The following is a 113,460-nucleotide window of genomic DNA, read 5'->3' on the forward strand; positions in this document are numbered from 1 at the left end:
CTCGGCTTCGGCCCGCTGGGGCCGGCGGCATCGCGCCGCAGCGCTTGCGCGCTCTCCGACATGGAGGCGAGGTCAACCACGCTTCTTGCCTCCGAATTCGAGATAGGCCCAGGGCACGATGACGATCACCACCGACAGCAGCATCATGGTCGAGGCGGCGAAGCCCTGGCCGAGATTCTGGGCGAAGAACATGTAGTCGTAGACATATTTCGCAGGCACTTCCGACGCGATCCCCGGACCGCCGCTGGTCTGCGCCACGACCAGGTCGTAGACCTTGACGATGCCGGCGGCGATGATCACCAGCGTGGTGATGAAGACCGGCCGCATCATCGGGATGACGATGAAAAGATAGGTTCTCCAGGTGGGAATGCCGTCCACCCTCGCCGCTTTCCAGATGTCTTCGTCGATACCACGCAGTCCGGCGAGCATCAGGCACATGATCAGCCCCGTGCCCTGCCAAAGCGCCGCGATCGAAATGCCGTAGATGACGATGCTGGAATTGTAGAGCGGGTCGAAGCTGAAGCTGGTCCAGCCGAGGTCGCGCACGACGCGCTGGACGCCGAAATCCGGATTGAGCAGCCATTGCCAGACCAGCCCGGTGACGATGAAGGACAGCGCGAAGGGGTAGAGGAAGATGGTGCGGAACGTGTCCTCGAAGCGGATCTTCTGGTCGAGAAGGGCTGCAAGCAGGAAGCCGATGACCAGCGAGAATACCAGCGAGATCACGCCATAGATCAGAAGGTTCTCGATCGACACCAGCCAGCGCGATGTCGACCACAGCCGGTGATACTGGTCGAGCCCGACGAAATTGAGCCGCGGCAGCAGCTTAGAATTGGTGAAGGAATAGAGCACCGTCCAGGCCGTGCCGCCCACGAACACCACAAGCGCGGTGAGCACCATCGGGATCGACGCGATCTTGGCGTTGAGGTTGCGGAAGAGTTGGGACGGGCGTTCGCTGTTGCTCATCTCGGCCGGCCGGGTGACAGGGCATCTAGCTCCCGACCCCCGATCGGCGGGGGCCGGGAGGCGGCGGGGCGCCGGTTGTCAGTCCGCCGAGGCGATGATGTCGGCGAAACGCTTCTGCGCCTCTTCGAGCGTCATGTCGGGCTTGGCGAAGAACTCGGAAAACAGGTCTTCCTTCTGCTTCTGGGTGTCCTGCGAGAGCAGCTGATCCGTCCACGGCATGACCGCGCCCTTGGCGAGAATGGCAAGACCCTTCTTCATGCAGTCGTTCGCCGTGTTGAGGTCGACGTCGCCCCGCACCGGCAGCGACCCTTTCTTGAGGTTAAAGGCGACCTGGGTCTTCGGATCGAGCAGCGTCTCGGCAAGCACCACCTGCGCCTTGGCCTTGGCCTCGTCCTTGAGCAGCGGGAAATAGAATGCATCGCCGCCGGTGGCGATGACTTCGTTGAGCCCGAGGCCGGGCAGGCAAGTGTAATCCTTGCCGGCGGTCTTGCCGGCGACCTGGAATTCGCCCTGCGCCCAATCGCCCATAATCTGGCCGGCCGCCTTGCCGGTGATGACCATGTTGGTCGCCTGATTCCAGTCCTGCACATTGGTGTTCTTGGCCATCTTGCGGGCATCGTCGGCCGCCTTGAACACCTTGGCGATCTCGGGACCGGCGGCGAATTTGGCGTCCTTGTCCTTGTAGACCTTGAGGAACGTGTCGGTGCCACCGACAGCAGCCATCAGCACATCGAAGGCGCCGGAGGCCTGCCAGGGCTGACCGCCGACGGCAAGCGGGATGATGCCGGCCTTCTCCAGCGCCGGCGCGGCCGCCACGAATTCATTCCAGTCCTTCGGCAACGGCACGCCGGCCTTCTGGAAGGCCTCGTTGGAGAGCCACAGCCATTGCCAGGAATGGATGTTTACCGGCACGCAATAGATCTTCCCGCCAATAGTGCAGGAGTCGAGCAGGCTCTTCGGCCGCACCACCTCCGTCCACTTGTCCTTGGTGGCGATATCGGTGAGGTCGCGCATCAGCCCGGCCTGCACCAGTTCCTCTGCCTGGCGGCCGTGGTTGAACTGGGTGGCGCCCATCGGATCGCCGCCGGTGATGCGGCTGATCATGATCGGCCTCGCCGTGCCGCCGGAGCCTGCGATGGCTCCGTCAACCCAGTGATTGCCCGTCGCGTCGAATGCCTTGGCAAGTTCGGCTACCGCTGCCGCCTCGCCGCCGGAGGTCCACCAATGGGTGACTTCCAGGTCGGTCGCGCCCGCCGGACCGGCGAAGTGGAGCGCGGCCGCCGCGGCAAACGTGGCGGTCAGGAATTTGTATCGCATTTCGGCTTCCTCCCAGAATCTGAAACGTTACAGATTTTCGATACGGCAAATGATCCGGATAGGCAACCCCTCGCCGTGAGCCCCGTTGAGCTTTTTTCGGTACAAGAACCAAAACTCTCTCTCGAAGTACCAGTGTAGGCATCGACATGGCCCATCAACGCTGCAGTCGCTCCGGAATCGATATATCTTTGTGATTCCAGCGACTTTCGATCATCTCCCAATCGGACTTCAAAGGTCGTTCCGTTGCCGGCCAATCACGAAGATTGGCAACCTGTAACGTTTCAGTATATTGAACCAGGTTGCAGCATGAAGGTCGCGCGAATGTCAACACCGCACGATTGCCGGCCGGCGCTGCGGCTGCTATGCGCCTGACGGGCGGGACGAATGGATAGACGGATAACGAAGAAAGACGACGACGCGTCGGGCAAGGAGCGACCGACGTTGAAGACGCTCGCCTTCATGACCGGGCTTGGCGTCACGACCGTCTCGCGCGCCTTGAAGGACGCGCCCGAGATCGGCGCCGAGACCAGGCGCCGCGTCCAGCTCGTCGCCAGGCAGATCGGCTATCGCCCGAACCGCGCCGGCGTGCGCCTGAGGACAGGCAAGACCAACGTCATCTCGTTGGTGCTGAACACCGAGCACGAGCTGATGAGCTTCGTTTCCGACATCATCTACGGCGTAACCGAGGTGATCGCCGACACGCCCTACCATCTGATCGTCACGCCCTATTCGCGCTCGCAGGATCCGCTCGACCCGGTGCGCTATCTGGTCGAGACCGGCTCGGCCGACGGCGTTATCATCTCTCGCACGCAGCCCAACGATCCGCGGGCGCGTTACATGCTGGAGCGCGGCATCCCCTTCGCCACGCATGGCCGCACCGACATGGGCCTGGTGCATCCCTATCACGACTTCGATAATTACGCCTTCGCCGGCGAAGCGGTGCGCTGCCTCGGCGGGAAGGGTCGCACTCGGCTTGCTCTTGTGGCGCCCCCGGTCGGGCTGACCTATTACCGCCACACGGTGAACGGCTTTGCCGATGCGCTGAGCGAAGTGGGCGCCTCGGAGGTGCCGTTCAACACCGTCTCCATCGATCAGTCGATCGAGCAGATCAGGATGCGGACGGCGCAACTGATGCGGCGCAAGGACCGGCCGGACGGCTTCGTCAGCAGCGCCGCAGCCGCCACGCTCGCCGTCGTCGCCGGCATCGAGGACGCCGGCTTGAAACTCGGCCGCGACGTCGACGTGGTGTCGAAACAGTCGTCGGAGCTGCTGCATTTGTTCCGGCGCGAACTGCTTGTCGTCAACGAGAACTTCCGGCTCGCCGGCTCCGAGCTCGCCAAGGCGGTGCTTGGGTGGATCGGAGGCGCAGATCCAGGCTCGCTGCAGTCGCTCAGCACGCCGAGCGAGGTACTGCCGTATCGCGGCTGATCGGCGCGACTTGTGAGGCAGGTCAGGCCGAGTCGAAAATGGTGGCTTCCGGGAACCGGATCGTACCTAAAGTACGTGAGGCCGGAGGCGCAGGAAGCCACCATTTGCGAGCTGGCTTCACCTGGCTCTAGGCGCCGCTGCTGCCCCACGGGCCATGGAAGGCACCCTGCTCGCCGATACGCTCGAAACCATGCGCGCCGAAGAAATCGCGCTGCGCCTGGATGAGGTTCGAGGTGCCCCGTCCTTGGCGATAGCTGTCGAAATAGGCAAGCGCCGAGGACAGCGCCGGCACCGGCGAGCCGGCCTCGGAGGCGCGCGCCACGATGCGCCTCAGCGATGGATGCGCCTCCTTCATCATGGCGATGAAGGCCGGCGCCATCAAAAGGTTGGTGGAAGCGCTGCCAGAGCCGAACGCCTCGGCCATCGTATCCAGCATCTGCGAGCGGATGATGCAGCCGGCGCGCCAGATCTTGGCGATGGTCGGCATCGGCAGGTTCCAGTTGAACTCCTTCGAAGCGCCGCTCATCACCGCGAAGCCCTGCGCGTAAGCCGCGATCTTGCCGGCGAACAGCGCCAGCTCCAGATCCTTGAGCAGCGCGCCCTTGTCTCCGGAGATCCTGTCGACGCCGATATCGCCATAGGCCTTTTCTGCCGCCTGCCGCTCGTCCTTGATCGAGGACAGCACGCGCGCCGCCACCGCCGCCTCGATCGCCGTCGCCGGAATGCCGAGCTGTTGCGCCTCGATTACTGACCATTTGCCGGTGCCCTTCTGCCCGGCACGGTCGAGGATGACATCGACCACCGGCTTACCGGTCTTCGGATCGTCGGCGGCCAGCACCTTGGCTGTGATCTCGATCAGGTAGGAGTTGAGCCGGCCCAGGTTCCATCCCTCGAACACCTTGCCGATCTCCTTGGGTGCCATGCCAAGACCGTCGCGCAATATGCCGTAGATCTCGGCGATCATCTGCATGTCGGCATATTCGATGCCGTTGTGTATGGTCTTGACGAAATGGCCAGCGCCGTCATGACCGAGCCAGGCGGCGCAGGGCTCGTCCTTGAACTTGGCCGAGATCGCCGTCAGCACCTTTTCGACGCGCTTCCAGGACTCTTCGGTGCCGCCGACCATGATCGACGGACCGTGGCGCGCGCCCTCCTCGCCGCCGGACACACCCATGCCGATAAAGGTTAGCCCGGAACCGGACAGCTCCGAGAAACGGCGCATCGTGTCGCGGAAATTGGCGTTGCCGGCGTCGATGACGATGTCGTTGCCGGAGAGCACGCCGCGGAGTGCTGCGATCTGCTCATCGACCGGCTTGCCTGCCAGCACCATGATGATGATCGGCCGAGGCGGGCGGATCGAGGCCGCGAGTTCCTCCAGGCTGTAGCAGGGAACGACCATATCCTTCAGCGAACCGGCGCTCTCGACGAAAGCGTCGGTGCGCGACGGCGTGCGGTTGAAGACGGCGATGCGGTGCCCGTGCTCGGCGATGTTGAGCGCCAGGTTGGAGCCCATCGTACCAAGGCCGATCAGACCGATTTCGGCTTTTTCCATCGTTTCTTCCCTGCGTTCGGATGTTTGTTGTGGCCGCGTTTCGGACGAAGCCCATTTGCTTCCCGAGATGAATGACGGGCCTTGGCGGCGGCGTCAACAGCCTCGCCATATTCCACGTTGACTGGATCTCAATCGGACCGGATCTCGATCGGGGCCTCGATCTTCACCAAATCAAAATCCGAGACGAGAATATCGAGCCTGGCGTTCCAGCGTCCAGGGATCGGGATAATGAGATTGTCCACGCGCCATGTCCCATCGCCCGGCTTGGTTGCCGGGCGCTTGATCGGCTCGATGCCGGACTCCGGCTTCGACAGCACCAGCGTCACCGCCTTGGCGTCAAGCGGTCCGAAATCGCCGGTCATGATCATCATCGAAGCGGCGACCTCGCCGGCATGGCCGGGGGTTATGCTGATATCGGCCATCGCTTTCAGCGTGTGGATGTGGATCGTGACCGGTTGCGCTGCCGCGATCGCCAGCGCGCGCGGCGGCGGCGTGAAACGCCAGCCGGCGGCCACGCCGAAGACGGCAAGCACGATGACCACTTCGATGCGGATGGAGCGCGCCAGCCGCCGTTGCACCTCCGTGTCGCCCGCCTCGGCGGGCGCGGTCAATGTCCAGCGATTGACCGCGGCAAGCGTGAACAGGAAAAGCAGCAGAGCCAGCTTCAGGAGCAGCAGCCGGCCATAGGACGTGTTGATCAGTGCCGCCGGCTCTTGCACCTGGATGATCGCCAGCACGATGCCGCTTGCGGCAAGCAGGACGATGACCGGCAGGATCGCGCGGGAAAAGCGGCGCAGAAAGACTTTTGCTTCCGCAGGCTGCTGCCGAAGCGCCAGGCCGAGCGGCGTCAGCGACCCGGCCCAGAAGGCGATTGCCGTGCCATGCAGGAACACCAGCGGTCGCGTCAGCCATTTCGGCTCGGCAGCGATGGCATGGCCGCTCGCAGCAAGCGCGGCGCCGACGCCGAGCAGTGCAGCACTTGCCGACAGCTTGCGAAGACCCGACGGCCCGGCAAGCGACAGCAGCGCGAGACCAAGCGCGATCAGGCCGATCAGCACCGTCCAGACGAAGCTTGTTTCCAGCGCGGTCTTCCAGACGGCCGGCGCGGCAAACCGGGCGAGCGGCGCGCCAAGGCCATCCAATCCCTGCAGGCCGAGCGACAATGGCGCGCCGGCCAGGCCGAAAAGCAGTGCCGCGGCGACGAAGCGCTGGCCGCGGCGCCGGTCCTCGGCCAGCCACGCCAGCGCAAACGCGCCGCCGACGCCAAGGAAGAGGCCGGCATAGAAGAAGAGCCTGGCCGCCCAGATCGCGGCACGTAGCGTCCAGTCGACGGCTTCGGCCGCCACCGGCGCGGCACTTGGCGCGCCTATCGAAAACAGCGCCGAGCCACCGACCGGATGGCCGTCAACCGACACCACCCGCCAACTCAGCACATGCGTGCCGGATTTGAGTGTTTCGGGATTGTCGATCTCGATGGTCTGATCGTTGAGACGGAAGGATGCGAGTGTAAGCTGCGAACCGTCCGGCCGCACGAGCGTCAGGACCAGCGGCGAGACCGGCTCGCTGAAGGTGAGCGAGAATTTGGCGGGACTCTGCGTCAGCACCACGCCGTCCGCCGGATCGGTCGCGACCAGCGCCGCATGCGCGAAGGCGTGACCGGGCATTGCCAATACCGCGATCGCCACGAGCATTGCCACCAGCCAGGCAAGCGGGCCGGTATGCAAGCGGATCGTCGAGGAAGGCTGTGCTGCGTTCATGCCTTTATAACAGGAAATGTTGGCGCGCCCCGATAGGGCGCGCCAACAGAGTCATTTCTTCGGCAGCAATTTGATGCCGGGCGCCGGAGTTTCCAAGGCGTCCTCAGCCTGCCCGGCCGCGGGGATCTCGATCCAGCGATCGGTGGCGTCGCCGCATTCCTGCACCACCGGGAAATAGAGCATTTGGCCCGCCGGCAGATCGGCTGCCAGCGAGGCGCGGAAAACAAACTCGTCATAGAATTCGTCGGGCAGATTGCCGCCGCTCCAGTCCACTTCCTTCACGCCGGTGGTCAGCGTCTCGCCATAGAGTTGGTAGGATTTCTCGTATTTGCCTTTCTTGGTCTGCAGCGTCCAACCGGGCTTGGGCATCGGCTTCACCGCGATGACACCTTCGGGGATCTGCACGCGCATGGCGGTCGTCGCCTTGCCTTCGCAGCCATGTGGCACACGCAAGATCGCCTTGTAGGTGGAGCCGACGGCCGCTTCCTGCGTCTCGAGCGTGATGTGGGCAAGCGCGGCATTGGTTCCGAGCGCGCAAAACACGCCCGCGGCCAAAAGATACGTCTTCATGGCCAAAGGATACTTCTTCATGGAATGTCCCTCCAATTCGAACTGGCGGCTTACTCGGCGTGATCCATGTCCATATCGCCGCTGCCGGTCTCGCCCATGCCTTCTACGAGGAACTGGACGGCGACGCTGCCGGCCTTCTCGAAGGTCAGCGTCGCGGCGAATTTCTCACCTTGTTTTGGCTGCCGCTTCAGGCCGGTGAACATCAGATGGTAGGCGCCCGGCTTCAGCGCGACCTTGCCGCCGGCCGGGATCTCCAGCCCGCCCTCCACCGGCCGCATAGTCATGACGCCGTCCTTGACGGCCATCTCATGCAGCTCGGCCATGTCGCAGATATCGGAGGTAATCGACAGCAGCCGGTCCGGCGCGCTGCCCTTGTTGGTCACGGTCAAGTAGCCCCCGGCCACCTTGGCGCCGGGCGGCGTCGCCCTCGACCAGGGGTGCCCGATCTCGAGATCGCCGACCTTGAACTCATGCGCGAGGGCGGCGGGAATGCAGGCGAGGAGAAGAAGGATGGTGAGCACCGCAAGGCCGATGCGATGCTGAAGGTGGGACGGCGGCGTTGCGCGAAGAGCGAAGGCTTGCGCATTGGGAAGAAGATTGGACATGGTTGCTCCATGAATAAGGGATCGCGCCGGAATGCGGTCGCGAGCAGTCTGATTGCAAGACGGACAAAAAAGGCGAAAAGCCCCGCGGATCAGACCATCCCCGGTGGCGCGCGCGGATTGACCGGAGAACGGTCGCGGGCGAAATCTTCGTGCCGGAAGGCCGGAGACGGGAAGGCGACGGCCTCGATACCCCGGTTTCCGGGGAGCGTGCTTGATTCCGGCGGCGGCAGATGCGCCGGCGAAACCATGTTGCAGCCGAGCAAGCAGCAGGCCGGCATATGCTGCTGGTGAGGATCGTCGCCGGGGAGCTTTACAGCCCCTTCATGCGTGCAGATGACGTTGCCGAACGCATCGAGCTGAGAAGGCGCCCCGAAGGCGAACGCGCCGAGGGAGGACTGAAGCAACAGGAGCAGCGCCGCGACGAACGCGGCCGGCATGCTCCATCGTCTCAGCCGGATACCCAACGGAAAGCCTCTCCCGGAAAACGCGACGACCGTAACACGGACTACGCGGCCGGAAAATCGGCAAAACCGCGCTGCGGCAACGCGGCGCGATATCCGCATAATGCCCCGGCAATGTGCCGTCAGGCGGGCTGCGCCTGCCGCCCTTCGGGTATGGAGGTCAGCAGTGTCTGGCGCGCCGACTTCAGGTGTTTGCGGCAGGCTGCGTCCACCTTTGCGGGATCGCGCGACTTCAGAGCCGCGATATATGCGAGATGCTCCTGGATCGCGACCTCGTTGCGCTGGCGCTCCTCAGCCTTGTTCCACTGATAATGGTAGTGGAAGATCATCGCGATCACGTCATAGAAGTCGACGATGAAGCGGTTGTGCGAAGCGCGGTGGATGAGCCGATGGAAACGCTCGTCGAGCTCGGAGAATTCGTTGAAGCGCGTGGCGATCTCGCCGGCGAGGTGTCGATGCTCTGCCTCCAGCCGGTCGAGATCGGCCCACACGGCACTGTCCACCGGCAACGCGACGAAGGCCGCCGCCGAGCGCAGCTCGAACATTTCGCGGATCTCGGTCAGCTCCAGCGCGAAGGCGCGGGTGAAGCCTTTCAGCACCCAGTGGCTGTTGCGACGTTTCTCGATCAGCCCGAAACGCGAGAAGCGGATCAGGAATTCGCGCACGCTGGTGGTGCCGACGCCAATCTCGCGCGCCAGCTCCAGCTCGTTGATCTGCATACCGGCTTCGGCGCCTTCGGCGAGCAGCCGGCGCATGAAGGAGCGCTCGATGATCTCGGCCAGCGAATCGGTTTCCTCCTCAGGGAAGAAATCCTCCGGCCGCGGTGCCCGCAGCACCGTCTTTTCGCGCTTGTTCCAAGTGATCAGCCCCGTTTCTTCCATGCGTGAAAGGATGCTGCGCACCGTGGTGCGGCTGACACCGAGCTGCGTGCCCAGCTCAGGCTCCGATGGCAGGCTCTTGGATTCCTCGAGCAGCCTGAGGCAGCGGTTGAAGGCGTCCTTGTAGACATTGTTGCTCTTCGACATGCCCCGTATCCCCAACGCTTGCGGCGGCCCGCCGAAAGCGCGATATGATGAGTGCTCCTAGCGCAACGCCGCAAAAAGCGGAACGCTTTTCGCCGGCTTGGCAAGAGGCAATGGCGCGCCGTTCGTCACGCATTGCCCGTGATGAAAAAACGATTGACGCAAAAATGTTTTTTCACGATAAAAGACATTACCTTTGAATGGGCGCAAGTCAATCCGCCCGCACTCCCAGGAATACCCAGGACAGCCGCTCGTGAACGTTGCAAGCACCATCCTTCTTTCCGCCGCCGACAATGTCGCGGTCGCCAATGGCCGTATCGAGATCGGCACCGCATTGCCGGGCGGCGCCGCCGCGCTGGCAGTGATCGAGCCGGGACACAAGGTGGCGATCAAGCCGATCGCCGCGGGCGAAGCGGTGGTGAAATACGCGCAGGCGATCGGCCGCGCCACTCAGGATATCGCGCCCGGCGAACATGTCCACTCGCACAATCTGGTTTTCGAAGCCGGACGCCTGCCGGTGGTGCCGCCGAGCGATGCCGAGCACGCCAGCGAGGCCGACCGCGCGCGCACCTTCATGGGCTATCGCCGCGCCGACGGGCGCGCCGGCACGCGCAACTTCATCGGCATCATTGCCAGCGTCAATTGTTCGGCCACCGTCTGCCACGCCATTGCCGACGAGGCCAACCGCACGCTCCTGCCGAAATATCCCGGCATCGACGGCTTCGTGCCGATCGTCCACGGCCAAGGCTGCGGCATGAGCGGCACCGGCGACGGCATGATGGTCCTGCACCGCACTTTGGCCGGCTATGCCCGCCATCCGAACTTCGGCGGCGTGATGATGGTGGGGCTCGGCTGCGAGGTCAACCAGCTCACCCTCTATGGCCAGAAGGGCGTCGCGGCGGGAAAGCGCCATTTCAACATCCAGGAGGCCGGCGGCTCGCGCAAATCCGTGGAGAAGGCGATGGGCGTGCTGACCGAAATCGCCGAGGAAGTCGGCCACCTCGAGCGTGAGCCGATTCCGGTCAGTGAACTCGTCGTCGGCTTGCAATGCGGCGGCTCGGACGGCATGTCCGGCATCACCGCCAACCCGGCGTTGGGCGCGGCGGTCGATATCCTGGCCGGCGTCGGCGCCATCGGCATCCTTTCGGAGACGACCGAAATCTACGGCGCCGAGCACCTGCTCGCCTACCGTGCCGCCAGCCCGGAGATCGCGGCCAAGCTCGACAGCTATGTGAAATGGTGGGAGGACCATACCGCCAAGCACGGCGCCTCGATCGACAACAACCCTTCGCCGGGCAACAAGCGCGGCGGCCTGACCACGATCCTCGAGAAATCTCTGGGGGCCGTAGCCAAGGGCGGCCAGACGCCGCTCAACGGCGTCTTCGGCTATGCCGAGAAAGTGTCGGGCAGCGGCCTGGTGTTCATGGATACGCCCGGCTACGACCCTGTCTCGGCCACGGGCCAGGTCGCGGGCGGCGCCAATGTCATCGTCTTTACCACCGGCCGCGGTTCCTGCTTCGGGTGCCGTCCGACGCCGTCGATCAAGGTCGCCACCAATTCGACCATGTATCACCAGATGGAAGAGGACATGGACGTCAATTGCGGCGTCATCGCCTCGGGCGAGAAGACCATCGCCGGCATGGGCCGCGAGATCTTCGAGCTGATCGTCGAGACGGCGTCGGGGCGCAAGACCAAGAGCGAGGCCTTCGGCTACGGCGACAACGAATTCGTGCCTTGGCACCTCGGCGCGACGCTCTGAGCAGTTCCAGGAAAAGTGTGAGCGATTCCTGTCCGGAGATTCCTGTCGGGAATTGCGCCAAAAAAGATAGGACGGCTCGCCGTTAGGTGAAGCGGCGGACCGCTCACCCGCAGGCCGCCGCAGCGGCGGAAGCGCACCGACAGCAAGGCAGCCGGCCTTCACCATCACGCACTTCGCAATGGAATGTATATTCCATATTGACAGCGGCGTGAAATCATCGTTCCATATCAGGAAGGAGGGACGGAAGCGCCAATGTGTTGCCAGGGACGAAGCCGGCGGAGCCGGGCGAAGCTCATCCGGCATCACACAAACGGCACCGGACACCGCTTGCATCGACCACGGCGATGCATTATCAAAAACGGTATCTGTTTTTTATTGATAAAGTTCTGTTTGGGCCACGCCTATCCAGATGGAGCTTCCGCAACCTTCACCAGGCGACTTTAGGGAGGAACCTAATGAAATTCGTGACCAGCCTTCTCACCCGCCGTGCTTTCGTGGCCTTGGCCGCCGCGTCGATGCTTGCCGGCGCGATGCACTCCGCGCCAGCCTCGGCTGCCGACGTGACCATTCCGATCATCGTCAAGGACACCACCTCTTTCTACTGGCAGATCGTTCTGGCCGGCGCCCGCAAGGCCGGCAAGGATCTCGGCATCAAAGTGCCGGAGCTCGGCGCCCAGGCCGAAACCGACGTCAACGGCCAGATTTCGATCCTCGAAAACGCCGTCGCCGGCAACCCGGCGGCCATCGTCATCTCGCCGACCGAGTTCAAGGCGCTCGGCAAGCCGATCGACGAGGCGGCGTCCAAGGTAAAGGTCATCGGCATCGACTCAGGCGCCGACTCCAAGGCCTTCACCTCCTTCCTGACCACCGACAACGTCCAGGGCGGCCGCGTCGCCGCTGACGGCCTCGCCGCTGCCATCGGCGCCGCCAATGGCGGCAAGGTGGAAGGCAAGGTTGCGCTGATCACCGCGCTGCCCGGCGCCGGTTCGCTCGAGCAGCGCAAGCAGGGCTTCATCGAACAGATCAAGGCCAAGTATCCGGGCCTCCAGCTCGTCGCCGACAAATATGCCGACGGCCAGGCCACCACCGGCTTGAACATCGCCACCGACCTGATCACCGCCAATCCGGACCTGAAGGGCATCTTCGCCTCCAACCTGATCATGGCGCAGGGCGTCGGCCAGGCGATCGCCGAGAACAATCTGGGCGGCAAGGTGGCGTTGATCGGCTTCGACAGCGACGAGAAGCTGATCAAGTTCCTGAACGACGGCGTGATCTCCGGTCTCGTGGTCCAGGATCCGTACCGGATGGGCTATGACGGCATAAAGACCGCCCTGGCCGCCTCGAAGGGCGAGAAGGTGGAGGCCAATGTCGACACCGGCGCCAACCTCGTGACCAAGGCGAACATGAAAGATCCGAAGATCGACGCGCTGCTCAACCCGAAGCTCAACTGAGCAGGCCGTCGCCTCAGTCGTTTCCGGGGCCTCGCGCCCCGGAAACTTCCGTCAGGCGATTTGGAATTTCGCCCGCCTGATTTAGCATCCGAGATGCGCGTCCCTGCGTACCCAACGGTTGAGACCAATCTGGGAGGATTGTCATGACGTCGACGGCGCAGGAATTGCATCCGGCCCCTACGCTGGAACCGGGCAGGACGATCCTCGAGCTCAACGGCCTCGAAAAGCGCTATCCCGGCACGCATGCGCTGAAGCCGGTGCACCTTGCCTTCAAGGCGGGCGAGATCCACGCCATCGTCGGCGAGAACGGCGCCGGCAAGTCCACCCTCATCAAGCTTCTGACCGGCGTCATGCCCCGCACCTCGGGCGAGGTCATCTGGGAAGGCAAGCCAGTAGCTCTGGCCACCCCGCATGAGGCGATGGCGCTGGGCATCAACGCCGTCCACCAGGAAGTGGTGCTGTGCCGCCATCTCACCGTCGCCGCCAACATGTTCCTGGGCGAGGAAGAATCCCGCTTCGGCCTCCTGCAGCAGCGCGCCATGGTCAAGGATGCGCAGAAGATCATCGATGGGCTGGGCTTCGACCTGCCGGCGCATGTCATGCTCGGCGATCTCACGATCGGCCAGCAACAGCTGATCGCCGCGGCACGGGCCACCGTACGCGGCACGAAATTCCTGATCTTCGACGAGCCGACCGCCTACCTTACCCGCAAGGAAGCCGACCAGCTCTTCAAGCTGATCCGAAGGCTGAAGGGCGAAGGCGTTACCATCATCTACATCAGCCACCGCATGGAGGAGGTGTTCGAGCTCGCCGACCGCGTTTCCGTACTGCGCGACGGCACCTTGGTCGGCACCCGCGACATCGCCGAAACCGACGAGGCCGAACTGGTGAAGCTGATGATCAACCGCTCGATTGAGCAGATCTATCACAAGGAACATTTCGCCCCCGGCGCCACGATCGTCGAGACGAAGAACCTTTCCGGCAAAGGCTTCGAGAATGTTTCCGTGACCGTCCGGGCCGGCGAGATCGTCGGCCTCTACGGCCTGATCGGCGCCGGCCGCAGCGAGTTCGTCACCACGCTTTATGGCCGCCACCCGAAATCGGGCGGCCAGATCCTGTGGGAGGGCAAGGAGGTCCAGGTCAATTCCGAGCATGACGCGATCAAGCTCGGCATGGCGCTGGCCCCCGAAAGTCGCCGCGATCAAGGCCTCTGTCTTAACCTTTCCGTCGGCATGAACCTCAACCTGCCGATCTACAAGCGCATTTCCAACAACGCCCTGATCTCGGGTGCCAAGGAGAAAGCTGAGGCCGACCGCCAGATCGCCAATCTCAGGATCAAGACGCCGACGCGCAGCGCGCTCGCTTCCAGCCTGTCGGGCGGCAACCAGCAGAAGATCGTCATCGGCAAGTGGCTGGCGCATGGCGCCAAGCTGTTCATCTTCGACGAGCCAACGGTGGGCGTCGATGTCGGCACCAAGGCCGAGATCTACCGCCTGTTCTCGACGCTGCTGTCAAAGGGCGCCGGCATCATCCTGATCTCGTCCTATCTGCCGGAAGTCTACGAGCTTGCCGACACGCTGCATGTGTTCCGGCGCGGCAAGCTGGTCGCCACGCATGGCTTCCGCACGGCGAGCCACGAGGACATTCTGGGACAGGCGCTGGCCGAGAAACAAGAAAAGTCGGGAGGACAGAAATGAGCATCGAGGCGACCCCCGCCGAAAAAACCAAGCGCAATTTCAACGCGCTCTTCGGCCTGACCCTGCTTGGCCTTCTGCTTCTGATGTGGGTCGTGCTGGCCGTCGCCACGCCTTCCTTTGCCACGGCGCTCAACATCACCAATCTTCTGCGCCAGGGCTCGCTGATCGCCATTCTCGCCGTTGGCCAGACCTTCGTCATCATCACCGGCGGCATCGACCTGTCCGTCGGTGCGGTGGTCGGCTTCACCACGGTCATCGTCGCGCTTTTGATCAATGCCGGCTGGCCGATCTGGGCGGCGGTGCTGGCGACCTTGCTGGTGGGCGTCGCCATCGGCCTCTTCCACGGCTTCGGCATCGTCAAGATGGGCTTGCCGCCCTTCATCATCACTTTGGCCACCATGACCTCGCTGCGAGGCATCGGCCTTCTGATGACCAACGGCAACTCGATCTCCATCAACAGCGATCCGTTCCAGGCTTTTTCGCGCGGCTCGCTGTTCGGCATCCCCTATCTGTTCTGGATGGTGGTCCTGGTCGCCATCCCGTCCTACGTATTCCTGCACCACACGCGCTGGGGCCGTTACCTGTTCTCGGTCGGCTCCAATGCCGAGGCCGCGCGCCTATCCGGTGTCAACGTGCCGCGCACCATCTTCATGGCTTATATCCTGTCCGGCCTGCTGGCGGCCTTCGTCGGCGTGTTGCTGGCCTCACGCATCGGCATCGGCAACCCGACGCAGGGAGACACCTATGAGCTTCAGGCCATCGCCTCGTCGGTGATCGGCGGCACCTCGCTGTTCGGCGCCATCGGCTCCGTGCACGGACCGCTGATCGGCTCCTTCATCCTTTCGACGATCAACAACGGCGCCAACCTGCTTAACGTCAACACCTTCTGGCAGCGCGTCATAACCGGAGCACTGATCATCGTCATCGTCTACTTCGACGGCTTGCGCCGCCGGGGCAAATGACTCCTCCCTGAAACCAACACGCCGGCCCGGCCAGACCGAGGCCGACGCTCTTTTCGCTGGATCTGTACAATGAAAGCCGTCGTCTGCCGCTCGCCCGGCGACCTTGTCCTCGAAGACCGTGCCGATCCGGGGGCGCCACCGCGCGGCTGGGCGCGCGTCGCGGTCAGCCATGTCGGCATCTGCGGCACCGACTACCACATCTTCGAAGGCAAGCATCCCTTCCTCGCCTATCCGCGTATCATGGGCCATGAGGTTTCCGGCACCGTCGTCGAGAAAGGCGAAGGTGTCGATCTCGCCGTCGGCGAGGCGGTCATCATCAACCCCTATCTTTCATGCGGCAAGTGTATCGCCTGCCGGAACGGCAAGCCGAATTGCTGCTTGAAGATCGAGGTGCTGGGCGTGCATCGCGACGGCGCCATGTGCGACGAGATCCTCGTGCCGGCGCAGAACCTTTACCCGACGGACGGCCTCTCGCTGGCGGACGCCGCCGCGGTTGAGTTTCTGGCCATCGGCGCGCATGCGGTGCGGCGCTCTCTCGGGCCGCCCGGTGCGCGGACGCTGGTCATCGGCGCCGGGCCGATCGGCCTCGGCACGGCGATCTTCGCGCGCATCGCCGGGCTGGATGTCAGCCTGCTCGACATGAGCGCCGAGCGTCTCGGCTTCGCCGAAAAGGAACTCGGCTTCGCTCCGCTGGACAGCTCGAAGGCAGCGGCTTCCGAACTGGTGCGGCAGGCGACCGGCGGCGAAGGTTTCGACCTCGTGTTCGACGCGACCGGCAACACGCAATCGGTGCAGTCGGCCTTCGCCCATGTCGCGCATGGCGGCACGCTGGTACTGGTCAGCGTCGTCAAGGACGACATCACATTTTCCGACCCCGAATTCCACAAGCGAGAGATGACGCTGATCGGCAGCCGCAATGCGCTGAAGGCCGATTTCGAGCATGTCGCGGCCTCGATCCGCAATGGCGACGTGCCGTTGGACAAGCTCGTCACCCATCGCACCACGCTTGCCGGAACGCCCCGCGACCTTGCCCTATGGGCGCATGAGAAGTCCGGCCTGATCAAGGCCGTCATCGAGGTGGCCTGAGCGTCGTTAGTCGTTCGCCGAGAGCCTGAGCTCCACCCGCTCGGCGGGAAAGCGCGACTCCGCGAACTGGATCGGCTGGCCGTCGAGCGTGACGTTGACAGCGACGGTGACCAGCACGATGGCGCCGGGCTGCAGATCGAGCGCGGCAAGGTCGTCGGCATCGGCATGACGTGCCGACAGCACGGTCGATTGCCTGAGGTAATCGTTGATGCCGAAACGCTTGAGCGAGGCGGTGATCGACCCCGTTTCCGCCATCGCGGCCTCGATGCCGGCGAAGCGCTTGGCGTCGAACCAGGTTGTTGCTCGCGACACCGGATGACCATCGGCCTCGCCACGCGTCTCCAGGCGAATGACGGCAGCGCCCTTGGCGATGCCCAGCGCCTCGGCGATGCGCCGGCTGGCAGGCTCCGTGGATGAAGACAGGAGCGCGATATGCCGCTCGCTCGTCTGCCCCTGCAGACCGGTCGAGAAGCGCGTGCGCGCACCGATCGGATAGTACAGCCGCTTGCGCGACAGGACGAAGGTGCCGCGTCCCTGCTCTGCCTTCAGCACGCCTTCATGCACGAGCGCGGCAATGGCGCTACGCACGGTGTGGCGGTTGACGCCATAACGTTCCGCCAGCACGATTTCGGGCGGCAACGCCGCGTTCTCGGCGAAATCGCCATTGGCGATCGCCTGCAGGATCCGGTCGGCGATCTGCCGCCACAGCGACACGCCGTTCCGCCTTTCGATACTGGCCGTCAGTCCCGTCACCCATCGCCCCCAAGCATTTTCCCGGGTTGTCATCCATCCGTCATGGACTCCCGTTACGAGGTGAGTATAATTTGTATAGTTGTCTATATCAATAGACAAATTTATGAATGCAGGGAGCGATGCCATGCGAGGACAGGAAGCGCGCGAGCAGGCGGGGCGGAAGGCCATGATGGCGACGCTCGCGCATGCCGCGGCCGATGAGATCGCCCGTCTGTGGAATGAGTCGGGCCTGCCTTCCGAGGCGGAGCTTTTGCGTGGCCCGGAGACCGGACTGGTGACGGTGCGCGGGCGGATCGGCGGCGGCGGCGCCCCGTTCAATGTCGGCGAAGCGACGGTCACCCGCGCCACGGTGCGGCTGCCGTCCGGACAAGTCGGCCATTCCTATGCGCTCGGCCGCGACAAGGGCAAGGCCAGGCTTGCGGCGATCGCCGACGCGCTCTGGCAGGATCCGGCACATCGCGCGGCGGTCGAGACGAAGCTGGTCACGCCCCTGCGCGCGGCACTCGATGCGGCGCGCGAGACAAAGCGCGTCGAGACGGCGGCAACGAAAGTGGACTTCTTCACCATGGTACGCGGAGAGGACTGATGAATATCGCCACGCAATCGATCGACGGCGGCTTCACCGAGCCGGTCTTCAACGCCCAGACCGTCTTCCGCGCCATCATGGATGCGATGGCGCGCCCAGGCACCGTTCAGGACCTGCCGCAGTTCGCCCGCCCGCCAGCACCGTTGTTGGCGACGGCAGGTGCGGTGGCGTTGGCGCTCTGCGACAACGACACGCCGGTCTGGCTCGATCATCCGCTGCAGGCGGAGGCTCAGGTCAAGGCCTGGCTCGGCTTTCACACCGGCGCGCCCCTGGCCAACACGCCGGCCGACGCGCATTTCGCCTTCATCGCCAATCCGAAGGAAATGACGGCGCTCGACGGTTTCTCGCAGGGCACGCAGGAATATCCTGACCGTTCGACGACGCTCATCCTGCTCACCGGCGATCTCGGCTCCGGCCCCACCCTGCTGCTCGAAGGCCCCGGCATCGAGAAGACGGCGATGATCGCGCCGACCGGCATGCCCCGCCATTTCGTCGAGCAGCGGAAACAAAACAACCAGCGGTTCCCGCGCGGCGTCGACATCATCCTGGCGGCGCCCGGCAGCCTCGCCTGCCTGCCCCGCACCACCCGCATCAAGTCGATGGAGGCATGACATGTATGTCGCGGTGAAAGGCGGCGAAGCCGCCATTGCCAATGCGCACCGCCTGCTTGCCGATCGCCGACGCGGCGACCGCTCGGTGCCCGCGCTGCGCCTCGACCAGATCGCCGAGCAGCTTGCGCTCGGCGTCGACCGCGTGATGAGCGAAGGCTCGCTCCATGACCGCGAACTGGCGGCACTCGCCGTCGTCCAGGCGCGTGGCGACATGATCGAGGCGATCTTCCTGGTACGCGCCTACCGCACCACGCTGCCGCGCTTCGGCTACACCAATCCGGTCGATACCGGCGCCATGCAGCTCGAGCGGCGCGTGTCGGCCACCTACAAGGACCTGCCGGGCGGCCAAGTGCTTGGCCCGACCTTCGACTATACCCACCGCCTGCTTGATCCCGAGCTCGCCGCCGGTGCCGAGGTCGAAGCGCCCGCGCGGCGTCCGGTCGAGGCCGAAGCCATGCCGCGCGTCTCCGCGATCCTCGCCCATGAAGGCCTGATCGAGGCCGATGGCGACATGCCGTTGGACCATGTACCCGGCGACATCACCCGCGAGCCGCTGCAATTCCCGATGGCGCGCGACATCCGCCTGCAGGCGCTGTCGCGCGGCGACGAAGGGTTCCTGCTGGCGCTCGGCTATTCGACACAGCGCGGCTATGCCCGCAACCACCCCTTTGTCGGCGAGGTCCGTATCGGCGAGGTCGAGCTGGAGCTGGAGGTGCCGGAACTCCCCTTTGCCGTGCCGCTCGGTTCGATCCGCGTCACCGAATGTCAGATGGTCAACCAGTTCAAGGGCTCGGCCAAGGCGCCGCCGCAGTTCACCCGCGGCTACGGCCTGGTCTTCGGCCAGAGCGAGCGCAAGGCGATGGCGATGGCGCTCTGCGACCGGGCGCTGCGCGCCGGCGAGCTTGGCGAGGATGTCGTCGCCGCCGCGCAGGACGAAGAATTCGTCATCTCGCATTCCGACAATGTCCAGGCGACCGGCTTCGTCGAGCATCTGAAACTGCCGCATTATGTCGACTTCCAGGCCGAGCTCGGCCTGGTGCGCCGCATGCGCACTGAATACGAGGCGCGCGAGAACGAGGACAAGGCCGAACAGAAAAGGGAGGCCGCGGAATGAACGCGCAATCGACCGACATCGCAACCTACAACTTCGCCTATCTCGACGAACAGACCAAGCGGATGATCCGCCGCGCCATCCTGAAGGGCATCGCCATTCCCGGCTACCAGGTGCCATTCGCCTCGCGCGAAATGCCGATGCCCTATGGCTGGGGCACGGGCGGCGTCCAGGTCACCGCTTCGATCATCGGCCCCGAAGATGTGCTGAAAGTCATCGACCAGGGCGCGGACGACACGACCAACGCCGTCTCGATCCGCGCTTTCTTCAAGAAAGTCGCCAAGGTCGCTGTCACCACCGAAACGACGAAAGCCACTATCATCCAGACACGCCACCGCATCCCCGAGCAACCGCTGACGGCTGCCCAGGTACTGGTCTTCCAGGTGCCGATTCCCGAGCCGCTGCGCTTCCTCGAGCCGCGTGAGACCGAGACACGCAAGATGCATGCGCTCGAGGAATACGGCCTGATGCATGTGAAGCTCTATGAGGACATCGCCAAGCACGGCCGCATCGCCACCACCTACGCCTATCCGGTCAAGGTCGAGGGCCGTTACGTGATGGACCCCTCGCCGACGCCCAAATTCGACAATCCGAAGATGCATCGTTCGCCGGCTTTGCAATTGTTCGGCGCTGGCCGCGAGAAGCGCATTTACGCGGTGCCACCTTTCACCGACGTCGTCAGTCTGGATTTCGAGGATCATCCGTTCGAGGTGCAGAGCTTCGACCAGCCCTGCGCTCTCTGTGGCGCCGGGAATGTCTATCTCGACGAGGTCATCCTCGACGACCATGGCGGCCACATGTTCGTCTGTTCGGACACCGACCATTGCGAGAAGCGGCGTGCCGACGGCCATCACGGCCATCTCGCCGCCGAAAACCATCTTGCCTCGGACAAGACGGAGCCGGCCGAATGAGCGACGAACCTCTGCTGCGCGTCTCGGCGCTGTCCAAATTTTACGGCTCGCGCGTCGGCTGCGAGAACGTCACTTTCGACCTCTGGCCGGGCGAGGTCCTGGCGGTGGTCGGCGAGTCCGGCTCCGGCAAGACGACGCTGCTCAACTGCCTGTCGACCAGGCCGCTGCCCTCCTCCGGCACGGCCAGCTACCGCATGCGCGACGGCCAGTGGCGCGAGCTTTACCGCATGAGCGAGGCCGAGCGTCGCTTCCTGATGCGCACCGACTGGGGCTTCGTCCACCAGAATCCGGCCGACGGCCTGCGCATGACGGTGTCGGCCGGCGCCAACGTCGGCGAGCGGCTGATGGCGGTGGGCGACCGCCACTACGGCAGGATCCGCGCCACCGCCGTCGACTGGCTGTCTCGCGTGGAGATCGGTGAGGATCGCATCGACGACGAGCCGCGCGCCTTTTCCGGCGGCATGCGCCAGCGCCTGCAGATCGCCCGCAACCTGGTCACCGGACCGCGCCTGGTGTTCATGGACGAGCCGACCGGCGGGCTCGACGTCTCGGTCCAGGCGCGACTGCTCGACTTGTTGCGCGGCCTGGTCACCGATCTCGGGCTGGCCGCGATCGTCGTCACCCACGACCTCGCCGTGGCACGGCTCCTGTCGCAGCGCATTATGGTGATGAAGGACGGCCGCGTCGTCGAAAGCGGCCTCACCGACCGCGTGCTCGACGATCCGCGCGCGCCTTATACCCAGCTTCTCGTGTCTTCGATTTTGCAGGTCTAGCCGCATGGTCCCGAAAAGTGGAAGCCGGTTTTCGGACCAGACCATGCGGCAAAATAAAGGACTCTAACCATGGCCACTCCTCTCGTTGTCTCGGACGTCGCCAAAAGCTTCACCATGCATCTGCGCGACGGCATCACGCTTCCGGTGGTGCAGGGCGTCTCCTTCTCGATCCGCGCCGGCGAATGCGCCGTGCTCGGCGGTCCGTCCGGCGCGGGCAAGAGCTCGATCCTGAAGATGCTCTACGGCAACTATGCCGTCGACGAAGGCCAGATCATCGTCCAGCACGGGAACGGCCTGATCGATCTCGCCAGCGCCAGCCCGCGCACCGTGCTTTCCGTGCGCCGGCAAACGATCGGCTATGTCAGCCAGTTCCTGCGCACCGTGCCGCGCGTCTCGGCGCTCGATGTCGTCGCCGAGCCGCTGGTCGAGCGCGGCGAGGACAGGGAAAGCGCGCGGGCGAAGGCGCGTTCGCTGCTGGCGCGGCTCAACCTTCCCGAAAAGCTGTGGGCCCTGCCGCCGGCGACCTTCTCGGGCGGCGAGCAGCAGCGCGTCAACATTGCGCGCGGTTTCATCACCGAGCATCCGATCCTGCTGCTCGACGAGCCGACCGCTTCGCTTGATGCGAAGAATCGCGATGTCGTGGTCGAACTCATCGGGGCCAAGAAGGCGGCGGGCGTTGCCCTGCTCGGTATCTTCCACGACCTCGACGTGCGCGACGCGGTCGCCGATCGCGTCATCGATGTCACCGCGTTCGCGGCAGCCAAGGCAGCAGCATGATGAAGCTTTCGGAGACGCCGCTGATCCATCCCACGGCGCAGGTCGAGAACTCCACGCTCGGTCGCTGGACCGAGATCGCCGAGCGCAGCCGCGTCGCCGAATGCGAGCTTGGCGACTATTCCTACATGATGCAGGATTGCGCCGTCTGGTGCGCCACCATCGGCAAGTTCTCCAACATCGCTGCGAGCGTGCGCATCAACGCCACCAATCATCCGACATGGCGGCCGACGCTGCATCACTTCACCTACCGCGCGTCGGACTATTGGGACGACGCCGAGCACGAAAGCGCGTTTTTCGCTGAGCGCCGCGCCAGGCGCGTCACCATCGGCCACGACACCTGGCTCGGCCACGGCTCGACCATCCTGCCGGGGGTCACCGTCGGCGACGGCGCGGCGGTCGGCGCCGGCGCGGTCGTGTCGAAGGACGTCGCGCCCTACACCATCGTCGGCGGCGTGCCGGCAAAGCCGATCCGCGAGCGTTTCGACCGCCGCACCGCCGAGCGCTACCAGGCGCTCGCATGGTGGGATTGGGACCACGCCAGGCTGCGCGCCGCGCTCGACGATTTTCGCGAGCTGGAGGCGGAGGCGTTCCTGGAGAAATATGGCGGCTGAAGATCGTGAATGGTGAATGGCAACGAAGCTCTTCTTCTCACCATTCACCATTCACCATTCACCATTCACCATTCACATCCTTGACACATGACTCGGACAGGACGCGATCTCCCCCCAAGGAGATCGCCATGCTCGACACAACCAGACCTTCGCTCGCCGGATTTTTCGAAGGTACCAACCCGATAGCGCCGGTGCACCTCGGCACCCGTTACGACACGGCCGGCAACTTCCTCCTCGAACCGGGCAACACCGTCGTCTGCCATCTGGTCGAAGGCTCGCCTTCGCAAGCAGCAATTGTCGCGGTACGCGAGCGCATGCATGCCATGCCCGATGCCGATCGCCTCGCCTTCACGCCGATCTCCAGCCTGCACATGACGCTGTTCCAGGGCGTCATCGAATACCGGCGCCGCCTTCCCTACTGGCCTTCGGACGTTCCGATCGACACCGGCATCGACGAGATGACCCGCCTCTATTTCGAACGTCTGCAAGGCTTCGAGGGCCACGGCCCGTTCAAGGTCAAGGTCGTCGAAGTCGTGCCGACCGGCCTCACCGTCGCCGGCGTCACCGAGGAAGACAGACAAAACCTGAAGGCCTGGCGCGACGCGCTGTCGGTACCGTTCGGCTACCGCCATCCGGACCACGACTCCTATGTCTTCCATATCACCTTCGCCTACCAGATCCGCCGTCTCGCCGACGAGCGGGCCTCCGCCTGGCAGGACCTGTTCGATGACTGCAAGTCATTCCTCGAGCGCGAAGCTCCGGTGATCGAACTCAGGCCCCCGGCCTTCTGCAGTTTCAAGGACATGAAGAATTTCGAGGAACTGCTGGTGCTTGGCTAAATCTCCAAGCCTGTGACTCGTAACAAAACTGACATCAATCCGACACCCCAGCTTCATCGGCCTGCGCTAGCGAAGGTCAACAGACCTGCAAAACCGCGACGGACTGGAGCTTTGGTATGTCGGCATCATCGGCCACGCTGGAAATCCGCGGCGTAACCCGACGATTTGGCAAGAACACCGCTGTCAGCGATATCAACATCTCGATCCCGCACGGTCAGATGGTCGGCATCATCGGTCGCTCGGGCGCCGGCAAGTCGACGCTTCTACGCATGATCAACCGTCTCATCGATCCCAGCCATGGGTCGATTTTTTTTGACGGCGCCGAGGTCTCAAGCCTGCGGGGTTCGCCGTTGCGCCGCTGGCAGCGCGACTGCGCCATGATCTTCCAGCAGTTCAACCTCGTGCCGCGCCTCGACGTCTTAACCAACGTGCTGCTCGGCCGCCTCAACCATCGCTCCACGGTTTCCAACCTGCTCGGCATGTTCACGCGTACCGAATGCGCCGAGGCGGTGGCCGCGCTGGAGCGCCTCGACATTGCCCGCACCGCGCTGCAGCCGGCCGGCACCTTGTCCGGCGGCCAGCAGCAACGTGTGGCGATCGCCCGCGCCATGATGCAGCAGCCGAAAGTGCTTCTGGCCGACGAGCCGATCGCCTCGCTCGACCCGCTCAACGCCAAGGTGGTGATGGACTCGCTGCGCGACATCAACCTGCGCGAAGGCATCACCGTCGTCACCAATCTCCATACGCTGGACACCGCCCGCGCCTATTGCAGCCGCATCATCGGCATGGCCGCCGGCAAGGTCGTCTTCGACGGCGCCCCTGAAGACCTCGACCGCGACGCCGTGCGCACCGTCTATGGCGCCGATGCCAGCGGCACCGAGATCTCGGAAGCCATCACGTCGACCAGCGTGACCGTCAAGCCGAGGATCACCGCATCCGCCGGACCGCTCGAACCCGCCTTCCCTGGCTACTGAGTTCCGCCCGCTCGGACCCAGGCGGTCCGGGCAGAACGTGGGTTTCGGCAGAGCAACCCGGATCGCCCGCCAGCGTCAAAGGCAAGACTTGAAAATCAGAACGCTGCCGGCGCGCGGCCGGAAAACAGGAGAGAGCAAAATGTTCAGGAAAATGGTTTTTGGGGCGGTTTCGCTGCTCGCCATGGCGGCAAGCGCAGCGCACGCCGCCGATATCAAGGAGTTCCGCGTCGGCATCCTCGGCGGCGAGAACGAGGCCGATCGTCTGCGCAACTACCAGTGCCTCGCCGACCACCTGAAGTCGGAATTCGGCTTCGAGAAGGTGTCGCTGTTCCCGGCCGCCGACTATGACGGCGTCATCCAGGGCTTGCTCGGCGGCACGCTCGACTTCGCCGAGCTCGGCGCGTCCGGCTACGCCAGCGTCTATCTGAAGGACCCGAAGGCGGTCACCCCGATCCTCACCACCAAGCAGACCGACGGCTCGACCGGTTACTACTCGATCGGCCTGGCGCTCAAGACCTCCGGCATCACCGACATCAAGTCGGCCAAGGGCAAGAAGCTCGGCTACGCCGACCCGGACTCGACCTCGGGCTACCTGATCCCGCTGACCCAGATTCCGAAGGACACCGGCGCTTCCAACGAGACTTACTTCGCCTCGACCCAGTTCAACGGCGGCCATGAGAACAACATCCTGGCCGTACGCGACGGCAAGGTCGACGTAGCGGTGGACGATTCCTCCGGCATCGGTGACTTCAAGAACGGCTACACCTCCGGCACCTTCCACAAGGAAGTCGCCAAGGGCGCCGTCGACCCGAACGACTTCGTCGAGGTGTGGCGCTCGGGACTGATCCCGAACGGTCCGCTGGTCGTGCGCACCGCGCTCGGCGACGAAATGACGGCGAAGCTGACCGCCTTCTTCACCGCCCTGCCCACCAAGGACAAGGCTTGCTTCGAAGGCGTCGAAGGCGGCGATTTCACCGGCTATGTCCCGGTCAAGCCTGACTTCTACAACGTCATTGTCGAAGCCCGTAAAGCCGCTATCGGCGGCTGAAGGCAGCAGGAAAAAGGGCGGCGTTCGAAACGCCGCCCTTTTTGCATGTTCCGGATCATGACATCAGCGATACTCCATTCCGAAGCCACCCGGCAGCAAGCGGAAGCCTGGCGACGCCAGACGTCGCTGCGCCGCTTCTATACCGTGCTTGGCGTAGGCCTGTTGCTTGTCGCCATGTTCGCGACAATGTGGTTTGCCGATGAGGCCAATGCCGGCCACTTCTTCGAGCGGCTGCCGCACATACTCGATTTCCTGAGCTGGCTGGTTCCGAAGGATTGGAACGACGTCTGGCGTGCGCTGTTCGACATCGCCTCGCCCAACGACAAGGGCACGCAGGAATTCAACTATCCCCTCGGCCGGGTCTATATCTGGGGCGGCTTCTATATACCCGAATATTTCGAGCTGATGCTGACCACGGTGAACGTAGCGCTGGTCTCGACCTTCATCGGCTTCGTCTTTGCGGTTCCCTTCTCCTTCATCGCCGCGCGCAACCTGACGCCAAGCCCAATCCTGCGGCTCATCGTCAAGCGCTTCATGGAATTGCTGCGCGCCTTCCCGGAGATCGTCATTGCCGGCCTGTTCGCCGCCATCGTCTCGATCGGCCCCGTCGCCGCCATCATCGCCATCGGCCTGCATTCGATCGGCGCGCTGGGCAAGCTGTTCTACGAGATCAACGAGAACATCGACATGCGCCCGGAAGAGGGTTTGCGTGCTGTCGGCGCCAACTGGTTCGAGCGCGTGCGCTTCGCTGACCTGCCGCAGGTGCTTCCCAATTTCATGTCCTACACGCTGCTCCGCATCGAGATCAACGTGCGCATCTCGACCATCATGGGCGCAGTCGGCGGCGGCGGCATCGGCGAGGAGCTGAAGCTTGCCATCTCGCGCGGCTTTGGCGCCAAGACGCTGGCGCTGGTGCTGCTGCTCTTCACGACCATCTTCCTCGTCGACCAGTTCTCCGCCTGGCTACGCCGCAAACTCGTCGGCGAGCAGGCTTTCCTGATGAGCGCATGACCATGATCCCGAACCGAAGGATCGCGCTGGCGAAAAGTGGACGCCGGTTTTCGGACAAGCTCATGGTCAGGACCAAAAAGTAAGCTATGGCTATGACCGCCGACGAACTAAGCGCCATCGAAGACCGCCACCCGCAGATTTTCCGGCGGCCGGCCTACAAACGCTTCTGGCCGCTGCTGCTGATCGCCGGCACGGCGCTCTATCTTGCCTATGCCTTGTGGTTCTTCAGCCTGCCGCAGGTGATGCGCGAGTCGCACTGGGAACGCCTGCCTTTGTTCCTGTCGCAATGGATCAGCTACGACCTGCAGCCGGAGTTCCGGCTCGACCAGCCTGAGATCACGCCGAAATATCCGCGCTTCTCGGCGCTCGGCGAGAATCCCGATCCCGATTGGGTGATCAAGAACCCCGACGGCACCTTCACGGTCCGGATCGACGGCGACGCGAAATCCGTCACCTTCGACAAGACCAGGGCAACGATCACGGCCAATGGGGTGACCGTGCCGATATCCCTCACCGGCGGCAAGCCGATCGTGACCGGCTCGGTGCCCGACTGGGTCACCGTCCATGACGACGAGATCGTCGCCAGGATGGGCTTCGTCGGCGAGGTGCGCGTTACCGTCGACCGCGTCAAGGTGCGCAAGCGCTTCCTCGGCTGGGCGAATTTCGTCTTCGACACGCGCTCGCCCTTCTTCGGCAAACCGGCCGGCGAGGTGATCGGGCTGATCATCTCCGGGCCTGAGCTTCAGCCCGGCACGTCGAACCTCGCCTTGGCCGCCGACAACATCTGGAACAACGCGCAGTGGCAGCACGGCGATGTCTGGACGAAGCTCCTGCAGACCATCGTCATGGCGTTTCTGGGCACGCTGCTCGGCGGCATCGTCGCCTTCCCGCTCGCCTTCTTCGCCGCCCGCAACATCACGCCGAGCGGGCTGCTCAGCCATGTGCTGAAACGCTTCTTCGATTTCATGCGCTCGGTCGACATGCTGATCTGGGCGCTGTTCTTCACCCGCGCCTTTGGCCCCGGCCCGCTGGCCGGCAGCGCCGCGATCTTCTTCACCGAGATCGGCACGCTCGGCAAAACCTATTCCGAGGCGTTGGAGAACATCGACGACAAGCCGCGCGAGGGCGTGCTCTCGACCGGCGCCAACGGCATTCTGGTCCAGCGCTATGGCGTGCTGCCGGAAGTGGTGCCGGTCTTCATCAGCCAGACGCTCTACCAGTGGGAATCCAACACCCGCGGCGCGACCATCATCGGCGCCGTCGGCGCCGGCGGCATCGGCCTGAAATTATGGGAAGCGATGCGCACCAATTCGAACTGGGCCAACGTCTTCTACATGGTGCTTTTGACGCTGCTCGTCGTCTTCATCTTCGACAACATCTCGAACTTCCTGCGCCGAAGGCTGAGCCGCACGCTGCATGATTACAACCGGCTGCAGGCCGAGCAGGGTTGACAAGCTCAGCGCACGAGGTGTGCCGAGATTCAGGTCAGGGCGAGTCGGAGTCGAAGACGGGCGCGAAGCGACCAAACTGGGTGTTGTCCGAGAACCAGAGCGGAACGTGCTTGAAGTGCATAAGCACCAGAAGCGCAGGAGGCCGCCATTTGCGGGCCGACCTCACCTGAATATCGGCGCACCCTAAGCCGCCTTCCTCCACCCATTCCTGATATGCCTGTACCCCCCGCGATAAACCGCCTCCGGGCTCTCGGCGAAGTCGCGCCACACCTTCGTCGCAGCCGCCAGATCCTTCAGCGAGCGGCCGAACGACTCGATGGTCAGCCAGTCGTCATAGCCGCTCTTGCGGATCGCCGCGAATGTCTCCTTCCAGGGGATGTTGCCGCGCCCGGGCACGCCGCGGTCATTCTCCGAAATGTGGATATGAACGATATTGCGGCGATGCTTCGTGTAGGCCCCGATCGGATCGGCCTCCTCGATATTGGCGTGGAAGGTGTCGTACATCGCCCTGATGTGGGGCCGGTCGATTTCGTCGATATGATCCGACAGATCGGCTATGGTGTTGACCAGATAGCATTCGAAGCGGTTGAGCGCCTCCAACCCGATGGTCACGCCTCTCTTGCCGGCATGGTCGCCGATGGCGCGCTGCGAGGCGACCGAGCGCTTCTTTTCGGCGGAAGTCGGCCCGCTGCCGGAAAAGGCGCCGAGCGTCGAATGCAGCGGGCCGCTCAACCGGTCCGCGCCGAGGGCGGCGCTGCAGTCGATCGCCCATTTCATATAGCCGACGCCGGCCTTGCGCGTCGCGGCATCCGGCGAGATCAGGTTCATCGCCGGATCGCCCATGGCCGAGACCGCCGTGCGCTCCAGGCCGATGCGGTCGAGCATGTCGCCGAGCTTTTTGTAATCGTCGGGCATCCCGACGAAGACCGGTATCTCGACGCCGTCGAAGCCGGTCGCCTTGATGTCCTTCAGCAACGCCTCGTGCTTCTTCGAGACGCTGGTCGTCCACAAGAACATGCACATGCCGATTTTCATCGGCGCCCCCTCCCCAGTTTCGCTCTGCCGAGTTGTCGAGCTTCAGGCCAGGCCGAGGCGAAAACGACGGATTCCGAGAACCGGAGCGGAGCGTACTTGAGTACGTGAGCACCGGAGCGCAGGAAGCCGCCGTTTGCAGGCCGGCCTCATCTGAATGTCGTCACCCCTACAGCTTCGTCCACGCCCCGTTTTTCTTCGATGACTTCACGCACGCCTCGATGAAGGCCATGCCTTCGACACCGTCCGCGATCGTCGGGAACACGACGTCCTTAGCCGGCCTGCCGCCTTTCCGGCGCGCCGCGCGAATGGCGCGCGCGGCCTCCTGGTAGATGTTGGCAAAGCCTTCGAGATAACCCTCGGGATGGCCCGACGGCACGCGGCTGACACGCGCCGCGACCGGCATCGCGCCCGCGCCGGCTCGCGTCAAGAGCTGCTTGGGCTGGCCGAACGGCGTGTACCAAAGGTAGTTCGGGTCGGCCTGCACCCATTCAAGCCCGCCCTTGGAGCCGTAGATGCGCAGCTTCAACCCGTTCTCATGGCCGGGCGCCACCTGGCTCGCCCAGATCATGCCCTTGGCCGGGTGCTTGGTGCCGACCGGCTTGAAGCGCAGCATCACATTGACGTTGTCGTCGAGCTGGCGGCCCGGCACGAAGGCGTCGAGATCGGCCGACAAGGAATCCAGCTCCAGCCCGGACACGAAGCGGGCGAGGTTATAGGCATGTGTGCCGATGTCGCCCAGCGCGCCGCCGGCGCCGGCCTGCTTGGGGTCGGAGCGCCACGAGGCCTGCTTCTGACCGGTGGCGGCGAGGTCTTCGGTGAGCCAATCCTGCGGATATTCCGACTGCACGATGCGGATGTCGCCGAGCATGCCCTTGGCCACCATCTCGCGCGCCTGGCGGATCATTGGGTAGGCGGTGTAGTTGTGCGTGAGCACGAACACCTTGCCGGTCTTCTCGACCAGGGCGGCGAGCTTTTTCGCCTCGGCAAGCGAGGTCGCCAGCGGCTTGTCGCAGATGACGTGGATGCCAGCCTCCAGGAAGGCCTTTGCCGCCGGCACATGCACATTGTTGGGCGTGACGATCGCCACCGCCTCGATGCCGTCCGGGCGCTTGGCTTCGGCCCTCGCCATCTCGGCATAAGAGCCGTAGCTGCGCGCGGGATCGAGCCCGAGTTCCTCGGCCGATGCCTTGGCCCGCGCCGGATCCGACGACAGCGCGCCGGCCACCAGCACGAAGTCGTTGTCCATGCGCGCCGCGATGCGGTGCACCGCGCCGATGAATGCGCCCTGCCCGCCGCCGACCATGCCGTAGCGGATCGGGCCGCCTCCCGCTTCCGACTTCGATGCGCCGACCATTTCTTGTCCTCTCTTTAGCTCCTCACCCTCCCCCTTGTGGAGAGGGTCGGCGCGCACCGCCGGGTGCGGTCATAGAAATCCGCTGCGACGCGGGATTCAACCCCACCCTGATCTGTCGCCGAACCTCCGCAAGGAGAACCTGCGGCTCAAATCCCCATCATCGCCCGCAGCAGCTTCTTGTCTGTCGTACCTGCGGCGAAATCGTCGAAGGCCTTCTCGGTAACCCGGATGATATGGTGCTGGATGAAGGGCGCGCCTTCGGCGGCGCCGTCCTCGGGATGCTTCAGGCAGCATTCCCACTCCAGCACCGCCCATGAATCGTAGTTGTACTGGGTGAGCTTGGAGAAGATGCCGCTGAAATCCACCTGACCGTCGCCAAGCGAACGGAAGCGGCCTGCCCGGTTCACCCAGCCCTGGTAGCCGGAATAAACACCTTGCCGCCCGGTCGGATTGAACTCGGCATCCTTGACATGGAATGCCTTGATCCGCTCGTGGTAGATGTCGATGAATTCGAGATAGTCGAGTTGCTGCAGCAGGAAGTGCGACGGGTCGTAGTTGATGTTGCAGCGTTTGTGGCCGCCGACTGCGTCGAGGAACATCTCGAAGGTCGCGCCGTCGAACACGTCCTCGGAAGGGTGGATCTCGTAGCCGACATCGACGCCATTGTCCTCGTAGACATCGAGGATCGGCTTCCAGCGTTTGCCGAGCTCACCGAAGGCTTCCTCGATCAGTCCGGCTGGCCGTTGCGGGAAGGGATAGAGGTAGGGAAAAGCCAACGAGCCGGTGAAAGATACCGAGGCATCCAGCCCGAGATTGCGCGATGCCTTGGCACCGAACTTCATCTGTTCGACCGCCCATTTCTGCCGTGCCTTGGGATTGTTGTGCACCGATGGCGGCGCGAAGCCGTCCATCTGCGCGTCATAGGCCGGATGCACCGCCACCAACTGCCCCTGCAGATGCGTCGACAACTCGGTGATCTCGACGCCCGCGTCGGCGCAGATGCCTTTCACCTCGTCGCAATAGGCCTTTGACGACGCTGCTTTCTCGAGGTCGAACAGGCGTCCGTCCCAGGTTGGGATCTGCACGCCCTTGTAGCCCAGCCCGGCCGCCCATTTTGTGATCGAGGCCAGCGAATTGAACGGCGCCGCGTCGCCCGCGAACTGCGCCAGAAACAGGCCGGGACCCTTCATCGTCGTCGGCATCGGCATCCTCCCTCGTTGTTTCCGCGACCAAGCATAGCGCCGATTGAAGTGAGGGCCAGCCTGTTTGGTAAGACCCCGCCAGCATCTACGCGTTTTCGCCATTCTGGTATTACCAAATACTCCAATCCGGTCAAGCGGCCGAAAACCGCGCAGATAGGGCGTATCGGCAAAGTCGGCAGCAAAATTCCTTTATAAAATCAGACAATTGCCTGACCACTGTAACCTTCGTATCCCACTTCTTGCCGTGCAAGAAAATTTGCGGTAGAGGTCAGGGCAAGCCCAATTGGTCGAACCAGTTTCGAGAAAATGCTGGCCGCCTTGGGGAGGAATCGTGCGGCCGCTCCAATAGGCGCGGCCCGGGGTGAAACGTGGCAGGCGAATTCTGGGAAGGATAGACCATGCATCTTTCGACGCATAATTGGATGCGCGCGGAGCCGCTGGAGGTGACGCTGAAGCGCATCAAGCAATTCGGCTACGAATCGATCGAGATTTCCGGCGAGCCCGAGCAGTACAAGACCAAGGAGACGCGTGCGCTGCTCAAGGAGCACGGCATCCGCTGCTGGGGTTCGGTGACGCTGATGCTCGGCGAGCGCAACCTCGCCGCCAAGGACCAGGGCCAGCGCGAGCGCTCGGTTCAATATGTCAAGGACGTGCTCACCATGGTGAGCGAGCTCGACGGCGAGATCATCACGCTGGTGCCCGCCACCGTCGGCAAGGTCGTGCCGGACGGCACCGAGGCGGAGGAATGGGGCTGGGTGGTCGACGCTACGCGCGAGTGCTTCACCCATGCCAAGAAGGTCGGCGTCAGGATTGCCGTCGAACCGCTCAACCGCTTCGAGACCTACCTCTTCAACCGCGGCGCCCAGGCGCTGGCGCTTGCCGATGCGGTGAGCCCCGAATGCGGCGTCTGCCTCGACGCCTACCATATCCACATGGAGGAATTTAACGTCTATGACGCGATCCGTCAGGTCGGAAAGCGCCTGTTCGACTTCCATGTAGCCGACAACAATCGCTTCGCCGCCGGCCTTGGCCAGATTGACTGGCCGAAGATCGTCGGCACGCTGAGGGAAGTCGGCTATGACGGCGCGCTGACCAACGAATTCGTCGCGCCCGTCGATCGCACGCCGGCCGCGCCCTATCCGGATATGGTTGAGCGCAATCCGGTCGACATCTCGCCCGAGCAGCTCAAGTTCATCCAGGACCATGGCTCCAGCGTTCTCACGGAAAAATTCTACACCGACCAGATGCGCATCACCGCCGAAACGCTGCTGCCGCTGATCAAGTAAAGCTCCGGTTGAGATCCATCCCTCCGCCCGGCGGGCGGAGGGGCCGAAAGGAAAACATGCGCATCAAAAGCGTCCGGGCCTGGTGGGTTCGTATCCCGATCGAAGTTGCGAAGCAGCATCGCAGCGACTTCGGTCAGGTGGCGACGTTCGACGCCGCCATTCTGCGCATCGAGACCGATGACGGCCTGATCGGCTGGGGCGAAGGCAAGAACGCCGCCGGCAGCGCTGGGAGTTACGGCGCGCTGGTCCATATGCTCAACGACGAGGTCGGCCCGCAGCTCATCGGCCGCGACCCGGCCGACATCGGCATCATCTGGGAAATGCTCTACAACGGCGTGCGGCATGAGACGGCCGCGCACGCCGGCCATGCCATGCCGCAACTGGCGCGGCGCGGCATGAGCGTGGCGGCGATCAGCGCCGTCGACATCGCGCTCTGGGACATTCTAGGCAAGTCGCTGGGGCAGCCGGTGTGGCGATTGCTCGGCGGCCGCAAGGTCGAGCGCATGCAGGCCTATGCCTCGGGCGGCTGGGCCTCCGCCGACGCCATCGGAGAGCAGCTGAAATCCTACATTGCCAAGGGCGGCTTCAAGGCGTTGAAGATGCGCGTCGGGGCCATGGATGGTGCCCCGCATGTTTCGGCCGAGCGCGTACGCGCCGCGAGGCAGGCGATCGGTCCGGACGTCGAGCTGATGGTCGACGCGCACGGCACCTACACCGTCGCCGAGGCCAAGCGCTTCATCAAGCTCACCGCCGATCTCGACCTTGCCTGGTTCGAGGAGCCGATCATTGCCGACGACAAGCCAGGCATGGCCGAGGTGCGCGCGTCCGGCTCGACACCGATCGCAACGGGCGAAAGCGAGGCGACACGTTACGCTTTCCGCGACCTGGCGGTGCTGAAATCGGCCGACATCTTCCAGCCGGATCCGGCGTTTTGCGGCGGCATCAGCGAGGCGATGAAGATCGGCACCATCGCCAGCGCATTCAACCTACGCTTCGCGCCGCACCTTTGGGCCGGCGCGCCCTGCTTCTTTGCCGGACTCCATGTGTGTGCGGCCTCGCCCGCCAGCTTCATCATCGAATATTCGCTCGGCGCCAATCCGATGATCCACGATCTCGTCGAGGAGACTGTCGAAGCGAAGGACGGTATGATAGCGATCCCTGAAAAGCCCGGATTGGGTTTCACCATCTCCGAGCGTTTCCTGGAGGCGCACGCGCAACGTATTTGACGATGAAAGAAAAGAACCTTCTCGCGGAACTTGCCGCTTATCTCTTTTCCAACTCGGACAAGGAGTCCGGCCGCACGCCGTCGGAGCGCGAGCTGGCGGAACATTTCGGCGTCAGCCGCGGCCAGATCCGCGAGGCGCTGGCCATCCTGGAGGCGATGCGCATCGTCGAGCGTCGCGCCAAATCCGGCATCTATATCGACACCAAGCAGGCGAGCGTGGAAGCGCTGGCGCTTTTCGCCCGTGCCGGCCTGCCGCTCGATCCGGTGCAAATCTACGAGACCGTCGAGCTGCGCAAGATTCACGAGATCAAGGCGGCCGAGCTTGCCTGCTCGCGCGCTACGGAGGAAAATTTCGAACGGCTGCGCGAGATCCTGAAGGCTTCCGAAGAGCGCATTGCGGCCGGCGAAGGTCTCGCCAAGGAGGACCGTGAGTTCCACCTCGAGATCGTGCGCGCGACCAAGAACAGCGTCTTCCACAACATCTGCAGCGTCTATTACCTGATGGGCGAGCAGCGCCTGCCGATCTACTTCAACGATCCCGAGCGAAGCGTGCGCTCGCATGCCGAGCACATCCAGATCTACGAGGCGCTGCTGCGCCGGGACGGCAATCTGGCGCAGGCGCTGATGAGCGCCCATTTGCAGGGCGCCGAGAGCTACTGGAAGGGGATTATCGAAGGCCGCGGGGCGGAGCCGAAAAACGCGGCGCTCGAGAACGCCTAGAGCATTTTGCAGCCAAGCATTGTCGCTTGGCGTCGCAGAAATGCGGAGAAGAAAGACCTCATGCGCAAGATCCTGTCGACGCATCCGTTGCATCCTCGCGCCACGGCCATGCTGGCCGGCGCCGGGCGGCTGGTCGTAGCTTCCGCGCTCGATCCCAAGACCCTGACCAGTGAAGCCCGCGATGCGGACATCGTCATCGTGCGCGCGCCGCTGCCGCCGGAACTGTTTGCCGGAGCGTCGAGCCTGCGCGCCGCCATCCGCCACGGCGCAGGGCTGGACATGATCCCGGTCGAGGCAGCGACCTCCGCCGGCGTTCTGGTCGCCAACGTGCCCGCCGTCAATGCCCGCTCGGTCGCCGAGCATGTGATGTTCACGGCGCTTGCTCTGTTGCGGCGCTTCCGCATGATGGATCGCGACCTGCGAGCCAAGGGCTGGCTTGCCGGGCGCGAGCATGCCAATTCGACCAGCGAGCTTGCCGGCAAGACGATCGGCATTGTCGGCCTCGGTGCCGTCGGCCAGGCCGTCGGCCATATCGCGGCGCACGGCTTCGACCTCAATGTCGTGGCAACCACCCGTAGCCTGCGCCCGGCTCCCGAACGTGTCGGCTTCCTGTCGATCGACGCGCTGGTCGAGCAGAGCGACATCATCGTGCTCTGCTGCCCGCTGACGGACGAAACGCGCGGCCTGATCAGCCGCGAGCGCATCGCCCGCATGAAGCCAAACGCGCTGTTGATCAACGTCTCACGGGGCCCAGTGGTCGATGACGAGGCGCTTATTGAGGCACTCCTAAAAGGTAGCATCGGCGGGGCCGCCCTGGATGTCTTTGCCACGCAGCCGCTGCCGCCCGACCATCCCTATTTCGGCTTCGACAATGTCATCGTCACCCCGCATATGGCCGGCATCACCGAGGAATCGATGATGCGCATGGGCGTCGGCGCCGCCGGCGAGGCATTGCTGGTGCTCGCCGGCAAGCTGCCGGCCAACCTGCGCAATCCGGAAGTCATCGAGCACTACCGGCGACGCTTCCCGACCGGCTGAAGGCCGCGCCTCAATTTTCGCCGATTTGGCGGCGACCTTCACCGTCATGGCCAAGCACCTCGCGGAAATTCTGGTTCTGATTGCCGGTATCTGCGTCGACGCAACGGGCGCTCGAGCTGGGCAAGGCAGCTACGTGCCCTGCGACAACGGCTTGCGCTGCGTGATGGCGCCCTGCCCTTCGAACAGCGCGCTCGACCTCGCCACCGGCAAGATCGTCAAAGGCGTGTGGATCGACGTGGACGAACTGCCGCAACAGGACAAGGCGCTCGACCTGGCGGACAAGCTCTATGCCGGGAAGATCGTTGTCACAGGCGCGATCGCAAACCGGCCGCACACCTTCAACGGCAAGCAGTACAGCCTGCCGACGCTGATCGCGACCGGCATCGAGCGGGCATCGACGAGCAGCGAACGCGCTCACTGCTCAAGCCACTGAAGACTATACCCCTCCGGAGAGCCGCGATTCAACTTGCGATCAATGTCTCCACCGCCGCGGCAATGGCGAAAAGTCGACGATCGTTTCCGTGCTTGCCCACCAGCATCAATCCGACCGGCAGCTTCGTGCCGGGCATTGGCAGCGAGATGGCGCAGAGGTCGAACTGGTTGGCGACCTGCGTGTTGCGCAAGAGCCGCCCTTCCGTCCTGTCGCGCAGTCCCTCGTCGCCGGCCATAGCGGCGATGGAGGGCGCGACCATCGGCACGGTAGGCAATGCCACTACGTCGAGAGCCTCCAGCCGTTCCGCCATGGCCACGACGAGTTCGCCGCGGCGGCGGATCGTGCGGATATAGGACGAAGCGGGAGCCACCAGGGCGCGCGACAATGGCCCCGTGACATGCGGATCGACGGGCACCGTGGCGCCGCTCGTCAGCCAGTCGGCATGTACTTCGGCGCCCTCCATGGACGCGATCGTACCGTGCCTTGTTGCAGCCCGCATCTCGGAGATCAGATCGTCGATGGACAGATCGGCTGTGCGGGCGCCGGCCCGCCCGATCCTGTCGATGCAAGCCTCGAAGGCTTCGGCAACCTCGCTCTGCGTCTCGCCGAACAGAAGGCCGCGCGGAATGCCGATGCGCAGGCCGGCGAGCGAGACCGGCTTAAGGGCCGCCGGCTCCTCTCCCGCCATGATCGCATCGGTGAGTGCGCAATCGGCGACGGTGCGGGCAAGCGGGCCGATCGAATCCAGCGTCATCGACAGCGGAAAGGCGCCCGTGAAAGGCACGCGCCGCGCCGTCGGCTTGAAGCCGACCACGCCATTGAGCGAAGCCGGGATGCGGACCGAACCGCCGGTGTCCGAACCGATCGAGATGTCGCTGGTGCCCTCGCCGACCGCCACGCCCGCTCCGGATGACGAGCCGCCCGGGATGAGGCTGGCATCGGCGGCATTGCCCGGCGTGCCGTAATGGGGATTGTCGCCGATCGCGGTGAAGGCGAACTCGGTCATGTTGGTCTTGCCGAGGATGACGGCGCCCGCCTGGCGCAGCCTTTGCACGATCGCGGCGTCCCGCGTCGCCGGCGCGGCGCCGGCGTGGATCAGCGATCCGGCTACCGTCGGCTCGCCGGCGACGTCGAACAGGTCCTTGATCGAAACGATGCGCCCGTCTAGCGGCCCGAGGCTGACGCCCACCTTATGGCGGGCATCGGACGCATCGGCGGCTGCCCGCGCGGCTTCTGCATAGAGCTTGGTGTAGACCGTCTCGTCAACCGCGCGATTGGCAAGACGTGACAGGATGATTTCGACGCGGTCGCGGATGGATTGCATTTTCGATGTCGGGCCTTGCAAAATCGCAACGTCTCTTAGGCGCGGCCTGAGGTTCGGCCGGCGAAGAGATAACCCGGCAAGCGTGCCTTTGCACCCTGCCAGCGATGGGAAAATGCTGATGCTGTACAAAGGCAGCTGCCACTGCGGCAAGGTGGCGTTCGAGGTCGAGGGCGAGCTCGGCGGCGCTTTACGCTGCAACTGCTCGATCTGTGCGCGCAAGGGCGCGCTGCTCTGGGCCATCCCTCACGACAGGCTGAATCTGGTCGCCTGGGGCGACGACCTTGGCAAATACACATTCGGCCGGGGCGCCATCGCGCATCGCTTCTGCCGCACTTGCGGCATCCATCCTTTCGCCGAGGACGCCGGCGAAGGCGGCGAACGCAGTGCCTATATCAACATCAATTGCCTCGCCGATGTCGACATCGCCGGCATTGAAGTGTTCGAGTTCGACGGGCGCTCGGCCTGACGCTTTTGTCTTTACGCAATTCCGGTCGGAAAGCCCCCACGCGCTATTCTTGGAATTGCTCTATCGGTAGCCGGTCGCATCGGCCGGCTTGCCGGCATCCTGGACTTCAGGGACATAGCGCCAGGCATCGGGACGCGATCCGTCGAGATCGGTGAAGCCGTAGACTTGCGCCAATCCGCCGCTGGACAGCGACTGGCCGTTCCAGCGCGAGCGCTGAGGGTCCGAGGCAAGTGCCACCACAGCGCGGCCGACGAAGCGCGGCGTCTCGGATATGACGAAATGGGGCATATTGGCTGTAGCATCGCGCCAGTTCTCCTCCCGCACGCCAAACGCCTCCAGCATCATCTCCGAGCGCAGCCAGCCCGGCGTCAGCGAGACGGACGTCGCGCCGTATTTTTCCAGGTCTTTGGCATGCGCCCAGGCCATGCGGTTCACGGCCACCTTGGCGAGATCGTAGAAGGGCGACAACCGATAGTGCCCGGCATTGTACTCGGCCGTGCCGTCGGTGACTTCAATAAGCAATCCGCCTGGACGCTCGATCATCAACGGAAGCGCGTGATGCGCGGTGATCAGATGCGTATCGATACCGAGCCGCAGCAGCCGAAGGCCGTTCTCCAGATCGTGTTCCCACACGGACTTGTTCCATCCGAAGAGTTTTTCGCCGCCCCAGACGTCATTGACCAGGATATCGAGACGGCCTTGCTCCGCGCGAATACGCGCGACCAGTTTATGCACCTCTTCGGAGACCAGATGGTCGACCCGGACGGCAATGCCCTTGCCACCTTGTGCGGTTACCAGTTCGGCCGTCTCTTCGATGGTTTCGGGGCGCTGATATTCCGATTGCGAGGTCCGCGTCGTGCGGCCGGTGACATAGACAGTGGCACCGGCAGCGCCCAGCTCGACCGCAATTCCGCGGCCGGCGCCGCGCGTCGCGCCGGCAACGAGAGCGACTTTCCCTTGAAGCGTCATTGGACCTCCGAACTCGATACTGCACACGAATGAAGAGCTGGCATTCATCGGCAATTTCATTTATAAATGATCATTCGTTTATAAACGAGAGTCAAGATGACCCGGCCAAAAACCCAGTCCGACGAGCAGGTGCTGGAAGCCGCCTACCGGCTGATGCATGCCGACGGACCGGAAGCATTGACCTTCGAAAGGCTGGCGCGAGCCAGCGGCCTTTCAGGCTCGACGCTGGTGCAGCGCTTCAAGAACAAGACACTGCTGAAGCGGCGCACGCTGCTCTATGCCTGGGATGAGCTCGATCGAAAGACGGAGCAGGCGGCGGCATCGGTCCCCGGAACCCCGGCCGGCGCCGTAGAGCTGCTGGTTGCTCTCTCGAGCGGCTATGGCGACATCGAATCCTATGCCGAAGGTTTGCTCGTCTTGCGCGAGGATTTGCGCGACCCGGCTTTGCGGGCACGTGGCGCCGCCTGGAAGGCCGAACTGAGCAGGGCGCTTGCCGCTTGCTTTGCCAATGTTCCCGGCATCCCCGAGGATATCGGCTTGCTTATGGCCGCCCACTGGCAGGGCGCGCTGCTGTGGTGGAGCTTCGATCCTGAAGACATGGAGCTCACGGCCTATATCGAGCACAGTCTGAGGCGCTTCGTAACCGCCTTCACAATGCCGGCTCGAAACCCGTAGCTGGGCGCGAAGGAGGGTTTGGAGCCGGCGGACGCCAGGGCCAGAGCCGCAGGCTGGCTGGCGGAATGACCTTGACGGAGATCAAGGGCGATTCTTCGATCGGACCTATCCTGCCGTTGAAATTGGTCGAGAGGCACAATGAACAGGCGAACAATGCTCGTTGGCGCAGGTGCCGCGCTTGTCGCGGCCGGCACCGGCGTCACTGCTTGGCGTTCGGCGGTCGGGTCGATGACCCAGTACGATACCTTCGCCGCCGGACTGCGCGACCGCCTGACGCCCGATCTCGAAGCAGTGGTCCGTTATGCAACCCTGGCGGCCAACAGCCATAATACCCAACCTTGGCGGTTTAAGCTTGAAGGGCAGGCGATCGAGATCCGACCCGACTTTCGGCGGCGGACTCCGGTCGTGGATCCTGACGATCACCATCTCTATGTCAGCCTGGGATGCGCCGCGGCCAATCTTGCGCTCGCGGCGGCGGCGACCGGCCGGACCGGCGAGGGTTCGCTGACGGCGGACGGCAACGGTGTCCGTTACGACTACCTCATGGGCGCGCCGAGAGCGGACCCACTGGTCGACGCCATCCCTCGACGCCAATCGACGCGTGCCGAATATGATGGCCGCGCCGCGCCCGCGGCGGATCTCGTCGAACTCGAGCGGATAGCCGCGGTGCCGGGTGTGAGCCTCGCGCTTGTCACTGACCGGGCGCGGGTGAGACAGGTGCGAGAGCTTGTCCTTGCCGGCAACGAAGACCAGATGAACGACCCCGCATTCATGCGGGAACTGAAGCAGTGGATACGCTTCAACCCGCGCAGCGCGATGACAAGCGGCGACGGGCTCTTCTCCGCCGCGAGCGGCAGCCCGGTGCTGCCGACCGGCTTGGGCCGGATCGCTCTCGACCGGCTGTTCAGCGTCGCCGGGGAGAACCGGAAATACGCCCGCCAGATCGACTCATCGGCCGGGGTGGCGATCTTCTTTGGCGACCGGCCGGACCACGATCACTGGATCAGGGTTGGCCAGGCGTGCCAGCGCTTCGCTTTGGCAGCGACGGGCCAGGGGCTAAAGATCGCTTTCATCAATCAGCCCGTCGAGGTGGCCCGCCTGCGCACCGACCTGGCGGCGATAGTCGGCGAGACAGGCAGGCCGGATATTGTGATGCGCTTCGGGTATGGGCCTGCCTTGGCGTTTTCGCCAAGGAGGCCGCTGGCTTCGGTCATCGCATGATGGTGCGGATGGTTGCCATGGTCGGAGGCGTTTCATCCGTCAGCCAGGCTGCCGACGCCTTACCTGGCGGGTAGGGCGCATCGGCTGGAGTCTGAAGATCAGGGGCAATGCGGCGGAAGTGGTCGCGGCCAGGCTACTCAGACTGCCTCGGTCCCATGGCGAAGGTCACCAGTGCCGCCAGCAAGGTCGCCCCGCCGCCATAGGCGAAGGCGGTAGCGACGCCGGCATGATCGACCAGGAGGCCGCCGACGATGGCGCCAAGCGCGATCGCCACCTGGAAGGTCGCGACCATCAGGCCGCCGGCACTCTCGGCCTGGTCGGGCGCGGCGCGCACCAGCCAGGTCTGCAGGCCGACCGGCACGGCGCCGAAGGCAAAGCCCCAGGCGGTGACGGCGGCAGCCGCCGCTATCGGCGAGGCGCCGAGCACAAGCAGCGCAGCCGCCGACAAGGCGATCAGCAGCGGCGCCAGGCCGACGGCCATCTTCAGATTGCGCTCGGCCAGGAAGGCGCCGGCAAAATTGCCGAAGAAGCCGCCGATGCCATAGGCGAGCAGCACCAGCGAGATGGTCTCGATCGGCATGACTGGAACGGTCTCGAGGAACGGCCGCACATAGGTGAAGCCGGCAAACTGTCCGGACGCGACCAGCAGCACGACGAGCAGTGCGACACGGATCATCGGCCGCTTCAACACCGCGATCAGCGTGCGGAAGCTCGCCACCGCCGTCGGCGGCAGGCTGGGCAAGGTGGCAAGTTGGACCAGAAGCGCCAGTCCGCCGACCACCGCCGCGATCATGAAGGCGGTGCGCCAGCCCCAGACATCGCCGACATAGGCGCCGACCGGCGCCGCCGTGACCGTGGCGACCGAGACGCCGGTCAGGATGATGGACATGGCGCGCGGCATCAGCCGCATCGGCACTAGCCGCATCGCCATGGCCGCCGACATCGACCAGAAGCCGCCGAGCGCGACGCCCAGCACGACACGGGCGAGAAGCAGCATGGTGAGCGAAGAGGCGAAGGCGGCGACGAGGTTGGAGACGATCAAAAGGACGGAGAGGATCCACATCACCAGCCGGCGGTCGAGCCGCCTGGTGATGATCGCCATTGTCGGCGCCGAGATCGCCCCGACGACAGCCGTTGCCGTCACCGCCTGACCGGCGGCGCCTTCGCTGACGCCAAGGTCCTGCGCCAACCGCGTCAAAAGGCTGGCGGGTAGGAATTCGGCGGTGACCAGGCCGAAAACGCCGAGCGCCAGCGAGACGACGGCCCCCCAGGCAGGCTCGGTTCGTTCTTCTGGTTCGTCCCTGTCGAGAACAGCGGCATCGATGGCACCCGTGGCGGGCTCGGTCATGGGAGGATCTCCGGTGAGTTGCAGCGCAACATTTGGCTGCGGTGCAACATAGGGAGTGACGTTCTGGAGTTTCCATGCTAGAAACGCCGTAATGAATTACAATTCGTCCAAATCCGTCTTGCAAACTTCGGGCGACCCGCTCACCGACATGTTGCGCGGTTTGCGGCTTGACGGTGTCGATTACGGCCGCTGCGTGCTGGGCGAGCCCTGGGCCGTTTCCTTCCCGGCGCAGAAGGCGGCGCGCTTCCATTTCATCGGACAGCAGGGATGCTGGCTGTTTACGCCGGCAAAGGAATGGACCCAGCTCTCCGTCGGAGACGCGCTGCTGATCCCGCGCGGCGACGCGCACGTTTTGGCAAGCGCGCCCGGCGTGGCTCCGGTGCCTATCGGCCGCTACACGATCGAGCCGGTTTGCGAGAACATCTATGACGTCTCGAACGGCTGCGACGGCTGCAAGACCCTGCTGTTTTGCGGCTCGATGCATTTCAACCTCGACGGCTCGCATCCGCTGCTGGAGATGATGCCGGACCTGATGCAGGCGCATAAGCTGATGGCGAACGCGCCCGGCATCCAGCATCTGCTCGACGCGATGGCCGGCGAGGTGACGATGGACCGCGTCGGTTCCGGCGGCATCCTTGCCCGCCTGGCCGACGTGCTCGCAGCCACCATCATCCGCTCCTGGGTGGAGAATGGCTGCGGCGATGCCACCGGATGGATCGCAGCAATGCGCAACCCGGATGTCGGCAAGGTGCTAGCCGCCGTCCACCTGCAGCCGGAGCGCGACTGGACGGTCGAGGCGCTGGCCAGGATGATGGGCGCTTCGCGCTCCGCCTTTGCCCTGCGCTTTGCCACGGTGGTCGGCGAGACGCCGGCCAAATATGTGCTGCGTGTACGCATGCACCAGGCGCGGCAATGGCTCACCCGCGACGGCATGAGGGTTTCCGTGGCGGCGTCGAGGTTGGGCTATGATTCGGAAGCGTCCTTCAGCCGCGCCTTCAAGCGGGTGATGGGCGTGGCGCCGAGCCATTTCCGTAACATGGCGGACAGCGGGCATGATCCGAGCGTTTGAGCCAGGCCCCACCCGGTGCTGGAGGAACTGCCAAGCCTTTTGGACGCTGCGTCATTCCCCGCGGGGCAGCCGGCGAGCCGTCATACCGCATGCCGCAAGCTGACGCCGCTGCCCTTGTCGAACAGCACCACCTTGTCGGGATTCCAGGCGAAGCGCACCGCCTGTTCGATCGCGACATCGGTCCTTGCCGGGACGGTGGCGCGCAGCATGGTATCGCCGACCCTGAGCGTGAGGATCTTTTCCACGCCATGGTTCTCGACATCGTGGACGAGCGCCTCGACCGGCGCACCGCTCTCCAGATGGACATCCTCCGGACGAATGCCGAAGACGAGTGGCCGACCATCGGTCGCGCCACTCGTCCTGCCCCCGCCTGAAAGAGGCAGCTCGAAATTAATCGGCGCCATCACCGCGCGGTCGTCCACCAGCCTGCCATCGATGAGGTTCATCGGCGGCGAGCCGACGAAACTCGCCACATAGGTGTCGCGCGGATTGTTGTAGATCTCATGCGGCGTGCCGGTCTGGACGATGCGACCATGGTTCAGCACGCCGACCTTGTCACCCATCGACATGGCCTCGATCTGGTCATGCGTGACGAACAGGAATGTGGCGCCGAGCTGCATCTGCAGGTTCTTCAATTCGGTGCGCAGCGCCTCGCGCAGCTTGGCGTCGAGCGCCGACAACGGCTCGTCCATCAGGAACACGCGCGGCTTGCGCACGATGGCACGGCCGATCGATACGCGCTGCATCTCGCCGCCGGAAAGCCTGTCGGTCTTGCGATCGAGCAGATGTTCGATACGAAGAGTGCGGGCCGCGCGCGCGACGCGGTCCTTGATCTCGGCATCGGGAAGCCGGCGGATTTTCGGCTTCAGCGGAAATTCGAGGTTCTGCCGCACCGTGTAGCGCGGATAGAGCGAATATTGCTGCAGCACCAGCGCCACGTCGCGTTCGGCCGCGCCCCAGTCGGCGACGTCGACGCCGTCGATCAGGACCTGGCCCGCTGTCGGCTTTTCAAGGCCCGCGACCATCCTCAGCGTCGTCGTCTTGCCGGCACCGGTCTCGCCAAGCAGCACGAAGAACTCGCCGTCGGCGATGTCGAGATCGAGATTGGACAACGCGGTGTGGTTGCCGAATGTCTTGGAGATGTTCTTCAGCTGGATATGGGCCATTACAGTCTCACTCCGAGCGACTTGCCGCTCGCCGCGTCGAAGAAATGTGTCTGCGAAGGATCGATCCGCGCATGGACCTTCTCGCCCGGGCCGCTGACGAAGCCGCTTCTGGTGCGGGCGCGCAGCATGCTGGAACCGACCCTGAGGTCGACGATATCGAAGGAGCCCAACGGCTCGACGATCTGCGTTTCGACCGGCAGGAAGCCATCCGCCGCCTCGCGACGCACCAGCACGCCTTCCGGCCGGATGCCGAGCACAAGCTGGCCGCCGGCGTGGCCGTTGAGCTTGGAAAGCAACGCGCGCGGAAACTCGAAGCCGGTGGGCGCGCCGCCAACCGAGACCGATGCCGCGGACGCAGCCTCAGTCACGGTTGCATCGGCGACATTCATCACCGGGCTGCCGACGAATTGCGCCACGAACAGATTGGCCGGATGCGAATAGACTTCGTCCGGCGTGCCGACCTGCTGCAGGACGCCCTCATGCATGATGACGATGCGATCGGCGAGGCTCATCGCCTCGATCTGGTCGTGGGTGACATAGATGCTGGTCGACCCCTGCTTGATGTGCAGCCGCTTGATCTCGGCGCGCATTTCCTCGCGCAGCTTGGCGTCGAGCGCCCCGATAGGCTCGTCCATCAGCATCGCCTTCGGGCGCCGCACCAGCGCCCGGCCGATGGCCACGCGCTGCATGTCGCCGCCAGACAACGCCGAGGGCTTCTTGTTGAGGAGGTCGGTGATCTGCAGCGTCTTGGCCACCGAGCGCACCTCGGTGTCGATCTGGCTCCTGCTCTTGCGCGTCGCGCGCAGAGGGAAAGCGATGTTCTCGTAGACGTTCATATGCGGATAGAGCGAGAAGGACTGGAACACCATGGCGATGTCGCGGTCCGCTGCCTTGAGGTGCTGCACCGGCTTGCCGTCGATCAGGATGTCGCCCTGGTCGATGGTCTCCAATCCGGCGATGGCGCGCAGCGTCGTCGTCTTGCCGCAGCCCGACTGTCCGAGCAGCACGATGAACTCGTTGTCGTCGATCACAAGGTTCAGGTCCTTGATGACCTGGACGGCGCCGAAGAACTTCTGGACGCCGCGAAGCTCGATCTGCGTCAATGCCGTACCCCCGCATTATGCGCCTGCTGATCGGCCCCGTGTCCGGTGCCGGCCTGCTCCTCGCGTGGAATCTTGGAGGTGACGTTGAAGCCGATCAGGCCGATCAGGATGATCGTCACGCCATAGGTGTGGAGCAGCATGTTCCAGGGCTGGCAGAGCGCGACGATGCCGAGCACCATCAGGATCTGCGATCCCGGCTCCAGATATTTCTCGTTGATGGCGCGAAAGCTCATTTGCGGATCGCTCCGAAGGACATGCCGCGCAGCAGATGATTGCGGAGAAGGAAGGTGAAGATCGCGACCGGCAGCAGGAACAGGAAGGTTCCGGCGGCGATCACCGTCCAGTCCGGCAGACCGGAGCCGACCTGGCTCGGGATGAAAGGCGGCGCCGTCTGGGCGCGGCGGTTGGTCATGATCAGCGCGAAGGCGTATTCGTTCCAGGCGGTGATGAAGCAGAACACGGCCGTGGCGGCGATGCCGGTCGCGGCCTCCGGCAGCACGATCTTGAAGAAGGCCTCCATGCGCGTGTAGCCGTCGACGAGCGCCGCCTCCTCATATTCCTTCGGAATCTCGTCGATGAAGCCTTTCATCAGCCAGACCGAGAAGGACAGGTTGAAGGCGGTGTAGAGGATGATCAGGCCGAGATGGGAATCGTTCAGCCCAACGGCCCGGTACATCAGGAACATCGGAATCGCGACCACCACCGGCGGCAGCATGCGCGTCGACAGGATGAAGAAGAGCAGGTCCGCCTCCCCCTTCACCTTGAAGCGCGAGAAACCGTAGGCGGTGAACGTGCCCATGCCGACGGCAAGCACGGTCGAGGTGATCGCCACGATCAGCGAGTTCATGAATCGGCTCGGATAGCCCGACCACTGCACCTCACCCTTGCCGTCGCGCACGATCTTCTCGCCGCCGTCGAAGACGACGCGCTCCCACCATGGGGCGGCGGCATATTCTTCCGGCGTCGGCGGGTTGCGCATCTGGGACCGCTTGGTGAACAGCTTAACGAAGGGCGATATCTCCGGTTGGAAGACCACCGTCGGCGGGATGGTGGTGGCGAGGTTGCGCGGCTTGAAGGCCGTCGAGGCGATCCAGTAGATCGGCGCCAGGAAGATGATCGTCACCACCAGCACGCCGATAATGGCGATGCGATTGAAGGCGATCTCTGAAGAAGTGCGGACGGCGGCCATATCAGCGCTCCTTCACCTTGTTGAGGTATTTGACGTAAATGTTGGTAATCGCCAGCACCATGATCAGCACGATGTAGGCCATGGCGCACGACCGTCCGGTCTGCCATTCCTGGAAAGCCATCTTGTAAAGCCGGATCGAGATAAGTTCGGCCGTTGGCTGGCTGGTGAGGATGTAGGCGAGGTCGAAGGTCTTGAACGCTTCCATGGTGCGGAAAATGACCGCGATCATCAGGATCGGCGCGACCAGCGGCAGCGTGATGCGGAAGAAGGTGTAAAACGGCCCGGCGCGGTCGATCGCAGCGGCCTCGTAGAGATGTTTCGGCACCGCCGAGAGGCCGGCCAGCGACAGCAGCATGACGAACGGCGACCACATCCAGATATCGGTCAAGGCGACTGCATAGAGCGCCATCTTCGGGTCCGCCAGCCACTCGAAATTGCCGAGGCCGAGCGCATAGTTGATTACGCCCCATGACGGGTCATAAAGCAGTTTCCAGAACAGGCCGACGACAGCCATCGACAGCATCATCGGCAGCAACAGCAACGTGGTGATAAGGCCCTTGAGGGGAATATCCCGGTTGAGCAGCATCGCCACGCCGAAGCCGACAAAGAGTTGTCCGGCGACCGAGATGATCACGTATTTCGCGGTGATGGCGAAATTCGACCACACATAAGGATCGTTGAGCAGATCGCGATAGTTCTGCAGCCCGACGAAATTGGCCGGCGCGTTGGTCGACGCGCGGAAATCGGTGAAGGAATAGCCGAGCGAATAGATCAGCGGAAAGATGTTGAAGACGATCAGGAACAGGATCGTCGGGATGATGAAGAGATTGCGGATCGAAATGTCACTGAGGCCGCGCGCCGCGGCCCGCGAGGACCTGTCGAGCGTGGTGATCATCGTGGTCGCCAAAGCCCTGCTCCGGATGCTTGAAAAACAAACGGAGGAGGCCTCAGAGGCCTCCTCCGCGAGGCATGTCGATTACTTCACGCGACCATATTTCTTGAAGGTCGCGTTCCAGTCGGCGGCAAGCGCGTCCAGCGTTTCCTTGGCGGTGCCCGAGCCGCCGATCATGTAGGGATAGATGCGTTGGTTGAGCTGCTGCAGCAGTTCGGCATATTCCGGCACCGCCCAGAAATCCTTCACCTTGAACATGGTCTCGTAGAAGGCCTTGTTGTAAGGCGTGGCGCTCTGGAACTCAGGCGATTTCAGCACCGCGGCGCTGCAGGTGTAGCCGCCAAGCGCCGCCCACTTCTTCTGGGTCTCGTCCTTGATGAACCATTCAAGGAACTTCATCGCCTCGTCCTGCTTCTTCGAGTAGGAGACGACCGAGATGCCCTGCCCGCCGAGTGCGGCGAACTGATCGCCGTTGGGGCCGGGAGGATTGGCGAAGAAGCCGGTGTTCTTGGCATTGGGGTTGGATGCCTCGTTGATCAGCGAGGGGAAGAACGCGAAGAAATTCATGCTCATCGCGGCCAGGTTTTCGGTGATCGCCTGGTTGTCCTCGACGAAGAACGACTTGGCCCAGCCCGGAGGCGTGAACTTGTAGAGTTCCTTATAAGCATCGAGAGCGGCGACTGCCTTGTCCGAGTTTATATGGCCGTCGACCTGATAGGTCGCATAGTCACCGAGCTCGCCGCCGTATGAGAACAGCGCGTTCTCGAAGCCCATCGCCATGGCGTCATAGGAATTGTCGGTGTAGATGGCGATGCCGTATCTCTTCTGATCTGGCCGATAGAAGAACTCGGCGATATCGCGCAGCGCCTTGAAATCCTTCGGCACGTCGAGGTCGTAGCCATATTTGGCCTTGAACGCTTCTTTCTCCTTCGGGTCTTCGAACCAGTCCTTGCGGTATGACCAGCCGACCGCATCGCCTTCGAGCGGGATGGCCCAGTACTTGCCGCTGTTGCCGGGATATTCGGAGTAATATTTCACCGTCGCCGGCGCCATCACGTTGCCGAGGTCATGCTTCTTGAAGAAGTCCGTCAGGTCGACATAGTGACCGCCAGTCGAGCCAGCGCCGAGCCACTGCGAGTCGCCGACCACCAGGTCGTAGGCATCGCCATGGGCGTTGAATTCGGTGAAGGCCTTGGTCTGGAAATCGGACCACGGCGTGGTTTCAACCGTGATCTTGACGCCCGTTTCCTTCTCGTACTCGTTGCCGAGTTCCTGCAGATAATTGGCCGGATCCCATTCCGCCCAGAAGATGGTGAGCGACTTTTCCTGCGCGTGGACGGATGTCCCGCAGGCAAGCGCCAGGCCGACACCAGCAAGCACGCTGGTCACTATCTTGCGCATAATTTTCCTCCCTTGTGCGCATTCTACTGCGTCATGCGAGCCGGCAACGAAGACCGGCCCTGGTAGTTCTCCCGTGATGGCGCCTCTCCGGTTCCGGGCCTCCTCGCCCTGCCGGAAATGGATCGCGGCCTTCACTTTTGATCGGCTTCATCTATCCTAATCTGGTATTACCAATTCTTGCTCGACGTCAAGCGCTTTCTTGAGGCGGCCATAGCAGTCACCAAAGCCAAACATTACGATATCTGTCTGTTTTGCCTTGTTTTTCCTACTCTTTGATATGGAGAGCCCTTGCTACGACCGGGCAACCCCAGTTAACATCCCAACCTGTTCCGGCAATCTGGTCCAACCAGATTCACGCAGTCGTCGCTTTGGATGTGACTGACATTTCTGCCGATTTCGGCTCCGATTCCGCCATCGCCGTGCGTACCAGCGCCCCGGCTGCCCATTGCGCGACCGACATCATTTCGGCGCTGTCCAGCCCCCAGATATCCTTCAGCACCGTCACCACCTCGACGCCGAACACCAGCGACAGCGCCTGGGCCAGGCGCCTGAACTGACGCGGCTTCAAGCGCCCCTTGAGTGGCGTGATCGCGTCCTTCAGCAAGTCGACGCGATGGCCGCGCTTGAAGGCCGGTTCCGATCCGAGCGTGCCCGCCTCGCGCCGCGCCCATTGGTCGAGGGACAGTTTCAGCGCAGCCTTGAACGTCGCCTCGAAGGCTTCGATGCGCGGCATCGCGGTAGCGAACAAATCCGCCACGCGGCGCTCGGCATCGTCGGACGCCGACTTCCAGGTGAGGATCGGACCAAGCCCTTCATCGACCACGGCCTGCACCAGCGCCGCCTGGCTCGGGAAGTAACGGTAGGCGGTCGCTCGCGACACTCCCGCCGCCTCCGCGACCTCGCTGACCGAAGGGGTCATGCCGGACTGCATCAGCCTTGTCGCCGTCTCCAGCATGAGTCGTCTGGTGCGGGCGCGCGGCCCCTTCTCGATGACCTGTGGGACATCGTCAGCGGAGACAACTTGTTGACGTGAGACATCCATATCAATACGATACGCGCGTCTCAAAAATTTGCAATGGCGCAATGCCGGGCAATAATGGGGTCCCACCAGCGACGAGGCTTTTGCCGAGGAGCCTAAGGGTAGGGCAAAAGGGCCGGACGGCGACGCCGGGCATGCCGGACGAAGGGGAAACCAAGGATGGGCCGCATCTATGTGGTCGGCACCGCCGACACCAAAGGTGAGGAACTTGCCTTCCTGGCCGATGCCATCATCAGGGCCGGTGGCACAGTCACGCGTGTCGACATCGGCACGCGCGGCGCGACGGTTCCGGTCGACATCGCGGCAAGCGAGGTCGCCGCGCAACACCCCAAGGGAGCCGGCGCGGTTCTAGGCGTCGATGATCGCGGCGCCGCCGTTGCCGGCATGGCTGCCGCCTTCGCCAATTTCATCCAGTCGCGCGACGACATCGCCGGCGTGATCGGCATCGGCGGCGGCGGCGGTACCTCGATCGTCACCGCCGGCATGCGCGCGCTGCCGCTCGGCCTGCCCAAGCTCATGGTCTCGACGTTGGCTTCCGGCGATACCGCGCCTTACGTCGATGTCTCCGACATCATCATGATGCCGTCGGTGACCGACATGGCGGGACTGAACAGGCTCTCCCGCACCGTGCTGCACAATGCCGCCCAGGCCATCGCCGGCATGGCCGCGAAGCCCGCCCCGGTCGCCGCCGGCAAGCCGGCGCTGGGGCTGACCATGTTCGGCGTCACCACGCCTTGCGTGACCGCGATCGTCGAGCAATTGCGCGCCAGCTATGACTGCATGGTCTTCCACGCCACCGGCACCGGCGGCCGCTCGATGGAGAAACTCGCCGACAGCGGCCTGCTTGCCGGTGTCCTCGACATCACCACGACCGAAGTCTGCGACTTGCTGTTCGGCGGCGTCTTGCCCGCGACCGAGGATCGCTTTGGCGCTATTACCCGCTCGAAACTGCCCTATGTCGGCTCGGTCGGCGCGCTCGACATGGTGAACTTCTGGGCGCCGCCCACGATCCCCGAGCGCTATCGCGGACGCCTGTTCTACGAACACAACCCCAACGTCACCCTGATGCGCACCACGGCAGAGGAATGCCGCAAAATCGGCGAATGGATCGGCGGCCGCCTTGCCCGTTGCGATGGCCCGGTGCGTTTCCTGATCCCGGAAAAGGGCATTTCGGCGCTGGATATGGAAGGCGGCGCCTTCTTCGATCCGGAAGCCGACGCGGCGCTGTTCGACGCCATCGAGCGCACGATCCAGCCGACCGGAAACCGCACCGTCACGCGCCTGCCGCTGCATATCAACGACCCCGCTTTCGCCAAGGCAGCCGCCGAGGCGTTCCTCGACATCGCCAAGAAGTGAGAAACGACAAGCATGGCCGCCATTCCGCGCAAAACGATCCTGGAAAAGTTCCGCAAGATGATCGCCGACGGCGTGCCGATCGTCGGCGGCGGCGCCGGCACCGGTCTGTCGGCCAAGGCCGAGGAAAGCGGCGGTATCGACCTGATCATCATCTACAATTCCGGCCGCTACCGCATGGCCGGGCGCGGCTCAGCCGCCGGCCTGCTCGCCTATGGCAATGCCAACGAGATCGTCAAGGAGATGGCCTATGAGGTGTTGCCGGTGGTGAAGAAGACCCCGGTGCTGGCCGGCGTCAACGGCACCGATCCCTTCGTCATCATGCCGCTGCTCTTGGCCGAGTTGAAGACGATGGGCTTTTCCGGCGTGCAGAATTTTCCGACCGTCGGCCTGTTTGACGGCACCATGCGCCAGAGCTTCGAGGAGACCGGCATGGGTTTTGGCCTCGAGGTCGACATGATCGCCGAGGCGCATAAACTCGACCTTCTCACCACGCCCTATGTCTTCAATCCGGACGAGGCGCGCGCCATGACCAGGGCTGGCGCCGACATCGTCGTCGCCCATATGGGTGTGACGACCGGCGGCTCGATCGGCGCCACCTCGGCGAAGACGCTCGACGCCTGCGTCAAGGAGATCGACGCCATAGCCGATGCCGCGCGCTCGGTGCGCAAGGACGTGATCCTGCTTTGCCACGGCGGCCCGATCTCGATGCCCGACGACGCGCGCTACATCCTGGAGCGCTGCGCGGGGCTGCACGGCTTCTATGGCGCGAGCTCGATGGAGCGTCTGCCGGCCGAAGCGGCGATCGCCCGGCAGACGGCGGATTTCAAGGCGGTTTCGCTGGAGCATCGGACCCAAAAGTGGAAGCAGGTTTTGGGGAAATCCGATGCTTCGACAAAAAGGAAAAGGAAGGGATGAGGCAATGGCCGACAAAAGCAAGGTTTTCGTCTACCCGAAGGATGTCAGCGCCTTTGGTTTCGACTGGGGCAGATTGGCGCTCACCGTCGCGCCGGAAGTGAACGGCGCTGAGCGCTTTTCCGGCGGCGTCGTCGACCTGCCGCCAGGCAAAGGGCATACCCGCCACAACCACCCGGGCGCCGAAGAGATCATCTTCGTCATCTCCGGTAATGGCGAGCAGATGGTCGAGGATGAGAAGGGCAACCCGGTGGTGGCGAAGGTCGGGCCCGGCTGCACCATCTACGTGCCGGAAAGCCGCTTCCACTCGACGCTCAACACCGGCGACCAGCCGATGCAGCTTTTCGTCGTCTATTCGCCCGCAGGACCAGAGCTCGCGCTGCGCGACCTGCCGGATTTCAGGCTGCTGCCGGCGGAGCGTTGACTACAGGCTCATCCCAATCTTCATTGCACGGGCTATTCTCGCTAGGTTATTGGTGTCGCTCCCGAGCGCAAGTCTGTCTGGAAGAACGGGAGCATCCCGCTCCGACCGGAAGGCATCCCCGGAGGGCAGCCGCTTAACCCAGTACGATATACAGTCCTCGGCCGACTCTCGACCCAGCTGCCAGTATACAAATCTGAGGGCGTGCTCCGGCCGGTCGAAGCCCGGAACTTGGGAGATCGCCACCTCTTGAGCGAGTCTTCGGGGCGCGCTGAAGCGATCAAAAAATGGCAGGATGATCGCCTCGATGTTGGCAACGATATTCGTGATTTGAGACGGACGGGTAATTGGTCCCGCTATATTCCATGTCCGCCATTTGCGCGGCGTCCGCAAATTGCCGAGTTGCCCCCCTGCTACCCAGTCGCTTGCGTCCGCAGGCCACGCCGAGCCCTCATCCCATGCTCTCAGCGCCTTGCTGTAAACTGAGGCATGAACGGTCAGTTCGACATATTCACCAGCGACATTCAGATTGCTTGATTGAAAGGAGACTTTGTATGTCCAATCGCCTGCTCGGCGACTGGCGTGAGGTCCGCTTTTGACGAAGCGAAACCCCATTGGTTCAAGATACGAAGAAACTTGCTGGCAACCATCCAGAAAGACGTTGGGCAGTTCATGTTCCATTCTGATGGCGGTCCACTGCCGGGCATGTCGCTTGCGCAGCTCGGCATAATCCGAGCCATGGACCGACGCCAGCCCTTAACCGGCCCCACCCCTGTTCCATCCACGCCCGCGATCGCCGAACATCACATAGCCGCTGTCCGTCACCGCTACCGTGTCCTCCAGCTTGATGAAGCCGCGCGTCGGGTGAAGCATGGTCGTCTCGACCGAAAGCACCATGTTCTTTTCCAGCGGCTTCGCCGCATAGGTACCCTCATAGGCGACCGGATGGTTGGTCATCAGGAACGGCGCCTCATGCGTGATCAGCCCCATGCCATGCGCGAAGAAGTCCGTGTAGGCCGCAACCTTGGATGCCTTCAGAACGCTCTCCGCATGCGCGATCATGTCCCCGCCAAGCGTGCCAGCCTTGACCTTGGAAAAGGCCGCCTGCTGCACCGCTTCGACTTCGGCCAGAAGATCCTCCAGTTCGGCATCCGGCTCGCCGAGCACGCCCATGCGGCAAAGGTCCCCGATATAGCCGTGATAATTGCCGCCGGAATCGATCGACATCACCTCACCCGCCTTCCACGCCTGGCTGGACGCTGCGCGGTTGTGGCTGGAACCCAGCGTCAGCAGGCAATATTCGAAATGCGCGCCGCGATTGGTCTCCTCGCGCCTGAGCTGCTCGATGATGTCGGTCTTGCTCGTGCCCTCCCGCGCCCAGGCGATCGTCGCCAGCATGGAATCGGTGATCAGCTCGGAGGCGATGCGCAGCTGTTCCAGCTCCGCCTCGGTCTTGATGGCGCGCATGCGCTCCAGCATGTCGGTTGCGTCGATCAACTTGGCGTCCGGCAAAGCCTTTCTGATCAGCATGTAGGCGTCGGACGGCAGGAACCCCGGTTCGATGCCGATGCGCGCCGCCGACTTACCGATCTTGTGCAGATGTTCGACTGCCAGATTGGCGGCATCGAGCGTGCCCCAGCAGGCGGCATGCAAGGTCGGTGTCCAGAACGGATGGTTCTGGTGCTCGCCGCCTTCCATCTTGTTGCCGATATAGGCGGCGTGTTCCGGCCCGGCCTTCTCGTAAAGGACGATCGGCAGATAGCGGCTGTGGCCGATCGCATCCATCGCCGCGAAGAAGATGAACTTGTAGCCGCCGAGCAGATATTGCGTGTTGTGCTTGGAGGTGGCGAAGAGCACGTCGATGCCGGCCTCTTCCATCAGCCGGTCCACCCGCGCCTGGTCGAATGGAACCTTGCTGATCTCGGTTTTGCCCGGAGCGATGTTCATCTGCCTCTCCCTGGATCGATCGGCCTTTCTCACGCGGCCAATTTTGATGCTGGTGAAATCTGCACCATTCCAGCTCCTCTGGTCCAGCCAGAACTGATCACATTCGCGCTAAACACGCTTTGCTCATGATCATCTCGTTGAACGTCGCAATAATCTGGTCCTACCAGAATATGACGGGACGTGTCTTTCGGTGGCTGGTCCAGAGGACGGAAATTTCAAAGCCAAGCCATGATGCGCCAAATCCGTCTCTGGCGAAACGTTTGCCAAGAGCCATAATCCGCCTGTCGATAGCGTCCGCGCCTTGAGGGCGCGAAGAGGGGAGTTTGAGCGATGTCCGGATTGACCATTTCACGCCGCGGCCTGCTGGCCGGCTCGGCGCTGCTCCTGGCCTCGACCGCGCTGCCGACCATTGGTTTCGCCCAGACGCCGAAGAAGGGCGGCCGTCTGGTGCTGGCCGCCGATTCCGAGCCGCGCAACCTCAACCCCGCGATCGTCGCCTCCAACGGTGTCTTCTTCATCTCGAGCAAGATTGTCGAGACGCTGGCCGAAGCCTCATTCGAGGGCAAGGACGGGCTCGAGCCGCGACTGGCGCTTTCCTGGGAAGGTGCCGCCGACGGGTTGTCGGTCACCTTCAAGCTCCGTGACGGCGTCAAATGGCATGACGGGAAGCCCTTCACCTCGGCCGACGTCGCCTTCTCGGCGCTGCAGATCTGGAAGCCGCTGCAGAATCTCGGCCGCACCGTGTTCAAGGATTTGCAAGCCGTCGACACGCCGGACGAGCTGACAGCCATCTTCAAGTTCGCCAAGCCAACGCCGTTCCAGCTGATCCGCAACGCGTTGCCGGCGCTGTCGAGCGTCGTGCCGAAGCACCTTTACGAGGTCGGCAAGATCGAGGACAACCCGGCCAACAACGCGCCGGTCGGCACCGGCCCATTCAAATTCGCCGAATACAAGGCCGGCCAGTATTACCGGCTGACGAGAAACGACACCTATTGGGGCAAGGACGAACCCTATCTCGACGAGATCGTCTATCAGGTGCTCCCCGATCGCACCTCTGCCGCGGCTGCGCTGGAGGCTGAAGAGATCCAGCTTGCCGCCTTCTCCGCCGTGCCGCTCGCCGATCTTGACCGCATCTCGAAAGTGCCCGGCCTGAAGGTCATCACCAAGGGCTATGAGGGGCTGACCTACCAGCTCGTCGTCGAGATCAACCATCGCCGCAAGGAGTTGGCCGATCTGAAAGTGCGGCAGGCCATCGCGCATGCCATCGACAAGGATTTCGTCGTCAAGACAATCTTCCTCGGCTACGCCGCGACCGCCACCGGCCCGGTGCCGAAGAACGATCCGCAATTCTACACCGCCGACGTGCCGACCTATGCCTTTGACGTCGCCAAGGCCAATGCGCTGCTCGACGAGGCTGGCTACAAGCGCGCCGACGACGGCAAGCGGTTCGCGCTTAAGCTTTTGCCGGCGCCCTACTTCAACGAGACAAAACAGTTCGGCGACTATCTTCGCCAGGCGCTCGCGGCCATCGGCATCGACGCCGAGATCGTCAACAACGATTCCGCCGCCCACATCAAGGCCGTCTACACCGACCATGCCTTCGATCTCGCTGTCGGTCCGCCCGTGTTCCGCGGCGACCCGGCGATCTCGACCACCATCCTTGTGCAGAGCGGAATCCCGGACGGTGTGCCTTTCTCCAACCAGGGCGGCTACAAGAACGCAGATCTCGACGGGCTGATCCTCAAGGCATCCGAGACACTTGATACGGCGGCCCGCACCGACCTCTACAAGCAGTTCCAGAGACAAGTCGCGGCCGACCTGCCGCTGATCAACGTCGCCGAATGGAGCTTTATCAGCGTCGCCCGCGATACGGTGGGCAACATTGCCAACAATCCGCGCTGGGCAGTGTCGAACTGGGCGGACACCTATTTGGCGGGTTGATCCTGCACTTGCGGATCGACGGTTGGGGTGCTCAGCTTCGGGAATGAGAGTTTCGCCCCCACAGCCTTGCCGTAGAACACTCGGGTTGTCGCCCGGCCTTGACCGGGCCTGGCCATGACCCGCGCCCTTGCCCTCCTGCGCCGCCGCCTCGTCGGCAGCGTCTTCGTGCTCTTGATCGTCGTCATCGGCGGCTCCCTCCTTCTCGAAGCCGCTCCCGGCGACGCGGTCGATTCCTATGTCGTCTCGACCGGCGGCGATGCAGGCATGATCGAACTGCTGCGTCACCGCTGGGGCCTCGATCAGTCGGAGCTCACCCGCCTCGCCAACTACCTGTGGGCCCTGCTGCATCTCGACCTAGGCCAGTCTGTCAGCTTCTCGCGGCCGATCCGCGACGTTATCCTGGAGCGCCTGCCCACCACGCTGATACTGATGGGCAGCGCCACCGCGCTCTCATTCGGCCTCGGCTCGGCGCTCGGCATCTATGCCGGGGCGAGGCCGGGCAGCTTCCGCGACCGCTTCCTGTCCATCGGCTCGCTGGCGCTCTATGCCGTGCCAGGCTTCTGGTTCGGCCTCGTGCTCATCGTCTTCTTTGCCGTCGACATGCGCTGGCTTCCGATCGGCGGCATCGAGACCATCGCGTCGGCCAAGACCGGGTTGGCGCGCGCCGCCGACATCGCCACTCATCTCGTGCTGCCGGTCTCGGCGCTCGGCTTCATCTATCTCGCGCTCTATCTGCGCATGATGCGCGCCGGCATGGCGGAAGCCTGGCGGCAGGATTTCGTGCTCGCCGCTCGGGCCAGGGGTCTGCCGCGCGGCCGGATCGTGCTTGCCCATGTCGCTCGCAATGCGCTCTTGCCGTTGGTCACCATGCTCGGCCTCCAGTCGGCGCAGATGCTGGGCGGCAGCGTCGTCATCGAAAGCGTCTTCGCGGTGCCAGGCCTCGGCCGGCTGGCGCAGGAAGCCGTCGCCGGCCGCGACACACCGCTGCTGCTCGGCATCATCCTGGTCAGCGCCGTTTTCGTCATCGTCATCAATCTCCTGGTCGATCTCGCCTACGCTCTCCTCGATCCGCGGGTCGGCGCCGGCGAGGTCGGCGCATGAGCCGCCTGCGTCGTTTCCTGCGCACACCGGAAGCAATCGCCGGCGCAATCATCCTGGCATCGCTTGTCGTCATGGCGTTGGCGGCGCCGCTGCTCTTTCCCGGCGACCCGCAGGCGATCGCCGGCCCTGCCCTGCTGCCACCTTTCCAGGACTGGTCGCTGCCGCTCGGCACCGACCGGCTCGGCCGCGACGTGCTGGCTGAGCTGTTCCATGGCGCTCGCACCTCGCTTGCGGTGGGATTGGCGGCAGCGGCAGCGGCGCTCCTGATCGGCGCGCTGGTCGGCACTTTGGCCGGTTTTGCCGGGGGCCTGGTCGACGAGATGCTGATGCGCGTCACCGACGCGTTCCAGACCGTGCCGAGCTTCCTGCTCGCGCTGGCCTTCGTCAGCATCGTCGGTCCCTCCCTCGGCGCGGTCGTCGCGGCGATCGCGCTCGGCGCCTGGACCGGGCCGGCTCGTGTTGCCCGCGCGGAAGTGCTGTCGATCCGCGAGCGCGACTATGTCGCCGGCGCCCGTGTCATCGGCATGCATCCGCTCGAGATCGCCTTACGCGAGGTGCTGCCCAACGCGCTGCCGCCGGTACTGGCGCTCTCCTCCGTGATCGTAGCGGCCGCGATCCTCACCGAGGCGGCGCTGTCGTTCCTTGGCCTCGGCGACCCCAACCGCGTCACCTGGGGCGGCATGATCGCCGAAGGCCGTACGGTGCTGCGCACCGCGCCATATCTGTCGATCGTTCCCGGCATAGCGCTGGTCCTGACGGTGCTCGGTGTCTATCTCGCCGGAGAGGGCGTGGTGGAAAGCACGGCGGTACGCAGGAGCCTGTCGTGACCGGACTGCTCTCGATCCGCGATCTGACGGTGCGCTATTGGCGTGACGGTGTTGAGGTGCCGGCGCTGAGGGGCGTCAGCCTCGATGTCGAGGCCGGAGAGCGCCTGGCGATCATCGGCGAGAGCGGTTCGGGCAAGAGCACGCTGGCGCTGGCGATTGCGGGGTTGCTGGCGGAGGGCGCCAAGATCGGCGGGCGCATCGAATGGTTCCTGCCGGCAAGCGCTGGCGCGACAGAACGCCGGTCATCTGCGCTTGGCGAAATCCAACAACGGCCTCTCCTCGGCCGCGACATCGGCGTCGTCTTCCAGGACCCCTCCTCCAGCCTCGATCCAGTGATGCAGGTGGGCAAACAGATCGCCGAGGTCGCCCGTGCCCATCTCAACCTCACCTGGGCTGACGCCTACGCCAAGGCCAAGACGCTCCTCGAACGCGTCCGCCTTCCCGATCCAGCCTCCGCCCTACGCGCCTACCCCCACCAGCTCTCCGGCGGCCAGAAGCAGCGCGTGGCCATTGCCGCGGCAATTGCCGCCGGACCAGGGTTTCTGATCGCCGACGAAGCGACCAGCGCGCTCGACACAATAGTGCAGGCCGAGATCGTCACCCTGATCCGCCGGCTGGTGACCGAGGACGGGATGACGTTGCTTTTCATCAGCCACGACATCGCGCTTGCTTCCACGCTTGCCGATCGCATCGCGGTGCTGCGTCACGGCGAGCTGGTCGAGATCGGCGAGGCCCGACGGATCGTCGAGACGCCGGGTCATGCCTATACGCGCGCGTTGCTAGACGCTCATCTCGGCCTTGACGCGAAGCCTCTTCTCGACCCGCAAGGCGCTTCGGCATGACCCTGCTTTCCGTCGCCAATCTCGCCAAGCGCTACCGCCGCGGCGGCAAATCCTTCGCGGCGGTCGACGATGTGTCCTTCGAGATCGGCCCGGCGGAGACGCTGGCGCTCGTCGGCCCTTCCGGCAGCGGCAAATCGACCGTCGCAAGGCTGGTGCTGCGGCTGATCGAGCCCGAGGCCGGCCGCATCGATTTCGAAGGCGACGACTTCCTCGCGCTGTCAGGCGCCGCGCTGCGCGCTCGCCGCGCCCGCCTGCAGATGGTGTTCCAGGACCCGCTCGCCGCCTTCAATCCGCGCGCCACCGTGGCGCGCGTGCTGGATGATCCCTTGCGCATTCACGACATCGCGCCGCGCGCGGAACGCCCGGGCCGCATCGCGGCCCTCTTGGAGCGTGTCGGCCTCGACGCGGCCCTCGCGGCTCGCGCCATTCACGAGATTTCCGGCGGGCAGCGCCAGCGCGTGGCGATCGCCCGCGCCATCGCCACGCGGCCGTCGCTGATCGTGCTCGACGAGGCAGTGTCCGCGCTCGACGTTTCGGTGCGCGGGCAGATCCTGGAATTGCTGCTCGACCTGCAAAGGCGGGAACGGATCGCCTATCTGTTCATTTCCCATGACCTCGGCGTCATCCGCGCCCTGGCGCATCGCGTCATCATCCTCGATGCCGGCCGGATCGCCGAAAGCGGCGATGCCCGCGCCGTCATCGCCAACCCGCGATCGGCGATCGGCAAGGCTCTTGTCGAGGCGGCCCCGAGACTGAACAGGAACCGGTCATGATCCGGTGAAGCAGCACCGCCGAGCTCAACGCCGGCGGATTGAGACCGAGGGCCGGACCTCCGACAGGATCGGCTCAGGTCGCTCCTTCTTAGTCGGTCGACCCGTCTCGGTATTCATCGCTCTTCTTTTTGCGCTCCACGCGCCGCTTGCCGACGGTGCCCGACATCAGCGGCGCACACGTCTCCGGCAAGCGTCGGGCGCGGCGTCAATGTCCGAGGCGGTCCCGCATCGCATACCACAGCATGCCGAGCACATAGAGCGGCCCGCGCAGCGCCGTGCCGCCAGGGAATGGCAGCGGCGTCAGCATCGAGAACAGGTCGAGCCGCGAGGCTTCGCCCGTGATCGCCTCCGCCAGGAGCTTGCCGGACAATGTCGACAGGATGACGCCCTTGCCGGAATAGCCATGGGCGAAATAGACCTCGCCATAGTGCCCGACATGCGGCAGGCGCGAGGTCGTCACCGATACCAGCCCTCCCCACGCATGGTCGATGCGACAGCCCTTGAGCTGCGGAAAGGTCTTCTCCATATGCGGCCGCACGAAGCCGGCGATGTCGGCCGGCGGCGACGGCGTGTAGCGCTCGCCGCCGCCGAACAGCAGGCGACCGTCCGCCGACTTCCGATAATAGTTCACGACAAAGAGCGTGTCGGAAACCGCGACGTTAGCCGGGATGATGTCGGCCTTGCCATCCAGCGGCTCGGTGGCAACGATATAGTTGCCGACCGGCATGATGCGGCTGTTGACGCGCGGCTCCAGTCCCTTGAGCAGCGCATCGCCGGCCAGCACGACATGCCTGGCGCGGACCGAGCCCTTGTCGGTGAACACCCGGATGGACGGCTCCCGCTCCAGGCGGACCGCCACCGAATTCTCGTGGATGACGACGCCGGCGCCAACCCCCGCGCGGGCAAGCCCCAGCGTGTAGTTGAGCGGGTGCATATGGCCGCCGAGCCTTTCGTAGACCGCTCCCTGATAGGGTGTATCGACCATCTGCCGCGCCTGCGAAGCCGAGAGGATCTCGACATCGGTGAACTTCATCACCTTGGCGAGGCACTCGGCCTCTTCCTCGAAGTCGCGGACGTCCGAACTGCCGACCGCGCCGACCAGATGCCCGGTCAGGCGCAAGTCGCATTCGATGCCGTGGCGCTCGATGATATCGAGGACCAGCCCTCGCGCCTCGAAGGCCAGGTCGAACAGTGCCTTTGCCCGCTCCGGCCCGAACGCCTTGACCAGACCCCTGGCGCCCTTGCGCAAGCCCGGGATCATCTGGCCGCCATTGCGGCCTGACGCCCCCCAGCCGATCTTGCCGCCTTCGAGCAGCACCACTTTCAGGCCTCGTTCGGCCGCATGCAGCGCCGCTGACAGCCCCGTGCAGCCGCCGCCCACCACCACTAGGTCGGCCTGCACATCGCCTGCTAAAGCCGGATGGTCGGGCGCCGGATTGGCGGTGGCGACATAGTAGGATTTGCCGATATCGAGACCGGAATTGAAGTCTGTCGAAGGCGAAGCCATGGTCACACCTTGAGCAGCAGATGGTCGCGTTCCCAGGACGTCACGACGCTCTGGAAAAGGTCGAGCTCGACGCTCTTCACGCGCAGATAGGTCTGGAAGAAATCCTCGCCGAGCAGCGCTTGCACAGGCTCGCAAGCGGCAAAGCGGTCGAGCGCTTCCTCCATCGTCTTTGGCAATGTGCTCTTGCTCTTATAAGCATTGCCGAATGCTTCCGGCGAGCGCGCAAGCTTCTCCTCGATGCCTAGATAGCCGGCGATCAGCGAGCCGGCCATGGCAAGGTAGGGATTGGCGTCCGCCCCCGGAAGACGGTTCTCGATTCGCCGCGCGGCGCGCCCGCCCATCGGCACGCGCAGGCCGCAGGAACGGTTGTCATGCGACCACTCGATATTGGCCGGCGCGCTGTGGTTCGGCCGGATGCGCCGGTAGGAATTCACGTTGGGCGCAAACAGTGGCATGATTTCAGGGATGTATTTCTGCAGGCCGCCGATGAACTGCGAGAACATCCCGGTGTCCTCGTCGTCCGTGCCGGCGAACAAGGGTTCGCCCGCTTCATCGACGATCGACATGTGCAGATGCATCGAGCTGCCGGCCTGCGCCGCGATCGGCTTGGCCATGAAGGTGGCGTGCATGCCATTCGCCTGTGCCGCCTGGCGCGCCAGGCGCTTGAACAGCAGCACCTTGTCGGCCAGCGCCAGCGGATCGCCATGCAGGAGATTGATCTCTAGCTGCGCCGTGCCCGATTCATGGATCAGCGTGTCCAGCGGCAGACCGGCGGTCGCGGCATACTCGTAGAGGCGTCGCGTCACCTGTTCGAACTCCTCCAGCGCCTGCATGTCATAGGGATGCTGCACGCTTTCAGGCCGGCCGTTGCGCCCGACCGGCGCGGTCAAAGGTTGGTCGGGGTTAGGGTTCGGCGCCGTGAGATAGAATTCGAGCTCCGGCGCCACCACAGCGCGCCAGCCGCGCTGGCAGTAGAGGTCGAGCACGGCTCTCAGCACGTGGCGCGGCGACGCCATCCAGGGCCGGCCGTCCATGTGGAAGGCGTCGGCGAAGACATAGGCCCTGCCGGGGCTGCCGGGCGCTACGCACAGCGTGGAAATGTCCGGCACCATGCGCATGTCCGGATCCGAATAGGCAAAACCCTCGTCGATGGAACCGGAATAGCGGCCGTCGATCGCCACCAGGAAGGCGCTGCTCGGCAGATAGAGCGCCCGATCGTCGAGCGACTTCAGGAATTTGCCCGCCGGCAGGGTCTTGCCGCGCAGCACGCCGTTGACGTCGGGCACAAGGCACTCGACCTCATTGATCGCATGCGTTCTCAGCCAGCTCTGCGTGTCCGCGCCGGCGAATGAAGAGTCTTGATTGTCAGGCATTGGTCATGTCCGTACGAAGGAGAAATCGCTTCGGCGGGCATGTCCGTTTCGGTAGGGCTTTATCTAATCTGCGTTATCCGAGAACGGACGCCCGCCTGATGGCCGGCTCGAGGGCCGGGTGGAGCGCGCATTGCACCCCTTCGGTCCAGCCGTCGCGAACGACATGCGATCCGACTTTCGTCTCCTCCGCGCGCTGCAGATTCTCGAAGCGGCAGCAGCGCATGATCAGCGATACCCCGCGCACGCGAACGAAATACCGCAGGCAGAAATCGGATGCCTTTCGCGATATCGCTGCTCTGGAGCTTGCATGACGGGTCTCGTCGAGGAATGGGACTTGAACGTTTGACCGATCCTCGGTTCCGGCGCAAGGCCGTTTGCCAAAGACATCTCAGCCGATGCTCTCGCCGCCGTCGACGACGAGCGCCTGGCCGGTCATGAAGGAGGAGCGATCGGAGACGAGGAACAGGATGGCTTCGGCGATCTCATCCGCGCTCGCCCAGCGCCCCATCGGGATCTTGGTCCGCACATAGTTCTCGATCGCATCGCGCCCGCCCATCTGGGCGATGAACGGCTCGTTGAACGGCGTGTCGACCCAACCGGGGCAGAGCGCGTTGATGCGCACATTATGCCGGGCATAGTCGAGGGACATCTGACGGGTCATCGCCACCACGGCATGCTTGGACGTCGCATAGGCGATCATCTCGCGGTCGTAGAAGACGCCGGAATTGGACGCCGTGTTGAGAATAACGCCGCCACCCTGCGCGATCATCGCCGGCATCACGGTCTTCGCTGCAAGGAATTGCGCTCGCACATTGATGCGCCACGAGGCATCCATGCCGTCCGTGCCCACTTCCGTCAGCGTGCCGCCGACCTGGATGCCGGCATGGCTGTGCAGGATGTCGATGCGGCCATGCCTGCCGAGCGTTCCCTCAATCAGCTCTTCGACCGCCGTATCGTTGCCGACGTCGGTGGCGACAGCCTCGGCGCGGCCGCCGGCCTCGCGGATGACGGAGGCCGTGGCTTCGCCGGCCGCAGGATCACGGTCGGCGATGACAACATGCGCCCCTTCCCTGGCCATGATTATCGCGCCGGCTCGGCCGATGCCCGACCCGGCGCCCGTCACCACGGCGATACGGCTTTTCAGGATCATGGATCTGTCTTTCAAGGCGATGGCTTCCGACGCCCGAGCTGCCATTGGGCCAGAAGCACGAGCAGGACCGACGCGCAAAGCACGATCGTCGCGATGGCGTTGATCTCCGGCGTCACGCCGCGCCGGATCGAGGCGAAGACGTAGATCGGCAAGGTCGTCTGCGCGCCGGCGACGAAGAAGGCGATGATGAAATCGTCGAACGAGAAGGTGAAGGCGAGCAGGAAACCGGCGATCACCGCCGGCATGATCTGGGGCAGCACGATCGAGCGGAACGTCGTTAGCGGCGTGGCGTAGAGATCGCTCGAGGCCTCGACGAGGTTGCGGTCGAGGCTCGCGAGCCGCGTTCCGACGATCATCGTCACCAGCGCCATCGAGAACAGCCCGTGCGCGGCGATGATCGAGCCATAACCCAGCGAAAGCCGTGGGGGCTGGTCGGTCGGCCACAACTCGGCCAGGAACGGGTTGACGACGGCGAAGAGCTGCACCAGCGCCACAAGCGTCGAGATGCCGATGACGACGCCCGGAACGACGATCGCCGCGCCCAGCAACGCATCGAAGAGCGCCCTTGTCCGCACGCCGACGCGCTGCAGCCCGAGGGCCGCCGCCGTGCCACAGAAGGCTGCGAGCAGAGCACTGGTGGTGGCGATGAAAAGGCTGTTCTTCAGCGCCTCGACCAGGAACGGGTTAGATAGCGCCTTGCCATACCATTGCACCGAGAAGCCGGTGAACTCGCTGGCATGGTGGCCGGCATTGAAGGAGAACAGCACCACCAGCGCGATCGGCATATAGAGGAAGGCAAAGACGGCGAGGACGAAACCGCGCATCAGATCAGATCCACCCGGCGTGCGCCCGAAAGCCGGGTCGAGATGCGATTGGCGACGAGCAGCACCACGACCGAGACCAGCACCAACGTGATGGCGATGGCCGATCCGAACGGCCAGTTGCGCGACTGCAGGAAGAGATCGACCAGCGCGTTGCCGATGAAGAACACCTTGCCGCCGCCAAGCAGCGTCGGGATCAGGTATTCGCCAAGCAGCAGGATCATCACCAGTGAGAAGCCGGTCGTCACACCTGGCAGCGACAGCCGCAGCGTCACGCCGAGGAAGGTCGACAATGGTGTCGCACCCAGATCAGCGGAGGCTTCCAGCAGCCGCCGGTCGAGCCTCTCCAGGCTGACATAGATCGGCAGGATCATCAGCGGCAGATAGCCGTAGACGATGCCGAGCAGCACGGCGCCCGGGGTGTTGATCAACCGCAGATCCTCGATGCCGACATAGGCGAGCAAGGCCGGAATGCCGCGCCCGCCGAGGATGTACATCCAGGCATAGGTGCGCATCAGAAGGCTGGTCCAGAACGGAATGACGATCAGCGCGAGGAGGATCAGTCGCCAGCGCTGCGGCGCCTTTAGCGCCAGGTAGTAGGCGACCGGATAGGCGACGAGCAGGCAGGCCAGCGCGCCGATCGGCGCCAGCACCATCGTGTTCCAGAAGGCGGTCGCCCGCGCCGGCAGGTTGGCGTATTGCGCGAAAGTCAGTGCCGCCTGATAGCCGCCCTCCGGCGCCCTCTCGCCGACGCTGAAGATGGCGATGGCGACAAAGGGCAGCACCAGGAAGACGACCAGCCACAGCGCCGCCGGGGCGAGCAGCAGCGCCGTCACGAGGTTTTTGCGAAAGAGACTGCCGCGCATCGGGAAAGCCGGTTGGGAGCCGGCGGACTTTCGTCCGCCGGTCGCATTGTCTTGATCGGGTTCGTAGCCGGTCTCGCTCAAGCCGACTTGAAGCGCGCCATCAGCTCGGCGCGGCCCGGATCAGTAAGCGTCGCGGCGGCGCCGAACTCGAGTGGCTTCAACAAATCGGCTGCCGGATAGAGGATCGGGTTGTCGAGCACCTCTTTCGGCAGCAACGCGTTGACCCGCGCGTCAGTCGAGGGCGCGCCATTGGCCAGATGCTCCTTCACCGCCACCTTCGGGTTCATCAGGTAGTTGAGCAGCGCATAGCCGGCCGGCTTGTTCGGCGCATCCTTAGGGATGGCGTAGAAGTCGGTCCAGATCTCGCCGCCTTCCTTGCCGAGCACGTAGGCGATCTCGGGAATGTCGCGATGGAGCTGCGCCCCGTCATTGGTCCAGCACATCGTCATCCAGGCATCGCCGGCGCGCATTCCAGGCTGGTAGTCGCTCGACACGGCGAACAGATGCGGCTTGACCTTGAGCAGCAGTTCCTCTGCCTTGGCGAGCTCGTCTTGCTTCAGCGAGTTGAACGAGTAGCCGTAATATTTCAGCGCGTTGCCGATCGTGGTGAGCTGGTAATCATGCACCATGGTGCGGCCGTCGCCTTCGGCCATAGCGGTATCCCAGAACTCCTTCCAGCTCGACATCGGCTTGCTGAGCTTCTTGGTGTTGACCGCGAAGCCGGTCGTGCCCCAGTTCTTCGGCACGGCATAGATCGTGCCGTCGATGGTGCCTTCGGCGGTGAAGCGCGCATCCTCCGACTTGCCGTCGAAATTGCCGAGCTTGGCCATGTCGAGCGCTTCGATGATGCCAAGCTTCTTGTAGGTCGAGATGGTATAGTTGGTCGGCACGAACAGGCTCCAGCCCGAGCCGCCGGCCTGCAGCTTGGCCAACATCTCCTCGTTCGACCCGAAGACGTTGACCTCGACGGCGACGCCCGTCTCGGCCTTGAAGTTCTCGAAGGTCTGCGGGTCGTGGTAGTTCGGCCAGGTGGCGATCGACATGCGGTCGCCGAGATTCTCGGCGGCAAAGGCCGGCGTCGGCATGATGCCGAGCTCGCGCGCCATGACCGCGGTCGCGACGCCGAGGCCGGTCAGGCCGAGGAAGTCGCGCCTGCTGATCGAGCCGCGCTTCAGGCGCATCAATTGGTCGACGAATTTATCGGGGCTTATTGGCAGTCCGTCACGATAGGATTTCGGCATTTTGGTATTCCCTCTGGTTGGTCCCGTTGTTCTTGGGTTGCGGAAACGCCAGCGGCGCTCCGGCGGCAAAGCCGATGGCGACGGGTTCGCCCGGCTTGAAGAGGTTGCCCTGGCCGATCACGTGGTCGGCCTTGGCGAGCAGCGATCCGATGCCCTGGACCTCGATCGCGTATTCCGCCGTCGAGCCCAGGAAGATGCGGTTGCGGACGATGCCTTTCAGGCTGCCGCTCCCGGGCGCCGAGAGGCTGAGCGATTCCGGCCGCAGGCTGACGGATACGGCTTCGCCCCGGCTGAGCGGCACCCGCTTGCGCGCCGAAATCACCGTGCCGTCGGCGAGCGCGACATCGACGAGGTTGCCGGAAAGACCCGCCACCTTGCCGCTCAGGAGATTGGTCTTGCCGACGAAATCCGCCACGAACAGGTCGGCTGGCTCGTCATAGATTTCGCTCGGCTGGCCGAGCTGGACGACGCGGCCGCCATTCATGACGCAGACGAAGTCGCTCATCGACAGCGCCTCCTCCTGGTCGTGGGTGACCAGCACGAAGGTGATGCCGATCTCGCGCTGCAGGTTCTGCAGCTCGATCTGCATGTCGGTGCGCAGCTTCTTGTCGAGGGCGGCCAGGGGCTCGTCGAGCAGAAGCACCGCCGGCTTGTTGACCAGCGCGCGGGCGAGCGCCACGCGCTGCTGCTGGCCCCCGGAAAGCTCGTGGATCTTGCGGCGGCCGTAGCCGGCGAGCTGCACCATGGCCAGCGCCTCGCCCGCCCTCGCGGAAATCTCGCGAGACGACAGCCGCGGCCTCGCCTGGCGCAGCCCGTAGGAAATGTTCTCCTCGACATCGAGATGCGGGAACAGCGCATATTGCTGGAACACCATGTTGACCGGCCGCCGGTAGGGCGGCGTTCCGGCCATGTCGCGGCCGCGGATCAGCACCTGGCCCTCGCTCGGCTGCTCGAAGCCGCCGATCATGCGCAGGCAAGTCGTCTTGCCGCAGCCGGAGGGGCCGAGCAGCGCGACGAAAGCGGAAGGCGGGATGGCAAGGTCGATGCCGCTGACCGCGGTGACCGCGCCGTAGCGCTTGGTGACCGCGCGAAATTCGATATCGGGCACTGCAGTCAAGCCACGGGCTCCAGCGACAGCGTGAGGCAATGTCGTGACGCTAGCAGAGCCAACAGTACCTAGTATATACCTCGCAGGTGGTATATTTGGCTGATTTTATCGTTCAGAGGGGTATGGATGGCCGCCTCCCGCAGTGATGACTACAACGCTCTGGCTGCCGTGATCGCCGCCACGCGGGAGACCGGCGGCGACCATTTCGGCAAGGCGATCGTCGGCTGGCTGCGCGGACATGTGCGCTTCGACCACTGCGTGATCTTCGGCTATCGCGGCGCATCAAGGCCGCCGCTCCTGTTCGAAACCTTCTCGCCGGCGGAGAGCCACATCTTCGTCGCGCTCTACCAGGAGGGGCCTTATCTGCTTGACCCGTTCCATCACGCCGCCGTCGAGCGCAAGGAAGGTTTCTGGCGCATGCGCGAGTTGGCGCCCGATCGCTTCTACGCCAGCGAATACTACCGCTCCTACTACAGCCAGACCCGCCTCGCCGAGGAAGTCGGCTTCTTCGTGCCGCTGGCCGGCAAGGACGCGTTGGTGCTGTCGCTGATGCGGCTGCGCGCCTCAGGCCCGTTCGGAACAGCGGATGCCAGGCTGCTGCGTGACATGGCGCCGGCGGTGATCGGCTTGTGCAAGCTGCGCTGGCCGTCTTTGCCGGCCGAGGAGATCGCGGCCCAGCCTTCCGGCGAAACCATCGCGACGGCCAACGAGCTCGACCGCGCGCATATCTGGAAGAGCCTGTCGCTGACATCGCGCGAAAAACAGGTGGTCGACCTGGTGCTTCAGGGCCATTCCACGGAGTCCATCGCCAGGGCGCTCAGGATCGTGCCAGGGACCGTGAAGGTTCACCGACGCAACATCTATCGCAAGCTGAAGATCAAGTCGCAGGCCGGCCTCTTCGCGCGCTTCGTCGAGATCATCGACGCGCGGATTGGCTGAGCGCGGGAGGCGCTGGATCGGGGGCCGCGAACACCGCGCTCGCCTCGCTGACGATCGAGACGTGATCCCTGGCGGCCTTGCCCGCCGCCGCGCCGTCGCCGCGCATGATCGCGGTGACGATGAGATCGTGCTCATGCCAGGACTTGGCCAGCCGGCCCGGCAGCATGAACTGCGCGCGCCGGAACGGTGCCAGCCGGCTGCGGGTCATCACCGTAAGGTCATGGATATGCGCGTTGTGGGCGCCGCGATAAAGCCTGCTGTGGAACTCGGTGTTGAAATATTCGTAGTCCTCCTCGGCGCGAAGCTGCACCAGCCGCGCCGAAGCCTGATGCTCCATCTCCAGGGAGCGGCGCTCGGCGCCGGTCATGCGCTCGGCCGAGAAACGCGCGCAGATCGCTTCCAGCTCGGCCATGCTTTCGAACATGGAGGCGAGATGGTCCTGTGTCACCACGGCGACGATCGCGCCCCGGTTGGGCCGCCTTTCGACCAGCCCCATGGCGCTCAGATGGCCGAGCGCCTCACGGACCGGCGTGCGCGAAACGTCGAAGCGGGCTGCGAGCGAGACCTCGTCGAGCCTTTCGCCGGGGCGCAGATAGCCCGTGACGATGCGGTCCGCGATCGCCCTCACCATCTGATCCACGGTCGTTCCCGACCTGACCAAGCCGCGCTTTCCCGACACGCCTCCTCCGTCAGTTTATTCGCAGGCAAGCCCAAGGGTGGACGGCCCACGGGCTGTTTCGACTCAAGGTCACGCCCTGTATGCCTATATTTTAATCTCAATGTCAAATTGGTCACTAACTGGGCAAAAAGTGCATGCACTTGCCTTTCGTTTATGCAATCTTTCTAAATTCGTCCATTGATTTTATTATAGAAAACGACGCTGAGGAACTGGCACAACGATTGCATGCACTTTCTTGACAGCACGTCAAACGACCCGACCGGGGTCCAAGAAAGGGGAGCATTCGATATGACCGCCAGATTCCTGCTTAGCCGCCGCGACCTGCTCAAGACCTCCGCCGCCGGAGCGGCGCTCGGTCTGGCCTCGGCAGCCTTTCCGATCCGCGCGGCGCGCGCCGCCGCCGCGACCGTCGGTTTCATCTATGTCGGCCCGAAGGACGACTACGGCTACAACCAGGCGCATGCCGAGGGAGCGGCGTCGCTGAAGGGCATCGAGGGCATCTCCATCGTCGAGGAAGAGAACGTCCCCGAGACGGTCGACGTGCAGAAGACTATGGAATCGATGATCAATCTCGACGGCGCCTCACTGATCTTCCCGACCTCCTTCGGCTATTTCGACCCGCATATGCTGGCCATGTGCGCCAAGTTCCCCGACGTGCAGTTCCGCCATTGCGGCGGCATGTGGAACAAGGACAAGCACCCGATGAACGCCGGCTCCTATTTCGGCTATATCGGCATGGGCCAGTACCTGAATGGCGTCGTCGCCGGGCATGCCACCAAGTCGAAGAAACTGGGCTTCGTCGCCGCCAAGCCGATCCCGCAAGTCCTGCTCAACATCAATTCCTTCCTGCTCGGCGCCCGCTCGGTCGATCCGGCGATCACCTGCCAGGTGATCTTCACCGGCGAATGGTCGCTGGCGGTGAAGGAGGCCGAGGCCACCAATGCGCTGGTCGACCAGGGCGCCGACGTGATCACCTGCCATGTCGACAGCCCCAAGGTGGTGGTCGAGACCGCCGCCGGACGCGGCGCCTTCGTCTGCGGCTATCACGCCAACCAGAGCCCACTGGCGCCGGAGAAATACCTGACGGGCGCGGAGTGGAACTGGGCAAAGGTCTACAAGATGTTCGTCGACGACCTCATCGCCGGCAAGCCGCTGCCCAATTTCACTCGCGGCGGACTGGCCGACGGCTTCGTCAAGATGAGCCCGCTCGGCCCCGCCGTCGGCGAACCGGCGCGCAAGCAGTTCGACGCCACGCTGGCCGAAATGATGAAGGGCGGCTTCTCGGTCATCAAGGGACCGCTGAAGAGCAACAAGGGCGTCGTCGTGGCGACCGAAGGCCAGGCCTTCGCCGAGACCGCCATCGAGCTCGAAAGCATGGACTATCTCGTCGAGGGCGTCGTCGGCTCGACCGCCTGAGCAGGCCGAGGGAGACGAGACGATGACGGACACGGTGAGCGGCCCGGACGTGCGGACCATCCTCGATACGCGGGGATATCGGGCGGCGCTCGAATGGATCGCCAGGCGGGCCGAGGCTTTCGTCATTCCGTTCGCGGCGCTGATCGCCGGCATGGTGCTGTTCAGCCTGTTCATCCTGGCTGTCGGCAAGTCGCCGCTCCAGCTCTACGCGACGATGTGGCGTGGCGGCTTCGGCTCCTGGTTCTCGATCCAGAACTCGCTGTCTCGCGGAGCGCCGCTGTTGCTTGCGGCGCTGTGCGTGGCGCTGCCGGCGCGCCTCGGCCTCGTGGTCATCGGCGGTGAGGGCGCGATCGTACTGGGCGGCGTCGCCGCGGCCGCCATCGGCGTGGCGCTGAACGGCGCGCCGGCTTCAATAGTCATCCTTCTCATGGGCGTGGGGGGCGCAGCCGCCGGCGGCATCTGGATCGGTGCCGTCGGCGCGCTCCGTCATTACCGCGCCGTCAACGAGACCATCTCGAGCCTGCTCATGGCCTACATCGCCATCGCCCTGATGAACCATCTCGTTGAAGGGCCGCTGCGCGATCCGGCTTCCCTCAACAAGCCCTCGACCCAGCCGCTGGCCGACATCTACCGGGTCGGCGACATACCGGGCATGGAGGTGCATTGGGGCCTCGTCGTCGGCGTCCTCGCCTGCGTGCTCTCCTGGCTGCTGATCGAGAAGACCCGCTGGGGCTTCGCCGCCCGCATCGCCGGCGGCAATGTCAGGGCCGCGCAGGTCCAGGGCCTTGCCGTCGGGCCGCTGATCGTCGCTTTCACCGCGCTGGCCGGAGGCTTTGCCGGTCTTGCCGGCATGCTGGAAGTCGCTGCCGTGCAGGGCAGCGCCAACGGCTCGCTTGCCGCTGGCTACGGCTATACCGGCATCCTCGTTGCCTTCCTGGCCCGCCACAATCCGCTCGCCATTGTCCCCGTCGCTATCCTGCTTGGCGGCATTGACGCGTCCGGGGGCCTTATCCAGCGCCGCATGGACCTGCCCGACGCAACCGTGCTGGTGCTGCAGGGCATGCTCTTCATCGTCATCCTGTTCAGCGAGACCTTCTACGGCCGCTTCAAGCTCTTCAATCCAGATCTCTGGCAGAGGAACACCTGATGGAGGCGACCGACATCGGGCTATGGGGCGTGCCGCTCGCCATGCTGGGCGGCGCCATCCGCGTCTCCACGCCCTTCATCTTCGTGTCGCTCGGCGAAGCCATCACCGAGCGCTCCGGCCGCATCAATCTCGGTCTCGAGGGCACACTGGTGTTCGGCGCCATGAGCGCCTACGCGGTGGCGGTGATGACCGACTCGCCATGGCTCGGCCTTCTGGCAGCAGCCGCCGCCGGCCTCTGCTTCGGTCTCTTCCATGGCTGGATCTGCAAGTTCCCTAAGGTCAATGACATCGCCATCGGCATCGCCCTGATGCTGTTCGGCACCGGGCTGGCCTTCTTCTTCGGCAAGCCCTTCATCCAGCCCTCGGCGCCCGATCTGCCGGCGATCCCCTTCGGCGGCTGGTCCGACATCCCGCAGGTGCAGGCGGCGCTCAACGTCAACGTGCTGTTCCTGATCGGCGCCGCGCTCGCCGTCTTCCTCTGGTGGGCCTTCCGCAACACGCGCATCGGCCTGATCGTGCGCGTGGTCGGCGACAGCGCCGACGCCGCCCGCGCCATGGGGCTCAACCCCAACACCGTGCGCCTGCTGGCCACCGGCGTCGGCGGCGCGCTGGCCGGCATTGGTGGCGCCTATCTGTCGCTCTACTATCCCGGCAGCTGGACCGAGCGCATCTCGTCCGGCCAGGGGCTGATGGCGGTTGCGCTGGTCATCTTTGCGCGCTGGAACCCGCTCGGTTGCTTCGCCGCCGCGCTCCTGTTCGGCGGCGCCGGCGCGCTCGGCCCGGCGCTGCAGTCGGTGGGCGTAACGCAAGGCTACTACCTCTTCTATGCCGCGCCCTACATCCTCACCCTCCTCATCATGATCGCCACTTCGTCGCCGAGCCGCACGCTCGCCGGCGCTCCCGGCGAACTGTCGCTCACCAAGTGACTATCCCATCGGAACCGCCGCCTAGACCGGAGTTTTCGCCATGAACGCCAGAGCCGAGATCACCCAGCGCTACATCGACGCCGATCCCTATCCCTGGCCCTATAATGGCGACCTGCGGCCGGACAACACGGCGCTGATCATCATCGACATGCAGACCGATTTCTGCGGGCCTGGCGGCTATGTCGACCACATGGGCTACGACCTGTCTCTGGTCCGGGCGCCGATCGAGCCGATCAAGTCGGTACTGTCGGCGATGCGCGCCAAGGGCTACACCATCATCCACACGCGCGAGGGCCATCGCCCCGACCTTGCCGACCTGCCCGCCAACAAGCGCTGGCGCTCGCGCCGCATCAATGCCGGCATCGGCGACCCCGGCCCCTGCGGGCGAATCCTGGTGCGCGGCGAGCCGGGCTGGGACATCATCCCCGACCTTTATCCGGCCGAGGGCGAGCCGATCATCGACAAGCCGGGCAAGGGCTCGTTCTGCGCCACCGATCTCGAGCTGATCCTCAACCAGCGCGGCATCGAGAACATCGTGCTCACTGGCATCACCACCGATGTGTGCGTGCACACCACCATGCGCGAGGCCAACGACCGCGGCTTCGAATGCGTGATGCTGGAGGATTGCTGCGGGGCGACCGACTACGGCAACCATCTGGCGGCGATCAAGATGATCAAGATGCAGGGCGGCGTGTTCGGCGCGGTTTCGAATTCCACCACGCTCGTCGCCCAACTCCCGTGAGGAACCAGCGATGAGCAGCAGACCCCACGGCAAGGCGATCGGCGCCGAGACCATCGGCATGACCATGCGCTTCGGCGCCTTCATGGCGCTGGACGATGTCTCCATCAAGGTACCGGCGGGCTCGTTCCATGCCTTGCTCGGCGAGAACGGCGCCGGCAAGTCGACGCTGGTCAAATGCATGATGGGCTTCTACCACCCGACGTCGGGCGACATGCTGGTCGACGGGCGCCAGGTCGCGATCGCCAGCCCCAGGGATGCCTCGGCGCTCGGCCTCGGCATGGTCTATCAGCATTTCACGCTCGTGCCTTCGCTGACGGGCGCCGAGAACCTGGTCATCTCGCGTGAGAAGGTGCCGGGCGTCATTGACTGGCGCAGGGAGCGCGGCGCGCTCGCCCAATTCATGGAACGCATGCCGTTCAAGGTGCCGCTCGACGTCAAGGTGGCAGAGCTTGCCGCCGGCGAGAAGCAGAAGCTGGAGATCATCAAGCAGCTTTATCTAGGCCGGAATTTCCTGGTGCTGGACGAGCCGACATCCGTGCTCACCCCGGGAGAGGCGCAGGAAGTGCTTGGCCTTGTGCGCGGCATGACCAAGGCGGGCGACCTCACCGTGCTGATGATCTCGCACAAGTTCCACGAGGTCACGGCATTTGCCGACGATATCACGGTGCTGCGCAAGGGCAGGCTGACCGGAACCGGCAAGGTCTCCGATCTCTCGCACAGGCAGATGGCGGCGATGATGATCGGCGACCAGCCGATCGCGACGCTCGACAGCCGCGCCGAGCCGAAGCCAGACGCCGAGATCGTGCTGAAGGTGAAGGCGTTGAAAGCGCCGGACCGCACCGGCCTCAAGTCGATCGATATCGCGGATCTCGGCGTGCGTTCCGGCGAGATCGTCGGCATCGCCGGCATTTCCGGCAACGGCCAGAAGGAATTCCTGGAAGTGCTGGCCGGGCAGCGGCCGCGCAATGGCGGCGAGGTGATGGTGCGCGGCACCGCCTATGCGGCGACGCGCGCCGAAGCGCGCGCGCTCAATGTCCGCCTCATCCCGGAGGAGCCGCTGAAGAACGCCTGCGCGCCAAGGATGACGGTCGCCGAGAACATCGCCTTCCGCACCTTCGACGTGGACGGCAATGGCAGGCCGGTGAGCTGGATCAGCGCCGGCGCCATCAAGGCTTTCAGCGCCCGCCTGGTCGAGCAGTTCAAGGTCAAGACGGCATCGCTCTCCTCGCCGATCGCTTCGCTGTCGGGCGGCAACGTGCAACGCGCCGTGCTTGCCCGCGAGCTGACCGGCGAAGTCGACCTGCTCATCGTCTCCAATCCATGCTTCGGCCTCGACTTCTCCGCCGTCGCCGAAATCCGCGCCCGCATCATGAAGGCGCGCAACGCCGGCGCCGCGGTGCTCCTGATGTCCGAAGACCTCGACGAGCTCCTAGAGCTCTCGGACCGAATCCTCGTCATGTCCGACGGCGCGCTGGTCTACGAGACGCCGATCGCGCAGGCGAGCGTGCAGACGATCGGCGAGCACATGGCGGGGCACCACTGATGGCGGAGATCGACGCACTGCCATTCGCCTTTGCTTTCAGGCCTCAGACGACGGCGCTCATCGTCATCGACATGCAGCGCGACTTCGCCGAGCCGGGTGGGTTCGGCGCCAGCCTTGGCAACGATGTCAGCCGGGTCACGGCGATCGTGCCGACGGTGAAGCGGCTGATCGAAGGCTTTCGCGCTGCCGGCCTGCCGGTGATCCACACCATGGAGTGCCATAGGCCCGACCTTTCCGACCTGCCGCCCGCCAAGCGCGACCGCGGCAACCCGTCGATCCGCATCGGCGATGCCGGTCCGATGGGGCGCGTGCTGATCGCGGGCGAGCCGGGCACGGCGATCCTCGACGAGCTCGCGCCACTGCCGGGCGAGATCGTCATCGAGAAGCCCGGCAAGGGTGCCTTCTACGCCACCGGCCTCGGCGACGACCTGAAGCGTATCGGCGCCCGCCAACTGGTCTTCGCCGGCGTGACGACCGAAGTCTGCGTGCAGACGACGATGCGCGAGGCCAACGACCGCGGCTACGAATGCCTAGTCGCCGAGGATGCGACGGAGAGCTACTTTCCCGAGTTCAAGGCCGCCGCGCTCGCCATGATCCGGGCGCAGGGCGCGATCGTCGGCTGGACGGCGACGACCGACCAGGTGCTCGAGGGAATTGCGAATGCCTAATCTTGCCTTTGCCGGCCTCGCCGACGGCGGCTGGCGCGATCTGGCGTTCGAGCCTTTCCGCGACGGCGTCACGGTCAACTGGCTTCTCAGGGGCGGGCCGGTCGAACCATCGGTCGCCGTCCTCAAATATCAACCGGGCGCCGGCGTGCCGCGCCATCGCCATGCCGGGCTGGAAACCATCGTCGTGCTGGATGGCATCCAGAGCGACGAGAACGGGAACTATCCCGCGGGCAGCGTGATCCTCAATCCGGTGGGCACCGAGCATTCGGTGTGGACCGATGGAGGCTGTGTCGTACTGATTTAATGGGACCTGCCGGTGGTCATTCTGGGGGAGACGAAATGAGCGATATCCGCTTCGACATCGGCAGCCTGCACGCGGCCTACCGGGCCGGCACCGACATAGCCGAGGTGATCGACACGGTGCTGGCCCGCATCGAGGCCGCCGGCGATCCCGGCATCTTCATCCACCTTGCGACGAGAGCGCAGTTGCTGTCGCAGGCCGAAGCGCTTGGCCCGTTCGATCCCGCGGCCAAGCCGCTCTGGGGCATCCCGTTCGCCGTCAAGGACAATATCGATGTCGCCGGCATGCCGACCACGGCCGCCTGCGCCGAATTTGCCTATACGCCCGCCGGCGATGCCACCGTGGTGGCGCGGCTCAGGGCCGCGGGCGCTCTGGTCGTCGGCAAGACCAATCTCGACCAGTTCGCCACCGGCCTGGTCGGAGTGCGTACGCCCTGGCCGATCCCAAAGAATGCGATCGATCCGAGACTGGTGCCGGGCGGCTCTTCGTCGGGGTCGGCCGTTGCGACGGCCCGCGGTATCGTCTCCTTCGCGCTCGGCACCGACACCGCCGGTTCGGGGCGCATTCCCGCCGGCCTCAACAACATTGTCGGGCTGAAGCCGACGGTCGGCGCACTGTCCGCAACGGGCGTCGTGCCGGCCTGCCGCACGCTCGACTGCGTCTCGGTCTTTGCGTTGACGGTCGACGATGCCTATACCGCGTTCTCGGTCGCCGCGGCGCACGATGCGGCCGATCCCTATTCGCGCCTGGTCGCCGTCCAGCCTCTCGCCGCCCGCCAGCCGGTGCTGACCGTTGGCGTGCCGGCAAAGGCCGATCTGAGGTTCTTCGGCGACGCTTCGATGCAGGCCGGCTACCAGGCAGCTCTCGCCGCCCTGGAGGCGCTGGGCGTCAGGCTTGTCGAAATCCCGTTCGGCGACTTCTACGCCACCGCCGACCTGCTCTATGAGGGCGCCTGGGTGGCGGAGCGGTATGCCGCGGTCCGCGATTTCTTCGAGGCGAACGAAGCGGCCCTCCATCCGGTGACGCGCAGGATCATCGGCGGTGCCAGGAACCTGTCCGCCGCCGACGCTTTTCGCGGGCTTTATGCCTTGCAGGCCTACAAGGCACGGCTCGCTCCGGTTATCGCCTCCGTCGACCTGTTCTGCGTGCCGACCGCGCCGACGCACTACAGCGTCGACGCCGTGCTTGCCGATCCGATCGCCACCAACAGCCGGCTCGGCACCTATACCAACTTCGTCAATCTGCTCGACATGTGCGGGATCGCCGTGCCGGCCGGCACGCGCGACGACGGCCTGCCGATGAGCGTGACCCTGCTGGCGGCCGCCGGGCACGACGGCCTCGTCGCGGCGGTGGCGCGCGATCTCCATGCGGCGAGCGGTTTCGCGCTCGGCGCGACCGGATGGCGGCAGTCGAGCGCGCGGCCTGCTGGCGCAGCGGCCGAGGACGGCACGATCGAGCTGGTGGTGGTCGGCGCGCATCTTTCGGGAATGCCGCTCAACGGCCAGTTGAAAGAGGCCGGCGCGCGCTTCTGCAGGTCGGCACGGACGGCCCCTTCCTACAGGCTCTATGAGCTCGCCGGCCAAACCCCGCCCAAGCCCGGACTTGTCCGGGTCGGCGGCGGCGGCGCCGCCATCGAGGTCGAGGTCTGGCGCCTTTGCGCCGACGCCTTCGGCCGTTTCGTAGCCGCCATCCCGCCGCCGCTCGGCATCGGCACCATCGAGCTCGACGACGGCACCTCGGCGAAGGGGTTCCTGGCCGAGACCGCCGGCCTGGCAGCGGCCACGGACATTTCGGCATATGGCGGCTGGCGCAGCTACGTCAGCAGCACGAACGCCGTTCAACGACAATTGGAACGCGTTCCCGCCAATTGACCAGGGCGCGCATCGGTGCGCCAGACGGGTTGGAGCCCATTCCACGGACGGGCCGACGATTCACATCAGGCCAGCTTGAACCGCTCCACCGCCCGCATGATGCCGCGCAATTCGGCAAGGCCTTTCAGCCTGCCGATCAGCGAATAGCCCGGATTGATCTTCGTCTTGCCGATGTCGTCGGCAAGCAGATGGCCATGGTCGGGCCGCATCGGGATGCGCCAGTCGGACCGGCCCTCCTCGCGCCGGCGCTTCTCCTCCTTCATCAGCGCCAGGATGACTTCGGCCATGTCGGTCGAGCCTTCCAGATGCTCGGCCTCGTAGAAGGAACCGTCCTTTTCGCGCGTCACGTTGCGCAGATGCGCGAAATGGATTCTTGGTCCGAATTCCTCGATCATCGCGACAAGATCGTTGTCGGCGCGCACGCCGTAGGAGCCTGTGCAGAAGGTCAGCCCGTTAGACGGGCTGTCGACCGTCCCCAGGATGAAGCGCGCGTCGGCGGCGGTGGAGACCACGCGCGGCAGGCCGTAAAGCGAGAACGGCGGATCGTCGGGATGGATGCACATGCGCGCGCCGACTTCCTCGGCCGCGGGGATGATCTCCTTCAGAAACCAGGCGAGGTTGGCGCGCAGTTCGGCCGGGCCGATCGCGGCATAGTCGGCGAGCGCGTCGCGCATCGTTTCGCGATTATAGGTGCGCTCGGTGGCCGGCAGGCCGGCGATCAGGTTGCGCTCTATCCTGTCGATGTCGTCGTTGCTCAGTGTCTTCAGCCGCGCTTCCGCTTCCTCGAGCCGCGCCGGGCTGTAGCTTGCCTCGGCGTTCGGCCGCTTCAGCACGAAGACGTCATAAGCGGCGAAGTCGAGCGCATCGAAGCGCAGCGCGTAGCCGGTGGTCGGCAGCCGGTACATCAGATCGGTGCGGGTCCAGTCGACGACCGGCATGAAATTGTAGCAGATGGTGGAGATGCCAGCCTTGGCCAAGGCCCGGATCGTGTCCCTGTACCAGCCAGCGTAGCGCTCCCGCTCGGGCGTTCCCGTCTTGATCGAGTTGTGGACCGGAATGCTCTCCACCACCGACCAGGCCAGGCCCGCTGCCTCGATGATGCGCTTGCGCTCCAGGATGGCGTCGAGCGGCCAGGCGCTGCCGTCATAGATGTTGTGCAGCGCCGTAACGATGCCCGTAGCGCCCGCCTGCTTGATGTGATCGAGCGTGACCGGGTCGTTCGGACCGTACCAGCGCCAGCATTGTTCCATGACTGCCTCTCAAATCATGTCTCCCGAAAATGGAAACCGGTTTCGGGACAAAGACATGCGAAAATCAAATGCCTAGCGAATCTGAAAGATCGCGATGCGCTTCAGCTTGCGATCAACCATATTGTCGGACGACAATGGCAGTCAAATCGGGTGATCGCAGCCCTTGCGATGAACCTACCGACGGGCGCTTTCGTCCATCATTGCAGGAGTTTGTCCATGAACGATTTCGACGGCAAGGTCGCCCTCGTCACGGGAACGACGGGCATCGGCGAGGCAACCGCGCGCCGTCTCGCCGAGGGCGGCGCCGCGATCATTGCGCTTGGCATCGATGCCGGCGCCAACGCCAGGCTGGAGGCCGTGCTCGATCGCGCCGGCGCCGCCGCGCTCGTGCTGGTCACGGATGTTGCCGTGCCGAACCAGGTCGAGAAGGCAATCGCCGCCGGCGTCGAGAAATTCGGCGGGCTGGACGTCATCGTCAATTCGGCGGCCGTGCATCCCTACGGCACCGCCACGACGACGGATTTCGAGACCTGGAACAGGGCGATGTCGGTCAATGTCGGGTCGATCTACCTTACCGCCCGCTTCGGCATTCCCGAAATGATCAAGCGCGGCGGCGGCGCCATCGTCAACGTCGCCTCGGTGCAGGGCCATGCCTGCCAGGAGAATGTCGCCGCCTACGCCACCACCAAGGGCGCGATTCACACGCTGACCCGGTCCCTCGCGCTCGACTATGCCAGGAATGGCATCCGCGTGAACTCCGTCAGCCCGGAATCTGTCCGCACCCCGATCCTCGAGCGCGCCGCGCGCGCCGACGATCCCGACGCGGATATAGAAGCGGCCTTCAAACGCTTCGGCGAAGCGCATCCGATCGGCCGCATCGGCGAACCGGAAGAGGTGGCGGAACTGATCGCGTTCCTGTGCTCTTCCAGGGCAAGCTTCTGCACCGGTGCCGATTACAGAATAGACGGCGGCCTTTTGGCGGGCATCGGCGTCAGGTGACTGCCGACCCACCGGACCGGATGGGGAAGCCGGCCCTGCCCTCGCTTGCGGCGGCGCGCGTTGACCGTCTATCGTGCAGCTCGAACCTGCCGCCCACGCATCACGTCGGCGAATAGGGCGACGAAACCGATTCCAGGACCAATGAAGTACGCCGCCAATGGCCGACAGAGCGCAGTTCGGACCGACCGCTGTCGATACTGTCCCACTGCATGAGAAAGTCCATGTGGAGCTCGTGCGGACCCTATGTCGGGCCAGCTCCAGCCCGGCCAGAGGCTGACATCGCGCAAGCCCGCCAAGGACTCGGCGCCAGCGACATGCCGGTGCGCAGCGCCGCCATACGGCTGCAGGCGCCGGGGGCGCTGAGCCCGATGCCGAAGGGCAACGTCGAGGTGCCGATGATCTCCGCAGAATCCGGCTTGGCTTTCACGGGCCATGCCGATATGTTGCGATCGCAGATCGTGCAGAACGGACCTGAAATGCCGCCCGATATCCCAGCTGGTGACCTGAAAAAATGAAGGAAAGCCATTCGGCGACAGCCGACGCGGCCCTCATAAACTCACAAGCTGAAAATGGATATCGTAGCCTGCAAGGGCTACAGCACCTTAAAATCAGGGGCGGGAAATTGAGCGATGCAATCGCGGACGTCTTGAATTGGCTTGAAAGCAGGAAGGACATCCAGAGCCTGCGGGCGGCGGTGTGTGACCTGAACGGCATCATGCGCGGCAAGCGCATTCCGGTCGAACAGGCGCGCAAGGCGCTCGAAGGCAAGCTGCGCATGCCTTATTCGGCCATCGGCCTCGATATCTGGGGCGAGGACATCGAAGGCAACGCCCAGGTGTTCTCGACCGGCGACGCCGACGGACTTTGTCACTGGACCGGGCGCGGCATATTACCGGTGAACTGGACGGCCCAGCCGACCGCGCTTCTGCCGCTCTGGCTGGCGGACGACAGCGGCGCGCCCTATCTGGGCGATCCGCGCCGCGCGCTGGCCCGCATCCTCGACCGCTATGCAGCGCTCGGCCTGACGCCCGTCACTGCGACCGAGCTCGAATTCTACCTCGTCGATCCGACATCGCAGCGTCCCGTCGGCCCCGTCTCGCCGGTCACCGGGCGGCGCCTCGATTCCGATGCCGCGCTCTCGATCGACGAGATCGACGATTTCGAGGCCTTCATCCACGATATCTACGAAGCCTGCCGCATGCAGGACATTCCGGTCGACACCGCGATCGCCGAGAACGGCGTCGGTCAGTTCGAGATCAATTTGAACCATGTGCCCGATGCCCTGCGAGCCGCGGACGATGCGGTGCTCTTCAAGCGCACCGTGAAGGGGATTGCCCGCAAGCATGGCTTCGCCGCCTGCTTCATGGCCAAGCCTTACGGCGAACGCGCCGGCAACGGTTTCCATGTCCACTTCAGCGTGCTCGACAAGGATGGCCGCAACATCTTCGACGACGGCTCCGACCAAGGCTCCGACACCATGCGTCACGCGGTTGGCGGCCTGCTTGCGGCGATGGCGCAAAGCACGCTGGTGTTCGCCCCGCATTTCAATTCCTACCGCCGCCTGCGGCCGCGTTCCTACGCGCCGACCGCCGTCGCCTGGGGCTACGAGAACCGCATGGTGGCGATCCGCATTCCGGGCGGACCGTCGGCCGCGCGGCGCATTGAGCATCGCGTTTCCGGCGCGGACGCCAATCCCTATCTGGTGCTGGCAGCGATCCTGGGCGCGGCGCTGATCGGCATCGAGCGCCAGCTCTCGCCTGGCGAGCCGACCGGCGGCGAGGGACAGGGGCTGACGCTCGCCAAGCTGCCGCCCGACTGGGCCTCCGCAATCGCCGCCTTCGAGGCCGGTCCGTGTGTTGCCGAGATCTTCCCGGACGTGCTGCGCGACGCCTTCGTCGCCTGCAAGCGCCAGGAGTTGAACACGTTCGCGCTGAATGTCAGCGACTTCGAGATCGAGACCTATCTCGAGAGCGTTTGAGGTTGGTGGACCCGGCGCCTCGTCAAGACGCCACAGGCGATGTCTGCGTCGATGAAGGTTCGGCGGTTCTCGAACGCTAGACTAGACACGTCAACTTGAGCATCCGGTGACCGCCCGATAAGAACAAGGACAAGTCATCGCAAAGACCTCGGCCTCCCGCGCAACCGCACAGTCCCGTGGATCACCGAGAGTACGCGCCGTTTGACCCAGGAGTAAGTCACTTGGAGTTAGTCAAGCCAGGAAGCCGCTCGCGCGCGCCATTAGGCTGCGCTGCAGCGGGCAAGCGGCTGTGCCGCACCTGTTGTCTGTCGTACGGGTGCGCTTAACCATTGCCTGGAAGCAGACATTTCAAGCGACTCTTTAACGCCAGCCGTCCTGTACAACCTGGGCAGTGGCTATCGCGCCGCCTCGGCGCACTCCTTCGAGGAAATCGTTGGCAAATCCGAAGTAATGCAGACCTGTCTTAGGCTCCTGAAATGAGCACGCTTGTGGTCGAAAAGTCGTTATCGGCTAGCCAAAGCTAGGTTGCGATACCCGAGAATGGCTGTCAGCCGGCTGTCAGGTTGGATTCGCTATTCCGTACCAGTGACCGTCGCAGGCGCATTGCAACTTCCCGAACCGCCCGAAAGGAGACCTCATGTATGGCACTCTCATTCTAGCGGACTTCGCGGGCATGTTCGCCGGAGCTGTTCTGGCTGCCGGCAGTTGCTGCACGGCTGCGATATCTTCGGCCGAACTGGCTTGATAACAGCACTCTACGAGGAGGATAAAATGACCAAGCTTCCCTTCAACCGACTTGTCTGGTTCACGCTGCGCGCATCGACCGCGCTGATGCTCACCATTGCACCCTACCACTTGGCGCTTCATGGTGCTGTCAAGCTCGTGCCGGCCGCTGCCCACGCCGAGTCCGAGGGTGGCGGTGGCGGCGGTGGTGGTGGCGACGGCGGTCACGACGGCGGCAATGGCGGCGGTGACGGCGGCGAGCACGATGGCGGCGATAGCCACAGCAGCAGTGGAAGCTCTAGCAGCCATGATGGCGACCCGGAATCTGCTGACGACCAGGGCGAGGACACCACGGGCTCCGGCACGACGGGCACGGGCGCAGGTTCCACTACCGAGACCGACGGATCCGATGACTCGTCTGCCGTGCCGCAGGTCACTGACAACTAAGTGCGTCCCCCAAAGGGTGACGCATTGGCCCGCTTGCGAAGGCGCGGCGGGCCCTTCTGAGGTGGCGCCCCCACAGGTGGGCAGGATCTTGGCCTTGGCGCGACAGGGATCGTGAATTTCCGACGACAACGCAACTGATCCGCCAGTCCGGACGGTATCCGCGAAGCGACGCGGGCGAGGCGGTTGCCTGCCCATGACGTGCTGGAGGTCGACGGAGCAAGGGTTCGCAAGAAGGCGCGAATTGCACTTGACCTCAATGGCGTCGCCAAGGGTTACGGCGTGGACCGTCTTGTGGAAATTCTCGGCGGCTTCGGAATCCGCGACGCGCTCGTGGCCATCGATGGCGGGACGCGGCCCATTGGCTTGAGACCCGATGGCGAAGCGTGGACGATCGCGGTCGAGGGACCGGACCCGGAGCGCCGCGCGCCGCATTCTATCCTCTCCCTGCAGGATTGCGCCGTGGCTACATCTGGCGATTATAACCACTGGATCGAGATTAGGGGCCAACGCCTTTCCCATACAATGGACCCCGTCCGCGGCGCGCCTCTTATGCAAACCCCAGCCTCGGTCACCGTTATCGCGCCAACCTGCGCCGAGGCGGACGCCTGGGCGACCGCGCTCATGGTGCTCGGGCCGGGCAGGGGCGGCGAGCTTGCAAGGCGATTGGGACTCGATGCCCTGTTTCTGCTTCGAGATGAAGCGGATAGAATCCGCTCATGTCGGATCGGCGGCGTGTTCGGCGCCGCGCCGATTTCGGTATCGGCGGCGGGGACCTGAGCGCGATGGAGCAATCGAACGGAGACAGGCTGAAAACAGCCCTGCTGCTGACCGCCCTGGGCGGTCTTGGCTTGGGCCTTGCCCTTTACTTCACCGGTCGGAGCGATCTTGCGCAGGCCGTCTGGCTCGCGGGCGTGATCCCGGTCCTTGCGGCCCTGCTTGTGGAAATCCTGCGCAGCCTGTGGCGGGGCGAGGTAGGTCTCGACATTGTTGCGGCGTTGTCCATGTCCGCTGCCCTGGTTTTCGGGGAGGCGCTCGCTGCGGCAGTCGTCGCCGTGATGTATTCCGGCGGCACCTTTCTCGAAGGCTTTGCCGAGGGACGGGCTCGTCGGGAAATGCGGGATCTGCTCGCCCGGGTACCGCGAAGCGCTACTCGCCATCGGAATGGCGAACTAGAGGAGGTGCCGCTCGATGACATCGTGCCGGGGGACCGCCTGCTTATCCGTCAGGGCGACGTCGTCCCGGTCGATGGAAAGGTGGCGTCCGCCTCTGCCTTCCTTGATACCTCGGCACTGACAGGCGAATCCCTTCCCGTTCGTGTCGTTAGCGGTGGCGACGCGATGAGCGGTTCCACCAACGCAAGCGAAGCCTTCGACCTTGTCGCGGCTCGCCCGGCAAAGGACAGCACTTACGCCGGCATAGTCCGGCTCGTGGAGGAGGCGCAAAGGTCGAAGGCTCCGATGTCGCGGCTGGCCGACCGCTGGTCCTTGGGTTTCCTTGCCGTGACGGTGGGGCTTGCCTTCGCCGCGTGGTGGTTCACCGCAGACCCAATCCGTGCGGTCGCAGTCCTGGTCGTCGCCACGCCATGCCCACTGATCCTTGCCGTTCCGGTGGCTCTGGTCGCAGGCCTTTCGCGCGCTGCTCACTTCGGGGTGCTTATCAAGGGAGCGGGCCCGCTCGAAGCGATGGCGCGGACACGGACCCTCGTGCTCGACAAGACGGGCACGCTGACCGACGGACGCCCGCAGATCGTCTCGATCGACAGTCATGGCGGAATGACCCCCGACGAAATTCTTGGTCTGGCAGCGGCGCTCGATCAGGCTTCGAAGCATCCGGTCGCGCAGGCGATTGTCGCCGCGGCCAAGGCGCGCGGCCTTTCGCTCCCCGTGCCCACACAGGTGGCGGAGACCCCCGGCGAAGGCCTGACGGGACAGGTGGAGGGCCGCGCTGTGATTGTCGGCGGACATCGTTTCGTCGCCGGCCGCGCTGGCAAGGTGGCAGTGGAGCATCCGGCGCTCGCAGCCGGTTCGGTATTGGTGGCTGTGGGCATAGACGGACAACTCGCGGGACATCTGGTCATGGCCGACCCGCTTCGCGAGGGGACACATCGCATGCTGTCGGCGTTGCGCCACCAAGGAATCGCGCGGATCCTGTTGGCGACCGGCGACCGTCAGGAGGTCGCTGAACGTGTTGGCGAAGGCCTGGGGCTCGACGGCATCCGTGCAGGCCTCACTCCCGATCAGAAAGTCCTGCTTGTGCTCACCGAGCGAAAGCATGGTCCGGTCATGATGGTAGGCGACGGCGTGAACGACGCGCCGGCACTGGCGGCCGCGGACGTGGGCGTCGCCATGGGGGCCCGCGGCGCGGCCGCCTCCGCCGAGGCTGCTGACGTCGTCTTGCTCGTCGACCGCGTGGACAGGTTGGCGCCCGGCATTGAAATCGCTCGGCGCGCGCGGCGCATCGCGCTTGAAAGCGTAGCCGTCGGCATCGGCTTGTCCGTGCTGGGAATGGTTGCGGCCGCGCTGGGTTACCTCACGCCCGTGGAAGGCGCGCTCATCCAGGAAGCGATCGACGTCGCCGTCATCCTCAACGCGCTGCGCGCGCTCCGTATCGCGCCGGCCGCGTAATGGGCGCTACCCTCCTTCCGCCAACGACATGAATCCCTCGCAAGGAAATCAGACATGAGCCGTCTCTCACATTCCGAAATTCACATGGTCCACCGGATCGGCTGGCTCCGCGCCGCCGTGCTTGGCGCAAATGACGGGATCGTCTCTACCTCAAGCCTTGTCGTCGGCGTCGCCGCGGCCGGATCGGGATCGGCCGAGATCCTGATCGCCGGACTGGCCGGACTTGTAGCGGGCGCTATGTCGATGGCTGCCGGGGAATATGTCTCGGTCAGTTCCTAGACGGATGCCGAAAATGCTGACCTCGCTCGCGAAAGACGCGAACTCGCCGAAACGCCGGAGGCGGAGCTGGAAGAATTGACGCAGATTTACGTCGACAGGGGCCTCGATCGCGAACTGGCCGAGCGAGTCGCGGTCCAACTGACCGAGCGCGATGCCTTGGGAACCCAAGCTCGTGACGAACTTGGCATCTCGGAGACGGTCGCTGCCCGCCCGGTGCAGGCGGCCCTGGTCTCGGCTCTTACCTTCGCATCGGGAGCGGTCGTGCCGGTGCTGGTCGCGCTGGCATCGCCTGCGGAAAGGACAAGCGTCGTCGTCGCGGCATCCACGATCGTCGCGTTGGCCATACTGGGCGGCCTGGGTGCCTCAGCCGGAGGAGCCGGCGTGCTGCGAGGCGCCGTTCGGGTCACTTTCTGGGGCGCTCTCGCGATGGCTGTCACCGCTGCCGTCGGGACGATGTTCGGGGTCAGCGCCGGATAGTAGGCCTTATGGTCGCCTCGTCATGGGCAGAATGGTCGAGGCGCAACGCGGACAGATCGCATCGCTCAAGGCGCTGGGGTTCGCCAACGGCACCATCGCGCTTCACTATTTCAAGCTGGTCACGGCCATCGCGTTGCTGGGATCGGCTATAGGCCTCGCCCTTGGGCGCTGGTTCGCCGTTGGAGTCGTGGGAAGCTATCGCGCATTCTTCCGGTTCCCCTCCCTGGAGGCGCAGCTCGAGCCGGGGCTTTTCGTCGCCGCGACACTGATCAGCGTCCTCAGTGCGAACTTTGCGGCTGCGACATCCGTGTATCGAATAGCAGTGCTTCCCCCGGCCGAAGCCATGCGACCTGCACCAGCACTACTATTGAATTGTCGGCGTTCATTTTCCCAACACGAAACGGTTCGTCCGGGCGTTTCCTTCACGTTCCAAGCTGTTCCCAACCAGCTCTTCTCCAACCGACGACCGGTAGTCGAGCGGCTCATTGAATCGGCGCTAGGCCTTCAGTTGCTGCCTCCAGAGGGGCTTCAGCAACTCCAGGCATGCCAGCACGGCAAATCCTGCGGCAAGCGTCATAGCGAGATCGTCGAGATGCAGCGGTCCGAAGCGGAAGAGACTGGTAGCAAATGGCCAAAGAAGCGTGCCGCCCAGCACTGAAGCAACGGCCAAGACAACAATTATAAGCGACCGGTTCGGCCTGTTAAGCGCGGTCAAAAGGGATGCGCTGAAGGAGCGGTTGACAAAGATCAGTCCCACGATTGTCAGCACCAGCGAGAAGAACGTTAACGCCCGAATTTCGTTCTCGGCCATGCCCTGCCTCAGGGCGACAAGGTAGATGCCCGCGAGAAGCGCGAAGGCGAGCGTCCCCTGGATCAGCCCCCACCTGATCAACGCCCCGGAGAACAGTGGCGAGTTCGGATTGCGAGGCGGCCGGCGCATCACATCGTCTTCTTCGCTCTCGGCCTCGAAAACCAATGAACAGACGGGATCTATCACCATCTCCAGAAAGGCGATGTGTATGGGCCCGAATAGGATCGGCAAGCCAAACAGCAATGGCAACAGCGAGAGACCAGCGATCGGCACGTGGACCGCGAAGATGAAGCCTATGGCTTTGCGCAGATTGTCGAAGATGCGGCGGCCAAGCCGAACGGCTTTGACAATCGAAGCAAAATCGTCGTCGAGCAGGACGATGGCCGAGGCTTCGCGCGCGACGTCGGTGCCTCGGCCACCCATGGCAATCCCGATATTGGCTGCCTTGAGCGACGGCGCGTCATTGACGCCGTCGCCCGTCATGGCGACGATTTCACCACTCGCCTTCAGTGCGCTCACGATGCGAAGTTTCTGTTCGGGCATGATACGCGCGAACACGGTTGCGGTTTTCAAGCGCAGTGCCAGTTCGTCGTCATTAAGCGCTTGCATCTCACTGCCGGTCACCACGCTTTCAGCATCGAGGCCAGCCTGGCGCGCGACTATTTTAGCGGTCGCCGGGTAGTCGCCGGTGATCATCATCACCTTGATGCCGGCGGAACGGCAGTCGCTGACGGCTTCGGGAACGCGAGCGCGCAGGGAATCCGTCAGGCCGACCAGCCCGAGGAATTCGAATTTGAAATCGCGTTGCGTATCCGGCAAGTCGGCGCGGCGATGAAAAGCGCGGGCCACGCCGAGCACCCGCAACCCCTCAGCCGCCATGGCTTCGACCGAACCCTTTAAGACCATCAGGTCCCCCGCACTCAGTTGGCACAGCGCCGCGATCGCCTCCGGGGCGCCTTTTGCCGCGACCAGCGAGTTGCCATCGCCGTGTGTCGATTGCCAGACATTCGACATCGCCAGCAGTCCGGGGCGAAGCGGATATGCGTGGACCAGTTCCCAATCCGGGTTATCCGGAACTCCGGGCTTGTGCGGCCGTTCCTTGCCGAGTTTGTGAAACGCGACTTCCATGGGGTCGAAAGGAATCCGCGCGCTGGCGAGAACGCCAGTCTCGACCATATCGGCGAAAGCAGCCGGCAGTTCAGTCCCCAGGTTGTCGGCCAGCCGCAACCGCCTTCCGTCCGCCGACCGAAGCTCGGCGATGGTCATCCGGTTCTCTGTAAGGGTTCCTGTCTTGTCGGTGCAAAGGATGGTGGCTGAGCCGAGCGTCTCGATCGCGGCGGCCCTGCGGGTCAGGACGCGCGCCTGCGATATGCGCCACGCTCCCATGGCCATGAAGATCGTGAGCACGACGGGAAATTCTTCCGGCAGCATGGACATGCCGAGCGCGATGCCTGCAAGCACGGCGTCAAGCCAACCGCCCCGCAGAAGTCCGTAAAGCAAGACCGCGACGACGCTGACTGCACCGCCGACCATCGCGAAAATGCGCACAACGCTCCGCATTTGTGCCTGCAATCGCGGCGGTTCTGTCTCCATTGAACTCAGCGAGTGCCCTATCTTGCCGATTTCACTTCGTGGCCCTGTCGCCAGGACTTCGCCAATGCCTGAACCGCGAACGATCAGCGAACCCGAGAATAAGAAAGGCAGGTCGTCGCCGCCTGGCCGGCGTTCGATCGTTGGCGGTGCGCCGTCGGTGGCAATCTTTCGGACCGGTACGGATTCGCCTGTCAGCAGGGATTCGTCGCTCTGAAGGTCCTGGCTCTGGAGAAGCCTGGCGTCGGCAGGGACCCGGTCACCCTCGCCGAGCACGACGATATCTCCCCGGACAACCTCACGACCGGCAATGCGCTTGCGTTCACCACCGCGTATGACAAGGGCTCGAGGGCTGGTGAGGTCACGCAGTGCCTCCAGGACGCGCTCGGTGCGTGTCTCCTGGATGATGGTTATGCCGATCGACATTGTGCCAAATGCCAGTAGGATCAGCGCTTCCTCCAGATTGCCCAGAAGCAGATAGACAATGCCTCCGCCAAGGAGGAGCGCCAGCATTGGCTCGCGAATGACCTCGATGGCTATTCTCAATGGCGTGCGTCGATTGGACCTGGGCAGTTCGTTCGGGCCCTCGCCGAGAAGTCTGGCCTGAGCCTCGGCTTCGCTGAGTCCGCGCCGGCTCTGTTCATTTGCCGAAGCACGGGCCGCACTTTGCGCTTCCCCGAAACTGGACTCTTTCACCGGCTGCATCTAGTCGCTCTCGGCAGCGAGTGCCCGCTGCATCCGTCTGATGATTTTGGCTCGACCTCGTTCGTCCGCCGCTGAGTTCACCGCATCGGTCACATCCAGCAAGAGCCTGGAGAGATCGTTGTGCCAGTCGAGGTGGCCGACGCTCTCCGGCTTTAGTCTGCGAGCTTGGTTGAGATCGACAGGGAAGCAGCCGCCTGAGCTCAATCGGAATGCATCATCGAGTTGCGGCTTGATGATCTTGCCTTCAGGAAACGATGCCTCGAGACGCTCACCAAGTCCTGCTAAACCTTCCTCTTCGCCGTGGGTCAGAAATATCGATTGCCCGACGGGGCTGCGAGCCAATATCCAGGCCACCAGCTCGGCAGCATCCGCATGGCCGGAATACAGATCGAACAGGGTGACGCGCGCCCTGACTTCGATTTCCTCGCCCTGGATGCGCACGCGCCGGGCGCCATCCAGCAATACTCTGCCCAGCGAACCCTGGACCTGATATCCGGCCATCATGACGGTGGCGTTCTTGCGCCAGAGGTTGGCCTTGAGATGATGGCGTATGCGCCCCGCATCGCACATGCCGCTTGCAGCGATTACCACGAAGAAGCCTGTCAGGCGATTGATCGCCTTGCTCTGCTCGACGGTGTCGGTGAACCGCAGCTCGGGTGAAATCAAAGCCTGACGCAACACGTCGCCGTTCTCGATTTCATTGGCATGTCTCTGGAATATGGCGCTTGCTCGCGTGGCTAGCGGCGAGTCGACGAATATTGGGGCTCTGGGAACCTCGCCGGCTTGCATGAGCAGATGAAGATCAACCAGCAGTTCCTGCGTCCGCTCGACGGCGAAGGACGGAATGATCAGGGGACCGTCCGCCTGTGCTGCGCCGCGCACGACGTCGCGGAGCATCGAGCGCCGCCGGTCAGGCGAAACGTCGGGGCGATCCCGGTTGCCATAGGTTGCTTCGCAGACGAGATAGTCGACCCCGGAAGGACCCTGCGGGTCGGCCTGGAGCAGTTTGTGCCCCGGACCTATGTCGCCCGAAAACACGGTGCGCATCGGTGACCTTCCACCTCCATCGATTTCCATCTCGACTGACGAGGAGCCGAGCAGATGGCCCGCATTCCAGAAGCGGACCCTTAGACCTTGGGCTACGGTCATCCAGTCGCCATATTTCGCGCTCCGGAACAGAGGCATGCATGCGGCCGCATCTTCCTGGCGGTAGATCGGTTCAACCAGCGGCCTGCCGCGCTGGGCGTTGCGGCGATTGAGATGGTCCACTTCCGTTTCCTGGATATGCGCGGCATCCGGCAACATGACAGAGCAAAGATCGATCGTGGCGGCCGTTGCGTATATCGGTCCGTAAAAGCCTTGCCTGACCAGCTTGGGCAGCAGACCGCTGTGATCGATATGCGCGTGGGTCAATATGACCGCGTCGATCGCATCCGCCGGGAATGGGAATGCGCCATAATTCAGTTCCCGTTCGGATTTCGAACCCTGAAACAAGCCGCAATCGATCAAGATCCGCCAATGTGGCGTTTCAATTTCGTAGCATGATCCTGTCACGCAACGCGTCGCGCCATGGAAGCGCAAGATGGGATGCTGATCGCGATCCAAGGTCGTGCGCCTAATGCGACATCAAGACCGGCAAACGCAAATCCGCCAAAATGCCTTTCGTAGCCCCACCCAGCACAAAGTCTCGAAGCCGCGAATGGCCCCATCCACCCATGACAAGGAGGCCGCCATTGATCCTGATGGCAAACTCCTGAAGCGCAGCGCCGATTTCATTGCCGCCGGCGTGGATCGACTCGGCTTTGGCCTGGAGGCCTCGTGCCGCTAGGCCATGCGCCAGGCGATAGCCGACGTCGTCTCGCGGCAGCAACTTCTCATCCGTCACAGTGACGATCGATATGGCTGATGCCTGTTCCAGAAACGGCGCGGCGTCCGCAACTGCCCTTGCAGCGACCCGGCTGCCGTCCCAAGCGATCACCACATGGTCGAGCGGGCCGACGTCCTCGTCGCCCGGAAGGATCAAAGTCGGCCTGCCAGAGCTGAACACCAACTCTTCAGCAGTCATCTGGGAGGCTTCGTTGTTCGGTGTCCAACCTACCATGCACAGGTCAAAGTAACGGGCCTCTTTGGCGGCCGCCTCTCCCATCAGAGCCGGCTGGGCCTTCAATTCCTGGCTCGCCAAAGTGACGTTGCATCGGGACGCCTCGACCGCGGCCGCATCCAGCAAGTTTTTGCCTCTCTGTCGGCTGGCCGCCTCCACTTCTCGAATCTTGGCGGGGAGATCGAGCAGGAAGCGGGATAACGCGTTCGAGACGTCCGGTATGTCCACATTGACAACCGCAACATCGAGGATGGCACTCAGCCCCTTTGCTACTGTAATGGCATTTGATGCCACTTTTGGTCCGGGCGGGTCTGGATAGGTCGGCAAAAAGACAGACGCCAGAAGTTGCATTGTCACGTCTCCTTCCGCGGCAAGGCGAACAGGCCAGAGCTATCTCTCCTTGGCTATCGCAGTTTCGAACCTGACAGCCTTGATGTGCGTCAATTCTGCCACCGCCTTGTTCTGCAATGCTCAAGAACAATGATTTGGCGTGTAAAATCTTCTCTGGGCGTCAATGCAAAACGAGACATGAAGCCGGGCGGGTTTTGCGTTCGTCCCCCCGCACCGAGCGCTTTCGCTACACATTGGGCCAGCTCGCGGCTCTTCGGCGTCCGACACATCGATCGAGGGGTATTTGCTGCGCGAGGCAGCGGCTTCCGGCGACGCCATGCGCGGCAGTGCCTGCGACGTAAAGGTCGTCGAGCGACCTCCCACAAACACGGGCGCAAATCGTGCGGCCGACGATAGTCGGCAGTGAGCTGATAGAGAGTAGGGCCGGCGCAAATACGATGAACGACGATCTGGATACCCTCCAGCAGGAGACATTCGACTACTTCATTCATGAGGCGAACCCAGCCAACGGTCTGATTCGCGATAAGACCGAAGCCAACTGGCCGGCTAGCATTGCCGCTACCGGCCTTGCGTTGGGATGCTATCCAGTCGGGGTGAAGCGTGGGTTTATGAGTCGGAAGGCGGCTGTGGAGCGGACGCTCGCCACGCTACGGTTCTTCTGGAACAGCCCCCAAAGCCCGGAGCCGGACGCCACGGGCTATCGCGGTTTCTATTATCATTTCCTCGACATGCAAACCGGCCGGCGGGCTTGGCGGTGCGAACTGTCGACCATCGACAGCACCTTGCTCCTGGCGGGAGGGCTGACCGCCGCCGCATTTTTCGACGGGAACACAGAGTCCGAGAACGAGATACGCACCTTGGCGGATGCGCTTTACCGCAGGGCGGATTGGCGCTGGGCGCTAAACAGAGGCAAGACCGTCACCCACGGCTGGACTCCCGAGAACGGCTTCCTAAAGTATCGGTGGCAGGGTTACGATGAGGCGCTTCTTCTGTATGTCCTCGGACTCGGCTCACCGACTCACCCTCTGCCCTCAGGCAGCTATACGGCATGGACCGCCACGTTCCGCTGGCTGCATGCCTACGGCCAGGACTATGTCTATGCGGGCCCGTTGTTCATCCATCAACTCTCGCACGTGTGGATCGATCTTCGGGGTCTGCAGGATACCTACATGCGCGGAAAAGGAAGCGACTACTTCGAAAACAGCCGACGCGCGACTCTTGTCCAGCACCGCTACGCTTTGGAGAATCCACGCGGTTTCGATGGCTATGGAGAACATTGCTGGGGCATTACCGCCAGTGATGGCCCCGGGCCCTCCACGATCAAACTCAAAGGCATCGAACGCCGGTTCTTGGACTATGCCGCGCGTGGCGTCCCGTTTGGCCCCGACGATGGAACGCTCGCACCCTGGGCCGCCGTCACCTCGTTGCCGTTTGCCCCGGAAATCGTGTTGCCGACAATCGCCTTCTGGATCCATAAGGCCAAACTCAAGTCCAGCAGAACATACGGTTTCGCGTCGTCCTTCAATCCGACGCACCCGCGGCGCAGAGCCAAAGGGGCATTCGGCTGGTGGGTCTCACGATGGCATTTCGGCCTTGACGAGGGCCCGGTCGTATTGATGATTGAGAACGCGCGCAGCGGGCTGATATGGCGATTGATGCGCTCATGCCCGTACATACGCGATGGCCTGCAACGGGCAGGTTTCGAGGGTGGTTGGCTGGAGCAACTTCCGCACACCCCGCCTGTCGGTTAGGCTGTAACACTTCGCCAACGTGACGACGGAAAAGACCCCGCAGGATAATACCGATATGCTCGTACTGGCGATTCAACGGGAGACCGTCAGCAACAACTCACCTCATTGGCTACTTCTTCTCAAGAGCCAGCTGGCCAGGTTCGGCCCCGTTGCCGCCGTTGAAACCGTCCAAGATCGATCAATGCGCTTCAGTGGTTTGGCTGTAAATGACGCATCCCTAGGCTAACTGGACGCCCCGGTCGGCGAGTTCATCGAACGCAAGAACCGCCCCGGCTGGACCGGGGCGGTTCATGATTTACGTTTGAACTGGTTGCGGGGACCCGCAACCCCTTTTGTCATAACATCGTCAGTCTTCTGACCTTGGTCAGGTTTGGCGAATTCGAGGATGCCGAACAACTCGCCGCGTAGCTCAGCATGGACCTCGCCGCGCTTGTCGCCGGGCGTAAGTACGATCTCTCCTATTAATGAGCGCAACGCCTCGGCGGCTTGGCGTCCGTCCTCGTGGTCGGCGAGCGCTCGCGTGAACTGCTCGACCCGCTTCTTATAAAGAGTGGCGATGTTGGGATGCAGGTCGGGCACGTCAGTGGGTGCCACTGCCAGACGCGCGGTGATCTCCGCCTTCTGCCTCTCCAGGTCTTCCATCCTCGCTTTCATCGAAGGCTGGTAAAGGCCATCCTCGATCGCGGTGATGATGCCGGCGATGGCGCGCTCGATCTTGTCGAGTGCCTTGCGGTCCTGTTCGCCTTGCGCGCGACGCTCCTGATTCAGGCGGTTGGTCTCCTGGGCATAGGCTCTGATCGCCTCGGCCACGGCGTCGGCCGAGACCAGCCTTTCCTTCAGGCCTGCGAGGACTCGCTGTTCGATCTTCTGGCGGGTGATGGTATGGCTGTTGTCGCAGATGCCCCGGCGCTGGTGGTTGAGGCAGGCATAGCGGTCTCGCGTGAACAGGCCGTAGCGCCCGCCGCAGCAGCCGCACGTAAGCAAGCCGGAAAGGAGGGAGACCGGCCTCTTCATGGTGTGCAGCTTCCTGGCCCTAGCCTTGCGCGTGGCGATGGCCACGACCTCGAACTGGCTGGCGATGGACTTCTGTCTCTCCTTCGCGGCCTGCCACAATTCGTCCTCGACGATCCTGAGATGCGGCACCTCGGTGCGGATCCATTTGATTGGTGGATTGGCCCGCGACACGCGCTTGCCAGTGGCAGGATCCTTGACGAAATGCAGGCGGTTCCAAACCAGCACACCGGTGTAGAGTTCGTTGTTGATGACGCCGGTACCCCGGATGACATGCCCGCGCACGCTGGTATCGCCCCAGTGTCGGCCGAGCGGACCAGGAATGCCCTCCTTGTTGAGGTCGACGGCGATCGCCTTCGGGCTCTTGCCGGCGGCGAATTCGCGGAAGATGCGGCGCACGATGGTCGCTTCCTCCGGCACGATCTCGCGATCGCCACGGATGGGATCGCCTGCGGTGTCCAGTTTCTTCACCACCCGGTAGCCGAAGCACAGCCCGCCCCCGGCCTTGCCCTTTTCGACTCTCCCTCGCAGGCCACGATGAGTCTTGAGGGCAAGGTCTTTCAGGAACAGAGCATTCATCGTGCCCTTGAGGCCAACATGCAACTCGCTGATCTCGCCCTCGGCCAAGGTGACGATGGCAACGCCGGCGAATTTGAGATGCTTGAAGAGGGTGGCGACATCTGCCTGGTCGCGGCTGATGCGATCGAGAGCTTCAGCCAGCACCACCTCGAAGCGGCCGCGTTGGGCATCGCGTACCAAATGCTGAATGCCCGGTCGCAGCACTGTGCTGGCACCGGAGATAGCCGCATCCTCAAAGGTTCCTGATACGCTCCAGCCCTCCCGCGCTGCATGCTCGCGGCACAGCCTCAACTGGTCCTCGATGGAGGCATCCCGCTGGCTGTCGGAAGAATAGCGGGCATAGAGTGCGGCACGGGTCATGGCGGCAGATCCTCTTTCTTATTCCGAGAAGGTTTGCCCATCCGGCCCCCTGCCCTCTCCCTCCCGGCGGTCCGGGCGATTGTCGTTGGCCGCCAGCGGCGCCTCGAATGCCTCCCGCGCCAGTTGCCGGCCGATCAGCCGGGCGAGATCCAGCACGACCCTATCCAGCCTGACCGCCGCCGTGAGTTTGGGGCGACCCTCGGGGCTGGCGGCGTCGCCGTTGTCGTTGGCCGGAACCAACGCCTTTGGGCCAGTCCTGGTTTGCTCAGCCATCGCGGTCGCTCTCCCAATGGTGGATCGACCCGCCATCAGAGGCCACCGGACGGCTAAGAGAAGCGCGAAGTTCATGTCGTAGGGCCGCAGCGTGCAATGACTTGCGCGATGCGGTTTCGTCTCAATAGTCAAGGTCGGGTTGCAGGCGACAAGTGGTGAGGCGGCACTGTCAGAAGACCGTTACATCGCCACGGTGCTCCGCCGCGCTTCCTCTTCCAGGGCAGCGACCAGCTTGACTGCGGACTCCCAATGCTTGGCCACATCGCTCCGTGTCCTTTCCCGGCTCCGGCGATCAACCTGCAAATCTCCCGCGATCGCCTTTAGGTCACTCAGTACGGAAGCTATGTGCGGCCAAGGAAAGTCGGTAGGGTCACCAATATCTCGATCAGCCCCGACGATCATTTCTAACTTGGCGATAACACCGACGAGCGACGTAGCCGCGACCTCGGGAATCGAATCCTGAAGCTTCAGAGCCTCGGTCATCGCAAAGACCTCAGCCTCCCGCGCAACTGCATACTCCCGTGGACCACTGACAGTGCGCGCCGTTTGGTTTTGAACTCGCTTCTGTGAATCTGCGGTCAATCCCTGAATTCCGGGATTGACCATGATTTGGCTCTCCAACCGCTGCTGGACACGACACAGCAGCAGGGAGACGTACCGAGCCATTTGCCAATCGCTTATCAGCAGAAGTGCGGGATCGCATAGGGCTGCGGGTTGCAATTCCATGTCTTTGCGGCTTGCGGCGAGAGCAGGCGGCTTTTTCACTGCCACAGCATGGCCTCCTTCCGTTGAGCAAGTTTCCCACTGAGTGGCTCCAAACCCAGCCCGGAAACCCGGTTCAGAATGTGATTTGTAGAGAATACTCCGTGGTGAAATACTCTGCAAGGCACTGTTCTCGGAGGCATGGAAATCCGAGAAGCGTTTGCGCAAAACCTAAGAGCCTTGCGGCGGGCTAGAGGCCTGTCTCAGGAAGAGCTTGCGCACCGCGCTGGGATCGATCGCACCTATATCAGTGCGTTGGAACGCAACGTGTACAACGCTAGCATCGATGTCGTTGACCGGCTGGCTGAAGTGCTGGGTGTGGACGTCGCAGAATTGCTGAAACGACCCTCAGTTGATCCGCAGAGATCGAAGTCTGAGCCTGATGAATAGAACGCACAGACACCCCGTCAGCTAACTTCGCGCGTATTCGGCGAAGGACAGGTCTGACGCAGAAAGACATTAAAGCGCGCTCTGGATTCAGTCAGCCTAGTTTCTATAGAAATATAGGTGCATGCCGCGCGCCATTAAAACGACCGGGCCTTGTTTGAGGGGCTGTAGCTTCAATCGGGACGTCTAGGTGCTTCACCCCGAAAGTTAGGTCACTCACATCTCATGGATTTCCATGAGGTGCGGCCGAGGCGTGGTCCGGTTAAGATCAAGAACCAATTCGAGCCCAGATGGTCAACGATGAGAGTTAAAGAAGGCGCTGACAGTCTCCGGCTTTCATTGTCCGGTTGGAGAAGACAATGACGACAGCGTTCAACTCGCTTGGCGAACCCGACGCGGAAGCGTTGCGGGCGGCTCGGATCATCGAAAGCGTGGTCGGCAATGGGTGGGCGACAGACGCGGCCGGCAGATTCAGCTATGTTACTCCCAGCACGCTATCACTTCTCGGCACGACCCTGGAGGAGTTCAACACTTCGTCAGAAGATGGCTCCGCGGGTTGGAAACGGCTAATCCATCCAGACGACTATGACCGAGCCGTGGCCGAGTGGCGTCGCTGCCTGCAGACAGGTGAGCACTACAATGTGGAGCACCGCATTTTGCGCGCGAGCGGTGCTTACGGTTGGAGTCGAAGCTCCGGACAGCCGCTGTGCGATAACGAAGGCAACGCCGTTGCATGGTATGGCACACTAATTGAAGGCGATCCGCCGTCCGCTGCCGGAGAGCGATTCGCTGATGTGATCAGTGACGCACTCGAGAAAGAAGCCGCTTCCGACGCTCTCCATTCCCTGAGCCTAGTCCATCCGGATGATCGGACCGCGGCGGCGCACGCAGCCGCCCGCGCCTTCTGGACGGGTGTCCCTCAGATTACGAGGCACAGGCAACTGCAGGCCGACGGAAGTTATCGCTGGAACGAGACCCGATCGGAGCCCGGCTACAGGGTTAGCGTTGACATTGATGATCTTGTGACAGACAGGGAGCCGCTTTCCGGGCCTGATCTGGATTCCTTGGTTGAGAACAACGCCGGGCCAATTCGGTCGGCGAAAATCGTTGAAAGCATATTCGGGAACGGATGGGCGTTCGATGCGGCGGGTAGATGGATCTACCTGCATCCGTTCGCGCTGAGCTCCCTCGGGGTCACGCTGGAGGATCTGAACGCTCCATTGAACGAGGGATACACCGCCTGGAAGCGTTTGCTTCATCCGGACGACTATGAGCAGATCGCGGTGATCTGGCGCCATTGTCTGAGGACCGGCGATCACTTCAATGTCGAGTTTCGCTTTCGGCGCGCAAACGGCATCTATGTATGGGCTCGGACCGCCGCGCGGCCCGCGCGCGACAGCCAGGGTCGTATCACAGGATGGTACGGCATCGCCCTCGACAACGACGTCTACAAGAAAACCGTGGCGGAGCTACGCGGACGGGAGCGGGAACTTTCTCAGCTCGTCGACATGGTCCCAGTCCAGATCAGACGTCTGACGCCTGAAGGCGAGCCGATCTTCTTCAACCGACGTTTGCTTGATTTCTTCGGTTTCGACGGAGTGGCGGATTTGGACAAGCCGGGGATGAGCCGGCTGGCCGCGGCCATACAGTCCCTCGTCCATCCCGAAGATGCGGCACGCCTCCTGGAGACCGTGCGCCATTCCCTGGCTACCGGCGAACCGTACTCCATGAAGTACCGCATGCGGCGTGCGGATGGCACCTACCGCTGGGTGGATGGGCGCGGTGAACCGCTGCGTGATCACAGCGGCGCGATCATGCAGTGGTATGCAATCTCCATCGATATTGACGACGAGATGCGCGCGCAGGAAGCCCTGCGCGACCGGGAGCGGGAACTCTCGCAACTTGTCGACATGGTCCCGAGCTTCCTCTGGCGCCTCTCTGCGTCGGGCGAGCCGGTCTTTTTCAGCAAGCGCATGATCGAGTATCTCGGCCTCGACGTAGGAGAATACGAGAGCCCGGGAAGAAGTAGTCTCACAGCCGCCATTGCGGCGGTCGTACATCCCGACGACGCGGCCAAGCTGGAAGCTGCGCTCAACCGCTCCATCGCCACCGGGGAAAGCTTCTCGCTGAACTATCGCCTGCGTCGCTCCGACGGTGCCTTTCGCTGGATGTCGGGTCGTGCGGAACCGATGCGAGACGAGTATGGGGCTGTCGTCCAGTGGTACGGTCTTTCGCATGACATCGACGACCAGGTGAGGGCCGAAGAAGCGCTGCGGAAGGGCAAGCGTCAACTGGAGCAAATGATTGACGCCGTGCCCGTGAACATCCTGAGCTTTGCCCCTTCAGGCAGGATCACCTACACCAGCAAGCGATACTTGGAGAAAGTCGGTTCGCCACCGACGCACGTCGAGGACTTTGATGCATTGGCACGGGACCTGGCCCATCCTGAAGACTTCGCGACAATGTTCCGGAGGGCATCGAATGGCTTTGCGTCCGGCCAGCCTTTCGTGAACCGCTTTCGTCGACGCGAGAAGGATGGCGTATACCGCTGGATAGAAGCACGAGCGCAACCGTTAAGGGATGCCGATGGTGCAATAGTTCAATGGTACATGGCTTCAATCGATATTGAAGACGAGATGCGGGCGCAGGGGGCATTGCGCGAAAGAGAGCGCGAGCTCCAGCAGCTCGTCGATGCCTTGCCGGTCCACATCTGGAGCTGGACGCCCGATGGCAAGCTTGCGTACGTCAATAGGCGGTCTTTGGAGGATCTCGGCATCTCCGGGGCGAACTTCGAAGACTTCACCAGGGTGGCGCAAGAGCTGATTCATCCCGAAGATGCTCCCGAGGTGCTCAATAGGTCAGCCAACTGCCTCAAAACTGGCGAGTCCTTCATCATGCGGTATCGCCGGCGTTGGAAAGACGGCAGCTATCGCTGGATAGAAGGGCGTTGCGAGCCTCTGCGCGATCGGGACGGAGCCATCGTTCACTGGTACCAGGTCTCCATCGACATCGACGAGGAGATGCGCGCACAGGTAGCACTGCGCGAGAGAGAACGTTCGCTGTGGCAGTTGGTTGAAACGCTGCCGGTGATGATCGATTGCGCCGCACCGAATGGTGAGCCGATATATCGAAGCCGTCAGCTCCGAGAATTCCTCGGATATGAGTTGGAGGTATTGGACGGTAAGGGAAAATCCCGCCTATCCGGGACACTCGACGAAGGCGTTCATCCTGACGACCTAGCGGGCGTCAAAGCGAACTATGCTCATTCGTTGGCCACTGGCGAACCGTATGCGCGGAGGCACCGTCTGCGTCGCTTCGATGGCGAATATTGCTGGGTCGATACGCGCGCGGCACCAATGCGCGATGCAGAAGGGGCGATTGTTCAGTGGAACGTCGTCTGTTTGGACATCGACGGTGAAGTTCGAGCGCAAGAAGAGCTGCGCCTGGCGCAAGAGAGACTTGCACGTGCGAGCCAGGCGGCGAGCCTTGCCGAGCTTTCAGCCTCTATAGCGCATGAGGTGAATCAGCCTCTGGCGGCTGTTGTCGCCAACTCATATGCCTGCCAGCGCTGGCTCACGGCCGAACCGCCAAATATCGAGCGGGCGCGGAAGACGGTGGAGCGTATTATCCGTGATGCCAACTCAGCGGCGGATGTCGTCAGCCGCATCCGCGCCTTATTCAAACAATCTGCAGACGCGATGGCCAACACAGCACTCGGCAGCGTCATCGCGGAGGCGCGCGACCTCATCGCTGAGGAGGCGGTGCGGCGCCGTGTTCGTCTGGATATCGATATCGAAAGCGACCTTCCCATTGTCGCGCTCGATCGGGTGCAGATTCAGCAGGTTCTGATGAACCTCATCCGCAATGGGATCGAGGCGATGGACTCTGTTACGGGCGACAAGGTTCTTGGACTTCGCGTGCGCCGGATAGGGGACGCGATCCAGATCGAGATCAGTGATTGTGGCCCGGGCATTGAGTTTCCTGACCGAATATTCGAGCCGTTCTTTACGACGAAAGAGCACGGCATGGGCATGGGACTCGCGATCTGCCGTTCGATCGTCGAGTCCCATGGCGGACGGTTGTGGGTGGAGAAGAACGAGCCGCACGGAACGACGTTCGTCTTCACGGTGCCCGTTGAAATGAAAGCGGCAGCATGACGCCCCACGATCAAATGGTCTTCATCGTCGATGACGACGTGCGTATTCGGGAAGCACTTGGTGAGCTTCTGGAGTCCCATGGCATGCGAGCCGTAGCGTTCGGATCGGCCGGCGACTATGTCCTTGCCGACAAGCCGGACGTCCCCGCATGCCTGATCCTCGATGTGGAATTGCCTGACATCAACGGTCTCGATCTGCAGAAGCAGATCGCCGAGGGCGATCATCCGCCGATCGTTTTCATAACCGGGCATGGAGACATTCCGTCCTCCGTGCGTGCGATCAAGCACGGCGCTGTGGACTTCCTGACGAAGCCTTTCAGCGATGCGGACCTCATGGTCGCGATCCGGGCGGCGATCGCCCAGGATCGGGAAAGGCGATCCGAGCGCGCTGAGCTCACCGTGTTAAGGCAACGCTATCAAGAGCTCACGCAACGAGAACGCGAGGTGCTGCCGCTCGTTGTGAGTGGCCTGCTCAACAAACAGGCCGCGGCTGAGTTGGGGATCAGCGAGGTCACGCTGCAAATCCATAGACGGAACGTGATGCAGAAAATGGCTGCGGCATCACTCGCTGATCTCGTGCGCATGGCGGAGCGGTTGGAGATACCGATCAGCCACTCTCGGCGAACGGGAGGGAACGGAGTGTGAGCAAGGTGCGACCTGTCGTGGCGATTGTCGATGACGACCCAAGATTGCTCGAGTCGCTCGAGAACCTTTTGGAGTCTGCGGGCTATGCTCCCCGCAGCTTCTCGTCGGCGGGATCACTCCTCGTCAGCGGGCTCTCCGACGTGGACTTGCTCATTACCGATATCGGGATGCCTGGGACGGACGGCTTTGAACTTCGTGACTTGGTCAAGAAGACGCGTGCAGACCTACCGGTTTTCCTGATCACCGGCCGCCATGAGATAGCGGATCAGTACCGTGCCAAAGGCATCAGCGGATTTTTCCGCAAGCCCTTCGACGGCCAGGCCCTGCTTGCAGCCATGAGCGACGCTTTACGCAACCAAGAAACCGAGGGATGAACATGAGAGTTGACCAACCGCTCTTGCAGAGATCGACGCCGGTGTCACGGCAGCGGAAGGCTGAGCCGCAGCAGCCGCTCGTCATCATTGTCGATGACGATGCGTCTGTTCGGGAAGCACTATCGGAATTGATCCTGTCCATGGGCTTTGAGCCGGTCTGCTTTGCCTCGACCCGCGAATTGCTCGACGCGGACGTCTTGGACAGCCCCGGTTGCTTGATCCTCGACGTGCGCATGCCAGGAGCAAGCGGTCTCGATCTACAGCACCATCTTGCGACAAACGGCAATCCCAAGCCCATCATCTTCCTGACCGGGCATGGCGACATACCGATGACTGTCCAGGCGATGAAGGCGGGCGCCGTGGATTTTCTCACCAAGCCGGTGCGCGACCAAACGCTCCTTGACGCCGTGATCGCGGGCATCGCGGTGGATGCCAAGCGGCGGGCGGATGCGGTGGTCGTCAAGCGCAACATCGAGCGCGTCGAGACGCTGACCCCGCGCGAGCGCGAAGTTCTGCATGAAGTGGCGCGCGGGCGCCTCAACAAACAGATCGCTTTCGACCTCGGCATCAGTGAAGTGACCGTCAAGCTTCACCGCGGCAATGTCATGCGTAAGATGGAAGCTGCTTCCATCGGTGAGCTGATCCGGGCCTGGGAAACGCTGCCCCCGTCAATGCGCGAGGCCGGCGCGGCCAAGACTTTCGAAGGGGTGAACCTCGCCTCCGTCCGATAGGATCGCCCGGCCGCTGGCGCTTCTTTCGTTAAAAATAGCCTGCCCAGGGCGATCCGGACGCAGACACACTTTATAAAGCTTAGAGCGAGCGACAACCGCCGCGTGTAACTCCGTGTTGAGGTTACACTACCAAGCTCTTGCCCCGCATCGCGAGCTAGCCGCGGCGCACATTTGGAGCGTACCTCCATCACGGCGACTATCGCTAATGTTGTGCCTTCAGCCATCAGCGAAGCTTAGTATGCTGGTGGCAGGAACTCGATCAGGGCCTTGGTGACGGCAGCTGGCTGCTCCTCCGGGACCCGGTGGCCTGAGCCCTCGACGACTACGGCGCGTACGTTTTCGGCGACGTGGCGGAGATGGTCTTTGTACATCCATCCCAAGCCACCCGAACCGCTTATACCGAGCACCGGCATCGTCAGCTTATGTTTTGCAAAAGCTTTGTTCTGTTCTTCGTCACTGGGGAAAGCCCGGTAGCACTCGAAGCCTGCGCGCAATGCGCCAGGCTGGGCATAAAAACGGCCGTAGACTTCGTCGGCTTCGTTGTCGAACACGCGAGTATTTACCCCCTCTGCATCATGAAACCACTTTAAATACTCTAGCTCGCGACCGGCAATGAGCATCTCCGGCACGTCCAGCACGGAATGGAAACGAAAATGCCAAGTGCGGGGCCTTGGATCAATTCGTTCGACGGCTCCATGCCAGGCAGCGGGACGTCTAGGATGGCCAGTGTGGTGACTTCCTCGGCGTGCTGCGCCGCATAGGAATAAACGACCATGCCACCCATATCCGTGGCCGACAAGATTGACGACCGGACCAAGGTTCAACTGATTGACCAGTGCGCGAATATCCTCGGCAATCGACGCCTTTCGTAGCCGGTCGCAGGCTTGGCAGTGTCCCCAAACCGCGCAAATCGGGCGCAAGTACCGTGTAGCCGCGCGCCACCAGTTGCGGCATTACAAAGCGCCACATGTACGAGGTCGTGCCCCAACCATGCAACAACACAACAGTTTTCGGGCCACCCGCCGCCAGCAAATAGTGAGACACTACACCGTTTACGTCGGCCTTGCCGTCGACGATACGTGCCGACAGGTCAGTCAATTGTCCGGGCGTCATGTCTGAGCTCGGGGCGTTGGCAGAGGTCGATGGCGCGGCGGCAAGGGCCGCAACGAGGAAACCAGAAAGCAAGCTAAGGCGCATTAAAAGCACTCGGGGATTGTGAGGTCCAAAGTGCTTCAAGAGCGGCAAACACTGCTTAATGTCTCTACGAAAGCTACCAGATCTTTGTTCTGATAATCACACGCTGTATACGCAAGTATATAGGCCTCAGACCCGCGGCGAGTTGATCCCCCAATATAAGGACCACATTGGCGAATCTTGTCGCGATCCGTTCGGACGGTGACGTGCTCGTGATCAGCCGTTTCTCGTTTTGGGAAGGAATCCTCACACGGCTGATGGGCTTGTATGTAACGGCCGCCGCACGGGCGGCGCGCTTGACACTAACGTCTGTCAACTTCAGCCCATCTCAGTGACAGTTCCACCTCAGCGTGGCTACCCTGCACCTTGGCATCATATGTCAGATCCTTCCGTAGAATAGGTTTGCGGGTCCGATCGGCGCATCTTCTCCCTTGCAAGCCATCACGATCATCGAGCGTCGCCGCTCTTTCGCCCGCTCCTCCCCCGAAAGCGACCGTGCAGGTCGATCCGGTGATCGTGATGGTGAGCCACTCTAGAAGCCAAGCACCAAGGATGGACATGATGAGTACGGATGGACTTTTCACCCTCGGTGCAACCCGCCGCGACGTCTTGTTGGCCAGTTTTTCAGCGGCGGTCATAGCCGGACTGCCAGTCGCTTCGTCATCTGGCGCCCAGCAAAACCCGCATGTTCCCACCCCTCAATCAGGAAACAAAACGATGAGCACCATCACGACCAAGGACGGTACGGAAATCTACTACAAGGACTGGGGTAGGGGTCCGCCTATAACCTTCTCACACGGCTGGCCGCTGAATTCCGACGCCTGGGACGCGCAGATGCTCTTTCTAGCCCATAACGGATTTCGCGTGGTTGCGCATGACCGGCGCGGCCATGGCCGCTCCAGCCAGGCCACGTCCGGCAACGACATGGATGGCTACGCGGACGATCTTGCAGCCGTGATCGAGGCGCTGGATCTCCGGGACGCCACGCTGGTCGGGCATTCAACCGGGGGAGGCGAGGTCGCTCGCTATATCGGACGGCACGGGACGGAACGCGTGGCCAAGGCTGTTCTTATCGCCGCTGTTCCGCCGATCATGGTGAAGACGCCGGCCAATCCGGAAGGTCTGCCGGTCGAAGTGTTCGACGGCATAAGGGTTGGCCTCCTCAAGGATCGCTCGCAGCACTATCTGGACCTCGCACGGTCGTTTTATGGTGCAAACAGGCCAGGCGCCAAGGTCTCCCAAGGGGTTCTGGATCAGTTCTGGCTCTGGAGCATGCAGGTCGGTCTCGTGAATGCATATGAATGCGTCAAAGCGTTCTCCGAAACCGACTTCACCGAAGACCTCAAGAAATTCGATATCCCGACGTTGATCTTGCATGGCGAGGACGACCAGATCGTCCCGGTCAAGGATTCTTCAGTCAAGTCGGCGCGGCTGATCAAGGGTGCAAAGGCCATATATTACCCTGGGGCGCCCCACGGCATCACAGCCACGCACCAGGACCAGGTCAACGCCGATCTGCTCGCCTTCATCAAAGGTTAGTGCTCAAGCAGCGGTCTAGGCTGGCCGCACCATACCGGTGCGGCCAGCCTAGTTTTGAAAACTCAGCATCGATGGCTGCTGGAGATGCTTTCTGGTCACAGCCGTCCGAGTTCACGCTGAGAACTGCGGTGTTGGCAGCTGCGGCGGCTCTCGTGAAAATCATCAGAGGCAATTCAAATGGGTATACTTTCAGGAAAAACTGCGTTGATAACCGGCGGAAACAGTGGGATTGGGCTATCGGCGGCGAAAGCTTTCGCATCGGAGGGGGCGCAGGTCGTAATCACCGGCCGGAGGCAGCGTGCCGTCGAGGAGGCAGTCTCCGAGATCGGAGCGGGCGCACTGGGCTTTCAGGGTGATGTAGCCGACGTGGCTCACCACGAAGATGTCGCGCGACAGATCCACCAAAGGTTTGGGGCGTTCGATATCTATATGGCGAACGCAGGCGTGAACACCATCACGCATTCGTCGGCAGTTTCCGAAGACGAGTACGATGCGCAGTTCTCTATCAATGCGCGCGGCGCCTTTTTTGGCGTGCAGAAACTGATCCCGTTGATGCGCGATGGCGGCGCAGTCATACTGACGGGATCAATCGCCAGCGAGAGGGTCTTGGAAGGCCATGCCGTTTATGCAGGCTCCAAGGCAGCCATCGGCGCCTTCGCGCGCAGTTGGGCGATAGAACTGAAATCCCGTCGCATACGCGTCAACGTGCTCAGCCCCGGCCCCGTCGATACGGCTATTCTCGACAAATTGGGTGTACCGACCGAGATGCTTGCTTCCTTCCAGAAGTCCATGGCGGAAGCAATTCCCCTTGGTCGAATGGGCCAGCCGGAAGAACTGGCAAAAGCCGCTCTGTTCTTGGCATCGGACGCAAGCAGTTTTGTCACCGGTGTCAATCTGCGGGTCGACGGCGGAATGGCATTGCTTTGAGCCGGGGTAACCAAGTCGCTGCAGCCGTTTGATTGTGGAGCGTCGAGCGCCATCCCACCCGGCCAGATCCAAGGGTGAAAGGTGGTTCTATAGCTCCCCGGTCTCAGAACCTGTGTCAGGGGGTCGAGGCGAATTTCAAGGTCCTTTGGAAAGCGTGAAGAGGACCGGGGCGACGCCCCGGTCCTTCCAGGTTCTACAATTTTCGGGTGCTAATGACCCCAGATGCCCTGCCCCGGGTCCTTGCTGGGAGCAATCGGTTTGCGCACGGTCTCCTGCACGCCGGCGTCGATGCCCGTCTTCCTGATCGAGGAGGTGTGCATGCTCTCAGAAGAAGTTGCGGGTTGCTGGACCGAGTCTGATCCGTAGTGATCGCTTCCGGCGACGGCGTTTCCTGCTGCAACAAGAAGGATTGCGGCAGCAAGAGATGTCTTCTTCATTTTGGTAACTCCATGATTAATTTTGGATTGTATTCACAATAGCAATATAAATGCTGCGCCATTGCGGATCGATCAGACGATGTGGCTGTTTGATCCATACAAAAGCATTGGGCTGTGAAGGCCGAAGATCAGGAGCAATGTCGTTTGCGGTGGAGTCTCGCCGTTACGCCGGGGCGGCAGTGGTGTTTGGAGGCAGCTCAGTGAACTTCTATTGGTCACGAACTCCAGCGTTGCCGTCGATCCGCGCCCCGCATACCCAGGTCACCTGATCGTAGCGATGAGCCATCCTGGACCTTGGCATCGTATGACTGACCATTCCGCACAATAGGTCGGCGCCCCGGATCGGCGCATCCTTCTCCACATTGGTCAAATGCAAGGCCGACAAAGGAGAACGCGAATGCGAAATATCACTGGAATCCTGGCGCTGGCCGCCGCGCTTGCCGTCGCGGGTGGCGCGACGGCGCACGCGGCCGGAGCGAAGCCCAAGCCGACGATCGTGCTTGTGCACGGGGCCTTCGCCGAATCGTCGAGTTGGGACGCGGTCATAACCAAACTCGGCAGGGACGGCTATGTAGCGAAGGCGGCAGCCAATCCCCTCCGCAGCGTCGCCAGCGATGCCGCGGCGGTCTCGGCCATCATCCGGTCGGTCCCCGGACCGATCGTGCTGGTGGGGCATTCCTACGGCGGACCCGTGATCACCGAAGCCGCCAATGGCAATCCCAATGTGAAGGCCTTGGTATACGTGGCCGGATTCGCGCCGGATACCGGCGAATCGAGCGCCACGTTGTCCAGCATGTTTCCCGGCAGCACTTTGGCAAGCGCGCTTGCTCCAGTCGCGTCGCCAAACGGCGGCCAAGATCTCTTCATCCAGCCGGATAAATTCCGAGCCCAGTTCGCGGCCGACGTTCCCGAAGAGCAGTCGTCGCTGATGGCGGCCACCCAACGCCCCATCGCGCAGGCAGCTCTGGCCGAGGCATCGGGGGTGGCTTCATGGAAAACGCTGCCGTCCTACATGATCTACGGCACCGATGACCGAAATATCCCGGCAGCCGTCATGAGCTTCATGGCCAAGCGCGCGCACGCCGTAAAGACGGTCGTCATCGAGGGGGCTTCCCACGCGCTCATGGTCTCTCACCCCGACGAGGTCACCTCACTTATCGAGGACGCCGCATCGGCCAGCGAATAGCTGGCCGGAAAGTCGTCATCCGACCAACACCCGCAAATCAACACCCCCAACAGGAGATTGGAAATGAAGATCGTCGTCATCGGCGGAACCGGGCTGATCGGTTCAAAGACTGTGGAAAGACTGCGTAAGAAGGGACACGACGTACTTGCGGCGTCACCGAATTCGGGAGTGAACACCGTCACCGGAGAAGGGCTGGCCGTCGCGCTTGCCGGGGCGCAGGTCGTCGTCGACCTCGCGAACTCGCCCTCGTTCGAGGAAAAGATTGCCCTGGAGTTCTTCTCAGCCTCTGGACGCAATCTTCTTGCAGCCGAAGCCGCCGCCGGCGTCCGCCATCACGTCGCGCTGTCCGTCGTCGGCACCGACCGGCTGCAAGACATGGGGTATTTCCGCGGCAAATTGCTTCAGGAAAAGCTGATCAAGGAGTCCGCAATCCCCTACACGATCGTGCACGCCACACAGTTCTTCGAATTCACCGCCGCCATCGCAAACACCGGCGCTGTGGGGGATACCGTCCATATGTCACCGGCGTACTTCCAACCTATGGCGGCCGACGACGTTGCCGATGCAATGGCGGAGGTCGCGCTTGCAGCGCCAGTGAACGGCACGATCGAAATTGCCGGCCCGGAGCGCGTTCGTATGAGCGAACTGATCGGACACTTCCTGAAGGCCACCAACGATCCGCGCAAAGTCATCTCGGATCCTGGCGCTCTCTACTACGGTCAAGTGGCAATCGACGATCAAACGCTTGTCCCCGGCGAGAACGCGCGCATCGGCGCCATCCACTTCGACGACTGGCTCAGCCGGTACACGCCACCGGCGTAAGCAACTGAACGCCAGTCTCGCGACAGTCAGATCAGCATTCTCTAGCCCTCATTCCACCAAGGATATCAGACATGATCAGGAAACTCCTCTGTGCAGCGCTCGCCGCCGCATCTGTCACCGCAGCAATGGCCAAAGACGCGGAAAGCGTGAAGCTTGTCTACGACCACGCGCTTCCAAATGTGCCCGGCAAGAGCTTGAAAGCCGTGCTCGTCGAGTACGGGCCGGGCGGGACATCGCCGGCGCATACCCATCCAAGTTCCGCGTTCATCTATGCCACGGTGCTGGAGGGGGCAATCCGAAGCCAGGTCAACGGTGGACCCGTGAAGACGTACCGTGCAGGCGAAAGCTTCTCGGAATTTCCGGGCGACCATCACGCCGTCAGTGAAAACGCCAGCAAGACGGAACGCGCTCGCCTGCTTGCGGTCTTCGTCGTCGATACCAACGAGACCAACCTGACGACTTACGCGAAATGAACTGGCGACGCCCTTGCCAAGGCAAGGGCGTCAAACCGGGCACACAATCGGCGAAGGAAAGGCACTCAAATGGATGCGATCGCCAGGCGCACGCTTGCAGGGGTTTCGGTCCCCGATACGCCGCTTGTTGGCCGGGCGATCGAACATGCCCGCCAGCTCTGTGAGCCCTATTTGTTCAACCACGTGGTCCGATCATGGCTCTTCGCCGTCCGGATCGCACAGGTCCAGAACATTGAGCACGACGGCGAAGTCGTAGCCGTCGGAACCCTGTTGCACGACGTCACGCTTAACGAGACCTTCGCTGGGCCGCGCCGTTTCGAGGTGGAAGGCGCCGATCTGGCTCGCGCCTTCGTCCGGCAAGGGGGCTTCGACGAGCGTCGTGCTCAGTTGATATGGGACAGCGTCGCACTCAACTCAACGCCGTCGATCGGCCTCTACAAGGAGGCCGAGGTGGCGCTGTGCACAGCCGGTATCTGCCTTGATGTCGTGGGCCTGCAATACAGTCTCATCTCTGCCGCCGAGATAGCCAGGATCGTCGGCGAATTTCCGCGTCTTCAGATGAAACGGCGGATGACGCGTTGCTTTTGTCACATCGCCAAGGTGAACCCGGAAACGACCTACGATAACTTTGCCCGGGATTTCGGCGAGCGCTTTGTGGCCGGCTACAGGGCGCCGTCTTCCGTCGACTTTGTGATGAACACTCCCTTCGAAGAGTAAGCGAAACCTCGAACCTGATCTCTCCGGCTGCGGCCGCGAGACGCCTCAAGAGGCCATCATGCGAATTGACAGTCTACAACCAGAAACATCGGCGCGCCTTGCGGCGGTTGACCTCGACACGTCGCTGCGGGCAGCTGCGCTATTGCTGTCCAAGCCTGCCATAGGCCTGGTTGTCGTATGCGATGGCAGTGGCGAGGCGGCAGGCGTGCTGAGCAAGTCCGACCTTGTCCGGCATCTGGCGAATTCGGGACCAGCGGAAGCGCCGGTATCCACACTGATGAGCCGGTCTTTCGTATCCTGTAGGCCCGATGACGACCTGCATTCGGTCTGGCAGACCATGACAACACAGCGGCTCCAGAACCTACCGGTGCTCGGCACGGGCGCTAAGCCGATAGGCGTCCTTGATATCCGCGACGCGATGAAGGCGCTCTTCCAACAGGAAGAGTTCCAGGAGCGGCTGCTTGCCAACTATATCGGGGGCATTGGCTACCAATAGAGGAAAATCTCGCGACGGTGTGATGAGCACGAAAGAGCGGGAGATCAGTCTCGCGAGATGTTTGTTCCGCACTGGCCACCGTCCGCAGATCGCAGGACATATACTGCAGTATGATTCGGATTCTTACTCGATCTAATCGCCAACTCGCGTTCTCTATTGTACCATCTTCAAGCAACTGAATTCTGCGTGAGCAAACATGAGGGTTATAATGTCTCGTCCGGAAGTGAAAGTGGATGTCTTCGACAGCCCGCCCGAGATTCCCCGAGATGGCCTGCCCATTCAGATGGCGACTGCAGGCATTGTTCATGACCTTGGCAATCTCATCCAGGTCGCCTCGTCGGCGTTGAATCACCTAGCCCGTGACCCGAGCGTCTCAGCGGCTCCAACGCTTGGGCTTGTAATTTCAGGCGCCAGAATGGCCCTGGAACGAGCTGGCGGGCTCGTCCGCCAGACTATCAGTTCCGCCCGAGAGAGCCGCAGGGAAGACGAACATGCAAATGTCGGCGCCTGTCTGGCTGAAATTGAGACCATAATTCGAAGCGCGTGGGATCCTAAGATTCGTCTCGAGGTTCGAGTTAGGCCGGACTTGCCGTCAGTGAGGTGCAATCGCCTGGGTTTGCAGAACGCGATTCTGAACCTGGTATTCAACGCGCGCGATGCATCCCCAAACGGGGGCCTGATCTCGATAGATACCGCAGTGGTCTTTGATGGCTCATCCGCCGCTCAGGTGGATATCACCACGGCCGACGACGGTGTGGGAATGACCGCCGAGACGATTGCCTTCGCATTCGATCCCTTCTTCACCACAAAAGCGGAGGGCCTCGGCGGCGTCGGCCTACCGATGGTGAAGCGCTTTGCCGAAGAGTCAGGCGGAAGCATCGATATTCAAAGCGCGCCCGGGGCAGGCACAACTGTCACGCTACGTTTGCCCGCGATGCGATAGCGGTCGGGCAAGATACGTCCAGCCTCGCGCAACGCACATCGAGAGATAGAGATGGATGCAAAGGTCACAGAAAACATTCAGCAGCATCGGTTCGAGCTCCCGATCACCAGCCAAGCCTTTGCCGTTGCCTACTACACGCTCCAAGACGGCAAGGTAGCGCTTATACATACCGAAGTGCCTTCGGAATTTTCCGGACAGGGGATCGCGTCGCGGCTGGCGCAAGGCACCTTCGAATTGCTCCGCAAAACCGGCCGCAAAGCGATCTTGAAATGTCCCTTCATGGGCCGATTTTTCGCCAAGCACCCGGAGTATGCCGATGTTGTCGGCGGATAGTCGCGGAATCGGGGTATCGGCGGGATCCCATTCGGATGTGAACCCAAGTGCACGACGAGTATACTTTGCAAAGATGGGTAGCGCATAGGGCCCGGTTCTGACGATGCGCTAGCCGTTCTGCGTCGAGGGATGACGTGCGCTCCTACATTGAGTTCATCGTCCCAAGGCTGGCTACCGGACGAAGCGACACTGCCTGAGCCATATGCAATCACAGCACTCGACGAAGCCAGCGCCTGTCTTTCGTCTTCCATACTGGGAGGCCGGTATGGGAACGCCTGGGCGCCCCCCAACGGCTCTCCGGCCTCAGAGCGCACGCGCTGTCTTCGACGATGACGATGCGAAGAATTACACTCGTCCCTGACGCTGT

The 113,460-nt window shown here is 63.3% G+C and carries 108 protein-coding genes and 3 pseudogenes (1 of these 111 running past the window's edge); 67 read left to right on the forward strand and 44 right to left on the reverse strand.

Features of this window, described 5'->3' with window-relative positions; translation table 11 throughout:
• From ACR64R_RS17715 to ACR64R_RS17725, 3 genes are all read right to left on the reverse strand, one after another.
• Positions 1–62, reverse strand: partial view of a carbohydrate ABC transporter permease gene (locus tag ACR64R_RS17715; protein WP_487362473.1) — the 5' portion only. The gene continues 853 nt to the left of window position 1, outside the view; 62 of the gene's 915 nt are visible here — the first part of the coding sequence; the start codon lies at positions 60–62; the stop codon falls past the left edge of the window.
• 10 nt (positions 63–72) lie between these two features.
• Complete coding sequence (locus ACR64R_RS17720; protein WP_487357625.1) at positions 73–966, reverse strand: carbohydrate ABC transporter permease; 894 nt, start codon at positions 964–966, stop codon at positions 73–75.
• A 78-nt stretch (positions 967–1,044) separates the two neighbouring features.
• Positions 1,045–2,283: an ABC transporter substrate-binding protein gene (locus ACR64R_RS17725; protein ID WP_487357626.1), complete on the reverse strand. Its 1,239-nt coding sequence runs from the start codon at positions 2,281–2,283 to the stop codon at positions 1,045–1,047.
• 384 nt (positions 2,284–2,667) lie between these two features.
• Here ACR64R_RS17725 and ACR64R_RS17730 point away from each other — a divergent pair, with 384 nt between their 5' ends.
• Positions 2,668–3,711 (forward strand): LacI family transcriptional regulator, encoded by a 1,044-nt coding sequence (locus ACR64R_RS17730; protein WP_487357627.1) that lies wholly within the window; start codon positions 2,668–2,670, stop codon positions 3,709–3,711.
• A 127-nt stretch (positions 3,712–3,838) separates the two neighbouring features.
• Here ACR64R_RS17730 and gndA read toward each other — a convergent pair whose 3' ends face one another.
• From gndA to ACR64R_RS17765, 7 genes are all read right to left on the reverse strand, one after another.
• Positions 3,839–5,332: an NADP-dependent phosphogluconate dehydrogenase gene (gene gndA, locus ACR64R_RS17735; protein ID WP_487362474.1), complete on the reverse strand. Its 1,494-nt coding sequence runs from the start codon at positions 5,330–5,332 to the stop codon at positions 3,839–3,841.
• A gap of 59 nt (positions 5,333–5,391) precedes the next feature.
• Entirely contained in the window at positions 5,392–7,020 is a 1,629-nt protein-coding gene (locus ACR64R_RS17740) for a copper resistance CopC/CopD family protein (protein ID WP_487357628.1), read from the reverse strand.
• A gap of 51 nt (positions 7,021–7,071) precedes the next feature.
• Entirely contained in the window at positions 7,072–7,590 is a 519-nt protein-coding gene (locus ACR64R_RS17745) for a YcnI family copper-binding membrane protein (protein ID WP_487362475.1), read from the reverse strand.
• Between the two features lie 50 nt (positions 7,591–7,640).
• On the reverse strand, positions 7,641–8,195 hold the full coding sequence (locus tag ACR64R_RS17750; RefSeq protein WP_487357629.1) for a copper chaperone PCu(A)C: 555 nt from the start codon (positions 8,193–8,195) through the stop codon (positions 7,641–7,643).
• An 89-nt stretch (positions 8,196–8,284) separates the two neighbouring features.
• Positions 8,285–8,632 (reverse strand): DUF2946 family protein, encoded by a 348-nt coding sequence (locus tag ACR64R_RS17755; protein ID WP_487357630.1) that lies wholly within the window; start codon positions 8,630–8,632, stop codon positions 8,285–8,287.
• A 146-nt stretch (positions 8,633–8,778) separates the two neighbouring features.
• Entirely contained in the window at positions 8,779–9,681 is a 903-nt protein-coding gene (locus ACR64R_RS17760) for a GntR family transcriptional regulator (RefSeq protein ID WP_487357631.1), read from the reverse strand.
• Positions 9,682–9,738: 57 nt separating this feature from the next.
• The gene (locus ACR64R_RS17765; protein WP_487357632.1) at positions 9,739–9,951 is read right to left on the reverse strand and encodes a hypothetical protein; all 213 of its coding nucleotides are present in this window, start codon (positions 9,949–9,951) and stop codon (positions 9,739–9,741) included.
• Between ACR64R_RS17765 and ACR64R_RS17770 the strand changes: the two genes are divergently transcribed.
• From ACR64R_RS17770 to ACR64R_RS17790, 5 genes are all read left to right on the forward strand, one after another.
• Positions 9,932–11,437 carry a UxaA family hydrolase gene (locus tag ACR64R_RS17770; RefSeq protein WP_487357633.1) on the forward strand — a complete coding sequence of 502 codons (1,506 nt, stop codon included), beginning with the start codon at positions 9,932–9,934 and terminating at the stop codon, positions 11,435–11,437. The two genes, ACR64R_RS17765 and ACR64R_RS17770, sit on opposite strands and share 20 nt — an antisense overlap.
• Before the next feature lie 455 nt (positions 11,438–11,892).
• Entirely contained in the window at positions 11,893–12,888 is a 996-nt protein-coding gene (locus ACR64R_RS17775; protein WP_487357634.1) for a substrate-binding domain-containing protein, read from the forward strand.
• 143 nt (positions 12,889–13,031) lie between these two features.
• The gene (locus ACR64R_RS17780) at positions 13,032–14,585 is read left to right on the forward strand and encodes a sugar ABC transporter ATP-binding protein (RefSeq protein ID WP_487357635.1); all 1,554 of its coding nucleotides are present in this window, start codon (positions 13,032–13,034) and stop codon (positions 14,583–14,585) included.
• Complete coding sequence (locus ACR64R_RS17785) at positions 14,582–15,547, forward strand: ABC transporter permease (protein ID WP_487357636.1); 966 nt, start codon at positions 14,582–14,584, stop codon at positions 15,545–15,547. Before ACR64R_RS17780 ends, ACR64R_RS17785 begins: the two co-directional genes overlap by 4 nt.
• 69 nt (positions 15,548–15,616) lie before the next feature.
• Positions 15,617–16,633: a zinc-binding alcohol dehydrogenase family protein gene (locus ACR64R_RS17790; RefSeq protein WP_487357637.1), complete on the forward strand. Its 1,017-nt coding sequence runs from the start codon at positions 15,617–15,619 to the stop codon at positions 16,631–16,633.
• Between the two features lie 6 nt (positions 16,634–16,639).
• On the opposite strand, the gene phnF is transcribed toward ACR64R_RS17790, so the two are convergent.
• Positions 16,640–17,419 carry a phosphonate metabolism transcriptional regulator PhnF gene (gene phnF, locus ACR64R_RS17795; protein ID WP_487357638.1) on the reverse strand — a complete coding sequence of 260 codons (780 nt, stop codon included), beginning with the start codon at positions 17,417–17,419 and terminating at the stop codon, positions 16,640–16,642.
• A gap of 91 nt (positions 17,420–17,510) precedes the next feature.
• Here phnF and phnG point away from each other — a divergent pair, with 91 nt between their 5' ends.
• The 12 genes from phnG (at position 17,511) to phnE (ACR64R_RS17855) (ending at position 28,089) form a co-directional block, all read left to right on the forward strand.
• The gene (gene phnG / locus ACR64R_RS17800; RefSeq protein WP_487357639.1) at positions 17,511–17,972 is read left to right on the forward strand and encodes a phosphonate C-P lyase system protein PhnG; all 462 of its coding nucleotides are present in this window, start codon (positions 17,511–17,513) and stop codon (positions 17,970–17,972) included.
• Positions 17,972–18,583: a phosphonate C-P lyase system protein PhnH gene (phnH, locus tag ACR64R_RS17805; protein WP_487357640.1), complete on the forward strand. Its 612-nt coding sequence runs from the start codon at positions 17,972–17,974 to the stop codon at positions 18,581–18,583. The genes phnG and phnH overlap by 1 nt, the downstream gene beginning before the upstream one ends.
• A gap of 1 nt (position 18,584) precedes the next feature.
• Positions 18,585–19,697 (forward strand): carbon-phosphorus lyase complex subunit, encoded by a 1,113-nt coding sequence (locus ACR64R_RS17810; protein WP_487357641.1) that lies wholly within the window; start codon positions 18,585–18,587, stop codon positions 19,695–19,697.
• A complete protein-coding gene (locus tag ACR64R_RS17815) occupies positions 19,694–20,605 on the forward strand; it encodes an alpha-D-ribose 1-methylphosphonate 5-phosphate C-P-lyase PhnJ (protein ID WP_487357642.1) in 912 nt (303 codons plus the stop codon). The genes ACR64R_RS17810 and ACR64R_RS17815 overlap by 4 nt, the downstream gene beginning before the upstream one ends.
• Complete coding sequence (gene phnK / locus ACR64R_RS17820; RefSeq protein ID WP_487357643.1) at positions 20,602–21,378, forward strand: phosphonate C-P lyase system protein PhnK; 777 nt, start codon at positions 20,602–20,604, stop codon at positions 21,376–21,378. The genes ACR64R_RS17815 and phnK overlap by 4 nt, the downstream gene beginning before the upstream one ends.
• 69 nt (positions 21,379–21,447) lie before the next feature.
• Positions 21,448–22,155, forward strand: a complete 708-nt coding sequence (gene phnL / locus ACR64R_RS17825) for a phosphonate C-P lyase system protein PhnL (protein WP_487357644.1) — start codon at positions 21,448–21,450, stop codon at positions 22,153–22,155.
• Positions 22,152–22,766, forward strand: a complete 615-nt coding sequence (locus tag ACR64R_RS17830) for a DapH/DapD/GlmU-related protein (RefSeq protein WP_487357645.1) — start codon at positions 22,152–22,154, stop codon at positions 22,764–22,766. Before phnL ends, ACR64R_RS17830 begins: the two co-directional genes overlap by 4 nt.
• Positions 22,767–22,894: 128 nt before the next feature.
• Entirely contained in the window at positions 22,895–23,605 is a 711-nt protein-coding gene (locus tag ACR64R_RS17835; RefSeq protein WP_487357646.1) for a DUF1868 domain-containing protein, read from the forward strand.
• Positions 23,606–23,721: 116 nt separating this feature from the next.
• The gene (gene phnC, locus ACR64R_RS17840) at positions 23,722–24,579 is read left to right on the forward strand and encodes a phosphonate ABC transporter ATP-binding protein (protein WP_487357647.1); all 858 of its coding nucleotides are present in this window, start codon (positions 23,722–23,724) and stop codon (positions 24,577–24,579) included.
• A gap of 139 nt (positions 24,580–24,718) precedes the next feature.
• Entirely contained in the window at positions 24,719–25,627 is a 909-nt protein-coding gene (gene phnD / locus ACR64R_RS17845; protein ID WP_487357648.1) for a phosphonate ABC transporter substrate-binding protein, read from the forward strand.
• A 57-nt stretch (positions 25,628–25,684) separates the two neighbouring features.
• The gene (gene phnE / locus ACR64R_RS17850; RefSeq protein ID WP_487357649.1) at positions 25,685–26,638 is read left to right on the forward strand and encodes a phosphonate ABC transporter, permease protein PhnE; all 954 of its coding nucleotides are present in this window, start codon (positions 25,685–25,687) and stop codon (positions 26,636–26,638) included.
• Positions 26,639–26,724: 86 nt separating this feature from the next.
• Positions 26,725–28,089, forward strand: a complete 1,365-nt coding sequence (gene phnE / locus ACR64R_RS17855) for a phosphonate ABC transporter, permease protein PhnE (protein ID WP_487357650.1) — start codon at positions 26,725–26,727, stop codon at positions 28,087–28,089.
• A gap of 183 nt (positions 28,090–28,272) precedes the next feature.
• On the opposite strand, the gene ACR64R_RS17860 is transcribed toward phnE (ACR64R_RS17855), so the two are convergent.
• The 3 genes from ACR64R_RS17860 to ACR64R_RS17870 all read right to left on the reverse strand — a co-directional run bounded on the left by ACR64R_RS17860 (position 28,273) and on the right by ACR64R_RS17870 (position 31,680).
• Complete coding sequence (locus ACR64R_RS17860) at positions 28,273–29,124, reverse strand: sugar phosphate isomerase/epimerase family protein (RefSeq protein WP_487357651.1); 852 nt, start codon at positions 29,122–29,124, stop codon at positions 28,273–28,275.
• Between the two features lie 166 nt (positions 29,125–29,290).
• Positions 29,291–30,478, reverse strand: coding sequence for a Gfo/Idh/MocA family protein (locus ACR64R_RS17865; protein ID WP_487357652.1), 1,188 nt, complete (start codon positions 30,476–30,478; stop codon positions 29,291–29,293).
• 146 nt (positions 30,479–30,624) lie between these two features.
• A complete protein-coding gene (locus ACR64R_RS17870; protein ID WP_487357653.1) occupies positions 30,625–31,680 on the reverse strand; it encodes a sugar phosphate isomerase/epimerase family protein in 1,056 nt (351 codons plus the stop codon).
• Positions 31,681–32,078: 398 nt separating this feature from the next.
• Between ACR64R_RS17870 and ACR64R_RS17875 the strand changes: the two genes are divergently transcribed.
• The 5 genes from ACR64R_RS17875 to ACR64R_RS17895 are packed head-to-tail and all read left to right on the forward strand — an operon-like array spanning position 32,079 to position 36,382.
• Positions 32,079–32,966, forward strand: coding sequence for a sugar phosphate isomerase/epimerase family protein (locus tag ACR64R_RS17875; RefSeq protein ID WP_487357654.1), 888 nt, complete (start codon positions 32,079–32,081; stop codon positions 32,964–32,966).
• Positions 32,967–33,022: 56 nt separating this feature from the next.
• A complete protein-coding gene (locus ACR64R_RS17880) occupies positions 33,023–34,192 on the forward strand; it encodes a mandelate racemase/muconate lactonizing enzyme family protein (RefSeq protein ID WP_487357655.1) in 1,170 nt (389 codons plus the stop codon).
• Between the two features lie 2 nt (positions 34,193–34,194).
• Complete coding sequence (locus ACR64R_RS17885) at positions 34,195–34,911, forward strand: FadR/GntR family transcriptional regulator (RefSeq protein ID WP_487357656.1); 717 nt, start codon at positions 34,195–34,197, stop codon at positions 34,909–34,911.
• 60 nt (positions 34,912–34,971) lie between these two features.
• Positions 34,972–35,949 (forward strand): hydroxyacid dehydrogenase, encoded by a 978-nt coding sequence (locus ACR64R_RS17890; protein WP_487357657.1) that lies wholly within the window; start codon positions 34,972–34,974, stop codon positions 35,947–35,949.
• 25 nt (positions 35,950–35,974) lie between these two features.
• Positions 35,975–36,382, forward strand: coding sequence for a hypothetical protein (locus tag ACR64R_RS17895; RefSeq protein WP_487357658.1), 408 nt, complete (start codon positions 35,975–35,977; stop codon positions 36,380–36,382).
• Between the two features lie 28 nt (positions 36,383–36,410).
• On the opposite strand, the gene ACR64R_RS17900 is transcribed toward ACR64R_RS17895, so the two are convergent.
• The gene (locus ACR64R_RS17900; RefSeq protein ID WP_487357659.1) at positions 36,411–37,706 is read right to left on the reverse strand and encodes an amidase; all 1,296 of its coding nucleotides are present in this window, start codon (positions 37,704–37,706) and stop codon (positions 36,411–36,413) included.
• Positions 37,707–37,824: 118 nt separating this feature from the next.
• Here ACR64R_RS17900 and ACR64R_RS17905 point away from each other — a divergent pair, with 118 nt between their 5' ends.
• Positions 37,825–38,172, forward strand: coding sequence for a GFA family protein (locus ACR64R_RS17905; RefSeq protein ID WP_487357660.1), 348 nt, complete (start codon positions 37,825–37,827; stop codon positions 38,170–38,172).
• Between the two features lie 60 nt (positions 38,173–38,232).
• Here the strand turns inward: ACR64R_RS17905 and ACR64R_RS17910 are convergent, their stop codons facing one another.
• On the reverse strand, positions 38,233–39,141 hold the full coding sequence (locus ACR64R_RS17910) for an SDR family oxidoreductase (protein ID WP_487357661.1): 909 nt from the start codon (positions 39,139–39,141) through the stop codon (positions 38,233–38,235).
• 96 nt (positions 39,142–39,237) lie between these two features.
• Here ACR64R_RS17910 and ACR64R_RS17915 point away from each other — a divergent pair, with 96 nt between their 5' ends.
• Both ACR64R_RS17915 and ACR64R_RS17920 read left to right on the forward strand, forming a co-directional pair.
• Entirely contained in the window at positions 39,238–39,816 is a 579-nt protein-coding gene (locus ACR64R_RS17915) for a TetR/AcrR family transcriptional regulator (RefSeq protein ID WP_487357662.1), read from the forward strand.
• Between the two features lie 228 nt (positions 39,817–40,044).
• A complete protein-coding gene (locus ACR64R_RS17920) occupies positions 40,045–41,037 on the forward strand; it encodes an Acg family FMN-binding oxidoreductase (RefSeq protein WP_487357663.1) in 993 nt (330 codons plus the stop codon).
• A gap of 133 nt (positions 41,038–41,170) precedes the next feature.
• On the opposite strand, the gene ACR64R_RS17925 is transcribed toward ACR64R_RS17920, so the two are convergent.
• The gene (locus ACR64R_RS17925) at positions 41,171–42,385 is read right to left on the reverse strand and encodes an MFS transporter (protein WP_487357664.1); all 1,215 of its coding nucleotides are present in this window, start codon (positions 42,383–42,385) and stop codon (positions 41,171–41,173) included.
• A gap of 91 nt (positions 42,386–42,476) precedes the next feature.
• Here ACR64R_RS17925 and ACR64R_RS17930 point away from each other — a divergent pair, with 91 nt between their 5' ends.
• On the forward strand, positions 42,477–43,454 hold the full coding sequence (locus ACR64R_RS17930; protein ID WP_487357665.1) for an AraC family transcriptional regulator: 978 nt from the start codon (positions 42,477–42,479) through the stop codon (positions 43,452–43,454).
• Positions 43,455–43,534: 80 nt separating this feature from the next.
• Here the strand turns inward: ACR64R_RS17930 and ACR64R_RS17935 are convergent, their stop codons facing one another.
• The 7 genes from ACR64R_RS17935 to ACR64R_RS17965 all read right to left on the reverse strand — a co-directional run bounded on the left by ACR64R_RS17935 (position 43,535) and on the right by ACR64R_RS17965 (position 50,247).
• Positions 43,535–44,620 carry an ABC transporter ATP-binding protein gene (locus tag ACR64R_RS17935; protein ID WP_487357666.1) on the reverse strand — a complete coding sequence of 362 codons (1,086 nt, stop codon included), beginning with the start codon at positions 44,618–44,620 and terminating at the stop codon, positions 43,535–43,537.
• Positions 44,620–45,723, reverse strand: a complete 1,104-nt coding sequence (locus ACR64R_RS17940) for an ABC transporter ATP-binding protein (RefSeq protein ID WP_487357667.1) — start codon at positions 45,721–45,723, stop codon at positions 44,620–44,622. Before ACR64R_RS17940 ends, ACR64R_RS17935 begins: the two co-directional genes overlap by 1 nt.
• The gene (locus tag ACR64R_RS17945; RefSeq protein WP_487357668.1) at positions 45,720–45,956 is read right to left on the reverse strand and encodes a hypothetical protein; all 237 of its coding nucleotides are present in this window, start codon (positions 45,954–45,956) and stop codon (positions 45,720–45,722) included. Before ACR64R_RS17945 ends, ACR64R_RS17940 begins: the two co-directional genes overlap by 4 nt.
• Positions 45,953–46,912, reverse strand: coding sequence for a carbohydrate ABC transporter permease (locus tag ACR64R_RS17950; protein ID WP_487357669.1), 960 nt, complete (start codon positions 46,910–46,912; stop codon positions 45,953–45,955). The genes ACR64R_RS17945 and ACR64R_RS17950 overlap by 4 nt, the downstream gene beginning before the upstream one ends.
• Position 46,913: 1 nt before the next feature.
• Positions 46,914–47,819 carry a carbohydrate ABC transporter permease gene (locus tag ACR64R_RS17955; protein WP_487357670.1) on the reverse strand — a complete coding sequence of 302 codons (906 nt, stop codon included), beginning with the start codon at positions 47,817–47,819 and terminating at the stop codon, positions 46,914–46,916.
• A 69-nt stretch (positions 47,820–47,888) separates the two neighbouring features.
• Complete coding sequence (locus ACR64R_RS17960; RefSeq protein WP_487357671.1) at positions 47,889–49,205, reverse strand: ABC transporter substrate-binding protein; 1,317 nt, start codon at positions 49,203–49,205, stop codon at positions 47,889–47,891.
• Between the two features lie 352 nt (positions 49,206–49,557).
• Positions 49,558–50,247, reverse strand: a complete 690-nt coding sequence (locus ACR64R_RS17965; protein ID WP_487357672.1) for a TetR/AcrR family transcriptional regulator — start codon at positions 50,245–50,247, stop codon at positions 49,558–49,560.
• Positions 50,248–50,403: 156 nt separating this feature from the next.
• Between ACR64R_RS17965 and ACR64R_RS17970 the strand changes: the two genes are divergently transcribed.
• From ACR64R_RS17970 to ACR64R_RS17980, 3 genes are read left to right on the forward strand one after another with little or no spacing between them, the layout of a single operon-like run.
• Positions 50,404–51,600 carry a Tm-1-like ATP-binding domain-containing protein gene (locus tag ACR64R_RS17970; RefSeq protein ID WP_487357673.1) on the forward strand — a complete coding sequence of 399 codons (1,197 nt, stop codon included), beginning with the start codon at positions 50,404–50,406 and terminating at the stop codon, positions 51,598–51,600.
• Between the two features lie 12 nt (positions 51,601–51,612).
• The gene (locus ACR64R_RS17975; protein ID WP_487357674.1) at positions 51,613–52,515 is read left to right on the forward strand and encodes a phosphoenolpyruvate hydrolase family protein; all 903 of its coding nucleotides are present in this window, start codon (positions 51,613–51,615) and stop codon (positions 52,513–52,515) included.
• 4 nt (positions 52,516–52,519) lie between these two features.
• The gene (locus ACR64R_RS17980; RefSeq protein WP_487357675.1) at positions 52,520–52,936 is read left to right on the forward strand and encodes a cupin domain-containing protein; all 417 of its coding nucleotides are present in this window, start codon (positions 52,520–52,522) and stop codon (positions 52,934–52,936) included.
• On the opposite strand, the gene ACR64R_RS17985 is transcribed toward ACR64R_RS17980, so the two are convergent.
• Positions 52,937–53,614, reverse strand: coding sequence for a DUF4304 domain-containing protein (locus ACR64R_RS17985; protein WP_487357676.1), 678 nt, complete (start codon positions 53,612–53,614; stop codon positions 52,937–52,939).
• A 75-nt stretch (positions 53,615–53,689) separates the two neighbouring features.
• Positions 53,690–54,880 (reverse strand): M24 family metallopeptidase, encoded by a 1,191-nt coding sequence (locus tag ACR64R_RS17990; RefSeq protein WP_487357677.1) that lies wholly within the window; start codon positions 54,878–54,880, stop codon positions 53,690–53,692.
• A 330-nt stretch (positions 54,881–55,210) separates the two neighbouring features.
• Here ACR64R_RS17990 and ACR64R_RS17995 point away from each other — a divergent pair, with 330 nt between their 5' ends.
• The 5 genes from ACR64R_RS17995 (at position 55,211) to ACR64R_RS18015 (ending at position 60,364) form a co-directional block, all read left to right on the forward strand.
• Complete coding sequence (locus tag ACR64R_RS17995) at positions 55,211–56,821, forward strand: ABC transporter substrate-binding protein (protein WP_487357678.1); 1,611 nt, start codon at positions 55,211–55,213, stop codon at positions 56,819–56,821.
• A gap of 114 nt (positions 56,822–56,935) precedes the next feature.
• Positions 56,936–57,922 (forward strand): ABC transporter permease, encoded by a 987-nt coding sequence (locus tag ACR64R_RS18000; protein ID WP_487357679.1) that lies wholly within the window; start codon positions 56,936–56,938, stop codon positions 57,920–57,922.
• On the forward strand, positions 57,919–58,749 hold the full coding sequence (locus ACR64R_RS18005; protein WP_487357680.1) for an ABC transporter permease: 831 nt from the start codon (positions 57,919–57,921) through the stop codon (positions 58,747–58,749). The genes ACR64R_RS18000 and ACR64R_RS18005 overlap by 4 nt, the downstream gene beginning before the upstream one ends.
• Positions 58,746–59,591 carry an ABC transporter ATP-binding protein gene (locus ACR64R_RS18010; protein WP_487357681.1) on the forward strand — a complete coding sequence of 282 codons (846 nt, stop codon included), beginning with the start codon at positions 58,746–58,748 and terminating at the stop codon, positions 59,589–59,591. Before ACR64R_RS18005 ends, ACR64R_RS18010 begins: the two co-directional genes overlap by 4 nt.
• Complete coding sequence (locus ACR64R_RS18015; protein ID WP_487357682.1) at positions 59,588–60,364, forward strand: ABC transporter ATP-binding protein; 777 nt, start codon at positions 59,588–59,590, stop codon at positions 60,362–60,364. The genes ACR64R_RS18010 and ACR64R_RS18015 overlap by 4 nt, the downstream gene beginning before the upstream one ends.
• Before the next feature lie 205 nt (positions 60,365–60,569).
• On the opposite strand, the gene ACR64R_RS18020 is transcribed toward ACR64R_RS18015, so the two are convergent.
• The 7 genes from ACR64R_RS18020 to ACR64R_RS18050 all read right to left on the reverse strand — a co-directional run bounded on the left by ACR64R_RS18020 (position 60,570) and on the right by ACR64R_RS18050 (position 68,439).
• Positions 60,570–61,871, reverse strand: coding sequence for an NAD(P)/FAD-dependent oxidoreductase (locus ACR64R_RS18020; protein WP_487357683.1), 1,302 nt, complete (start codon positions 61,869–61,871; stop codon positions 60,570–60,572).
• Positions 61,872–61,873: 2 nt separating this feature from the next.
• Positions 61,874–63,244, reverse strand: a complete 1,371-nt coding sequence (locus ACR64R_RS18025; RefSeq protein ID WP_487357684.1) for a glutamine synthetase family protein — start codon at positions 63,242–63,244, stop codon at positions 61,874–61,876.
• A gap of 388 nt (positions 63,245–63,632) precedes the next feature.
• Positions 63,633–64,394: an SDR family NAD(P)-dependent oxidoreductase gene (locus ACR64R_RS18030; protein WP_487362476.1), complete on the reverse strand. Its 762-nt coding sequence runs from the start codon at positions 64,392–64,394 to the stop codon at positions 63,633–63,635.
• A gap of 11 nt (positions 64,395–64,405) precedes the next feature.
• A complete protein-coding gene (locus ACR64R_RS18035; protein WP_487357685.1) occupies positions 64,406–65,218 on the reverse strand; it encodes an ABC transporter permease in 813 nt (270 codons plus the stop codon).
• Positions 65,218–66,081 carry an ABC transporter permease gene (locus ACR64R_RS18040; protein ID WP_487357686.1) on the reverse strand — a complete coding sequence of 288 codons (864 nt, stop codon included), beginning with the start codon at positions 66,079–66,081 and terminating at the stop codon, positions 65,218–65,220. The genes ACR64R_RS18035 and ACR64R_RS18040 overlap by 1 nt, the downstream gene beginning before the upstream one ends.
• A 77-nt stretch (positions 66,082–66,158) precedes the next feature.
• A complete protein-coding gene (locus ACR64R_RS18045) occupies positions 66,159–67,322 on the reverse strand; it encodes an ABC transporter substrate-binding protein (RefSeq protein ID WP_487357687.1) in 1,164 nt (387 codons plus the stop codon).
• On the reverse strand, positions 67,303–68,439 hold the full coding sequence (locus tag ACR64R_RS18050; protein WP_487357688.1) for an ABC transporter ATP-binding protein: 1,137 nt from the start codon (positions 68,437–68,439) through the stop codon (positions 67,303–67,305). Before ACR64R_RS18050 ends, ACR64R_RS18045 begins: the two co-directional genes overlap by 20 nt.
• A gap of 117 nt (positions 68,440–68,556) precedes the next feature.
• On the opposite strand from ACR64R_RS18050, the gene ACR64R_RS18055 reads away from it, so the two are divergent.
• Positions 68,557–69,369: a LuxR C-terminal-related transcriptional regulator gene (locus ACR64R_RS18055; protein ID WP_487357689.1), complete on the forward strand. Its 813-nt coding sequence runs from the start codon at positions 68,557–68,559 to the stop codon at positions 69,367–69,369.
• Here the strand turns inward: ACR64R_RS18055 and ACR64R_RS18060 are convergent.
• Positions 69,347–70,000, reverse strand: a complete 654-nt coding sequence (locus ACR64R_RS18060) for a GntR family transcriptional regulator (RefSeq protein ID WP_487362477.1) — start codon at positions 69,998–70,000, stop codon at positions 69,347–69,349. The two genes, ACR64R_RS18055 and ACR64R_RS18060, sit on opposite strands and share 23 nt — an antisense overlap.
• Before the next feature lie 336 nt (positions 70,001–70,336).
• Between ACR64R_RS18060 and ACR64R_RS18065 the strand changes: the two genes are divergently transcribed.
• The 8 genes from ACR64R_RS18065 to atzF are packed head-to-tail and all read left to right on the forward strand — an operon-like array spanning position 70,337 to position 78,662.
• Positions 70,337–71,464 (forward strand): BMP family ABC transporter substrate-binding protein, encoded by a 1,128-nt coding sequence (locus ACR64R_RS18065; RefSeq protein ID WP_487357690.1) that lies wholly within the window; start codon positions 70,337–70,339, stop codon positions 71,462–71,464.
• A 22-nt stretch (positions 71,465–71,486) separates the two neighbouring features.
• Positions 71,487–72,611 (forward strand): ABC transporter permease, encoded by a 1,125-nt coding sequence (locus tag ACR64R_RS18070; protein ID WP_487357691.1) that lies wholly within the window; start codon positions 71,487–71,489, stop codon positions 72,609–72,611.
• The gene (locus ACR64R_RS18075) at positions 72,611–73,537 is read left to right on the forward strand and encodes an ABC transporter permease (protein WP_487357692.1); all 927 of its coding nucleotides are present in this window, start codon (positions 72,611–72,613) and stop codon (positions 73,535–73,537) included. The genes ACR64R_RS18070 and ACR64R_RS18075 overlap by 1 nt, the downstream gene beginning before the upstream one ends.
• Before the next feature lie 40 nt (positions 73,538–73,577).
• The gene (gene biuH / locus ACR64R_RS18080; RefSeq protein ID WP_487357693.1) at positions 73,578–74,279 is read left to right on the forward strand and encodes a biuret amidohydrolase; all 702 of its coding nucleotides are present in this window, start codon (positions 73,578–73,580) and stop codon (positions 74,277–74,279) included.
• A 10-nt stretch (positions 74,280–74,289) separates the two neighbouring features.
• Complete coding sequence (locus ACR64R_RS18085) at positions 74,290–75,822, forward strand: ABC transporter ATP-binding protein (RefSeq protein WP_487357694.1); 1,533 nt, start codon at positions 74,290–74,292, stop codon at positions 75,820–75,822.
• Entirely contained in the window at positions 75,822–76,490 is a 669-nt protein-coding gene (locus ACR64R_RS18090; protein ID WP_487357695.1) for a cysteine hydrolase family protein, read from the forward strand. The genes ACR64R_RS18085 and ACR64R_RS18090 overlap by 1 nt, the downstream gene beginning before the upstream one ends.
• The gene (locus tag ACR64R_RS18095) at positions 76,483–76,794 is read left to right on the forward strand and encodes a cupin domain-containing protein (protein WP_487357696.1); all 312 of its coding nucleotides are present in this window, start codon (positions 76,483–76,485) and stop codon (positions 76,792–76,794) included. Before ACR64R_RS18090 ends, ACR64R_RS18095 begins: the two co-directional genes overlap by 8 nt.
• 35 nt (positions 76,795–76,829) lie before the next feature.
• Complete coding sequence (atzF, locus tag ACR64R_RS18100) at positions 76,830–78,662, forward strand: allophanate hydrolase (RefSeq protein ID WP_487357697.1); 1,833 nt, start codon at positions 76,830–76,832, stop codon at positions 78,660–78,662.
• Between the two features lie 65 nt (positions 78,663–78,727).
• Here the strand turns inward: atzF and uxuA are convergent, their stop codons facing one another.
• The gene (gene uxuA / locus ACR64R_RS18105) at positions 78,728–79,912 is read right to left on the reverse strand and encodes a mannonate dehydratase (RefSeq protein WP_487357698.1); all 1,185 of its coding nucleotides are present in this window, start codon (positions 79,910–79,912) and stop codon (positions 78,728–78,730) included.
• 216 nt (positions 79,913–80,128) lie between these two features.
• Here uxuA and ACR64R_RS18110 point away from each other — a divergent pair, with 216 nt between their 5' ends.
• The 8 genes and pseudogenes from ACR64R_RS18110 to ACR64R_RS18145 form a co-directional block, all read left to right on the forward strand.
• Positions 80,129–80,911, forward strand: a complete 783-nt coding sequence (locus tag ACR64R_RS18110; RefSeq protein ID WP_487357699.1) for an SDR family NAD(P)-dependent oxidoreductase — start codon at positions 80,129–80,131, stop codon at positions 80,909–80,911.
• Between the two features lie 314 nt (positions 80,912–81,225).
• A complete protein-coding gene (locus ACR64R_RS18115) occupies positions 81,226–81,426 on the forward strand; it encodes a hypothetical protein (RefSeq protein ID WP_487357700.1) in 201 nt (66 codons plus the stop codon).
• Between the two features lie 107 nt (positions 81,427–81,533).
• Complete coding sequence (locus tag ACR64R_RS18120; RefSeq protein WP_487357701.1) at positions 81,534–82,889, forward strand: glutamine synthetase family protein; 1,356 nt, start codon at positions 81,534–81,536, stop codon at positions 82,887–82,889.
• Between the two features lie 771 nt (positions 82,890–83,660).
• Complete coding sequence (locus tag ACR64R_RS18125) at positions 83,661–84,059, forward strand: hypothetical protein (protein ID WP_487357702.1); 399 nt, start codon at positions 83,661–83,663, stop codon at positions 84,057–84,059.
• A 156-nt stretch (positions 84,060–84,215) separates the two neighbouring features.
• Positions 84,216–84,836 (forward strand): annotated as a pseudogene (locus tag ACR64R_RS18130) (FAD:protein FMN transferase); the annotation flags it as partial.
• 5 nt (positions 84,837–84,841) lie between these two features.
• Entirely contained in the window at positions 84,842–86,683 is a 1,842-nt protein-coding gene (locus ACR64R_RS18135) for a heavy metal translocating P-type ATPase (RefSeq protein ID WP_487362478.1), read from the forward strand.
• Positions 86,684–86,737: 54 nt separating this feature from the next.
• Positions 86,738–87,439 (forward strand): annotated as a pseudogene (locus tag ACR64R_RS18140) (VIT1/CCC1 transporter family protein).
• Positions 87,440–87,461: 22 nt separating this feature from the next.
• Positions 87,462–87,755 (forward strand): annotated as a pseudogene (locus tag ACR64R_RS18145) (FtsX-like permease family protein); the annotation flags it as partial.
• A 180-nt stretch (positions 87,756–87,935) separates the two neighbouring features.
• Here the strand turns inward: ACR64R_RS18145 and ACR64R_RS18150 are convergent.
• The 3 genes from ACR64R_RS18150 to ACR64R_RS18160 are packed head-to-tail and all read right to left on the reverse strand — an operon-like array spanning position 87,936 to position 92,997.
• Positions 87,936–90,545 (reverse strand): cation-translocating P-type ATPase, encoded by a 2,610-nt coding sequence (locus tag ACR64R_RS18150; RefSeq protein WP_487357703.1) that lies wholly within the window; start codon positions 90,543–90,545, stop codon positions 87,936–87,938.
• The gene (locus tag ACR64R_RS18155; RefSeq protein WP_487357704.1) at positions 90,546–92,150 is read right to left on the reverse strand and encodes an MBL fold metallo-hydrolase; all 1,605 of its coding nucleotides are present in this window, start codon (positions 92,148–92,150) and stop codon (positions 90,546–90,548) included. It abuts the gene before it with no gap.
• Positions 92,151–92,160: 10 nt separating this feature from the next.
• On the reverse strand, positions 92,161–92,997 hold the full coding sequence (locus ACR64R_RS18160) for a universal stress protein (RefSeq protein WP_487357705.1): 837 nt from the start codon (positions 92,995–92,997) through the stop codon (positions 92,161–92,163).
• A 437-nt stretch (positions 92,998–93,434) separates the two neighbouring features.
• On the opposite strand from ACR64R_RS18160, the gene ACR64R_RS18165 reads away from it, so the two are divergent.
• Complete coding sequence (locus tag ACR64R_RS18165) at positions 93,435–94,748, forward strand: glucoamylase family protein (RefSeq protein ID WP_487357706.1); 1,314 nt, start codon at positions 93,435–93,437, stop codon at positions 94,746–94,748.
• 288 nt (positions 94,749–95,036) lie between these two features.
• On the opposite strand, the gene ACR64R_RS18170 is transcribed toward ACR64R_RS18165, so the two are convergent.
• From ACR64R_RS18170 to ACR64R_RS18180, 3 genes are all read right to left on the reverse strand, one after another.
• Positions 95,037–96,698, reverse strand: a complete 1,662-nt coding sequence (locus ACR64R_RS18170; protein ID WP_487357707.1) for a recombinase family protein — start codon at positions 96,696–96,698, stop codon at positions 95,037–95,039.
• A gap of 18 nt (positions 96,699–96,716) precedes the next feature.
• On the reverse strand, positions 96,717–96,971 hold the full coding sequence (locus ACR64R_RS18175; RefSeq protein WP_487357708.1) for a hypothetical protein: 255 nt from the start codon (positions 96,969–96,971) through the stop codon (positions 96,717–96,719).
• A gap of 180 nt (positions 96,972–97,151) precedes the next feature.
• A complete protein-coding gene (locus tag ACR64R_RS18180) occupies positions 97,152–97,742 on the reverse strand; it encodes a hypothetical protein (protein ID WP_487357709.1) in 591 nt (196 codons plus the stop codon).
• A gap of 132 nt (positions 97,743–97,874) precedes the next feature.
• Here ACR64R_RS18180 and ACR64R_RS18185 point away from each other — a divergent pair, with 132 nt between their 5' ends.
• From ACR64R_RS18185 to ACR64R_RS18205, 5 genes are all read left to right on the forward strand, one after another.
• Entirely contained in the window at positions 97,875–98,123 is a 249-nt protein-coding gene (locus ACR64R_RS18185; protein WP_487357710.1) for a helix-turn-helix domain-containing protein, read from the forward strand.
• 356 nt (positions 98,124–98,479) lie between these two features.
• Positions 98,480–102,277 (forward strand): PAS domain-containing protein, encoded by a 3,798-nt coding sequence (locus ACR64R_RS18190; protein ID WP_487357711.1) that lies wholly within the window; start codon positions 98,480–98,482, stop codon positions 102,275–102,277.
• Positions 102,274–102,921 (forward strand): response regulator transcription factor, encoded by a 648-nt coding sequence (locus tag ACR64R_RS18195; protein ID WP_487357712.1) that lies wholly within the window; start codon positions 102,274–102,276, stop codon positions 102,919–102,921. Before ACR64R_RS18190 ends, ACR64R_RS18195 begins: the two co-directional genes overlap by 4 nt.
• Entirely contained in the window at positions 102,918–103,295 is a 378-nt protein-coding gene (locus ACR64R_RS18200; RefSeq protein WP_487357713.1) for a response regulator, read from the forward strand. Before ACR64R_RS18195 ends, ACR64R_RS18200 begins: the two co-directional genes overlap by 4 nt.
• Before the next feature lie 2 nt (positions 103,296–103,297).
• A complete protein-coding gene (locus tag ACR64R_RS18205; protein WP_487362479.1) occupies positions 103,298–104,026 on the forward strand; it encodes a response regulator transcription factor in 729 nt (242 codons plus the stop codon).
• Between the two features lie 233 nt (positions 104,027–104,259).
• Here ACR64R_RS18205 and ACR64R_RS18210 read toward each other — a convergent pair whose 3' ends face one another.
• Both ACR64R_RS18210 and ACR64R_RS18215 read right to left on the reverse strand, forming a co-directional pair.
• Positions 104,260–104,646 (reverse strand): alpha/beta fold hydrolase, encoded by a 387-nt coding sequence (locus ACR64R_RS18210; protein WP_487357714.1) that lies wholly within the window; start codon positions 104,644–104,646, stop codon positions 104,260–104,262.
• Between the two features lie 94 nt (positions 104,647–104,740).
• Positions 104,741–105,223 carry an alpha/beta hydrolase gene (locus tag ACR64R_RS18215; protein WP_487357715.1) on the reverse strand — a complete coding sequence of 161 codons (483 nt, stop codon included), beginning with the start codon at positions 105,221–105,223 and terminating at the stop codon, positions 104,741–104,743.
• 558 nt (positions 105,224–105,781) lie between these two features.
• Here ACR64R_RS18215 and ACR64R_RS18220 point away from each other — a divergent pair.
• Complete coding sequence (locus ACR64R_RS18220) at positions 105,782–106,759, forward strand: alpha/beta fold hydrolase (protein ID WP_487362480.1); 978 nt, start codon at positions 105,782–105,784, stop codon at positions 106,757–106,759.
• A 177-nt stretch (positions 106,760–106,936) separates the two neighbouring features.
• Positions 106,937–107,686, forward strand: coding sequence for a glucose 1-dehydrogenase (locus ACR64R_RS18225; protein WP_487357716.1), 750 nt, complete (start codon positions 106,937–106,939; stop codon positions 107,684–107,686).
• 209 nt (positions 107,687–107,895) lie between these two features.
• Here the strand turns inward: ACR64R_RS18225 and ACR64R_RS18230 are convergent, their stop codons facing one another.
• Complete coding sequence (locus tag ACR64R_RS18230) at positions 107,896–108,123, reverse strand: DUF680 domain-containing protein (RefSeq protein WP_487357717.1); 228 nt, start codon at positions 108,121–108,123, stop codon at positions 107,896–107,898.
• A gap of 415 nt (positions 108,124–108,538) precedes the next feature.
• Here ACR64R_RS18230 and ACR64R_RS18235 point away from each other — a divergent pair, with 415 nt between their 5' ends.
• The 7 genes from ACR64R_RS18235 (at position 108,539) to ACR64R_RS18265 (ending at position 113,093) form a co-directional block, all read left to right on the forward strand.
• Positions 108,539–109,309, forward strand: a complete 771-nt coding sequence (locus ACR64R_RS18235) for an alpha/beta fold hydrolase (RefSeq protein ID WP_337108847.1) — start codon at positions 108,539–108,541, stop codon at positions 109,307–109,309.
• A 63-nt stretch (positions 109,310–109,372) separates the two neighbouring features.
• Positions 109,373–110,131 (forward strand): SDR family oxidoreductase, encoded by a 759-nt coding sequence (locus ACR64R_RS18240; protein ID WP_487357718.1) that lies wholly within the window; start codon positions 109,373–109,375, stop codon positions 110,129–110,131.
• 71 nt (positions 110,132–110,202) lie between these two features.
• Entirely contained in the window at positions 110,203–110,604 is a 402-nt protein-coding gene (locus ACR64R_RS18245; protein WP_487357719.1) for a cupin domain-containing protein, read from the forward strand.
• Positions 110,605–110,673: 69 nt separating this feature from the next.
• Entirely contained in the window at positions 110,674–111,321 is a 648-nt protein-coding gene (locus ACR64R_RS18250; protein WP_487357720.1) for an HD domain-containing protein, read from the forward strand.
• A 58-nt stretch (positions 111,322–111,379) separates the two neighbouring features.
• On the forward strand, positions 111,380–111,817 hold the full coding sequence (locus ACR64R_RS18255) for a CBS domain-containing protein (protein ID WP_487357721.1): 438 nt from the start codon (positions 111,380–111,382) through the stop codon (positions 111,815–111,817).
• 208 nt (positions 111,818–112,025) lie between these two features.
• A complete protein-coding gene (locus ACR64R_RS18260) occupies positions 112,026–112,760 on the forward strand; it encodes a sensor histidine kinase (RefSeq protein ID WP_487357722.1) in 735 nt (244 codons plus the stop codon).
• Positions 112,761–112,811: 51 nt separating this feature from the next.
• Positions 112,812–113,093 (forward strand): GNAT family N-acetyltransferase, encoded by a 282-nt coding sequence (locus ACR64R_RS18265; RefSeq protein WP_487357723.1) that lies wholly within the window; start codon positions 112,812–112,814, stop codon positions 113,091–113,093.
• Positions 113,094–113,460 lie beyond the last annotated feature (367 nt).

Source organism: Mesorhizobium sp. MC2-1-1, from assembly GCF_057597255.1.

Bases quoted from the DNA above. Each gene is read 5' to 3' on its own strand.
- ACR64R_RS17720 (WP_487357625.1), bottom strand. From the start codon at position 966: ATGAGCAACAGCGAACGCCCGTCCCAACTCTTCCGCAACCTCAACGCC.
- ACR64R_RS17725 (WP_487357626.1), bottom strand. From the start codon at position 2,283: ATGCGATACAAATTCCTGACCGCCACGTTTGCCGCGGCGGCCGCGCTC.
- ACR64R_RS17730 (WP_487357627.1), top strand. From the start codon at position 2,668: ATGGATAGACGGATAACGAAGAAAGACGACGACGCGTCGGGCAAGGAG.
- ACR64R_RS17740 (WP_487357628.1), bottom strand. From the start codon at position 7,020: ATGAACGCAGCACAGCCTTCCTCGACGATCCGCTTGCATACCGGCCCG.
- ACR64R_RS17745 (WP_487362475.1), bottom strand. From the start codon at position 7,590: ATGAAGACGTATCTTTTGGCCGCGGGCGTGTTTTGCGCGCTCGGAACC.
- ACR64R_RS17750 (WP_487357629.1), bottom strand. From the start codon at position 8,195: ATGTCCAATCTTCTTCCCAATGCGCAAGCCTTCGCTCTTCGCGCAACG.
- ACR64R_RS17755 (WP_487357630.1), bottom strand. From the start codon at position 8,632: ATGCCGGCCGCGTTCGTCGCGGCGCTGCTCCTGTTGCTTCAGTCCTCC.
- ACR64R_RS17760 (WP_487357631.1), bottom strand. From the start codon at position 9,681: ATGTCGAAGAGCAACAATGTCTACAAGGACGCCTTCAACCGCTGCCTC.
- ACR64R_RS17765 (WP_487357632.1), bottom strand. From the start codon at position 9,951: ATGGTGCTTGCAACGTTCACGAGCGGCTGTCCTGGGTATTCCTGGGAG.
- ACR64R_RS17775 (WP_487357634.1), top strand. From the start codon at position 11,893: ATGAAATTCGTGACCAGCCTTCTCACCCGCCGTGCTTTCGTGGCCTTG.
- ACR64R_RS17780 (WP_487357635.1), top strand. From the start codon at position 13,032: ATGACGTCGACGGCGCAGGAATTGCATCCGGCCCCTACGCTGGAACCG.
- ACR64R_RS17785 (WP_487357636.1), top strand. From the start codon at position 14,582: ATGAGCATCGAGGCGACCCCCGCCGAAAAAACCAAGCGCAATTTCAAC.
- ACR64R_RS17790 (WP_487357637.1), top strand. From the start codon at position 15,617: ATGAAAGCCGTCGTCTGCCGCTCGCCCGGCGACCTTGTCCTCGAAGAC.
- phnF (WP_487357638.1), bottom strand. From the start codon at position 17,419: ATGACAACCCGGGAAAATGCTTGGGGGCGATGGGTGACGGGACTGACG.
- phnG (WP_487357639.1), top strand. From the start codon at position 17,511: ATGCGAGGACAGGAAGCGCGCGAGCAGGCGGGGCGGAAGGCCATGATG.
- phnH (WP_487357640.1), top strand. From the start codon at position 17,972: ATGAATATCGCCACGCAATCGATCGACGGCGGCTTCACCGAGCCGGTC.
- ACR64R_RS17810 (WP_487357641.1), top strand. From the start codon at position 18,585: ATGTATGTCGCGGTGAAAGGCGGCGAAGCCGCCATTGCCAATGCGCAC.
- ACR64R_RS17815 (WP_487357642.1), top strand. From the start codon at position 19,694: ATGAACGCGCAATCGACCGACATCGCAACCTACAACTTCGCCTATCTC.
- phnK (WP_487357643.1), top strand. From the start codon at position 20,602: ATGAGCGACGAACCTCTGCTGCGCGTCTCGGCGCTGTCCAAATTTTAC.
- phnL (WP_487357644.1), top strand. From the start codon at position 21,448: ATGGCCACTCCTCTCGTTGTCTCGGACGTCGCCAAAAGCTTCACCATG.
- ACR64R_RS17830 (WP_487357645.1), top strand. From the start codon at position 22,152: ATGATGAAGCTTTCGGAGACGCCGCTGATCCATCCCACGGCGCAGGTC.
- ACR64R_RS17835 (WP_487357646.1), top strand. From the start codon at position 22,895: ATGCTCGACACAACCAGACCTTCGCTCGCCGGATTTTTCGAAGGTACC.
- phnC (WP_487357647.1), top strand. From the start codon at position 23,722: ATGTCGGCATCATCGGCCACGCTGGAAATCCGCGGCGTAACCCGACGA.
- phnD (WP_487357648.1), top strand. From the start codon at position 24,719: ATGTTCAGGAAAATGGTTTTTGGGGCGGTTTCGCTGCTCGCCATGGCG.
- phnE (WP_487357649.1), top strand. From the start codon at position 25,685: ATGACATCAGCGATACTCCATTCCGAAGCCACCCGGCAGCAAGCGGAA.
- phnE (WP_487357650.1), top strand. From the start codon at position 26,725: ATGGCTATGACCGCCGACGAACTAAGCGCCATCGAAGACCGCCACCCG.
- ACR64R_RS17860 (WP_487357651.1), bottom strand. From the start codon at position 29,124: ATGAAAATCGGCATGTGCATGTTCTTGTGGACGACCAGCGTCTCGAAG.
- ACR64R_RS17865 (WP_487357652.1), bottom strand. From the start codon at position 30,478: ATGGTCGGCGCATCGAAGTCGGAAGCGGGAGGCGGCCCGATCCGCTAC.
- ACR64R_RS17870 (WP_487357653.1), bottom strand. From the start codon at position 31,680: ATGCCGACGACGATGAAGGGTCCCGGCCTGTTTCTGGCGCAGTTCGCG.
- ACR64R_RS17875 (WP_487357654.1), top strand. From the start codon at position 32,079: ATGCATCTTTCGACGCATAATTGGATGCGCGCGGAGCCGCTGGAGGTG.
- ACR64R_RS17880 (WP_487357655.1), top strand. From the start codon at position 33,023: ATGCGCATCAAAAGCGTCCGGGCCTGGTGGGTTCGTATCCCGATCGAA.
- ACR64R_RS17885 (WP_487357656.1), top strand. From the start codon at position 34,195: ATGAAAGAAAAGAACCTTCTCGCGGAACTTGCCGCTTATCTCTTTTCC.
- ACR64R_RS17890 (WP_487357657.1), top strand. From the start codon at position 34,972: ATGCGCAAGATCCTGTCGACGCATCCGTTGCATCCTCGCGCCACGGCC.
- ACR64R_RS17900 (WP_487357659.1), bottom strand. From the start codon at position 37,706: ATGCAATCCATCCGCGACCGCGTCGAAATCATCCTGTCACGTCTTGCC.
- ACR64R_RS17905 (WP_487357660.1), top strand. From the start codon at position 37,825: ATGCTGTACAAAGGCAGCTGCCACTGCGGCAAGGTGGCGTTCGAGGTC.
- ACR64R_RS17910 (WP_487357661.1), bottom strand. From the start codon at position 39,141: ATGACGCTTCAAGGGAAAGTCGCTCTCGTTGCCGGCGCGACGCGCGGC.
- ACR64R_RS17915 (WP_487357662.1), top strand. From the start codon at position 39,238: ATGACCCGGCCAAAAACCCAGTCCGACGAGCAGGTGCTGGAAGCCGCC.
- ACR64R_RS17920 (WP_487357663.1), top strand. From the start codon at position 40,045: ATGACCCAGTACGATACCTTCGCCGCCGGACTGCGCGACCGCCTGACG.
- ACR64R_RS17925 (WP_487357664.1), bottom strand. From the start codon at position 42,385: ATGACCGAGCCCGCCACGGGTGCCATCGATGCCGCTGTTCTCGACAGG.
- ACR64R_RS17930 (WP_487357665.1), top strand. From the start codon at position 42,477: ATGAATTACAATTCGTCCAAATCCGTCTTGCAAACTTCGGGCGACCCG.
- ACR64R_RS17935 (WP_487357666.1), bottom strand. From the start codon at position 44,620: ATGGCCCATATCCAGCTGAAGAACATCTCCAAGACATTCGGCAACCAC.
- ACR64R_RS17945 (WP_487357668.1), bottom strand. From the start codon at position 45,956: ATGAGCTTTCGCGCCATCAACGAGAAATATCTGGAGCCGGGATCGCAG.
- ACR64R_RS17950 (WP_487357669.1), bottom strand. From the start codon at position 46,912: ATGGCCGCCGTCCGCACTTCTTCAGAGATCGCCTTCAATCGCATCGCC.
- ACR64R_RS17960 (WP_487357671.1), bottom strand. From the start codon at position 49,205: ATGCGCAAGATAGTGACCAGCGTGCTTGCTGGTGTCGGCCTGGCGCTT.
- ACR64R_RS17965 (WP_487357672.1), bottom strand. From the start codon at position 50,247: ATGGATGTCTCACGTCAACAAGTTGTCTCCGCTGACGATGTCCCACAG.
- ACR64R_RS17970 (WP_487357673.1), top strand. From the start codon at position 50,404: ATGGGCCGCATCTATGTGGTCGGCACCGCCGACACCAAAGGTGAGGAA.
- ACR64R_RS17975 (WP_487357674.1), top strand. From the start codon at position 51,613: ATGGCCGCCATTCCGCGCAAAACGATCCTGGAAAAGTTCCGCAAGATG.
- ACR64R_RS17980 (WP_487357675.1), top strand. From the start codon at position 52,520: ATGGCCGACAAAAGCAAGGTTTTCGTCTACCCGAAGGATGTCAGCGCC.
- ACR64R_RS17985 (WP_487357676.1), bottom strand. From the start codon at position 53,614: ATGGAACATGAACTGCCCAACGTCTTTCTGGATGGTTGCCAGCAAGTT.
- ACR64R_RS17990 (WP_487357677.1), bottom strand. From the start codon at position 54,880: ATGAACATCGCTCCGGGCAAAACCGAGATCAGCAAGGTTCCATTCGAC.
- ACR64R_RS17995 (WP_487357678.1), top strand. From the start codon at position 55,211: ATGTCCGGATTGACCATTTCACGCCGCGGCCTGCTGGCCGGCTCGGCG.
- ACR64R_RS18000 (WP_487357679.1), top strand. From the start codon at position 56,936: ATGACCCGCGCCCTTGCCCTCCTGCGCCGCCGCCTCGTCGGCAGCGTC.
- ACR64R_RS18005 (WP_487357680.1), top strand. From the start codon at position 57,919: ATGAGCCGCCTGCGTCGTTTCCTGCGCACACCGGAAGCAATCGCCGGC.
- ACR64R_RS18015 (WP_487357682.1), top strand. From the start codon at position 59,588: ATGACCCTGCTTTCCGTCGCCAATCTCGCCAAGCGCTACCGCCGCGGC.
- ACR64R_RS18020 (WP_487357683.1), bottom strand. From the start codon at position 61,871: ATGGCTTCGCCTTCGACAGACTTCAATTCCGGTCTCGATATCGGCAAA.
- ACR64R_RS18025 (WP_487357684.1), bottom strand. From the start codon at position 63,244: ATGCCTGACAATCAAGACTCTTCATTCGCCGGCGCGGACACGCAGAGC.
- ACR64R_RS18030 (WP_487362476.1), bottom strand. From the start codon at position 64,394: ATGATCCTGAAAAGCCGTATCGCCGTGGTGACGGGCGCCGGGTCGGGC.
- ACR64R_RS18035 (WP_487357685.1), bottom strand. From the start codon at position 65,218: ATGCGCGGTTTCGTCCTCGCCGTCTTTGCCTTCCTCTATATGCCGATC.
- ACR64R_RS18040 (WP_487357686.1), bottom strand. From the start codon at position 66,081: ATGCGCGGCAGTCTCTTTCGCAAAAACCTCGTGACGGCGCTGCTGCTC.
- ACR64R_RS18045 (WP_487357687.1), bottom strand. From the start codon at position 67,322: ATGCCGAAATCCTATCGTGACGGACTGCCAATAAGCCCCGATAAATTC.
- ACR64R_RS18055 (WP_487357689.1), top strand. From the start codon at position 68,557: ATGGCCGCCTCCCGCAGTGATGACTACAACGCTCTGGCTGCCGTGATC.
- ACR64R_RS18060 (WP_487362477.1), bottom strand. From the start codon at position 70,000: ATGGTGAGGGCGATCGCGGACCGCATCGTCACGGGCTATCTGCGCCCC.
- ACR64R_RS18065 (WP_487357690.1), top strand. From the start codon at position 70,337: ATGACCGCCAGATTCCTGCTTAGCCGCCGCGACCTGCTCAAGACCTCC.
- ACR64R_RS18070 (WP_487357691.1), top strand. From the start codon at position 71,487: ATGACGGACACGGTGAGCGGCCCGGACGTGCGGACCATCCTCGATACG.
- ACR64R_RS18075 (WP_487357692.1), top strand. From the start codon at position 72,611: ATGGAGGCGACCGACATCGGGCTATGGGGCGTGCCGCTCGCCATGCTG.
- biuH (WP_487357693.1), top strand. From the start codon at position 73,578: ATGAACGCCAGAGCCGAGATCACCCAGCGCTACATCGACGCCGATCCC.
- ACR64R_RS18085 (WP_487357694.1), top strand. From the start codon at position 74,290: ATGAGCAGCAGACCCCACGGCAAGGCGATCGGCGCCGAGACCATCGGC.
- ACR64R_RS18090 (WP_487357695.1), top strand. From the start codon at position 75,822: ATGGCGGAGATCGACGCACTGCCATTCGCCTTTGCTTTCAGGCCTCAG.
- ACR64R_RS18095 (WP_487357696.1), top strand. From the start codon at position 76,483: ATGCCTAATCTTGCCTTTGCCGGCCTCGCCGACGGCGGCTGGCGCGAT.
- atzF (WP_487357697.1), top strand. From the start codon at position 76,830: ATGAGCGATATCCGCTTCGACATCGGCAGCCTGCACGCGGCCTACCGG.
- uxuA (WP_487357698.1), bottom strand. From the start codon at position 79,912: ATGGAACAATGCTGGCGCTGGTACGGTCCGAACGACCCGGTCACGCTC.
- ACR64R_RS18110 (WP_487357699.1), top strand. From the start codon at position 80,129: ATGAACGATTTCGACGGCAAGGTCGCCCTCGTCACGGGAACGACGGGC.
- ACR64R_RS18115 (WP_487357700.1), top strand. From the start codon at position 81,226: ATGCCGGTGCGCAGCGCCGCCATACGGCTGCAGGCGCCGGGGGCGCTG.
- ACR64R_RS18125 (WP_487357702.1), top strand. From the start codon at position 83,661: ATGACCAAGCTTCCCTTCAACCGACTTGTCTGGTTCACGCTGCGCGCA.
- ACR64R_RS18135 (WP_487362478.1), top strand. From the start codon at position 84,842: ATGGAGCAATCGAACGGAGACAGGCTGAAAACAGCCCTGCTGCTGACC.
- ACR64R_RS18150 (WP_487357703.1), bottom strand. From the start codon at position 90,545: ATGCAGCCGGTGAAAGAGTCCAGTTTCGGGGAAGCGCAAAGTGCGGCC.
- ACR64R_RS18160 (WP_487357705.1), bottom strand. From the start codon at position 92,997: ATGCAACTTCTGGCGTCTGTCTTTTTGCCGACCTATCCAGACCCGCCC.
- ACR64R_RS18165 (WP_487357706.1), top strand. From the start codon at position 93,435: ATGAACGACGATCTGGATACCCTCCAGCAGGAGACATTCGACTACTTC.
- ACR64R_RS18170 (WP_487357707.1), bottom strand. From the start codon at position 96,698: ATGACCCGTGCCGCACTCTATGCCCGCTATTCTTCCGACAGCCAGCGG.
- ACR64R_RS18175 (WP_487357708.1), bottom strand. From the start codon at position 96,971: ATGGCTGAGCAAACCAGGACTGGCCCAAAGGCGTTGGTTCCGGCCAAC.
- ACR64R_RS18185 (WP_487357710.1), top strand. From the start codon at position 97,875: ATGGAAATCCGAGAAGCGTTTGCGCAAAACCTAAGAGCCTTGCGGCGG.
- ACR64R_RS18190 (WP_487357711.1), top strand. From the start codon at position 98,480: ATGACGACAGCGTTCAACTCGCTTGGCGAACCCGACGCGGAAGCGTTG.
- ACR64R_RS18195 (WP_487357712.1), top strand. From the start codon at position 102,274: ATGACGCCCCACGATCAAATGGTCTTCATCGTCGATGACGACGTGCGT.
- ACR64R_RS18205 (WP_487362479.1), top strand. From the start codon at position 103,298: ATGAGAGTTGACCAACCGCTCTTGCAGAGATCGACGCCGGTGTCACGG.
- ACR64R_RS18210 (WP_487357714.1), bottom strand. From the start codon at position 104,646: ATGCTCATTGCCGGTCGCGAGCTAGAGTATTTAAAGTGGTTTCATGAT.
- ACR64R_RS18215 (WP_487357715.1), bottom strand. From the start codon at position 105,223: ATGCGCCTTAGCTTGCTTTCTGGTTTCCTCGTTGCGGCCCTTGCCGCC.
- ACR64R_RS18220 (WP_487362480.1), top strand. From the start codon at position 105,782: ATGAGTACGGATGGACTTTTCACCCTCGGTGCAACCCGCCGCGACGTC.
- ACR64R_RS18225 (WP_487357716.1), top strand. From the start codon at position 106,937: ATGGGTATACTTTCAGGAAAAACTGCGTTGATAACCGGCGGAAACAGT.
- ACR64R_RS18230 (WP_487357717.1), bottom strand. From the start codon at position 108,123: ATGAAGAAGACATCTCTTGCTGCCGCAATCCTTCTTGTTGCAGCAGGA.
- ACR64R_RS18240 (WP_487357718.1), top strand. From the start codon at position 109,373: ATGAAGATCGTCGTCATCGGCGGAACCGGGCTGATCGGTTCAAAGACT.
- ACR64R_RS18245 (WP_487357719.1), top strand. From the start codon at position 110,203: ATGATCAGGAAACTCCTCTGTGCAGCGCTCGCCGCCGCATCTGTCACC.
- ACR64R_RS18250 (WP_487357720.1), top strand. From the start codon at position 110,674: ATGGATGCGATCGCCAGGCGCACGCTTGCAGGGGTTTCGGTCCCCGAT.
- ACR64R_RS18255 (WP_487357721.1), top strand. From the start codon at position 111,380: ATGCGAATTGACAGTCTACAACCAGAAACATCGGCGCGCCTTGCGGCG.
- ACR64R_RS18260 (WP_487357722.1), top strand. From the start codon at position 112,026: ATGTCTCGTCCGGAAGTGAAAGTGGATGTCTTCGACAGCCCGCCCGAG.
- ACR64R_RS18265 (WP_487357723.1), top strand. From the start codon at position 112,812: ATGGATGCAAAGGTCACAGAAAACATTCAGCAGCATCGGTTCGAGCTC.